75 protein-coding genes and 1 pseudogene are annotated in these 86,683 nt (G+C 64.1%); 42 read left to right on the top strand and 34 right to left on the bottom strand.

The window, feature by feature from the left end:
- The 7 genes from MAXJ12_RS17440 to MAXJ12_RS17410 form a co-directional block, all read right to left on the bottom strand.
- On the bottom strand, positions 1-1,231 hold a 1,231-nt coding region (locus tag MAXJ12_RS17440), incomplete at its 3' end, for an FGGY-family carbohydrate kinase (RefSeq protein ID WP_040586625.1).
- Entirely contained in the window at positions 1,228-1,548 is a 321-nt protein-coding gene (gene rhaM / locus MAXJ12_RS17435; protein ID WP_008837251.1) for an L-rhamnose mutarotase, read from the bottom strand. The genes rhaM and MAXJ12_RS17440, both read right to left, overlap by 4 nt.
- Complete coding sequence (locus MAXJ12_RS17430) at positions 1,545-2,555, bottom strand: ABC transporter permease (protein ID WP_008837250.1); 1,011 nt, start codon at positions 2,553-2,555, stop codon at positions 1,545-1,547. The genes rhaM and MAXJ12_RS17430 overlap by 4 nt, the downstream gene beginning before the upstream one ends.
- Positions 2,552-3,529: an ABC transporter permease gene (locus MAXJ12_RS17425; protein WP_008837249.1), complete on the bottom strand. Its 978-nt coding sequence runs from the start codon at positions 3,527-3,529 to the stop codon at positions 2,552-2,554. Before MAXJ12_RS17425 ends, MAXJ12_RS17430 begins: the two co-directional genes overlap by 4 nt.
- Entirely contained in the window at positions 3,526-5,064 is a 1,539-nt protein-coding gene (locus MAXJ12_RS17420; protein WP_008837248.1) for a sugar ABC transporter ATP-binding protein, read from the bottom strand. Before MAXJ12_RS17420 ends, MAXJ12_RS17425 begins: the two co-directional genes overlap by 4 nt.
- A gap of 76 nt (positions 5,065-5,140) precedes the next feature.
- Positions 5,141-6,136: a rhamnose ABC transporter substrate-binding protein gene (gene rhaS / locus MAXJ12_RS17415; protein WP_008837247.1), complete on the bottom strand. Its 996-nt coding sequence runs from the start codon at positions 6,134-6,136 to the stop codon at positions 5,141-5,143.
- A gap of 42 nt (positions 6,137-6,178) precedes the next feature.
- Positions 6,179-6,988 (bottom strand): DeoR/GlpR family DNA-binding transcription regulator, encoded by an 810-nt coding sequence (locus tag MAXJ12_RS17410; protein ID WP_008837246.1) that lies wholly within the window; start codon positions 6,986-6,988, stop codon positions 6,179-6,181.
- A 191-nt stretch (positions 6,989-7,179) separates the two neighbouring features.
- Between MAXJ12_RS17410 and MAXJ12_RS17405 the strand changes: the two genes are divergently transcribed.
- Both MAXJ12_RS17405 and rhaI read left to right on the top strand, forming a co-directional pair.
- The gene (locus MAXJ12_RS17405; protein WP_008837245.1) at positions 7,180-9,282 is read left to right on the top strand and encodes a bifunctional rhamnulose-1-phosphate aldolase/short-chain dehydrogenase; all 2,103 of its coding nucleotides are present in this window, start codon (positions 7,180-7,182) and stop codon (positions 9,280-9,282) included.
- Between the two features lie 145 nt (positions 9,283-9,427).
- Positions 9,428-10,720, top strand: a complete 1,293-nt coding sequence (rhaI, locus tag MAXJ12_RS17400; RefSeq protein ID WP_008837244.1) for an L-rhamnose catabolism isomerase — start codon at positions 9,428-9,430, stop codon at positions 10,718-10,720.
- Positions 10,721-10,743: 23 nt separating this feature from the next.
- Here rhaI and MAXJ12_RS17395 read toward each other — a convergent pair whose 3' ends face one another.
- Complete coding sequence (locus MAXJ12_RS17395; RefSeq protein WP_040586621.1) at positions 10,744-11,436, bottom strand: FadR/GntR family transcriptional regulator; 693 nt, start codon at positions 11,434-11,436, stop codon at positions 10,744-10,746.
- Positions 11,437-11,611: 175 nt separating this feature from the next.
- Here MAXJ12_RS17395 and MAXJ12_RS17390 point away from each other — a divergent pair, with 175 nt between their 5' ends.
- From MAXJ12_RS17390 to MAXJ12_RS17370, 5 genes are read left to right on the top strand one after another with little or no spacing between them, the layout of a single operon-like run.
- Positions 11,612-12,607 (top strand): ABC transporter substrate-binding protein, encoded by a 996-nt coding sequence (locus tag MAXJ12_RS17390; RefSeq protein ID WP_008837242.1) that lies wholly within the window; start codon positions 11,612-11,614, stop codon positions 12,605-12,607.
- Between the two features lie 10 nt (positions 12,608-12,617).
- Positions 12,618-13,445 carry an ABC transporter permease gene (locus MAXJ12_RS17385; protein WP_008837241.1) on the top strand — a complete coding sequence of 276 codons (828 nt, stop codon included), beginning with the start codon at positions 12,618-12,620 and terminating at the stop codon, positions 13,443-13,445.
- Positions 13,446-13,482: 37 nt separating this feature from the next.
- Positions 13,483-14,250: an ABC transporter ATP-binding protein gene (locus MAXJ12_RS17380; protein ID WP_244421509.1), complete on the top strand. Its 768-nt coding sequence runs from the start codon at positions 13,483-13,485 to the stop codon at positions 14,248-14,250.
- 6 nt (positions 14,251-14,256) lie between these two features.
- Positions 14,257-15,012 carry an ABC transporter permease gene (locus tag MAXJ12_RS17375; RefSeq protein ID WP_008837239.1) on the top strand — a complete coding sequence of 252 codons (756 nt, stop codon included), beginning with the start codon at positions 14,257-14,259 and terminating at the stop codon, positions 15,010-15,012.
- A gap of 2 nt (positions 15,013-15,014) precedes the next feature.
- Positions 15,015-15,713: a fumarylacetoacetate hydrolase family protein gene (locus MAXJ12_RS17370; protein WP_040586600.1), complete on the top strand. Its 699-nt coding sequence runs from the start codon at positions 15,015-15,017 to the stop codon at positions 15,711-15,713.
- A 45-nt stretch (positions 15,714-15,758) separates the two neighbouring features.
- Here MAXJ12_RS17370 and MAXJ12_RS17365 read toward each other — a convergent pair whose 3' ends face one another.
- Together MAXJ12_RS17365 and MAXJ12_RS17360 are read right to left on the bottom strand one after the other, a co-directional pair.
- On the bottom strand, positions 15,759-17,960 hold the full coding sequence (locus MAXJ12_RS17365) for a xanthine dehydrogenase family protein molybdopterin-binding subunit (RefSeq protein ID WP_008837237.1): 2,202 nt from the start codon (positions 17,958-17,960) through the stop codon (positions 15,759-15,761).
- A gap of 2 nt (positions 17,961-17,962) precedes the next feature.
- On the bottom strand, positions 17,963-18,421 hold the full coding sequence (locus MAXJ12_RS17360; RefSeq protein ID WP_008837236.1) for a (2Fe-2S)-binding protein: 459 nt from the start codon (positions 18,419-18,421) through the stop codon (positions 17,963-17,965).
- A gap of 423 nt (positions 18,422-18,844) precedes the next feature.
- On the opposite strand from MAXJ12_RS17360, the gene urtA reads away from it, so the two are divergent.
- The 5 genes from urtA to urtE all read left to right on the top strand — a co-directional run bounded on the left by urtA (position 18,845) and on the right by urtE (position 24,979).
- Positions 18,845-20,149 carry an urea ABC transporter substrate-binding protein gene (urtA, locus tag MAXJ12_RS17355; protein ID WP_008837235.1) on the top strand — a complete coding sequence of 435 codons (1,305 nt, stop codon included), beginning with the start codon at positions 18,845-18,847 and terminating at the stop codon, positions 20,147-20,149.
- Between the two features lie 298 nt (positions 20,150-20,447).
- Positions 20,448-22,028, top strand: coding sequence for an urea ABC transporter permease subunit UrtB (gene urtB / locus MAXJ12_RS17350; protein ID WP_040586619.1), 1,581 nt, complete (start codon positions 20,448-20,450; stop codon positions 22,026-22,028).
- Positions 22,025-23,254, top strand: coding sequence for an urea ABC transporter permease subunit UrtC (gene urtC / locus MAXJ12_RS17345; RefSeq protein WP_008837233.1), 1,230 nt, complete (start codon positions 22,025-22,027; stop codon positions 23,252-23,254). Before urtB ends, urtC begins: the two co-directional genes overlap by 4 nt.
- 3 nt (positions 23,255-23,257) lie before the next feature.
- The gene (urtD, locus tag MAXJ12_RS17340) at positions 23,258-24,004 is read left to right on the top strand and encodes an urea ABC transporter ATP-binding protein UrtD (protein ID WP_008837232.1); all 747 of its coding nucleotides are present in this window, start codon (positions 23,258-23,260) and stop codon (positions 24,002-24,004) included.
- 279 nt (positions 24,005-24,283) lie between these two features.
- Entirely contained in the window at positions 24,284-24,979 is a 696-nt protein-coding gene (gene urtE / locus MAXJ12_RS17330) for an urea ABC transporter ATP-binding subunit UrtE (protein ID WP_008837230.1), read from the top strand.
- Positions 24,980-25,001: 22 nt separating this feature from the next.
- On the opposite strand, the gene MAXJ12_RS17325 is transcribed toward urtE, so the two are convergent.
- From MAXJ12_RS17325 to MAXJ12_RS17295, 7 genes and pseudogenes are all read right to left on the bottom strand, one after another.
- Positions 25,002-26,552 carry a SpoVR family protein gene (locus MAXJ12_RS17325; protein ID WP_040586598.1) on the bottom strand — a complete coding sequence of 517 codons (1,551 nt, stop codon included), beginning with the start codon at positions 26,550-26,552 and terminating at the stop codon, positions 25,002-25,004.
- 12 nt (positions 26,553-26,564) lie between these two features.
- The gene (locus tag MAXJ12_RS17320) at positions 26,565-27,875 is read right to left on the bottom strand and encodes a YeaH/YhbH family protein (RefSeq protein ID WP_008837228.1); all 1,311 of its coding nucleotides are present in this window, start codon (positions 27,873-27,875) and stop codon (positions 26,565-26,567) included.
- A gap of 19 nt (positions 27,876-27,894) precedes the next feature.
- On the bottom strand, positions 27,895-29,844 hold the full coding sequence (locus tag MAXJ12_RS17315) for a PrkA family serine protein kinase (protein WP_008837227.1): 1,950 nt from the start codon (positions 29,842-29,844) through the stop codon (positions 27,895-27,897).
- Positions 29,845-30,664: 820 nt separating this feature from the next.
- Entirely contained in the window at positions 30,665-31,738 is a 1,074-nt protein-coding gene (locus MAXJ12_RS17310; protein WP_008837226.1) for a D-alanine--D-alanine ligase family protein, read from the bottom strand.
- Positions 31,739-31,834: 96 nt separating this feature from the next.
- A complete protein-coding gene (gene ftsZ / locus MAXJ12_RS17305; protein ID WP_008837225.1) occupies positions 31,835-32,875 on the bottom strand; it encodes a cell division protein FtsZ in 1,041 nt (346 codons plus the stop codon).
- A gap of 153 nt (positions 32,876-33,028) precedes the next feature.
- Positions 33,029-33,901 (bottom strand): annotated as a pseudogene (locus MAXJ12_RS17300) (MBL fold metallo-hydrolase); the annotation flags it as partial.
- A gap of 20 nt (positions 33,902-33,921) precedes the next feature.
- Positions 33,922-35,394 (bottom strand): aminotransferase class V-fold PLP-dependent enzyme, encoded by a 1,473-nt coding sequence (locus MAXJ12_RS17295; RefSeq protein WP_008837223.1) that lies wholly within the window; start codon positions 35,392-35,394, stop codon positions 33,922-33,924.
- Between the two features lie 95 nt (positions 35,395-35,489).
- Here MAXJ12_RS17295 and MAXJ12_RS17290 point away from each other — a divergent pair, with 95 nt between their 5' ends.
- The 4 genes from MAXJ12_RS17290 (at position 35,490) to MAXJ12_RS17275 (ending at position 40,223) form a co-directional block, all read left to right on the top strand.
- Entirely contained in the window at positions 35,490-35,972 is a 483-nt protein-coding gene (locus tag MAXJ12_RS17290; RefSeq protein ID WP_008837222.1) for an Lrp/AsnC family transcriptional regulator, read from the top strand.
- An 84-nt stretch (positions 35,973-36,056) separates the two neighbouring features.
- A complete protein-coding gene (gntR, locus tag MAXJ12_RS17285; protein WP_193364358.1) occupies positions 36,057-37,124 on the top strand; it encodes an HTH-type transcriptional regulator GntR in 1,068 nt (355 codons plus the stop codon).
- A gap of 236 nt (positions 37,125-37,360) precedes the next feature.
- Positions 37,361-38,485 carry a sugar ABC transporter substrate-binding protein gene (locus MAXJ12_RS17280; protein WP_008837220.1) on the top strand — a complete coding sequence of 375 codons (1,125 nt, stop codon included), beginning with the start codon at positions 37,361-37,363 and terminating at the stop codon, positions 38,483-38,485.
- Between the two features lie 193 nt (positions 38,486-38,678).
- Positions 38,679-40,223, top strand: a complete 1,545-nt coding sequence (locus tag MAXJ12_RS17275) for a sugar ABC transporter ATP-binding protein (protein WP_008837219.1) — start codon at positions 38,679-38,681, stop codon at positions 40,221-40,223.
- A gap of 4 nt (positions 40,224-40,227) precedes the next feature.
- Here the strand turns inward: MAXJ12_RS17275 and MAXJ12_RS17270 are convergent, their stop codons facing one another.
- Both MAXJ12_RS17270 and MAXJ12_RS17265 read right to left on the bottom strand, forming a co-directional pair.
- The gene (locus tag MAXJ12_RS17270; RefSeq protein WP_008837218.1) at positions 40,228-40,515 is read right to left on the bottom strand and encodes a BrnA antitoxin family protein; all 288 of its coding nucleotides are present in this window, start codon (positions 40,513-40,515) and stop codon (positions 40,228-40,230) included.
- Entirely contained in the window at positions 40,475-40,747 is a 273-nt protein-coding gene (locus MAXJ12_RS17265) for a BrnT family toxin (RefSeq protein WP_244421508.1), read from the bottom strand. Before MAXJ12_RS17265 ends, MAXJ12_RS17270 begins: the two co-directional genes overlap by 41 nt.
- 113 nt (positions 40,748-40,860) lie before the next feature.
- Here MAXJ12_RS17265 and MAXJ12_RS17260 point away from each other — a divergent pair, with 113 nt between their 5' ends.
- Genes MAXJ12_RS17260 through MAXJ12_RS17250 form a run of 3 tightly spaced genes read left to right on the top strand, consistent with a single transcriptional unit; the run spans position 40,861 to position 43,387 of the window.
- On the top strand, positions 40,861-41,841 hold the full coding sequence (locus tag MAXJ12_RS17260; protein WP_008837216.1) for an ABC transporter permease: 981 nt from the start codon (positions 40,861-40,863) through the stop codon (positions 41,839-41,841).
- Positions 41,838-42,824 (top strand): ABC transporter permease, encoded by a 987-nt coding sequence (locus MAXJ12_RS17255; RefSeq protein ID WP_008837215.1) that lies wholly within the window; start codon positions 41,838-41,840, stop codon positions 42,822-42,824. The genes MAXJ12_RS17260 and MAXJ12_RS17255 overlap by 4 nt, the downstream gene beginning before the upstream one ends.
- A gap of 8 nt (positions 42,825-42,832) precedes the next feature.
- The gene (locus tag MAXJ12_RS17250) at positions 42,833-43,387 is read left to right on the top strand and encodes a gluconokinase (RefSeq protein ID WP_008837214.1); all 555 of its coding nucleotides are present in this window, start codon (positions 42,833-42,835) and stop codon (positions 43,385-43,387) included.
- Positions 43,388-43,390: 3 nt separating this feature from the next.
- Here the strand turns inward: MAXJ12_RS17250 and MAXJ12_RS17245 are convergent, their stop codons facing one another.
- From MAXJ12_RS17245 to ehuR, 6 genes are all read right to left on the bottom strand, one after another.
- Positions 43,391-44,482 carry an alcohol dehydrogenase family protein gene (locus MAXJ12_RS17245; protein ID WP_040586595.1) on the bottom strand — a complete coding sequence of 364 codons (1,092 nt, stop codon included), beginning with the start codon at positions 44,480-44,482 and terminating at the stop codon, positions 43,391-43,393.
- Positions 44,483-44,670: 188 nt separating this feature from the next.
- Entirely contained in the window at positions 44,671-46,050 is a 1,380-nt protein-coding gene (locus MAXJ12_RS17240; RefSeq protein ID WP_008837212.1) for an aspartate aminotransferase family protein, read from the bottom strand.
- A gap of 217 nt (positions 46,051-46,267) precedes the next feature.
- Positions 46,268-47,761: an NAD-dependent succinate-semialdehyde dehydrogenase gene (locus MAXJ12_RS17235; protein ID WP_008837211.1), complete on the bottom strand. Its 1,494-nt coding sequence runs from the start codon at positions 47,759-47,761 to the stop codon at positions 46,268-46,270.
- Between the two features lie 142 nt (positions 47,762-47,903).
- The gene (locus MAXJ12_RS17230; RefSeq protein WP_040586593.1) at positions 47,904-48,326 is read right to left on the bottom strand and encodes a type II toxin-antitoxin system VapC family toxin; all 423 of its coding nucleotides are present in this window, start codon (positions 48,324-48,326) and stop codon (positions 47,904-47,906) included.
- Between the two features lies 1 nt (position 48,327).
- A complete protein-coding gene (locus tag MAXJ12_RS17225; protein ID WP_008837209.1) occupies positions 48,328-48,570 on the bottom strand; it encodes a type II toxin-antitoxin system Phd/YefM family antitoxin in 243 nt (80 codons plus the stop codon).
- A gap of 217 nt (positions 48,571-48,787) precedes the next feature.
- Complete coding sequence (ehuR, locus tag MAXJ12_RS17220; protein WP_008837208.1) at positions 48,788-50,173, bottom strand: MocR-like ectoine utilization transcription factor EhuR; 1,386 nt, start codon at positions 50,171-50,173, stop codon at positions 48,788-48,790.
- Between the two features lie 82 nt (positions 50,174-50,255).
- Between ehuR and MAXJ12_RS17215 the strand changes: the two genes are divergently transcribed.
- The 13 genes from MAXJ12_RS17215 (at position 50,256) to MAXJ12_RS17155 (ending at position 60,282) form a co-directional block, all read left to right on the top strand.
- Positions 50,256-50,762, top strand: coding sequence for an Lrp/AsnC family transcriptional regulator (locus MAXJ12_RS17215; protein WP_040586613.1), 507 nt, complete (start codon positions 50,256-50,258; stop codon positions 50,760-50,762).
- An 83-nt stretch (positions 50,763-50,845) separates the two neighbouring features.
- Positions 50,846-51,631, top strand: a complete 786-nt coding sequence (gene ehuA, locus MAXJ12_RS17210; protein WP_008837206.1) for an ectoine/hydroxyectoine ABC transporter ATP-binding protein EhuA — start codon at positions 50,846-50,848, stop codon at positions 51,629-51,631.
- 64 nt (positions 51,632-51,695) lie between these two features.
- Positions 51,696-52,556: an ectoine/hydroxyectoine ABC transporter substrate-binding protein EhuB gene (gene ehuB / locus MAXJ12_RS17205; RefSeq protein ID WP_040586611.1), complete on the top strand. Its 861-nt coding sequence runs from the start codon at positions 51,696-51,698 to the stop codon at positions 52,554-52,556.
- Positions 52,557-52,712: 156 nt separating this feature from the next.
- Complete coding sequence (gene ehuC / locus MAXJ12_RS17200; RefSeq protein ID WP_008837204.1) at positions 52,713-53,372, top strand: ectoine/hydroxyectoine ABC transporter permease subunit EhuC; 660 nt, start codon at positions 52,713-52,715, stop codon at positions 53,370-53,372.
- Positions 53,372-54,031, top strand: a complete 660-nt coding sequence (ehuD, locus tag MAXJ12_RS17195; protein ID WP_008837203.1) for an ectoine/hydroxyectoine ABC transporter permease subunit EhuD — start codon at positions 53,372-53,374, stop codon at positions 54,029-54,031. Before ehuC ends, ehuD begins: the two co-directional genes overlap by 1 nt.
- Before the next feature lie 21 nt (positions 54,032-54,052).
- On the top strand, positions 54,053-54,832 hold the full coding sequence (gene eutA, locus MAXJ12_RS17190) for an ectoine utilization protein EutA (protein ID WP_008837202.1): 780 nt from the start codon (positions 54,053-54,055) through the stop codon (positions 54,830-54,832).
- A 7-nt stretch (positions 54,833-54,839) separates the two neighbouring features.
- A complete protein-coding gene (gene eutB / locus MAXJ12_RS17185) occupies positions 54,840-55,820 on the top strand; it encodes a hydroxyectoine utilization dehydratase EutB (RefSeq protein ID WP_008837201.1) in 981 nt (326 codons plus the stop codon).
- Positions 55,821-55,863: 43 nt separating this feature from the next.
- The gene (eutC, locus tag MAXJ12_RS17180; RefSeq protein ID WP_008837200.1) at positions 55,864-56,856 is read left to right on the top strand and encodes an ectoine utilization protein EutC; all 993 of its coding nucleotides are present in this window, start codon (positions 55,864-55,866) and stop codon (positions 56,854-56,856) included.
- A 40-nt stretch (positions 56,857-56,896) separates the two neighbouring features.
- Complete coding sequence (gene doeA / locus MAXJ12_RS17175; RefSeq protein WP_008837199.1) at positions 56,897-58,078, top strand: ectoine hydrolase DoeA; 1,182 nt, start codon at positions 56,897-56,899, stop codon at positions 58,076-58,078.
- 9 nt (positions 58,079-58,087) lie between these two features.
- Positions 58,088-59,086, top strand: coding sequence for a N(2)-acetyl-L-2,4-diaminobutanoate deacetylase DoeB (doeB, locus tag MAXJ12_RS17170; protein ID WP_085983972.1), 999 nt, complete (start codon positions 58,088-58,090; stop codon positions 59,084-59,086).
- 97 nt (positions 59,087-59,183) lie between these two features.
- Positions 59,184-59,408 (top strand): hypothetical protein, encoded by a 225-nt coding sequence (locus tag MAXJ12_RS17165; protein ID WP_008837197.1) that lies wholly within the window; start codon positions 59,184-59,186, stop codon positions 59,406-59,408.
- A gap of 147 nt (positions 59,409-59,555) precedes the next feature.
- Positions 59,556-59,810, top strand: a complete 255-nt coding sequence (locus MAXJ12_RS17160; RefSeq protein ID WP_008837196.1) for a DUF982 domain-containing protein — start codon at positions 59,556-59,558, stop codon at positions 59,808-59,810.
- A 73-nt stretch (positions 59,811-59,883) separates the two neighbouring features.
- Positions 59,884-60,282 (top strand): (R)-mandelonitrile lyase, encoded by a 399-nt coding sequence (locus tag MAXJ12_RS17155; RefSeq protein WP_008837195.1) that lies wholly within the window; start codon positions 59,884-59,886, stop codon positions 60,280-60,282.
- A 3-nt stretch (positions 60,283-60,285) separates the two neighbouring features.
- Here MAXJ12_RS17155 and MAXJ12_RS17150 read toward each other — a convergent pair whose 3' ends face one another.
- On the bottom strand, positions 60,286-60,624 hold the full coding sequence (locus MAXJ12_RS17150; RefSeq protein ID WP_008837194.1) for a hypothetical protein: 339 nt from the start codon (positions 60,622-60,624) through the stop codon (positions 60,286-60,288).
- A gap of 204 nt (positions 60,625-60,828) precedes the next feature.
- On the opposite strand from MAXJ12_RS17150, the gene MAXJ12_RS35250 reads away from it, so the two are divergent.
- From MAXJ12_RS35250 to MAXJ12_RS17130, 4 genes are all read left to right on the top strand, one after another.
- Entirely contained in the window at positions 60,829-61,350 is a 522-nt protein-coding gene (locus MAXJ12_RS35250; RefSeq protein ID WP_244421507.1) for a hypothetical protein, read from the top strand.
- Positions 61,351-61,468: 118 nt separating this feature from the next.
- A complete protein-coding gene (locus MAXJ12_RS17140; RefSeq protein WP_008837192.1) occupies positions 61,469-64,819 on the top strand; it encodes a transglutaminase family protein in 3,351 nt (1,116 codons plus the stop codon).
- Between the two features lie 6 nt (positions 64,820-64,825).
- Positions 64,826-67,237: a circularly permuted type 2 ATP-grasp protein gene (locus MAXJ12_RS17135; RefSeq protein ID WP_040586607.1), complete on the top strand. Its 2,412-nt coding sequence runs from the start codon at positions 64,826-64,828 to the stop codon at positions 67,235-67,237.
- A 5-nt stretch (positions 67,238-67,242) separates the two neighbouring features.
- Entirely contained in the window at positions 67,243-68,118 is an 876-nt protein-coding gene (locus MAXJ12_RS17130; RefSeq protein WP_040586605.1) for a transglutaminase family protein, read from the top strand.
- A gap of 328 nt (positions 68,119-68,446) precedes the next feature.
- On the opposite strand, the gene MAXJ12_RS17125 is transcribed toward MAXJ12_RS17130, so the two are convergent.
- The gene (locus MAXJ12_RS17125) at positions 68,447-68,728 is read right to left on the bottom strand and encodes a type II toxin-antitoxin system ParD family antitoxin (RefSeq protein WP_008837188.1); all 282 of its coding nucleotides are present in this window, start codon (positions 68,726-68,728) and stop codon (positions 68,447-68,449) included.
- A gap of 226 nt (positions 68,729-68,954) precedes the next feature.
- Between MAXJ12_RS17125 and ilvD the strand changes: the two genes are divergently transcribed.
- The 3 genes from ilvD to MAXJ12_RS17110 all read left to right on the top strand — a co-directional run bounded on the left by ilvD (position 68,955) and on the right by MAXJ12_RS17110 (position 73,981).
- Complete coding sequence (gene ilvD / locus MAXJ12_RS17120; protein WP_008837187.1) at positions 68,955-70,793, top strand: dihydroxy-acid dehydratase; 1,839 nt, start codon at positions 68,955-68,957, stop codon at positions 70,791-70,793.
- Between the two features lie 115 nt (positions 70,794-70,908).
- Positions 70,909-72,123, top strand: a complete 1,215-nt coding sequence (locus MAXJ12_RS17115; protein ID WP_008837186.1) for an MFS transporter — start codon at positions 70,909-70,911, stop codon at positions 72,121-72,123.
- Between the two features lie 76 nt (positions 72,124-72,199).
- Positions 72,200-73,981 carry an SLC13 family permease gene (locus MAXJ12_RS17110; protein ID WP_008837185.1) on the top strand — a complete coding sequence of 594 codons (1,782 nt, stop codon included), beginning with the start codon at positions 72,200-72,202 and terminating at the stop codon, positions 73,979-73,981.
- Between the two features lie 4 nt (positions 73,982-73,985).
- Here MAXJ12_RS17110 and MAXJ12_RS17105 read toward each other — a convergent pair whose 3' ends face one another.
- The 6 genes from MAXJ12_RS17105 to MAXJ12_RS17080 form a co-directional block, all read right to left on the bottom strand.
- On the bottom strand, positions 73,986-75,164 hold the full coding sequence (locus MAXJ12_RS17105; protein WP_008837184.1) for a serine hydrolase domain-containing protein: 1,179 nt from the start codon (positions 75,162-75,164) through the stop codon (positions 73,986-73,988).
- Positions 75,165-75,232: 68 nt separating this feature from the next.
- On the bottom strand, positions 75,233-76,267 hold the full coding sequence (locus tag MAXJ12_RS17100; protein WP_040586590.1) for an ABC transporter substrate-binding protein: 1,035 nt from the start codon (positions 76,265-76,267) through the stop codon (positions 75,233-75,235).
- Positions 76,268-76,296: 29 nt separating this feature from the next.
- The gene (locus MAXJ12_RS17095) at positions 76,297-77,103 is read right to left on the bottom strand and encodes an ABC transporter permease (protein WP_008837182.1); all 807 of its coding nucleotides are present in this window, start codon (positions 77,101-77,103) and stop codon (positions 76,297-76,299) included.
- Positions 77,096-78,019, bottom strand: a complete 924-nt coding sequence (locus tag MAXJ12_RS17090) for an ABC transporter permease (RefSeq protein ID WP_008837181.1) — start codon at positions 78,017-78,019, stop codon at positions 77,096-77,098. The genes MAXJ12_RS17095 and MAXJ12_RS17090 overlap by 8 nt, the downstream gene beginning before the upstream one ends.
- Positions 78,020-78,021: 2 nt before the next feature.
- Positions 78,022-79,116 (bottom strand): ABC transporter ATP-binding protein, encoded by a 1,095-nt coding sequence (locus MAXJ12_RS17085; protein WP_040586588.1) that lies wholly within the window; start codon positions 79,114-79,116, stop codon positions 78,022-78,024.
- A 146-nt stretch (positions 79,117-79,262) separates the two neighbouring features.
- Positions 79,263-80,924 carry an amidohydrolase gene (locus MAXJ12_RS17080; RefSeq protein ID WP_008837179.1) on the bottom strand — a complete coding sequence of 554 codons (1,662 nt, stop codon included), beginning with the start codon at positions 80,922-80,924 and terminating at the stop codon, positions 79,263-79,265.
- A 142-nt stretch (positions 80,925-81,066) separates the two neighbouring features.
- On the opposite strand from MAXJ12_RS17080, the gene MAXJ12_RS17075 reads away from it, so the two are divergent.
- The 3 genes from MAXJ12_RS17075 (at position 81,067) to MAXJ12_RS17065 (ending at position 84,953) form a co-directional block, all read left to right on the top strand.
- Positions 81,067-82,098 carry a histone deacetylase family protein gene (locus tag MAXJ12_RS17075; RefSeq protein WP_008837178.1) on the top strand — a complete coding sequence of 344 codons (1,032 nt, stop codon included), beginning with the start codon at positions 81,067-81,069 and terminating at the stop codon, positions 82,096-82,098.
- Positions 82,099-82,157: 59 nt separating this feature from the next.
- Positions 82,158-83,423, top strand: coding sequence for an FAD-dependent oxidoreductase (locus tag MAXJ12_RS17070; RefSeq protein ID WP_040586603.1), 1,266 nt, complete (start codon positions 82,158-82,160; stop codon positions 83,421-83,423).
- 102 nt (positions 83,424-83,525) lie between these two features.
- Positions 83,526-84,953, top strand: coding sequence for an aldehyde dehydrogenase family protein (locus MAXJ12_RS17065; RefSeq protein ID WP_008837176.1), 1,428 nt, complete (start codon positions 83,526-83,528; stop codon positions 84,951-84,953).
- A gap of 186 nt (positions 84,954-85,139) precedes the next feature.
- On the opposite strand, the gene lpdA is transcribed toward MAXJ12_RS17065, so the two are convergent.
- Positions 85,140-86,537, bottom strand: coding sequence for a dihydrolipoyl dehydrogenase (gene lpdA, locus MAXJ12_RS17060; protein WP_008837175.1), 1,398 nt, complete (start codon positions 86,535-86,537; stop codon positions 85,140-85,142).
- Positions 86,538-86,683 lie beyond the last annotated feature (146 nt).

Here is an 86,683-nt window from a genome sequence, read left to right as displayed (position 1 = left end):
TCGAGCCGGCGCTGTCGGCTACCACCGGCCGGCCGGTGGCGGCGACCAACATCCCGGCAAATGCCGAATTCCTGGCGAACGGACCCTCGACGATCGTGGGACCGTCCGCCCCAATAAGCTCCAGGCAAGTTGCCGTCATCAAAGCGAGGTAGAAGGAAGCCGCGAAAGTGCGCTGTCCAGCATTGGCCGGCTCCGCGGGGACCCATTTCGACCTGAGCGCTGGAAACGGCCCCGATCCCGGCTGGACGGCGGGAAGAAGCATGACGCCCTTTCTCAGCACGCTCTCCTGGTCCGCTTCATCCCATTGCGCCTCACGGCCGCTCATGATCGTTTCGAACTCACGGCCGCCCATGAAGCGTGCGGAGGGGACGGGATCGCCCAATGCGTTCACGTTGATGAGCGTGTCGCGCGCCGGATCGAGCGAAACCGCTTTGCCGCCGACCGCCATCGAGACCACCCATGTACCCGTGGACACGACGGCGAACGGGGGCTTTCGCGAGAAGAGATGCGGCAGCAGGGAAGCGTTGGAATCGTGGATGCCGCAATAAACCGGCGTGCTGCCTGCGGGCCCGGTTTTCGCGGCGATTTCGGGGAGGAGCGGGCCAAGATTATCGCTGGCCCGGCGCACCGGCGCCATCAGCTTTCGCCAATGCAGGCGATCGACCAGCGAAGAATAGTCGCGCGCCGGCGGGCTCCATAGATCGGTATGGCAGCCGAGCGAGGTCACCTCGTTCGCGAGCATGCCCGACAGGCGCCAGGACCAATATTGCGCGTACATGACGATCGACGCAGTCCGCGCGAACTCGTCCGGAAAGGTCTGCATCTGCCAGAAAATCTGCGCGCCGACGTTCAACCCGTACGGCAGGCGCGGCGATCCGGTTTCCTCGAAGGGCGGGCGAACGGCGTCGTACTCGGCCGCGAGCATATCGGGACCGGCATGCTCATAGTCGAGCACCGGCAAGGCAAGGTTTCCCTGCTCATCGAGCAACACGGCCGTCGCGCCATGCGTCGTCACCGCAATCGCCTCAACCGGCTGCTCGTGGTTGATCACTGTCAGACTGTCGAGAACGAAGCTCCACAGCCCTTCGACGTCATAGTGCGGGTATGGGCCGTCGCGAAGAACAACATTAGGGCGGGTGCGGACCGCGGCTTCCCGCATGTGTTCGAGGTCGACCAGCGCAACCTTCGCGTTGGTCTTGCCGATGTCGATGACGGCTACGTGGCGCATCATTTCATGTGGAAGACGGCTTCGAGCGGCACAGCGACCGGCTCATTGTCCGGCTTCGTCTCCATGATATCGGCCATATGCGCCCACCAGCGTTTCATCACCGGATGGTTCGGCAACTCGTCCATCGTGTGGTCCTTTCGCCGCCAGAGCACGCCGAACAGCGTGTTGGTCTCCTCGTCGAGATGAATCGAATAGTCGGAGACGCCGGCATCCTTCAGCAACGCTACCAGCTCCGGCCATATCTCGTCGTGGCGCTTCCGGTACTCATCCTTCATGCCCGGATTGAGCTTCATCCTGAAGGCGTATTTCTCGCCGGTCATGCGGGCCTCCGTCCGAACAGACGCCGCCAGATGATGGGCAGCGCAATGACCAGGATCAGCAGCAGGCCGATGAAGATCGACATGACGATGCCGGGCACGTTGAGCAGGCCGAAGCCGAAGGTGACCATGCCCATGATGAGGGCCGCAAGCACAACGCCGACAATGCTGCCCGCGCCGCCCAGAATGCTGACGCCGCCAAGCACGACCATCGTGATCACCTCCAACTCGTAGCCCTGGGCGATCGAGGGCCGCGTCGAGCCGAGCCGCGAGGTGATGAGCACCGAGGCGACGCCGGCCATCAGCCCGGTGAGGCAGAACAGGATGAACTTCACCCGCGCCTCCCGGACGCCGGAGAACTGCGCCGCGACAGGATTGTTGCCGATGGCGAAGACGCGGCGGCCGAAGCTCGTGCGGTGCAGCACGAACCAGTAGACCAGCGCCGCGGCGAGAAAGAGCGTCAGTTCGAAAGACACCACCCACCAGACATAGCCCTGGCCGAAGAAGGCGAAGCTCGCCGGGTAGCCCTTGAACGCCTGATCGCCGAGGATGATGAAGGCCACCCCGCGAAAGAGGCTCATCGTGCCGATGGTGACGACGATCGACGGCAGCCCGAGGCCGGTGACCAGCAGGCCATTGAACGCCCCGCACAGAAGCCCCGTGCCGATGCCGATCGCAACCAGCATGGGCGTGTCGGCCCCGGCCTGCAGCGCCATACCCATCATGGTTGAGGCAAGTGCGATGATCGCCGCGACCGACAGGTCGATTTCTCCGCTGATGATCAGAAGCGCCATGGCGAGCGCGATCAGGCCCTTTTCGGTAAAGTTGAAAGTGAGATCGGACAGCGACCACGCGTTCAGGAAGTAGGGCGACGCCAGGCTGTTGATGACGAAGATCGCCACCGCGACGGCGATCAGCAGGGCCTCCCACGACAGCACGGCTCCCTTGAGCGGCGTATCGAGCCGGTCGGGTATCCTGCGCGGCGCGGCGCTGGTTTCGATCGCGCTCATGCGGCTTCCGCCTTCTTCAGGATGATGCGCCCCTGCTTGCGTTCGCTGCGTGCGTTGAGGATCACGGCGGCGAGGATCGCCGTGCCGGAGATCGCCATTTGCCAGAAGGGCGAGATGTTGATGACGGGCAGCGCGGTGCTGATGATGCCGAGGAACAGCGCGCCGAGCACGGCTCCGCCGACGGAACCGATGCCGCCTGCGATCGACACTCCGCCGATGACGCAGGCGGCGATGATGTTGAGTTCGTAGCCATTGGCTACCTCTGTCGCGGCTATCACATAGCGCGACACCCACAGATAGCCGCACAGTCCCGCGACCATGCCGGAGATGCAGAAGGCGATGAACTTGGCGCGGCCGACATCGATGCCAGCGTATACCGCGGCCGACGGGTTGACGCCGACGGCGTAGATCGAGCGGCCGACCGGCGTTCGCGTCATCACGAGGTAGAAGGCGATGATCGCCACGATGGCGAACCAGGACAGGACGGGCAAGCCGAGGAATTCGCCGCGCTGCAGTGCGATGAAAGCCGGGCTCATCCGGTCGGCATTGACCCAGGTCCCGCCGGCAACGACGAAGGTTGCGCCGCGGAAGATAGTCAACGTGCCGAGTGTGACGACGATCGCCGGAATGCCGAGCTTCCAGACGAGCATTCCGTTGAAGGCGCCGAGAGCCGCGCCTATCGCCATTGCTTCGAGGATGATCAGCGGGATCGGAATGCCGGGAAAATTGGCATTGGTCAGCGCCACGATCATGCCGGTCAGTGCAAGGTTCGACGCCATCGAGAGATCGATCGAGCGTGTCAGGATAACCGCCATCTGCCCGAGGGCAAGGATCATCAGGATGGAAGTGTCGTTGAACACCGCAGCGAGGTTCTGCGGCCGCGCGAAGGCTGGGAAGCGCAGCGTGATCACAGCGACGAGCAGGGCGATCGCGGCGACGAGCCATAGCTCGCGGTTTTTGGCGAGCGCGCTCATGCCGCGATCCCCGCTGCGGCCCGCACCAGCGTCTCGGCGTCCAGCCCCTTGTTGTCGAACACTGCGGCGATGCGGCCCTCGCGCATGACGATGACGCGGTCGGACATGCCGAGGATTTCCGGCAGTTCGGATGACACCATGATCACCGAAAGCCGCTGGGCGACGAGTTCCGCCATGAAGCCGTGCACGGCGGCCTTTGAGCCGATGTCGATGCCCTTGGTCGGTTCGTCGAGGATGATGACCTTCGGCTCCGTCGCGAGCCATTTTGCGATCACCACCTTCTGCTGATTGCCGCCCGATAGCGTCCCGACATCCTGGCTGAGTGACGACGCCCTGAGGTCGAGACGCTCGGTGTAGGTTCGCGCAAGACTGAATTCCTCCGCGAGCCGCAGCAGGCCGGATTTGGAGGTGCGGTCGAGCGAGGGGAGCGAAACGTTCTGGAAAATCGGCAGGCCGATCACCACGCCTTGGCGTCCGCGCTCCTCGGGCACATAGACGATGCCGGCCTCGATGGCCTCGGCGGCAGATTTCGGGGCGATCGGCGCGCCGTCGAGCGCAATGCTCCCGGCGCTGGTGCGCGTCATGCCGGCTATCGCCTGCATGACCTCGCTGCGGCCCGCGCCGACCAGCCCGTAAAAGCCGAGGATTTCACCCTGCCGCAGTTCGAAACCGATGCCGTCGAATTCGGTCGGATGCGAAAGGCCGCTCACCGAGAGGATCGTTGCGCCGATCTTCGGCTGGCGTTCGGGAAAGATGTGGTCGACGGCGCGGCCGACCATCATCCTGACGATCTCGTTCTGTGGTTTGTCGGCCAACAATCCTTCGCCGACCATCTCGCCGTCGCGGAACACCGTGTAGCGATCGGCGATGCGATAGATCTCGTCGAACTTGTGGCTGATGAAAAGTATGGCCTTGCCATCGCTTTTCAGGAACTCGATCAGTTCGAAAAGTTCCTCGATTTCCTTGGCCGACAGCGCGGCGGTCGGTTCGTCCATGATGACGATCCGGGCGTCGATCGACATTGCGCGCGCGACCGCGACGAGATGCTTGTTGGCGATGCCGAGATCGCGCAGGCGCGCGTCGGCGTCGATATGGCCGGCGCCCATGGTTTCCAGCACTTCGCGAGCGTTGGCGCGCATGGTGCGCCAGTCGATCAGGCCGAAGCGGTTGCGCGGCGCATGGCCGAGGAAGATGTTTTCCGCGACGGACAGATCGTCGAAGAGAACGGTCTCCTGGTGGATCGCGGTGATGCCGTGCCGGAACGCCGCGTCGGCGGTTGGCAGCTTCACCGTATCGCCGCCGATGCGGATTTCACCCTCGTCGGGCTGGTAGATGCCGGTCAGGATCTTGACCAGCGTCGATTTGCCTGCGCCGTTCTCGCCGATTAGCGCCGTAACCTGGCCGGGATAGAGCGAAAGGCTGACATTGTGGAGCGCCCGCACGCCGGGGAAGCTCTTGCTCACGCCCGAAAGCGACAGCATCGGGGTATCCGCGGCGCTGGCCGGACGTTCTGCCTTCAGGGCTGCCGTGTGCATTTATCTCTCAAGCCCTGTCGTTAGGTGAGCCGCGGCGGCAAAGTCGAAACCGAGCCGCCGCAGCCATCTTGTCGGATCAATAGATCTTCGAGAACTCTTCGATGTTCGACTTGTCGAACTGGAAGGGCGGCGCCATCGCAGCGGAATTGGTGTCGTCGAGCGTGACTTCGCCAACCTTGCCGATCGACAGCCTTGCGCCGGGTTCGGCTTTCGCCTTGCCCGTTGCGATGCCGTGAGCGAGATAGACCGCCGAGTAACCGAGATCGATCGGGTTCCAGAGCGCGACCGCCTGCGAAGCGCCGTTGTCGATGAACTGCTTGAACTCGGACGGCAGCGCGAGGCCGGTCACGTTGACCTTGCCGATCAGGTTCTGGTCGGTGACGACCTGCGCGGCGGCAACGACGCCGACCGTGGTCGGCGCGATAATCGCCTTGAGGTCCGGATGGCTGGCGATCAGGCCCTTGGCTTCGTTGGTGCTCTTCACCGAATCGTCGTCGCCATAGACGGTGGCCACGAGATTGATCTTCGGGAATTTCTCCGGAAGGACCTTCTTGGCCGCCTCGATCCAGGCGTTCTGGTTGGTTGCCGTCGACGAGGCCGACAGGATCGCCACGTCTCCGCCCTCAGGCAGGTAGTCGGCGGCGAGCTTGATGATCGTCTCGCCGATCAGGTCGGTATCCGAGGGGTTGAGGTGCATCTGCCGGCCTTCCGGCGCGACGCCCGAATCCCATGAGATGACCGTGATGCCGCGGTCCATCGCCTTCTTCAGCACCGGCACCAGCGCGTCCGGGTCGTTGGCGGAGATCGCGATTGCGTTGACGTTCTGCGCGATCAGCGAATTGACGATCTCGATCTGGCCCTCGGCTGTCGCCGCGGTCGGGCCAGTGTAGATCACCTCCACGTCGCCGAGTTCCTTGGCGGCTTCCTGGGCGCCCTTGTTGGCGGCGTCGAAGAAGCCGTTACCGAGCGACTTCACCACCAGGGCGATCTTTGTCGATTCTGCATTGGCCGGGCCGGCAAACATGACGGCCGCGATTGCCGCGGTCGCCAGCAGTTTCCTGAATATGCTCATTAGTCGGTTCCTCCCGTGAGCGGTTGCATTGTTCCTCGCCGCCTATGCCTGCAGCGAAGCATCCTCGCTGTTCGAACGCTGGTTTTTCGCCACGACCAGCGAAACGCCAGCATCCTCCAGCATCTTTGCGTCGCGGTCCTCGAGGCCCGCGTCGGTCACCACAGTCGAAATCCGTCCCAGCCGGCAGAGAATAAGGCTCGAGCGTTGCCGGAATTTCGACGAGTCGATCAGCACGACCAGTTCGTCCGCCTGGTCGATCAGTTTCTGCTCAGCCTGGATGAGCAGCGGGTCGCCTTCCATCAGGCCGAGCGGGCCGAGCCCCTGCGCGCCCATGAACATGCGCTTGGCGTAGAAATTCCGCGTCACGTCGTTCTCGAACGGCGACAGGATGATGTTCTGCTCGCGATAGATCGTTCCGCCCGAAAGCATCACCGTGTTCTTGGAATGCTTCAGCAGGTGGTCGGCGATCGGAAACGAGTTGGTGAAGATCGTCATCCGGCGGTTGGTCAGGAAATGCACCATCTGGAAGGTCGTGGTGCCGCCATTGATGATGATCGGGTCGCCATCCTTGCACAGTTCGACCGCCTCCCGAGCGATGGCTCGCTTTTGCGCGGCATGCAGCGCCTCGTTCACGCTGAACGGCCGGCCGGCTATGCCCATGAATTGCGGTGGCGTGATTGATTCCGCGCCGCCGCGGACGCGGCGAAGCCGCTTCTGCAGGTGAAGCGCAGCGATGTCGCGCCGGATCGTCGCCTCGGACGATTCCGTCAGTTCGACCAGTTCCGGCACCGTCACCACAGGTTTTTCCTGGACGGCGGACAGAATGATCCTGTGGCGCTCTTTCTCGTGCATTGCTCCTCCCAAGCTGCCTCATCTAGGCAGCAGCTTCGCGCAATGTCAATCAATAACAATCAAAAATGTTTCGTTGTGCAGTGCAATATGATCGTTCTTGATCGTTTCTGATTGACATGTGTGGCCGGCGCATGCGAATTTCGGCCCAGAATGTTTGCGCTCTCCACTGCGCATCGGGAGGATTGCCTGTCATGCTTGAAACGCGCACCGGTTCGCGCCTCGCCAATCTTTGGGATGAGGCAAGAGCTTCGAAGATGAGCGAATCGGAGCGGCTCTTATACCGCTCCAACCTGCTCGGCTCCGACAAGCGCATCACCAATTACGGCGGCGGCAACACCTCCGCCAAGGTGATGGAGAAGGACCCGCTCACCGGCGAACCCGTCGAAGTTCTGTGGGTGAAAGGCTCCGGCGGCGATGTGGGAACCATCAAGCTGGACGGTTTTGCCACGCTCTACATGGAAAAGCTCGAAGCGCTGAAGAAGCTCTATCGCGGGCTCGACCACGAAGATGAGATGGTCGGCTACCTGCCGCACTGCACCTTCAACCTGAACCCGCGCGCGGCGTCGATCGACACGCCGCTTCATGCCTATGTGCCGAAGAAGCATGTCGACCACATGCATCCGGACGCCATCATCGCGGTCGCTGCGGCGAGCAACAGCAAGGAACTGACCGCGCGCATCTTCGGCGACGAGATCGGCTGGCTGCCCTGGAAGCGACCGGGCTTCGAACTCGGCCTGTGGCTCGAAAAATTCGCCAGGGAAAATCCAAACGCCGCCGGCGTCGTGCTCGAAAGCCATGGCCTGTTCACCTGGGCCGACTCCGCGAAGGAGTGCTACGAGACCACCATCCGCATCATCAACCGCGCCATCGAATGGTTCGAGCAGGAGACGCGCGGCAAGGCGGCGTTCGGCGGCGCCGTCGTCGACACGCTGCCGGCCGCCGAGCGCAAGGCCATCGCCGCGCAACTGATGCCTGCGATCCGCGGCATGATCTCCGCCTCCGAACGCAAGGTCGGCCATTTCGACGACCAGGACGCCGTGCTGGAATTCGTCGGCTCCCGGGACATGGAAAAGCTCGCGGCGCTCGGAACCAGCTGTCCCGACCATTTCCTGCGCACCAAGATCAGCCCGCTGGTGATCGATTTCGATCCGGCAAAGCCTGACGTCGAGAAGACGCTGGCTGGCCTGCCCGCCGCGCTCGAAACCTATCGCCAGGGCCACGCGGCCTATTACGAACGCTGCAAGCAGCCGGATTCGCCGCCCATGCGCGATCCGAACGCGGTCGTGTACCTCGTGCCGGGCGTCGGCATGATCACCTTCGCCAAGGACAAGGCGACTGCGCGCATTTCGGGCGAGTTCTACGTCAACGCCATCAATGTGATGCGCGGCGCGTCGACCGTCTCGTCCTATATGGGCCTGCCCGAGAAGGAAGCGTTCGGCATCGAATACTGGCAGTTGGAGGAAGCAAAGCTCCAGCGCCTGCCGAAGCCCAAGCCGCTTGCCGGGCGGGTCGCGCTCGTCACAGGCGGGGCAGGGGGCATCGGCCGCGCGACGGCGGCCCGCCTGCTGGCCGACGGCGCATGCGTGGTTCTGGCCGACATAGATGAAGAAGCCCTCGCCGCGGCCGAAGCCGAGCTCGGCAAAAAATCGGGCAGCGACTTCGTCCGCGCCGTGAAACTTGATGTCACCGACGAGGCGGCGGTCATCGGCGGGTTTGCCGAAACGGCGGTCGCCTTCGGCGGCATCGATATTCTCGTGTCCAATGCCGGCCTAGCTTCGTCGGCTCCGATCGAGGAGACGACGCTGTCGCTCTGGAACAGGAACATGGACATCCTCGCGACCGGCTATTTCCTGGTCAGCCGCGAGGCGTTCAAGCTGTTCCGCACCCAGAAGATCGGCGGCAACGTCGTGTTCATCGCGTCGAAGAACGGGCTTGCGGCGTCGCCGAACGCCGCCGCCTATTGCACCGCCAAGGCCGCCGAGATCCACCTTGCGCGATGCCTCGCACTGGAGGGCGCGGAGGCGCAGATCCGCGTCAACGTCGTCAATCCGGACGCGGTTCTGCGCGGTTCGAAAATCTGGACCGGGGAGTGGAAGGAACAGCGCGCCGCGGCCTACAAGATGTCGACCGACGATCTCGAGGAGCATTACCGCTCGCGCTCGATGCTGAAGCGCTCGGTGTTTCCGGAAGATATCGCCGAGGCGGTCTATTTCTTCGCATCCGAAATGTCGGCGAAATCGACGGGCAACATCATCAATGTCGACGCCGGCAACGCGCAGAGTTTTACGCGGTGAACTTATAAGGTTGGCGTTCCGTCCAACACCCCTCATCCGCCCCCTCGGGCCACCTTCTCCCACAAGGGGAGAAGGTGGCTGAGCGAAGCGAAGTCGGATGAGGGGTGTTGGACGGAACGTCAACCTATCCAGGGGAGGACCTTCTATGACCGAGCAACTCATCTCCGCCGACATCGTCGAGCGGGAAAACGCATCGCGCCAGGCGGCTCTCAAGCGCGATTACGAGGCGCTCGGCGACCAGCTTTCCCGGCGCGGCATCGCGATAGACGACATCAAGAATAAGGTCGCTTCCTTCGGCGTCGCCATCCCGTCATGGGGCGTCGGCACCGGCGGCACGCGCTTTGCGCGGTTCCCCGGCGGCGGCGAGCCGCGCGACATCTTCGACAAGATCGAGGATTGCGCCGTCATCGCGCAGCTGACCCGGGCGACGTCGTCCGTCTCGCTGCACATCCCGTGGGACAAGGCCGATCCGAAGCGGCTGAAGCAGGCGGCGTCGCGTTTCGGTCTCGGCTTCGATGCGATGAATTCCAACACGTTTTCCGACGCCAGGGACCAGAAGCTCTCCTACAAATTCGGCTCGCTCAGCCACGCCGACGCGGCCGTGCGCAGGCAGGCGGTCGAACACAATCTCGAATGCATAGAGATCGGCAAGACGCTCGGCTCCAGGGCGCTGACGGTGTGGATCGGCGACGGCTCGAATTTTCCCGGCCAGGTGAATTTCGCCAAAGCGTTCCGCCGCTATCTCGACGCGATGCAGGAGATTTATGCCGAACTGCCGGACGACTGGCGGCTTTTCACCGAACACAAGATGTACGAGCCGGCCTTCTATTCCACGGTCGTGCAGGACTGGGGCACCAACTACCTGATCGCGCAAGAGCTAGGGCCGAAAGCTTTCTGCCTGGTCGACCTCGGCCACCATGCGCCGAACGTCAACATCGAGATGATCGTCTCGCGGCTGATCCAGTTCGGCAAGCTCGGCGGCTTCCACTTCAATGATTCCAAATATGGCGACGACGACCTCGACGCGGGTTCGATCGATCCGTACCGGCTCTTTCTCATCTTCAACGAGCTGGTCGATGCGGAGCTTTGTGGCACCAGGGGTTTTGACCCGGCGCACATGCTCGACCAGAGCCACAATGTCACCGATCCCATCGAAAGCCTGATGTTGTCGGCGGCTGAGGTGCAGCGCGCCTACGCGCAGGCGCTGCTGGTCGATCGCAAGGCGCTGGAGTCTTTCCAGGACGACAATGATGCGCTGATGGCGACGCAGACGCTCAAGGCCGCCTACCGCACCGACGTCGAGCCGATCCTCGCGATGGCGCGCTCGGAGAAGGGCGGGGCGATCGATCCGGTTGCCGTCTATCGCGCCGCCGGCTACCGCAGGAAGGTCACCGCGGAGCGCCCGGCTGTCGCCTCGGGCGGCGGCGGAATAGTCTGAACTGAATTCAGCCGCGCGGACCGCTATTCCGCGGCTTCGTTAAGGGGGATCAGTCGCCGCCCGACCTGCTGCAGATGCAGGCGCATGGCCGCTGCAGCGCCGCCGAGGTCGCGCTCGGCGATCGCCTCGACGATGCGTTCATGGTCTGCGAAGCTGTGGTGGTCGGCCGGGGGGCGGGCGCCATCCGAGCGCAGGCGGCCCCACACGACGGTGCGGCGCACGGCGTTCAGCACGTCGAAAAGGCCGAGCAGCACATTGTTGCGGCTCGCCTGCGCGATCTGCCGGTGGAGCAGATTGTCGACATTCTCATACTGCCGCCAGGTGGCGGCTTCGCGCGTCTGGACCAGCGATTGCCGCATCGCGGCGATATCTGAGAGCGTGGCGTGCAGCGCGGCCTCGCGCGCGATCTCCGGCTCGATGATCAGCCGCGCCCGCATCACGTCGGCCGGATTGGTGCGGCCGGCGATCTCGGAGATGCCGATGGTTTCCTCGACCGGTCCGCTGCCGACAAAGGTGCCCTTGCCGACATGCCGCCAGATGCGGCCGTCCTTCTCCAGCACCGCCAGCGCCTTGCGCAGGTCGCCGCGCGAAACGCCGAGGCTTTCGCATAATTCCCGTTCCGCCGGCAGCCGCGTCTCGCCCTTGTGATCCATCTGGGCGAGATAGGCCTGAAGCTGGACCAGTGCGGCGTGGCCGCCATTCCCGCCAACATCCATCGATTTAACCAATTCGCGCATTGATTCCCATTGCTGGTGTTAAGATGATTGGTCCAAGGCGTCAATATCCAGAACTTATGTTGTTGCAGACGGATTGCGATAGATTCATCCTTGACCAATTCACGCCATAGGCTTAACCAATACCATTATTGGTTACAAAACGGGAGGAATAAAAATGGCCAGCCTGTCCAGACGTACCATCCTTGCAACGGTTTTCGCGGCGGTCCTTGGAAGCGCCGCGCCTATGTCGGCGGCAAGCGCCGGCGATATGCGCATCGCATTCGGCGATCTGCCCGGCATCGAATCGATCCAGACCCTGGCCGCGATCGAGCGCGCCAAGGAGCGGGGGGTTAATGTCGAACTGATCATCCTCAACGACGAGGATCTGGCGACCCAGGCGGTCGTCGGCGGCCAGGCCGATGTCGGCATCGGCGCGCCCTATACGCTGATCCAGAAGGTCGGCGTGCCGATCCGCATCTTTGCGCAGATTTCCACGCAGCGGTTCTTCCCGGTCGTCAACAGCGAATTCTACAAGGAATGGAAGGATCTCGACGGGCAGGAGGTCGCGGTGCAGGCGCGGGGCTCCGGCACCGAGGCGGTCATGCTGCTGATGGCCAAGAACAATGGCATCGAACTCGGCCAGATCAGCTACGTTCCCGGCTCCGAAGTCCGGCGCAACGCGCTGCTTCAGGGAACGATCAAGGCCTCGATCGTCGATGCGGCCAACCGGCGCGCACTCGAGACGGAAGCGCCGGGCAAGTTCATCGTGCTGCCTGTCGAAAATGTCAGCGCATCGGACGAGACCGTGTTCGCCACGGCCGAATATCTCAAGAACAATGCGGCCGACGTCGATATCCTGGTCGAGGAGTTGATCAAGACCGGGCGCGAAATCACCGAGAACCCGGCTGTCGCTCTCGAATTGAGAAACAAATACAAGCTTCTGCCGGACCTTGGCGCGGAGGCTGATACGGAAATCACGGAATACTACAAGGAGACGGCCGAGGCAGGCGCTCTGGCGCTGAATGGCGGCGGGGCCGAGGCGGCTGCCGCAGACTTCGCGTTCTTCACCGCCGCCGGCCAGATCGAAGGCGATCCCGCCACCCTCAAGGTGGAGGATTTCTGGGATACGGCCGCGATCGACCGCGCCGTCGCCAAGCTCGGCAAGAAATAGGCCCGGCCTGATGGCGAGCAGCATTAGAACAGAGGGCGAAGCCGTTGGCTTCGCTCCCCTTTCCGGGCGCGGCGAAGCGGCAGGGTGGCAGGATCGCCCGATCCTTCTCCGCCTCATATCGATCGCGCTCTTTGCAGGTATCTGGGAAATCGCCGGGCGCATTCCCGTCAGTTTCGCCTTCCCGACCTTTTCCGACACGATCGTCGCCTTCTTCGGGCTGATGGCCGACGGCAGCATGCCCAGCGCCTATCTTTCGACGCTGCAGCCGCTGCTTCTCGGCGTCGTGCTCTCGGCCTTCATCGGCGTCGGCCTCGGCACGCTCTGCGGTCTGTGGCGCACCGGGGAATGGCTGGCGATCCCGATCTTCATCGTTCTGCAGGCGGCGCCGGTGGCGGCCTTCATTCCGATGGTCACCTTCGTCTACGGCATAGGCCTGACCGCCAAGGTGCTTGCCGTGATGATCCTGGCTTTGCCGGTCATCGTGCTCAACACCTACAAGGCGGTGCGCAACGTCAACGAATCGCTGCTCGTGATGTGCCGCTCGTTCCTGGGCACGCGTTGGCAGAGCGTCATCAAGATTATCCTTCCCGACGCCAGCCCAGTGATCTTCGCCGGCCTGCGTCTCGGCGTCGCCGCCGGCTTTGTCGGCGTCGTGCTTGCCGAATTGCTGATCACGCCGACCGGCATCGGCGACCTCATCACTTTCCACCGCTCGCGCGCAGATTACGCCGAGATGTATGCAACAATCGGCTCGATCATCGCGCTTTCGACCCTCACGCTGGTTTTCCTGCAGTGGGTCGAAGTCCGCATTTTCAGGCCCGAGAAGAGAGGAGCCTGACATGCGCAGCGCTGTATTGCGAAAGGAACCGCCGCCCATGCCGGCGCCAGTCGATTCGATCGTGGAGGTCAGGGGTATTTCCAAGACCTACGGGGATGTCGAGGCGCTGCGCAGCGTCGATCTCGACTTCCCCCGCGGCAAGCTGACCAGCCTTCTCGGGCCGAGCGGCTGCGGAAAAACCACGCTGCTTAAGATCATTGCCGGCCTCATCGAGGCCAATGCCGGGACCGTCACGGTCGATGGCAAGCCGGTCAGCGGACCGGGGCCCGAACGCGCCTTCGTCTTTCAGGATTTCGCGCTGATGCCCTGGGCGACGGTGATGCGCAACGTGGCTTTCGGCCTCGAATTGCGCGGCGTCGCCAAGACCGAACGCGAGGACAAGGCGCGCCACTATATCCGCGAAGTCGGCCTGGCCGGTTTCGAGAACAAATATCCGCACGAGCTTTCGGGCGGCATGCGCCAGCGCGTCGGCCTGGCGCGCGCTCTCTCGGTCGATGCGGAGGTGTTGCTTCTCGACGAGCCGTTCTCGGCGGTCGACGAGCAGAACCGGCGCAAATTCCAGGAAGATCTGATCCGGCTCAGGACCAACCAGAACAAGACCTTCATCTTCGTCACCCACTCGATCGAGGAGGCGGTCTACATTTCCGACCGCATCGTCCTGCTGTCGCCGCGGCCGGGCCGCGTTTCGCAGATCATCGAGCCCGAAATCGACCGTTCGGGCGACCCCGAGCGCATCCACCGCGACCAGCACTACCTCGATACGGTCGACGAGATCTGGCAGGGGCTGAAGCAGTATGTGGAGTAAGCGGCCATGACCCTCTTTGGCTACCGCGTGCCGATGATGGCGTCGCTCCTGGTCTGGTGCGTCGTCTGGGAGATCGTCGGCCGGCTTGACCTCATCTTCCTGCTGCCGCCCTTCAGCGATGTTCTGGTGGCGGCGGTCGATCTCGTGCAATTGCCGTCCTGGCAGAGCGCGACCATCACGACGGTCCGCGCCTTCGCCATCGGCATGGCCCTGGCGATCGCGGTCGGCATTCCGCTCGGCATCCTCATGGGGCGCGTGAGGATCGCCGACAACCTGCTCGGAATGTGGGTCAACATCTTCTCCAGCGCGCCGCTCTCGGCGATCGTGCCGGTGCTGATGATCCTGTTCGGCTTCGGCGAAAAGACGATCGTGGCCGCTGTGTTCCTCTTCGCGATCTGGATCATCGTTCTCGATACGAGGGCAGGCGTCCGGCATATCTCGCCATCGCTGATCGAGATGGCGCGTTCCTACGGCGCGTCGCGCCCGGCGCTCTATACCAAGATCATCCTTTGGGCCGCGTTGCCGGAAATCCTCGCCGGCATCCGCCTTGGCCTCATCCGCGGCGTCAAAGGCGTCGTCATCGGCCAGTTGCTCGTCGCCATCGTCGGCTACGGCGCGCTGTTCGAAACCTTCTCGCGGAACTTCCGCATGGCCGAATTCTGGGCCCTCACCATCATCCTTTTTGCCTTCGCCCTGCTGATCTCCGAACTGATCGAAAGAGCCGAAGCCAAAGTCGAATATTATGCAGGAGCAAGACAGTGAACATGCACGGCGCAACCTCGAACTACGTCATCCAGCCGACCGCCATCCCGGCCCTGCCGGTTCAGGGAACCGACAAATTATTTCCGGTGCATCGGGTCTATTGCGTCGGCCGGAACTACGCCGCGCACGCTGTCGAGATGGGCCACGACCCCAACAAGGAGCCGCCCTTCTTCTTCCAGAAAAACCCGGACAATCTCGATACATCAGGCGAATTTCCCTATCCGCCCGCGTCCAACGACGTCCATTACGAGATCGAAATGGTCGTGGCGCTGAAAAGCGGCGGCACGGACATCCCAGTCGAGAAGGCTATGGATTGCGTTTACGGCTACGGCATCGGCCTCGACATGACGCGGCGCGATTTGCAGGGCAAGGCCAAGGAGATGGGCCGCCCATGGGAGGTCGGAAAAGCGTTCGAGGCGTCGGGGCCGTGCACGCCGCTGGTGCCGGCAAGCGCCATCGGCCATCCAACCCAGGGTGCGATCTGGCTGGACGTCAACGGCGAGCGCAAGCAGACCGGCGATTTGAACCAGATGATCTGGAAGGTTCCGGAAATGATCAGCTATCTGTCGGGCCTGTTCACACTGATGCCGGGCGACGTCATCCTTTCGGGAACGCCGGCCGGCGTCGGAGCGGTCACCCGTGGCGACGTGCTTCGCGGCCATGTCGACGGCGTCGGCGACATCGAGGTCCGCGTTGTCTGACGGCAAACCGGCCGCGATCAGATCGCGGCCGGCTGTTGCTCTTGCCTATGCCGACAGGTTCTTGACGATCGGCAGCTTGCGGATCGTCTTGCCGGTGGCGGCGCGCAGCGCATTGGCGACCGCCGGGCCGATCGGCGGCACGCCGGGCTCGCCGACGCCCGTCGGCGGTTCGTCGGAGGGTACGATGTGCACCTCCACCTTCGGCATCTGGTCGATGCGCAGCGGCGTATAGGTGTCGTAGTTCTCCTGGTCGACCACGCCTCCGGTCAGCGTCAGTTCCTCCTGCAGGATCGCGCCGAGCCCGAAGCCGATGCCGCCCTCCATCTGGGCGCGGATCTGGTCGGGGTTGATCGCGGTGCCGCAGTCGACGGCGCAGACCACGCGGTCGACGGTGAAGTCGGTGCCGCCCTTGAAGGTGATCTCCACCACCTCCGCCACATAGGTGTGGAAGCTCTCATGCAGCGCCACGCCACGGAACCGGCCCTCCGGCAGCGGCTTTTCCCAGTCGGCCTTCTCCGCCGCGAGCCGAAGCACCGCGGCGTGCCGCGGATGCTTTTCTAGCATGGACAGGCGGAACTCGACCGGGTCGCGGTTGGAGGCCGCGGCGAGTTCGTCGACGAAAGTCTCCATGACATAGGCGGTGTGGGTCGAGCCGACCGAGCGCCACCACAGCACGGGGATCTTCACGTCGGTCGTCGTCAGGTCGATCTTCAAATTGGGCACCGCATAGGGGAGGTTGGAGGCTCCCTCGACCGAAGTCGCGTCGACGCCGTTCTCGATCATCGCCTCCATGGGCGAGCCCGCCATGATCGACTGCCCGACAATGTGGTCGTGCATCGCCACGATGTTCCCGTCCTTGTCGAGACCTGCCTTGATCGCATGGACATAGGCAGGCCGGTAGCGGCCGCCCCGCATGTCGTTCTCGCGCGTCCACTGCACCTTGACCGGCTTGCCGGGACCGAGCGCCTTGGCGACCGCGACCGACTCGACGATCAAATCCGCGTCCGCAACGGCGCGCCGTCCGAAACTGCCGCCGGTCTTCATGACATGCAACTTGACCTTGTCCGGCGTGGTTCCGGCGACCTGAGCGGCGGCCGCCTGGTAGATATCGGGCATCTGGTGACCGCCCCAGACCTCGACCGTGCCGTCCTCGCCGATGCGCGCAACGGCGTTCAGCGGCTCGATCGAGGCATGGACGAGGTAAGGGAACTCGTAATGCCCCTCCACGACCTTGTCCGCGCTTGCCATCGCCGCGGCAGCGTCGCCGTCATTGCGGGCCGTGGCCTTGGCCGGACCGTCGGCAAGCTTGTTGTACTCCGCCATGATCTCGGCCGTGCCGCGCTGCTCGGCATTGGCCTCGTTCCACTCGACGGTGACCAGGTCGCGGCCCTTCATTGCCGCCCACATGTTCTCGCCGACGACCGCGATGCCGCGCGGCGTCTGGATCACGTCGACCACGCCATCAAGCGCCTTGGCCTTGGCCGCGTCGAAGCTCGCCACCTCGGCGCCGAATTTCGGCGGATGGATCATGACGGCGGTCAACAGCCCGTCCATCTTCAAGTCGATCGTGTAGGGCTGGGTGCCGTTGGTCTTGCCGGCGGAATCGTAGCGCTTCAGCGTATCGGAGCCGATCTGGGTCCACTTGTCGCGCGGCTTCAGCGGCACATCCTCGGGGACCGGCATACCGGCCGCGGCTTGCGCCAACTCGCCGAATGTGGCGCGCTTGTTCGATCCGTGGGCGACCACGCCGGAAGCCACCGTGACCTCGTCGGCGGGTGCGTTCCACTCCTTTGCGGCAGCCGCGACCAGCATGGCGCGGGCGGCCGCGCCGGCCTTGCGGTAGCGCTCCCACGACGAGGTCATGGAGGTGGAGCCGCCGGTACCCTGGAAGGCGCCGCCCCAGGCGAGATTGCCGAACAGGGCGGTGTTGCCTGAGCCGCCGATCACGTCGACCTGCGCCCAATCGCCGTCGAGTTCTTCCATCACCAGCGTGGCGATGCCGAAATAGGAGCCTTGCCCCATTTCGAATTGCGAGGAGTGGATGACGATCCGGTTCTCTGGTGTGATCTCGACATAGGTCTGGAACGGGTTGGCCTGTGCGGCCACGGGCGCGGCTTGCGCGGCCGCCGGCCCGGCGGCGATCAGCCGGTAGCCGACCGCGAGGCCGGCCGCGGTTGCAGCCGTGCCGATGAGGAACTGGCGGCGTGTCGCCTGCACCGCTTCTTTCTTTGCGCGAAATTGCAACATGGTTATGCCTCCAGCCGGTTCGCGGCTTCGTGGATCGCCGTGCGGATGCGTTGATAGGTGGCGCAGCGGCAGAGATTGCCGCTCATCGCCGAATCGATGTCGTCGTCGGTTGGCTTGGGTGTCTCGGCCAGAAGAGCGGCGGCCGACATGATCTGGCCGGACTGGCAATAGCCGCATTGCGGCACGTCAAGCTCGGCCCAGACGGCCTGCACCGTCTCGCCGACCTTGCCGGACAGGCCTTCGATGGTGGTGATCGAGGCGCCTTCTATGTCGCTGATCGCGGTCTGGCACGAGCGTGTCGGCACGCCGTCTATATGGACCGTGCAGGCGCCGCACTGCGCGAGGCCGCAACCGAATTTGGTTCCAGTCAACCCGACGACGTCGCGGATGGCCCACAGCAGCGGCATTTCCGGGTCGGCGTCGAGCGTTTGCGCTTCGCCATTGAGGGTGAAAGCGACCATGGCTGGCTCTCCTTGTCTTGGGGCTGGCTATCTTTCGGGGCTGCGCCTCATCCGGCTGGGGCAACCGGACGTCGTTCGCGAGGTGTAGCTCTGCAGAGCCTAGAGTCAGGCCGCCAAGCCAACAAGCGCTTAAGCGGCCAATCGCGATATCGTGAACGGCCCAAGCCAAATGCACAGGAAATGAGCGCATTTTATGCAGAATGCGGCCTTGCTGAAATTATGAGCAGCTTTGCTGCCGACTGCCCAAATCGACTCCAATCCATCGCTGCGGGCAGCGCCAGCCCGGCTTCGGATTTTGCTCCGGATCTCTAACCCTTTGAGCACACACGCTTAATCCGTCGGCATTGGTGTTTTGCCCGGACTGGCACGCCGGTTGCATTGCATTACGCGGTGCTAAAACAACCCTGTTTGGAGGTGTGGAATATGAGGGGTACTTTCTCGACACTCGGAAAATTCCTGTCCGCGAGCGCTGTCGCGGCAGGTCTCGGTCTCGCCACGCCGGCATTGGCGCAGGAAGAGACGATCAAGGTCGGCGTCCTGCATTCGCTGTCGGGCACGATGGCGATTTCGGAGACGACGCTGAAGGATACGATGCTGTTCCTGATCGAGGAGCAGAACAAGAAGGGCGGGCTGCTCGGCAAGAAGCTCGAAGCCGTGGTGGTCGACCCGGCATCCGACTGGCCGCTGTTTGCGGAAAAGGCGCGCGAACTGATCGCCGTCGACAAGGTCTCTGCCGTGTTCGGCTGCTGGACCTCGGTGTCGCGCAAGTCCGTGCTGCCGGTGTTCGAGGAACTGAATTCGGTGCTCTTCTATCCCGTCCAGTATGAGGGCGAGGAGAGCCAGCGCAACGTCTTCTACACCGGCGCTGCCCCGAACCAGCAGGCGATCCCTGCCGTCGACTATCTGATGAACGAGGAAGGCGTCGAGCGCTGGGTGCTTGCCGGCACCGACTACGTCTATCCGCAGACGACCAACAAGATCCTGCAGGCCTATCTGGAATCGAAGGGCGTGGCCAAGGAAGACATCATGATCAACTACACGCCATTCGGTCATTCCGACTGGCAGACGATCGTGACCGACATCAAGAATTTCGGCTCGGCCGGCAAGAAGACCGCCGTCGTGTCGACGATCAACGGCGACGCCAACGTTCCGTTCTACAAGGAACTCGGCAACCAGGGCATCAAGGCCGAGGACATCCCGGTGGTCGCCTTCTCGGTGGGCGAGGAAGAGCTTGCCGGCCTCGACACCGCTCCGCTTGTCGGCCATTTGACCGCGTGGAATTACTTCCAGTCTGTCGACACGCCGGAGAATGCAGCCTTCATCGACGCCTGGCGCGCTTTCACCAAGAACGACAAGCGCGTCACCAATGACCCGATGGAAGCGCATGTGATCGGCTTCAACATGTGGGTCAAGGCCGTCGAGAAAGCCGGCACCACCGATCCGGACGCCGTGATCGATTCCATCATCGGCGTGTCCGTGCCGAACCTGACCGGCGGCTTCTCGTCGATGATGCCGAACCACCACATCACCAAGCCGGTGCTGATCGGCGAAATCCAGGCCGATGGCCAGATGGAAACCGTCTGGGAGACCTCTGGCCTGGTGGTCGGCGACGAATGGTCCGACTACCTGCCGGACTCCAAGGACCTGATCGCCGACTGGCGTGCGCCGCTCTCTTGCGGAAACTTCAACGTCGCCACCGGCAAATGCGGTGGCAAGGGCATCAACTAACCTGAAGTTGACCGCAAGCGCTTCCGGGCGGGACCTCTCCTCCCTCCCGCCCGGAAGCTTTCCAGAGCGACAACAAAACAACATGACCGAATCCGCTCCACGTTGCCCCCCTCTGTCCTGCCGGACATCTCCCCCACAAGGGGGGAGATCGGCAGCTTCGACGTTGCTGCTTTCCTGGCAGCGCTGGAGATTGGCGAAGGTAGGGCGGCCGGCGCAATCTCCCCCCAAGTGGGGGAGATGGCCGGCAGGCCAGAGGGGGGCGCGACAGAGCGCTGTCTTTGCATTTCTCTTCCTCTCACTGCTGGGCGTTTTCGCTTCCCCCGCCCACGCCGACGAAGCCGCGCTTCGTCCCATCATCGCTAAATTCGCGGCGGCGAAGAATTTCAAGGCCACCGAGGCGGTCGTGCAGGAGCTGGCGGCAACCGGCGATCCCGCTGTCGAACGCCCGCTGGCCGCGCTCGCCGAAGGCGACCTCTATTTCCGCAAATCCGATTCCGCCGTTTTCATCGGCAGGGAAGCCCGCCAGGCGATCAAGCTCGCCGACCCGCTTACCGGCGAGGAGGCAGGCGAAGAACCGAAGGCGGCCTTCACCAAGATCAAGGTGAACAACGCGCTGCGGCGGAGCATCCGAGACGCGCTCGGCGGGCTGACGCTCGGCTCGCCCGACGCCAATGCCCGCATCGCCGCCGCCGACACCATGTTCAAGACGCCGGTTGCCGCGAATATCGAAGCGCTCGACGCTGCAATCGCCAAGGAAACGGTCGGCTCGGTGAAGCTGAAACTCGAGCAGGCGCGGGCCTCCTCCGTGCTGGTCTCCGACCTGCCCGAAGACGAGAAGCTCGCCGCAATCGACATAATCGCCGGCGTGGGTAGCCGCGATGCGCTGTCGCTCCTCACCGGCTACGAGGCCGGCGCGGAGGGGGCGCTGAAGGACGCCGCTTCGGCAGCCGTTGCCAGCATGAACTCGACGCTGGCGCTGTGGGCCTCCGCCCAGAACGTCTGGTACGGCCTGTCACTCGGCTCGGTGCTGCTGCTCGCAGCGATCGGGCTCGCCATCACCTTCGGCGTCATGGGCGTCATCAACATGGCGCATGGCGAGATGGTGATGCTCGGCGCCTACACGACCTTCGTCGTGCAGAATATCATCCGCACGTCCTTCCCCGGCCTGTTCGACTGGTCGCTGGCGATCGCGCTGCCGCTCGCCTTCCTGGTCGCCGGCGCGGTCGGGCTCGCCATCGAGCGCGGCATCATCCGCTTCCTCTACGGCCGCCCGCTGGAGACGCTGCTCGCCACATGGGGCGTGTCGCTGATCCTGCAGCAGGCGGTGCGCTCGATCTTTGGCCCGACCAACCGCGAGGTCGGCAATCCGTCCTGGATGTCGGGAGCATTCGACATGGGCGAGCTTTCGGTCACCTGGAACCGGCTGTGGATCCTCGCCTTCTCGCTCGCCGTCTTCTTCCTGCTGCTCTTCGTCATGAAGCGCACATCCTGGGGCCTGCAGATGCGCGCCGTGACGGCCAACCGCCGCATGGCCTCGTCGATGGGCATCAGGACGCCATGGGTCGACGCGCTGACCTTCGCGCTCGGCTCGGGCATAGCCGGAATTGCCGGGGTGGCGCTTTCGCAGATCGACAACGTCTCGCCCAATCTCGGCCAGGGCTACATCATCGACAGCTTCATGGTCGTGGTGTTCGGCGGCGTCGGCAATCTGTGGGGCACGCTGGTCGGCGCATTCTCGCTCGGCGTGCTCAACAAATTTCTCGAGCCCTATGCCGGCGCGGTGCTCGGCAAGATCCTCGTCCTCGTGCTGATCATCCTGTTCATCCAGAAACGTCCGCGCGGCCTGTTCGCGCTGAAGGGCAGGGCGGTGGAAGCATGATCGCCGCCCGCTTCTTGGGCTCCGACCGCCGCATCTTCATCGCCATCGCGCTGCTGGTCGCGGCGGCGATCGTCGTGCCCGTGCTCAACGTCGCCGTGCCGGCCGGCAGCGCCTTCCACGTGCCGCCCTATATGGTGGCGCTGGTCGGCAAATATCTCTGCTATGCGCTGCTGGCGCTGTCGCTCGACCTCGTATGGGGCTATTGCGGCATCCTCTCGCTCGGCCACGGCGCCTTCTTTGCGCTCGGCGGCTACGCGATGGGCATGTATCTGATGCGCCAGATCGGCTCGAGGGGCGTCTACGGCAATCCCGACCTGCCGGACTTCATGGTGTTCCTGAACTGGAAGGAACTGCCCTGGTTCTGGTACGGCTTCGACCAGTTCTGGTTCGCGGCGTTGATGGTGATGCTCGTGCCGGGGCTGCTCGCCTTCGTCTTCGGCTGGTTCGCTTTCAGGAGCCGCGTCACCGGCGTCTATCTGTCGATCATCACGCAGGCGATGACCTATGCGCTGCTGCTCGCCTTCTTCCGCAACGACATGGGCTTCGGCGGCAATAACGGCCTGACCGACTTCAAGGATATACTCGGCTTCAACGTGCAGGCGAACGCGACGCGCTCGGCGCTGTTTGCCGCCAGCGCGATCGCGCTGGCGCTCGGCGTCTTCGTCACCTGGCTGATCGTGAGCTCGAAATTCGGCAAGCTGCTGATCGCCGTGCGCGATGCCGAAAGCCGCACCCGCTTCCTCGGCTGGCGGGCCGAGAACGTGAAGCTCTTCGCCTTCACCGTATCGGCGGTGATGGCCGGCATCGCCGGCGCGCTCTACGTGCCGCAGGTCGGCATCATCAATCCGGGCGAGTTCGAGCCCGGCAATTCGATCGAGGTTGTCGTGTGGACCGCCGTCGGCGGTCGCGGCACCATCATCGGCCCGATCATCGGCGCGCTGCTCGTCAATGCCGGAAAGAGCTGGTTCACCGGCGCGCTGCCAGAACTGTGGCTGTTCGCGCTCGGCGGGCTGTTCGTCGCCGTCACGCTGTTCCTGCCCAGGGGCATCGTCGGCCTGTGGGACCAGTGGCGCGATGCGCGGGCGCAGCGGGCGGTTTCCGTCGCGGCGGAGGCCGGCACGGACATAGACCCGACGCCGCCAAAGGCCATCCGCTCGCAATCGAGCGCACAAGCCGGCGAGTGGGCGAAACCCAGCGGCGGCCCCGAGCCGCAGCCGGCGGAGTAGAAGATGTCGAAATCCGGCCCCATCCTCTATCTCGACGGCGTCTCGGTGGCCTTCGACGGCTTTCGCGCCATCAACAAGCTCTCGCTGGTGCTCGACAGGGGCGAGATGCGCGCGATCATCGGCCCCAACGGGGCGGGCAAAACGACGATGATGGACATCGTCACCGGCAAGACGCGGCCCGACGAGGGCGAGGTGTTCTTCGACGGTCAGGTCGATCTGACACGCCACGACGAGGCCGAGATCGCCATGATGGGGATCGGGCGCAAGTTCCAGAAGCCGACCGTGTTCGAAAGCCATACGGTCGAGGACAATCTGGTGCTGTCGCTCAACGGTCCGCGCTCGATCTTTCCCGCGCTGTTCCACCGCCGGTCGGCCGAGGAGGCGCGCCGTATCGACGACATACTCGGCGTCACGCGGCTCGGCGACAAGCGCAGTACCCTGGCCGCCAACCTCTCGCACGGCCAGAAGCAGTGGCTGGAGATCGGCATGCTCCTGGCCCAGGATCCGAAGCTTCTTTTGGTCGACGAGCCCGTCGCCGGCATGACCGACGCCGAGACTGAAGAAACCGCGCGCCTCCTGAAGGATATCAACCAGACGCATTCGGTCATCGTCGTCGAGCACGACATGCATTTCGTGCGCGAGCTTGGCGTAAAAGTCACATGTCTGCACGAAGGTGCGGTTCTGTCCGAAGGAACACTTGATTTTGTCTCGTCAGATGAGCGAGTAATGGAGGTGTATCTTGGGCGGTAGGGACTGCAATGAACTCTCGCGAGCTTTGGACGCGTTTACGCGCCGGCTTGAAAGCTGGCCAGTTTCAGGTCGGGAATGTCGAGTGGCGCGACGACGTCGGCGCGCCACCGTTCAAACTGAAAGGCATATGGGAGACGCAGACGGCTTCCGGTGCGCGGGAGTGCTGGCGGGTCTCGTTCAGCTGTCACCACAGGCCCATCACCGTCGAGACCAGAAAGCCCCGGCCCAAGCTGTGGCTGGTCGAGTCGAAAGCCTCCTGACCTTTTGCGGAGGCTTCTGATGCTGGAAGTCTCCAACGCCACCCTCCATTATGGCGCCGCCCAGGCGCTGCGCGGGGTCTCGCTCACGGCGCAAGCGGGCAAGATCACCTGCGTGCTCGGCCGCAACGGTGTCGGCAAAACCAGTCTGATGAGATCGATCGTCGGCCACCACCGGCTCACATCGGGAAGCGTAGCCTTCGAGGGGAAGGCGCTCGGCCGGAGCGCGGCGTACGACCGCGCCCGGTCGGGCATCGCATTCGTGCCGCAGGGGCGGGAAATCTTTCCGTTGCTGACCGTGAAGGAAAATCTCGAATCCGGCTTCGCGTCGCTGAAACGTGCCGACCGCAATGTTCCCGGACATGTCTTCGAGCTTTTCCCGGTGCTGAGGCAGATGCTGTCGCGGCGCGGCGGCGATCTGTCGGGAGGACAACAGCAGCAACTCGCCATCGGCCGTGCGCTTGTCATGCGCCCGAAGCTGCTGGTGCTCGACGAGCCGACCGAGGGCATCCAGCCGTCGATCATCAAGGATATCGGCCGCGCCATCCACTATCTGCGCGACCAGGCAGGCATCGCCGTGCTGCTGGTCGAGCAGTATCTCGACTTCTGCCGCGAACTCGCCGACGAAGTCTACGTCATGGATCGCGGCCAGATCGTGCATACCGGCCCGGCCGAAGACCTCGACAGGCCGCATGTGCGGAAGTTTTTGACGGTCTGACCCACGCCCGCAGCGCGCCCGGTCACTCTTCGATCTGGCGCGTCGAACACTCGTAGACCGAGGCGCCGGTTTCGGCGTCCACACCCTGCAGGCTGACATCGTAGCCCCAGAGCTTGCGGACATGGCGCAGCGTCGCGTCCCGACTCTCCTCCTCCAGGACGATGCCGTCCCTGACCTTGTGCTGCAGACGCAGATGCCGGTCGCCGAGCAGATCCAGATCGACCACCTGGATGTCAGACCGGCTAGTCCCGACATCATAGCTGTCGGCGAGCGCCGAGCGAATCTTCTCGTATCCCCGTTCGTTGTGGATCGACGCGACCTGGTAATGCGCTTCGTTGGCAGCGTCGTTGAGGGTGAAGAGCCGCCATTTCCGTATCAGCCTCGGGCTGAGATACTGACGGATGAAGGATTCGTCGCGATGGTTGGCCCAGGCATCGAGCATGGTTTCGCGCCAGTCGCCATTGCCGGCAATGTCGGGAAACCAGTCGCGGTCCTCTGCCGTCGGCTCCGTGCAGATTCGCTGGATATCCTGCATCAGGTCGAGGCCGAGCGCGTAGGGATTGATGCCCGAATAGCGCTGATCGTCGAATGCCGGCTGGAAAACCACGTTCGAATGGCTGCGCAGGATCTCCAGCATCGCGCCTTCGCTGATCTGGCCCCGGTCGAAAAGCGTGTTCATGATGGTGTAGTGCACGAAGGTGGCGCAGCCTTCATTCATCACCTGCGTCTGCCGCTGCGGGTAAAAATACTGCGCGACGATACGGACGATCCTGATGATCTCGCGCTGCCAAGGCTCCAGGATCAGGCTGTTCTTCTCCAGGAAATAAAGCAGGTTCTCTTCCGGCAGATGCAGCGATCTTTTCCGCTCCGCGATCTTGGATTCCGCCTCGCCGGCCGGTTCGCCGCTCTTCGACTTGGGAATGGTCCGCCACAGATCGTTGTATGACCGTTCTTCATATTCCAGTCGCTCGCGAATGCCTTCGCGCTGCTTTTCCGAAGAAAGCTTCGGCGGACGCCGGTACCTGAACACGCCCTGTTCCATCAACGCATGCGCCGCATCGAGGATTTCCTCCACTGCGGCCAGCCCGTGGCGTTCCTCGCAGCGCGTGATGTAGCTCTTGGCGAAATCCAGGTAGCTCAGGATCGAGCCCGCATCCGTCCACTGGCGGAACAGGTAATTGTTCTTGAAGAAATGGTTGTGCCCGAAAGCCGCGTGCGCCGTCACCAATGCCTGCAAGGGCATGGTGTTCTCCTCCATCAGGTAGACGATGCAGGGGTTGGAGTTGATGACGAGTTCGTAAGCGAGCCCGCGACCGGCCTTGCGATACAAAAGCTCCTGATAGAGAAAATGCTTGCCGAACGACCAGTGGCGGTACATCAGCGGCATGCCGATCGATGAGTAGGCGTCGAGCATCTGCTCGGACGAGATGACCTCCATCTGCACGGGATACACGTCGAGGCCGAGCTCTTCGGTTGCGATCTTCTCTATGGCGTCGTGGGCGCGCGACAGCGTGGCGAAATCCCAGTCCGAGCCGGAAAACAGCAAACCGGATGTGCCTGCATCCATGGACATTCCCCCTTGCTCTCATCCGCTCTTTTGAGGGGTGGGTTGCTTGGTGAAGAGTCGGCGGAAGACCGGATAAATGTCGGCGGCCTTTGCGATGCGGGTCATCTGGAAATTCGGCCAATTGTCGTCGACGGTGCTGTAGGCCTGCCACAGCGAGGTGCCGTTGTCCGTCGAGCCGAAGATGTGGCTCTCGCGCTCGTCGATGATCTCGACATAGGCGAAGTACTGGCACAGCCGCATGATCTCGTTGTCGAGAAGTGAAATGCAGCGCTCGGAATCGGTGACGGAATTGTCGCCATCCGACGCTTGCGCGGCATAGATGTTCCACTCGCTGCTGGGATAGCGCTCGTCGATGACGCGGCGCATTTCCTCCAGCGCGGTGGAGACGATCGTGCCGCCGCTTTGCGTGCTGTAGAAGAAGGTTTCCTCGTCCACCTCCTGCGCCTCGTGGGTGTGGCGGATGAAGACGATTTCGGTGCGGTCGTAGCGGCGCTTCAGGAAAAGGTGGAGCAGCACGAAGAACCGCTTGGCCAGATCCTTCTCGCGCTCTCCCATGGAGCCCGACACGTCCATGAGGCAGAACATCACCGCATTGGCGTTCGGCACAGGCTGCGGGTCGAAGCGGTTGAAGCGGATGTCGATCGGGTCGACAAAGGCGATCAGCCTGCGCCGGCGCTCCAGCCGTTCCAGTTCCTCGCGCAGCTCGGCTATCCGCTGGTGTGTGGCCGCATTCGGCGGGGCCTCCTCCAGCGCCGCCAATTCCTGCTGCACCGCTTCCACGTCCCGGCGCTTGGGACGCTTCAGCGCGATGCGGCGGCCATGGCTGTGGCGCATCGTCCGCCCGACATTGATGTTGGTCGCAGATCCGGTCACGGTAAAGCCAGCCCGGCGCGGCTTGAACGCGACGATTTCCTTGAGATTGAGCTTGACCATATCGGGCAGTTCGAGATCCTCGAAGAAAAGGTCGAGCACCTCTTCACGCGAAAGCACGAAACGGAAATCGTCTTCGGAAACCCGCTTGCCGGGCCGGCTTCCGATCCCACCGCCCTGGCTGGGCTTCGCGATCCGGTCGCCGGGGGCAAAATGCTTGTTTCCCGGCAGGACGTGCTGGCGCCGGCCGCTGTCCTTCGCGTCGTCGAACCTCGGCTCGCTGGTGCCCTTGGCGGGCATCGAAACCGCATGCTCGGCGTCGACGTCGGAAATCTTGCCGGTTCGGATCTGGTCCCTGATGCTGTGCTTCAACTCCTCGCGCGCACGGCGCAAGAAGCGCTGGCGGTTGCCAAGGCTCTTATCCTTCGGGTTCAGTCGGCGATCGATGAAGATCGGCATGAAGCTTCCCGGGCGGGCTTCAGCCCGCCTTGTTGACGCGCATGTACCAGTCTACCAGCCGACGGACCTGGCGCTTGGTGTAGCCACGCTCGACCATCCGCTGCACGAACTCGGTGTGCCGCTTCTCCGTCACGCTGTCCTGCTTGGAGCCGAAGCTGATCACCGGAAGCAGGTCCTCGACCTGGCCGAACATCCGCTTCTCGATGACTTCGCGAAGCTTTTCGTAGCTCGTCCATGCCGGGTTGCGGCCGTGATTGCGGGCCCGTGCGCGCAGCGTGAACTTCACAACCTCGTTGCGGAAGTCCTTGGGGTTGGCGATGCCGGCCGGCTTTTCGATCTGCGACAGCTCGTTGTCGAGCACCTCGCGGTTGAGGATCTGGCCTGTATCGGGGTCCTTGTAGTCCTGGTCCTCGATCCAGGCGTCGGCGTAGGCGATGTAGCGGTCGAACAGGTTCTGGCCGTATTCGCTGTAGGACTCCAGATAGGCCTTCTGGATCTCGTGGCCGATGAACTCGGCATAGCGCGTGGCCAGTTCCGACTTGATGAAATCGAGATAGTTGGATTCCGTTTCCTTCGGGAACTGTTCGCGCCTGATCGCCTGCTCCAATATGTACATCAGGTGCACCGGATCGGCGGCCACTTCCTCCGTGTCGTAGTTGAACGTCTGCGACAGGATCTTGAAGGCGAAGCGGGTGCTGACCCCGGTCATTCCCTCGTCGACGCCCGCCGCGTCGCGATACTCCTGCACCGACTTTGCCTTCGGATCGATTTCCTTCAGGTTCTCGCCGTCATAGACCCGCATCTTGGTGTAAAGCGGCGAATTGTCGTGCTCGGCCAGACGCGTCGAGACGGTGAACCGGCTCAATATGTCCAGCACCTCGGGAGCGCACGGGCTGTTGGCCAGTTCGCTCTCGCGCAGCAGCTTTTCGTAGATCTGCCTCTCTTCGGTGACCCGCAGGCAATAGGGAACCTTGACCACCAGTATGCGGTCGAGGAACGCCTCATTGTTCTTGTTGTTCTTGAACTGCAGCCATTCCGACTCGTTGGAATGGGCCACGACTATGCCCTGATATGGGAAGGCACCGAAACTTTCGGTGCCGTTGTAGCTGCCTTCCTGCGTTGCAGTTAGCAGAGGGTGCAGCACCTTGATCGGCGCCTTGAACATCTCGACGAATTCCAGCAGGCCTTGCGTCGTCCGGTTCAGGCCGCCGCTGTAGGAGTAGGCGTCGGGATCGGACTGGCTGAAATCCTCGAGCTTGCGGATATCGACCTTGCCGACCAGGGCGGAGACGTCCTGGTTGTTCTCGTCGCCCGGCTCGGTCTTGGCGATGCCGATCTGGCGCAGCCGGGAAGGCGTCAGCTTGACGACGCTGAATTTGGAGATGTCGCCTTTCAACTCGTCCAGCCGCTTGGCCGCCCATGGCGAGATCAGGCCATTCAGCCGTCGGCGCGCTATACCGTATTTTTCCTCCAGAAGATCGCCCATGCGGTCCGGATTGAAAAGCCCGAGCGGCGATTCGAAAACCGGGCTGACCTCGTTGCCGACCTTCAACGTGTAGATCGGGCGCTCCTCCATCAGCTTCTTGAGCCGCTCGGCCAGCGACGACTTGCCGCCGCCGACCGGACCTAGAAGGTAGAGGATCTGCTTGCGCTCCTCCAGGCCCTGGGAGGCGTAGCGGAAATAGCCGACGATACGCTCGATCGTGTCTTCCATGCCGTAGAAGTCCGCGAACGAAGGATAGATCTTGATCGTCCTGTTCGCGAAAATGCGGCCGAGCCGTTCGTCCTTGCTGGTATCGACCAGGTTGGGTTCGCCTATCGCTGCGACCATCCGCTCGGGAGCGGAGGCGTACATCGAACTGTCCTCGCAACAAGCGAGGAGATATTGCTGAAGGCTCATCTCCTCTCGAGCCGTATCCGTGTAAATCTCCGAAAATAGGTCGAAGACGTCGGACGTTTTTCCTTGCATGACACCCTCGCGCTTTGGCCGGTCTGGTTGCCTGCGGCCAGCGTAACCTCAACTTCCGGAATGGGCCTGTGGTTCCTTCACATCCCGGAGAGTCTGTGTCGCGCGAGCCTGACTCTCTGATTCAATGTTAACATGAGTCGCCGGTTAAGGTCCGGTTAAAGCGTCGCACCCGCCTTCTTGCGGCCCATTTTTATGAATGCCTGACGAACACGGCGCTTCTCTGACGCCGCACGTTTTTTCCGAACAGCGATATTTCCTGGCCACCGAAAGCGCTGCGCCGGGCCGGTCGAACAGGGGCAGGGCACGGCCTCACGTCTTGGAACAAGCGACGGCCCGAATGGTTGAGGTACGATCCCACGGTCCTGAAACGGACTTGGAACAAGCGCCCGAAGGGACACGAAATGTTGAAGCCCAGCAATCAGCAAAATCCGCAGCCGATCCCGCCGCAGCCCATTCCGCCGCAGCCGTTCCCAGGCCCCGATCCGGCGCCGGACCCGATGCCGCAACCGACGCCTCCTCCCGGTCCGATCCCGGTTCCGCCGGTGAGGTGAGATGGAACTTGGCTCCAGGAGGGCACGGCTATCGCATATGAGGGCAGGAGGGGCAGGTAAGCCTGCTCCGCCGTCATCCTCGGGCTTGTCCCGAGGATCTGCCTGGGTTGGCGGGTCTTGGATAGCACTGAGCCTACTGCGGTTTCCATGTCGGTTGTGGCCGATCGCCCCCTAGCAGATCCTCGGGACAAGCCCGATGATGACGGCGTTGAAGCGTATAGGTCCACCAAGCTCATCTGCGATAGCCCTGCCAGGGAGAGGCGGCGCCGTCAGGCCGTTCGACTAGCGCGCGCCAGCCCGTGCGCCACCAGCCGGTCGATGATTTCGGAATAGCCGACGCCGCTTGCCGCCATCGCCTTGGAATACATGCTGATGTCGGTGAAGCCGGGAATGGTGTTGAGCTCGTTGATGAGGGTGCGGTCAGGCGTCACGAAGAAATCGACACGCGCCATGCCATCGCAGCCAACCGCCCGGAAGGCCCTTGCCGCCATCGCCCGGATGCTGCCCTCGATCTCTTCCGGCAGTTCCGCCGGCACTTTCAATGCCGCTCCATGCTCATCGATATATTTGGCGTCGTAGCTGTAGAAGCCGTGGCTCTCCGCCGGCACGATCTCGCCGGGACGGGAAACAAAGAGGCCGCCTTCCGTATCCTCCAGCACGCTGCATTCGATCTCGCGACCTCGAATGAATTCTTCGGCCAGGAGCTTGCGGTCGTGCTTGAATCCCTCGGCCAGCGCCGTCTCATATTCTTTCTCGGCCGAAACCTTGCTGACGCCGACGGAAGAACCCTGCCGCGCCGGCTTGATGAAGAGCGGAAGCCCAAGCGCGCCCTGCAACTCGGCGAAGGCCGGCGCGGAGCCCTGGTGGATCGTGACGGATCGCGCGGAGGGGAGACCCGCCTCGTTCAGCAGGCGTTTGGCGATGTCCTTGTCGAGCGCGGTCGCGGAACCGAGAATACCGCAGCCGGCCAGCGGCACACGCGCGACCTCCGCGAGTCCCTGCACCGCGCCGTCCTCGCCATGCAGGCCGTGCAGCACCGGGAAGAGGATTTCGACCTTCGGCAGTTCGTAGGGCGCGCCATCGGCCGGGATCGCCATCATCCGTCCCTGTCCGCCCGGCACGAGGCAGACTTCCGTGCCGCTCGAAGGTTTCGCCAGCGCGCCGCCCTCGAAACTGCTCAGCAGCCATCGTCCTTCACGGGTGATGAAGACGGGAACGGCATCGTATTTCGAGGGCTCCAGCGCATGCATCACATTGGTTGCCGAAAGCACCGAAACGTCATGCTCGGCGGAGCGTCCGCCAAAGAGCACGGCGATACGCAGTCTGTTCGGCGAAGCGGCCATGAAAGGCTCCAAAGATGATCCGGATTTTAACTGGACTGGAAGCCGACAGCGATCCCACAGGCTGTACTCGCCGCAGGCTTCGGCCGCAAATCCGGCCTACTGGAGCGTATAGCCGGCAACCTCGGCCGAACCGTTGCCGGATCTGAGGATCATCTCGGCTCCGTCCTCCGCTTCGCTTCCTTCCAGCCCGGTGGCGACCACCGACACCTTGAACTGCCCCTCGAGCTGGTCGTCGAAGATGGCGCCGATGATGATGTCGGCATTGTCGCCGACCTCCTCGCGGATGCGCGTGGCGGCCTCGTCGACCTCGAACAGCGTCATGTCGGAGCCGCCCGACATCGACACCAGGACGCCTCGCGCGCCCTTCATCGACTTTTCGTCCAGCAGCGGATTTGCGATCGAGGCTTCCGCCGCCTTCTTCGCCCGGTGCTCGCCGGTGCCGATGCCGGTGCCCATCATCGCCCGACCCATGTCCTTCATCACGGTCCGCACATCCGCGAAATCGAGATTGATGAGGCCTTCCTTGACGATCAGGTTGGTTATGCAGCTGACGCCGGAAAAGAGAACCCGGTCGGCAATGGCGAAGGCGTTCTCGAAGGTCGTGCTGGCGGTCGCGACCCTGAACAGGTTCTGGTTCGGGATGACGATGACCGTATCGGCGTATTCGCGCAGAAGCTCGATGCCCTGTTCGGCCATCTGCATGCGGCGCTTGCCTTCGAACACGAAGGGCTTGGTGACGACGGCTACCGTCAGGATGCCGGCTTCCCGCGCCGCCTTCGCGATCACCGGCGCCGCGCCCGTACCCGTGCCGCCGCCCATGCCGGCAGTCACGAAGCACATATGCGTGCCCGAAAGCTGGTCCATGATCTCGTCGATCGATTCTTCGGCGGCTGCCTGGCCGATCTCCGGCAACGACCCGGCGCCCAGTCCCTCGGTCACGAGCGAGCCCAGCTGGATCAGCCTCGGCGCCTTCGACATTGTGAGCGCCTGGGCGTCGGTGTTCGCAACCACGAACTCGGTGCCTTCCAGGCGTTCCGCGATCATGTTGTTGACCGCGTTGCCGCCCCCGCCGCCGACCCCGACGACCGTCAGCTTCGGCTTCATTTCGGTGAATTCGGGTTTGTTGGTGTTCGTCATGCCATCCGGTCCTGTGCGTGCCCCGGCCCGAATCGGAGTAACCCAAGAGAATCAGATCGCGCGGGCCGGCACAAGAACCTGTCGGTCGAACATGCCCTTTTCGTGATAGCGGATTCAGTATTGGGGGCCGCGCAGCTTGTTGAGCGCCCCTTGTCAGCCCCAGGCGGCGCCGGAGAGCGCGTCGATCGGGAATTTGAGATAGCGCTTGCCGTTCGCCTCCGGCTCGGGGAGGCGGCCGCCATTGATGTTGACCTGCAGCGCATGCAGGATCAGCTTCGGCATTGCCAGCGTGCCGTCGCGCTCGTTGCGGAACGCCACGAACGCCTCCTCGCTGGGGTAGCGCGTCAGGTGCGTGTTTCGCTCCTTCTCTTCCGCGACGGTGCTTTCCCAGCGCGGCTCGCGCCCGTCGGGGTAATCATGGCCGACGAACACCCGCGTCTCGCCGTCGAGCGCCAGGATTTCCTGTATGCTCGCCCACAGCGCCCTGGCGCTGCCGCCGGGAAAGTCTGCGCGCGCGGTCCCGCTGTCCGGCATGAAAATCGTGTCATGCACGAAGGCCGCATCGCCCGCGACATAGGTGATCGAGGCCAGCGTATGGCCCGGCGAATGCAGAACCCGCGTGTCGATGTCGCCGATCCGGAAGGTCTCGCCGTTGGCGAACAGCCGGTCCCATTGCGAACCGTCGGTGGGCAGTTCCGGCCAGTTGTATATCCCCGCCCAGAGCTTCTGGACGTCGACGATCCGCGCGCCGATGGCAGTCGGGGCGCCGGTTCTGGACTTCAGATAGCTCGCCGCCGAGAAATGATCCGCATGCGGATGCGTGTCGAGGATCCACTGCAGGTCAAGATCCTGTGACCGCACGAAGTCGAGCAGCCGGTCTGCATTGTGCGTCGCCGTCGAACCCGATTTCTCGTCGAAGTCGAGGACGGGATCGACAATAGCGCATTTGCGCGTTCGCGGATCGCTGACCACGTACTGGATCGAGCAGGTGCGGGGATCGTAGAAGCCGGCGACGTCGGGTCTTTGCATCTGGAATCTCCACCCCGTCAGGCCGCGTGCGGAAAGAAGATCGCCCGGCCGGCGTCGACATCATAGCGCGGAACGAACTGTCCCGCATCGCGGGCTAGTTCGGCGACGGCGTCCAGGATGAACTTCACCTTGTCGTCGGGCAGGAGAACGCTGAAATTGAGACGGATGAAGCCCGGCTTCTCCATCTCCTCGCCGGCCAGGATCGCCCACCGCATCCTCTCGGATTCCGCATCATCGATCGAAAGCAGGCGGTGCACGTATGGGCCGGCGCATGCGCAGCCGCCCCGCGCCTGGATGCCGAAGCGATCGCTCAGCATGCGCGTCACCAACTGCTGATGCACATAGCCGCCATTCCCGTCCCGCACCCTGAAGGAAAAGATCGGCAGTTTTGGCGCCGCCCGGCAGCCGAGCAGTTCGATCTGCTCCACCTCTCTCCATGCCGCCGTCGCGCGCCGGGTGAGGTCGGCATTGCGGTTTTGCATGGCCTCCGCGCCGATGGCGTCCTTGACCAGGAAAGCCAGAGCCGCGCGGATGTCGCCGACGACATTGGGCGTTCCGGCTTCCTCGCGCGCCTCGATTCTGTCGCTGTAATCATGGGCCGTGGGTGAGACGAACCGCACCGTCCCGCCGCCGGGCCAGGACGGCTTCGTCGCCGCCACCGCGTCGCGCCGCACGATCAGAACGCCCGACGCTCCTGGACCGCCGATGAATTTGTGCGGCGACACCACGATAGCGTCGATCTCGGCGTTCGCCGCGGGAGACATGGATATGGGCAGGTAGGGGCCTGCGCCCGCATAGTCCCAGACCATCCTGGCGCCCGCCGCCTTGACCATGCGCGTCACCGCGGCGACGTCGGTTACGATGCCAGTCACGTTGGATGCGGCGGAGAAGGCGCAGATCACGCAGTCGATGCCGCTGGCATCGCGCAACGCCGCGCCGAGCGCCGCGAGATCCGGGCCGCCGGACGGGTCTTCGGCGATCTCGATCACTTCCGCGCCGCTTTCGCGCCAGGGCAGTATGTTCGAATGATGCTCGTAGGGGCCGATGATGATGCGGGCCAGCCTGCCGGAAGCCACTGCTTCGGTCACGCCGAGCAGCGAGACCAGCCGGTTGAGGCCGGCCGTCGCTCCCGATCCCGCGAAGATCACGGCGTGCTCGTCCGTTGCGCCGCAGCACTCGCCGATCGCGGCGCGGGCCTCGCGCCGCAGCCTGGTCATGAAGCCGCCGCAGTAGGACGCCTCGGTATGGCTGTTGGCGTAGAAGGGCAGGACCCTTGCCAGCACGAACTCCTCGACCTGCATCAGCGCCCGGCCCGAGGCCACGTAGTCGGCATAGACAAGGGGCTTCAGCCCGAACGGCCCGTCGATCATGGCATCGTTGCCGATCAGGCCGGCCCGCAGTCGTTCGATTACGTCGCCCGAAGAAAGCGCCACCCGAAATTGCCGGAGCAAACCCGGATCGGCGGCGGTTTCGCGGCGTATCGTAGGCATGGCAAACCTCCAGCGAACTATGCCGGTGAGAATACCGCAGCAGGCGGGTTGAAACTTTACCGAAATTCTGCGACTTGGCGGATGTCTTGTGTCACATGATCGAAAAAATGGAAAACATCGATAGCTTTGATCTGAAGATTCTGACCTGCCTGCAAAAAGACGCAACCCTCTCGCAGCGGGATCTGGCGGACCGCGTCGGCCTGTCCCAGAACGCCTGCTGGCGCAGGCTGCAGCGGCTGAAAGCCAGCGGCCTCGTCCTCGGCTCGCGCACCAATATCGATCTGGCGGCGCTCGGTCTCGACCTCACCGTTTTCGTGATGATCCGCACCCGCCATCACTCGAAGGAGTGGGCCGACAGTTTCCGAAAACACGTCGAACGCCTGCCCGAAGTCATCGACTTCTACCGGATCGGCGGCGATTGGGATTATCTCGTCAAGGTGGTGACCAGGGGCATGGCCGGCTACGACGCCTTTTATCAGCGGCTCATCACCAATTTCGACCTGGCCACGGTGACCGGCTTCTTTTCGATGGAAGCCATCGTCGAGAACCGAGCAGCCGACCTTACCCGACTGCGATGAGTGAGGCGGCTTGACACGGCGCGGGCGCTGCGCGACCCCATAGCTCTTGCCGGTCAGGCTCGGCTGGCTAGTCGCGGGGTAGGCATGCCACAGGATGAGAGCGGGCCCGACGCAGAACTGGTGAAGCCGCGTGCTCGCCGTGGCGGCGGCCGCCCGACAATTGCCGATGTGGCGCTTCGCGCCGGCGTCGGCGCCATCACCGTTTCGCGGGCTTTGCGTGAGCCGGGACGCGTCTCGCCGGAACTGCGCCGCCTGGTCGCCGCCGCCGTCGCGGAGCTGGGCTACGTACCCGACCGCAACGCCCGCGCGCTCGCTTCCGCACGCGCCGATGTGATCGGCGTGCTGGTGCCGTCGCTCACCAACAGTGTTTTCGCCGAAGTGGTGCGCGGCATCTATGACGGGCTCGGCGACAGCCACCTTCAGGTCCAGATCGGTCATACGCATTATTCGGGGCTGGAAGAGGAGCGTCTGCTGCAGGTGTTCCTCAGCCAGCGTCCGTCCGCGCTGATCGTCTCCGGCATCGACCAGACGCCGGCCGCCCGCGCTTTGCTGGAAAACGCCGGCTGCCCGGTCGTCCAGATCATGGAGACCGGTCCCGACCCCGTGGACATGATGGTCGGGTTTTCGCATTTCGAGGGCGGCCGGGCGGCGGCCCGTCATCTGGCCGAAGCCGGCTACCGCAATATCGGCTTCATCGGCGCTCGGATGGACCCGCGTTCGAAGCGCCGCCTGGCCGGCTACAGGGCGGCGATGGAGGACGCCGGCATATTCGACCCGCGGCTCGTCACCACCACCACCGTGCCCTCGAGCGTGTCGCTCGGGCGCGACCTGTTTCGCGAGGCACGGGCGAAGATGCCGGCGCTCGATGCCGTCTTCTGCAACAATGACGACCTCGCCCTCGGCGTTCTCTTCGAATGCCACGGCGCTGGGCTCGCCGTGCCTTCAGCCGTCGGCATTGCCGGCTTCAACGACCTCGAGATGATGGAAGCCGCATTTCCTTCGATTACCAGCGTCAGGACGCATCGCTACGAAATTGGCAGGCTGGCGGTGAGCATGGCCCGGGCGGCGATTTCGGGCGACAGGCCGCCGCAACCGATGGTCGATATCGGCTTCGAATTGATGCCGCGCGAAAGCACGAAACGGGCTCGCTGACTGAAATCTTACGTCGCGGAAAGCCGCTTTACAGCGCGAAATGGTAGCGCTACCATAATTGCTGCAAGCTCGCGCTTCTGACTGTGGCGCGCGGCTTGTGAAATTGATATTGTCGGATAAATCAGGTCAAACGCAGCCGGCTGGAGGAGAGCTTCCCGGATGGGAGCGCAGCCGCTGCAGGAGGCCAGATTCTACGGGACTACAGTCAAACAGAACAGCATTTGGGAGGAATATCGATGATCAGAACCGTTCTTGGCGGCATCGTTGCCGCCACCGCACTCGTCATGTTGAACACGACGGCCATGGCCGAGCCGGAAGTCGTAAGCGGCCCGTCCGCCGAGCCGGAATGCTTTGCGCCGTGGTCCGCCGACACCAAATTTCTGAAATACCCGAAGAAGGAAGGTCCGTTCCGGATCGCGCTCGCCAACGGCTACATCGCCAACACTTGGCGCATCCAGATGATCCAGACCGCCAAGGCCTACGCCGCGCAGCCGGAAGTCGCGGCCAAGCTCAAGGAGTTCAAGGTCGTCTCTACCGGCGAGGACGTTCCGGCGCAGATCTCGGCGATCAACAACTTCATCGACTCAGGCTATGACGCGATCGTCGTCAATGCCCAGAACCCGACAGCCTTCGCGCCCGTCATCAAGCGCGCAAAGGAAGCCGGCGTCATCCTGGTCGCCTTCGACAACATTCTCGACACCGAGGACGCCATCAACGTCAATGTCGACCAGAAGGGTCTCGGCGTGCTGTGGGCGGACTGGCTGATCAAGCACCTGCCGGAAGGCGGCAAGGTGCTCGAAGTGCGCGGCGTCGCCGGCACGTCGGTCGACACCGACCGCCACAACGGCATCCACGAGACGTTCGCAGCGTCCGGCAAGAAATGGGAAGTGGTCGAGGTTCTCGGCAAGTGGGACGACCCGACCGCCCAGAAGGCGACCGCCGACGCCATCGCCGTGCACAAGACCTTCGACGGCATCACCGCGCAGGGCGGCGACACCGGCGTGGTGCAGGCGATGATCGACGCCAAGCACCCCTGGGTGCCGATCGGCGCTGAGACCGAGAACGGCTTCCGTAAATTCTGCGCCAAATTCTCGGCCGACGGCCTGAAGTGCTCCTCGGCCGGCACCGGACCGGCTCAGGTAGCCGTCGCCATCAAGACCGCCATCGCGGCTCTTGAGGGCAATGTCGTTCCCCAGTCGGTCAAGCTGCCGCTGGCGATCGTCGAGGATCCGAATTTCAAGGAGAACGAGGACTACTTCCCCGACCAGTCCGACAATTTCTTCGTCGGCAATTCCTTCCCGACCTGCGGCATCAACTTCACCGCGCAGGAGATCATGGGCCAGACGGAAGCGAACCAGTAATCTGACGCCGTCCTGCCTTCTCCCCTTGTGGGAGAAGGTGGCCGAGCGGAGCGAGGTCGGATGAGGGGTATTCCAGCGTGGCGATCCGTCCAACACCCCTCATCCGTCTCGGCGCTACGCGCCGATCCACCTTCTCCCACAAGGGGAGAAGGCAAGGTCGCGCGCCGCACTCACAAGACCGGAGCCAGGCGTTATGAGCGGTGAATCCCTCTTCCAGATGGAAGGCGTCTCGAAACGCTATGGCGGCGTTCGAGCGCTGGAGCAGGCGGAGATTCGGGTCCATGCCGGCCGCATCCACGCCATCCTGGGCGAGAACGGCGCCGGCAAGTCGACGCTCATAAAGGTCATGGCCGGCGTCGTCGCACCGGACGAGGGCCGCATGACGATGGCCGGCCACGAGGTCTCCTTCGCCTCGCCGGCCGAAGCCAACAAGGCCGGCATCGTCTGCATCTTCCAGGAACTGTCGCTGATCCCCGATCTCAGCGTCGCCGACAACATCGTCATCTCCGATCCGCCGAAGAAGTTCGGCATGATCGACCGCAAGGCGCAGCGCAGGATCGCCGAGGAGGCGCTGGCGCGCGCGGGGGCGGCCGACATCCATCCCCTGGCGCTGGTCAAGGACCTGCCGCTCTCGCGCCGGCAGATGGTGGAAATCGCCAAGGCCCTGGCGCGCAAGCCGCGCATCCTGATCCTCGATGAAGCGACCTCGGCGCTGACGGCTGCGGACGTCTCGAAAGTGTTCGCCGTGCTGAAGCGGTTGCGCTCGGAAGGTCTCGCCCTTCTCTACATCTCGCACCGCATGCACGAGATCGCCGAACTCGCCGACGAGTGCACGGTGTTCCGCAACGGCCGCAACGTCGCGACCTACAAGGCCGGCAGCAAGTCCGACAATGAAGTCGTCGAACTGATGATCGGCCGCGAATACAGCCACATCTTTCCGCCCAAGCCGCCGGCTGTCGCCAGTGATCTTCCGCCGGTGCTGGAATGCCGCAATCTCGGCTGGAACGGCCGGCTGCGCAACATATCGCTGTCGGTCCGGGCGGGCGAGGTGATCGGCCTCGGCGGGCTGGACGGGCAGGGGCAGCGCGAACTGCTTTTGGCCCTGTTCGGCGTGTTGCGCGGCGTTTCGGGCGAGGTACTGGTCGACGGCCGGCCCGCCTCGATCGCCAGTCCAGCAGCGGCCCGCGCCGAAGGCATCGGCATGGCGCTGATCCCGGAGGACCGCAAGACCGAAGGCCTGATGCTGCCGATGACCGTGCGCGAGAACCTTTCCTTCGCCGCTCTCGACCGCATCTCCAGCGGCGGCGTGATCGACCGCGCCGCCGAGCAACGGCTGATCGACGAGATGGTCCGCCTGCTCGCCATCCGCACGGCGGGCGTCGACATTCCCGTCGGCGCGCTTTCGGGCGGCAACCAGCAGAAGGTGGTGATCGCCAAATGGCTGATGCGCAAGCCGCGCATCATCCTGCTCAACGACCCGACGCGCGGCATCGATGTCGGCACCAAGCAGGAACTTTACCAGTTGCTGCGCCAGCTCGCCGATGCCGGCGCCGCGATCATCTTCTATTCCACTGACTATGACGAACTGATCGGCTGCTGCGACCGCGTGCTGGTGCTCTATGACGGAGCCATCAAGCGCGAACTGGCCGGAGAGGAGATCACCGAACGGGCGCTGATCGCCAGCGCGCTCAACATCAAGGGCGGAGAAGTCGGCATGGCTGCGGGAGCGGGCGCATGAGTAATTATAGCCCGACCGCCTTGCGCAACACGTCGTTCATCCGGCTCTGCCATCCAGGCCCGCTTTGCCGGAATCGGTCGATCACATCCGGATCGATCCGTAGCTTGATCGCGCGCTTGCGGTTAGGGCTCACAGGGCGTCCTCTTCTGCGCAGGAGATCGTCCGCCGGCGGGTTGTCCGGATCGGCCAACGCATCAGCGCTTATCGATGCGTCTTCGGCATCGCTTATTTCGTCGAGGTTTGCGAGCGCCTTACGCGCCGCCTCTTTCCAGTCCGGTTGTTTTTTGGACATAGGTTTTGATCTCTCGTTTGTTGGCTTTGCGAAGCGAGATGATGTGGCAAACACCGCCTCTCATCGTGAAGACAATGATGTGCAGGCGCTGCCCGACAAAGCCGGCCGCAACTTCGCGCACTTCGCCGTAGTCCTTGCGGTCGTCCGTCGCTACGATCGCAGTGGAAAAATCAAATCCCTTGGCCTGCACAAAGTCGATGCCGCGCTCCGCTACGTTGCGACGGTTCTTCAACGGATCGAAAGTGAACCGACGCGGCTTATCCACAAAATTATTGTACCCCCATTAAATCCCAATTACGAGAGTTTTTTTAGGACTGGTCGGCTTCATTGTGCGGAGACGGCGGCATGAAGGATTGGCGCTACTGGGCGGCGGAACAGCGCGGCACGCTGCTCGCGTTCGGCATCTTCGTCGCGATGTTCATCCTCTACACCGCGAACCATCCCGCCGGGCTGACCGCCAATGTGGTCCAGACCGCCTCCAACAAGGGCGTGCTGCTCGCCTTCGTGGCGATGGCGCAGACGCTGGTGGTCATCACCGCAGGCATCGATCTTTCCGTCGGGATGATCTTCATCCTGACGAACTGCCTGGCCTCTTGGCTGGTCGTCGGAACGCCGATGGAAACCGCTCTCGGCGTCGCGGCGGTGCTTCTCGTCGGCCTACTCTGCGGCGCCATCAACGGCGCCATCGTCATCTACGGCAGGCTTCAGCCGATCGTCACCACTATCGCCACCGGCGCCGTCTATTTCGGCATCGCGCTGATGCTGCGGCCGTTTCCCGGCGGTTCCGTCAATGAGGATCTGGCCGACGCGCTGACCGGCCGCCTTTTCGGCGTGGTGCCGGCGAGCCTGGTCACACTGGTCGCCGTGGTTCTGGTTGTCTGGATCCCGTTCAGGCGCTCCGTGACCGGCCGCGCCGCCTATGCCGCCGGCTCCTCCGACGTCGCAGCGTATATGTCGGGCGTGCCGATCCGGCGCGCCAAATTCATCGCCTACACGCTTGGCGGCCTGCTCGCCTCGATCGGCGGCCTGTTCCTGACCTTCTTCACCTATACGGGCGAGGCGGCGCTTGCGAGCGGCAATGCCTATACGCTGTTTTCCATCGCCGCCGTCGTGCTCGGCGGCGTAGCCCTGTTCGGCGGCAAGGGCAGCGCCATCGGCGCGATCTTCGGGGCGTTCGCCTTCCGCACCATCGGCGATCTGCTGTTCGTCTTCGATTTCGATCCGCTGTGGCAGCCGCTGTTCCAGGGCGGGGTGCTGCTCGTGGCGGTCAGCATGGGCGCATTCGCGCTGTTCCGGGGCAAGAACCGGCTGGGGTGGTTCGGGTGAGCGACACGACGACACCCCGCATCGCCAGCCATATGCCCGGCTTCCTGCGCCGCGCCGACCCGGCGGTCGCCACCGCCTTTGCCTGCATCATCCTGCTGCTGATTTTCGGCAGCCTCTATTCGACGAGTTTCCTGTCGCCGGAATATCTGCTGCAGCAGCTCAAGGTGGCCTCCTTCCTCGGCGTCATCGCATCGGGCATGATGCTCGTCATCCTGCTCGGCCAGATCGACCTTTCCGTCCCCTGGGTGGTCGCGGTCGGGGCGATGATGGCCTGCGCTGCGGCCGCGCACGGCACGGCCGGCATGGTGCTGGCCATCCCGTTCGGCATCGCCTGCGGCGTCCTGATCGGCTTGGTCAACGGCATCGGCGTCGCCTATCTGCGCATCCCCTCCATGATCATCACGCTCGCCACCAACGCCGTCGCGCAAGGGCTGATGGTTGTGCATACGGGCGGCTTCTCGCCCCAGGATTCCGCCTCGGCGGCCATGCGCTGGCTCGCCACCGGCTTCCTTTTGCCCGGCGTGCCCAACGCCGTCGTGGTATGGGCCATCGTCGGCGCGGCCATGGTGTTCGTCCTGACCCGCACGACATTCGGCCGCGCCGTCTACGCCATCGGCAACCGCGAGCGCGCCGCTTATCTCTCCGGCGTCGACACGCGGCGCATCGTCATGATCGCCTTCGCCGTCTCCGGCGGGCTCTCGGCCTTCGGCGGCGTGTTGCTTGCCGGATACGCATCCAAGGCGGCGCAGGCCATGGGCGACGCCTACCTGCTGCCGGCCATCGCCGCCGTCGTGCTCGGCGGCACCTCGATCCTGGGCGGCCGCGGCTCCTACCTCGGCACGGTCGCCGGCGTCATCCTCATCACCTTGCTGCAGTCGATCCTGTCGGTTATGCAGATGCCCGAAGCGGGACGCCAGGTGATCTACGGTGTCGTCATCATCGGCATGCTGCTGCTCTACGGGCGCGCGCCGGCCAGCAGGTGAGTTCAACTATGGAAATGAAGCCGGAACCCGACCAGGCGGGCTCGGCCGGCCTTGTGCCGGTCGTCGTGGTGATGGGCGTCGCCGGCTGCGGCAAGTCGGTGGTCGGCTCTGGCCTCGCGGAAGCGCTGGGCTGCCGCTTCATCGAAGGCGACGGGCTGCATCCACCGGAAAACGTCGCGCGCATGGCCGGCGGCCAGCCGCTGACCGACGCGCATCGCGCGGGCTGGCTCGACGCGGTCGGCGCGCAATTGAGCGAAGCCGCGCGCGCCGGAAGCGGCGGCGTCGCCGCCTGCTCGGCGCTGAAGCGGGCCTATCGCGACCGCCTGCGGCGGATTTGCCCGGGCCTCGTCTTCATCCATCTTGCGATCGACCGGGAAACGGCGAGGCAGCGCGTCGGCCGCCGCAAGGGCCATTTCATGCCGGCCACGCTGGTCGACAGCCAATTCGCCACACTCGAACCGCCGGCAGGGGACGAGGCCGCACTGAACCTCGACGGCACTCGTCCCGTGGCGGAACTCGTCGCGGCAGCCGCCGAATTCCTTATCCGCGCGAAAACCGCCTGACGGTCAGGACATCTTGCTATCGGGAACCACCACAAGCTTGCCCACAAAATCCTTGGCCATGAAATCCGTCTGCGCGCGGTGGAATTCCGACAGTCTATAGACGCCGCCGACCAGCGGCCTGATCTTGCCTTCCTCGATGTAGCGGACGATACGGCGGAAGTCCGCGCGAGTGCCTTGCGAAGACCCATGCAGTTGCAGCTGCTTCAGGTACATCGTCCGCAAATCGAGCTGCACCACCGGCCCGGCGATCGCGCCGGCCGTCGTGGAGCGCCCCTCGGGACGCAGGATGCGCAGCAGATCGTTGAACATCGCGCCGCCGACCAGATCTGCGACCACGTCGATGGCTTGTCCAGCCGTCGCCTCGTTCACCGCCGCGAGAAGATCGGGGACACCGCGCGTGATGACCGCTTCCGCTCCGATATCCTTCACCGCCTGTTCCTTGCCGGGGCCGACGATCGCATAGGGGATCGCGCCGCGCGCGCGGGCAAGCTGGACGATGCCGGAACCGACGCCGCCCGAAGCGCCGGTCACCAGCACGCGCTCTCCGGCCTTCAGGCCGGCGCGCTCCAGCATCTGCTCGCCGGTCAAATAGGCGCAGCAGAAGGTGGCGAGCTCGACATCGGAGAGATCGGCGCGCACGATATGCGCGTTCTCGGCCGGCAGCGCCTGGTATTCGGCGTAACCGCCGTCGCGGCCGTGGCCCATATAGTCGATGTCGGCGAGAGAATCGTCCTCGCGGTTGTAGATCGAGAAATCGACCATCACCCGCTCGCCGATGCGGCTCTCCGGCACGCCGTCGCCGACCGCGACGATGCGGCCGACCGTATCGGCGCCCTGGATGCGCGGAAAAGTCAGCGTGTTGCCCTGCCGCCGCCAGGTCGAAACCGCCGCCGCGTCCTCTTCCGTGCCATACGCGCCCTGTCGCACCCAGACGTCGGTGTTGTTCATGCCGCATGCGGTCACCTCGACCAGCACCTCGCCGGGGGCGGGCGAGGGGACGGGGACGTCAGTGCGGTATTGAAGTTTGTCGAGCCCGCCATGCCCGGTGAGGAGAATGGCGGCCATTGTGGAGGGGAGGGAGGGGTTGAGTGGCATGATATTTTTACTCTGGTCTGTAGAACAAAACCCCTCTCCGTCTCGCTTCGCTCGACACCTCTCCCCACTTCGTGGGGCGAGGAACCCGAGTTCTGAAGCGACGCGCCAGTCGCGAGTTCGGTTCCTCGCCCCCGCTATGCGGGGGAGAGGTGGCGAGCGTAGCGAGACGGAGAGGGGGCGTGGCAGAACTAGACGCCCGCAAACACAGCCTTCACCGCGTCCGCAGTCTTGGCGACCACCACATCCGCCTCTTCCTTCGTGAGGCACAGCGGCGGAGCGAAGCCGAGAATATCGCCCTGCGGCATGGCGCGGCCGATGACACCGCGCTCGGCGAGCGCCGCCGCCACCTGTGGGCCGATCTTCTGCGATGGATCGAAGAAAACGCGGTCGTCGCGGTCGGCGACGAATTCCACCGCCGCCATCAGCCCGTCGCCGCGGACCTCGCCGACATTCTTGTGGCCGCCGACGGCTTTCTGCAACTCGGCGCGGAAGTACGTCCCCGTCTCGCCGGCGTTCTTCACCAGGTCCATCTCGTCGATCAGTTCCAGATTGGCGACGCCGGCCGCCACGCAGATCGGATGCGCCGAATAGGTCCAGCCATGGCCAAGCGAGCCGAGTTGGTCCGATCCCTGCACCAGCCCCTGCCACATCTTCTCGCCTACGATGACGCCCGACAGCGGCGCGTAGGCCGAGGTCAGACCCTTGGCGATGGTGATCAGGTCCGGCTTCATGCCGTAATGGTCGGAGCCGAACATGGTGCCGAGCCGGCCGAAGCCGGTGACGACCTCGTCGGCGACCAGCAGCACGTCGTACTTCTTCAGCACCGCCTGGATCTTTTCCCAATAGCCGGCGGGCGGCGGCACGATGCCGCCGGTGCCCAGGATCGGCTCGCCGATGAAGGCGGCGACGGTCTCCGGTCCTTCAGCCAGGATCATCTCCTCGAGCTTGTCCGCGCAATGCTGCGAAAACTGCTCCTCGCTCATGGAGCGGTCGGCGCGGCGGAAATAATAAGGCGCTTCGGTGTGCAGGATGGGCGCGCGCGGCAGGTCGAAGGCGTTGTGGAAAAGGTCGAGGCCGGTCAGCGATCCGGTCATCACGCCCGAACCGTGATAGCCGCGCCAGCGCGAGATGATCTTCTTCTTCTCCGGCCGGCCGAGCACGTTGTTGTAGTACCAGATCAGCTTGATGTTGGTTTCGTTGGCGTCCGAGCCGGACAGGCCGAAATAGACCCTCGACATGCCTTGCGGCGCGCGGTCGATGATCATCTTGGAAAGCGTGATCGAGGCTTCGGTGCCGTGGCCGACATAGGCATGGTAATAGGCGAGGTTCTTCGCCTGTTCGGCGATCGCGTCGGCGATCTTCTGGCGGCCGTAGCCGACATTGACGCAGTAGAGTCCGGCAAAGGCGTCGAGACTCGTGCGGCCGTTGGTGTCCGTGATGTAGACGCCTTCGCCGCCCGCGATAACCCGCGTCGGCGACTCCCCGCGCGCGTGCGTTCCCATATGGGTCGAGGGATGGAAGAAGTGATCGCGATCCCAGGCGGAAAGTTCGTTCGAGCGGTCGAGCATGTCAGGTACTCCAGTTCATTGTAGGGAAGGGCGCTTCAGCATCCCTGATGTATATGTCTAGCGCCCCCTCCACCGCCCTCGGCGGTCCCCCTCCCCTGCAAACGGGGGAGGATCAGCGGCCACGCCGGTTCCTCACCTGCGAAGCGGGGGAGGGGGACCACGCGAAGCGTGGTGGAGGGGGCGAAGCGGGAAGAATACATCAGCAGAGCAGCCAATCTCACGCCGCATCCAGGCACAGATACTTCAGATCGGTAAACGCCTCCAGCCCATGCCGCGAGCCTTCGCGGCCGATGCCGGACTGCTTGACCCCACCGAAGGGGATCGGCGCGCCGGTGATCTTCACGCGGTTGATCGCCACCATGCCGTAGTCCAGCGCCCGGCCCATGCGCAACTGGCGCGCGCCGTTCTCGGTCACGACGTAGGCGACGAGGCCGTATTCGGTGTCGTTGGCGCGGGCGACAACCTCCGCCTCCGTGTCAAAAGGCGTCACCGCCGCGACAGGGCCGAACGTCTCCTCTCGCATGATCAGCGCATCGTCGCCGACATCGGCGAGCAGCGTCGGCTGGAAGAACAGCTTTCCGGCCGGATGCCGCTTGCCGCCGGTAACAAGCCGGGCGCCGCGCTCGATGGCGTCGGCGACCTGCTCCTCGACTTTGACGACCGCGCGCTCGTGCATCAGCGGGCCGATATCGGCGTCTTCCATGAGACCATGCCCGACATTCAGCATGGCAATGCGCTTGGCATAGGCCTCGCAGAATTTGCCGTAGATGCCGCGCTGCACGTAGATGCGGTTGGCGGCGAGGCAATCCTGGCCGGAGGTGGCGAATTTGGCGTCGACGGCGATCTTCACCGCACGCTCGAGATCGGCGTCATCAAAAATTATGAGCGGCGCATGCCCGCCAAGCTCCATCACCAGCCGCTTCATGGTCGGCGCGCATTGCGCCGCGATCAGCCGGCCGATCTCGGTCGAGCCGGTGAAGGAGAGCGCGCGCACGCGGGCGTCCTCGCACATTCTGCCGACAATCGTCGCGGCGTCGCCAGTGACGATGTTGAACACGCCCGCCGGCAGGCCGGCGCGCTCGCCCAGTTCGGCCAGCGCCAGCGCCGACAGCGGCGTCTCGGAGGAGGGGTGGGCGACGATGGTGCATCCGGCGGCCAGCGCCGCGGCGGCCTTGCGGGTCAGCATGGCGGAGGGAAAATTCCACGGCGTCACCACGCCGACGACGCCAAGCGGCTCGCGCCGCACCATCATTTCCGCGCCGGGAAGGTGGCTGGTCACGCTCTCGGCATTGAGGCGTTTCGCTTCCTCGGCATACCATTCGACGAAGGAGACGGCGTAATCGATCTCGCCGCGAGATTCCGCCAGTGGCTTGCCCTGCTCCAGCGTCATCAGCAGCGCCAGGTCTTCCCTCGCGGCGACGATCAGCTCGAACCATTTTCGCAGCACGGCCGAACGCTGCTGCGGCAGCAGCGCCTTCCATTTCGGAAAGGCCATGGCCGCCGCGTCTATCGCGGCCGAGGTCTGTCCGGCGTCAAGCGACGCCACCCAGGCGACGGTTTCGCTGCTGGCAGGATCGGTGACGGCAAAGCCGTGGCCGGCCTCGCCCGCCGTCCAGTGCCCGTCGACATAGGCGAGTTCGCGCAGCAGCCGGCGGTCGGAAAGCCGGTCGAGAGCGTCGGGTCGGTGCGATCGTGCGAAATGCGCGGACATGGAAGGGCCTCGCTGGTTGGGATCAAGGCCGAATCTAGCAAGGAATAATGGAGAAAGAGGCTGTTGGCGGGGGCGCGTAAAGAGAGATTCTCTCATACAGTCCGGAGAGGAAGAGAATTCCTGACGTCGGTACTCTCAACCATCAAACAAGAATCGTGTCGACACCGACTTCCGGACCGGCTTCGGACAATCGCCGGTCGAGCGTGCAAAGTGTGGCGCCGTTGTCATACGCGATGGCGAGATGCAAGGCGTCGGCCGCGCGGAGTCCCAGCGAATGACGATCGGCGAAATTCGCCGCCAATTGGTAGTGATGCCGCTCAACAGGAACACTTGCCAGCGCCACCGCGATGAGGTCGACGAAGCCTTGCCTCGCAGCGGTACGCCCGGCTCGGTCGATGTCGCCCCTGCGGAGTTTTACGGAAAGCGCGGCGGAGAACTCGGTCTCGACAAGCCAACTGATGAGCCCGCCGTCGGCGGTCTCGCGTTCCAACCACACCTGGATACGCGGCGAGTCGGGCTCCCTCGTCAGCGACGATACCAATAGGGATGTGTCGATGTAGAGCAATTTAGTAACGGTCAGTGTCGCGCAACCAGCGCATGAAATCGCCGGCCGACTCTTTCTGCATCGTCATCTTCTCGGTAATGGAACGCAAGTCAGCGGCTCTGATTGGCTTTCGCTCCTGGCTCGGCGCGACAATGCGAGCCACCGGCTTGCCGCGCTTGGTGATCTCTACCGTTTCGCCAGCCGCTGCGCGTTCGACGAGTTCGCTGAGCTTGGCCTTTGCCTCGGCTAGGCTGATCGTCGTCATGACATTGCTCCTGACCACTTAGTTGGTCACTTATCGCATATGCCGCAAGGGAACGCAAATTTTCAGCTATTTCGGCCTGAGAGTGCAGGACGAAGGGCATTGTGAACAAATTTCGCATAGCGAATTGTCCTGATTTCGCGCTACAGCGCTGAAATCACGAGAGAAAATCCGTTTCAGATTCTGAAGATCGCTCGATTTTATCCCCGCAGGTGGGAATTCAGATCGCCAGAAGCAGGTGTTCCGGGTCGCCGAGAAGCAGCTTCGCGACCACTCCGAGGCCGGCGCGAAGCTCGCCTTCCGTCGTCGAGCCGAGCGAGATGCGCACCGCCGGCCGCCATTCGTCCTGCGAAATTTTGAACGAAGCGCCCGGCGCGATCGCCACGCCCTGCAGCCTCGCCTGGGCGACAAAACCCTCTTCCGAGCGCTCGCCGCTCAGCGGCAGCCAGACATGCAGGCCGTCGCGGTGTGCGCGATAAGGCACGTTCGCAAACAGTTCGGCGGCGATGGCGTGCCGACGTTTCAACGCCTCGCGCTGCCACTCGACCAGTTCCATGGCGGTGCCGTCCGCTACCCATTTGGTGGCGATTTCGGCCATTATCGGCGTCGCCATCCAGTTCGAGACGAGATGGCGGTTCGCGACCGCCGCGACATAACGGTCGGGCGCGGCGAGATAGCCGATGCGCAGGCCCGGAAGCACGATCTTGGTGAAGCTGGTGACGTAGAGCGTGCGTTCCGGCGCAAAAGCCGCCACCGGCGGCGGCCTCTTCTCGACCAGCGGGCCGAGCACGTCGTTTTCGATGATCGCCAGATCGTGCTTGCGCGCCACCGCCGCGATCGCCTCGCGCCGTTCGGCGCTCATCAGGGTCGCGGTGGGATTGATGACCGAAGGCTGCAGGAAAACCGCGCGGATAGGCGATTCCCGGCAGGCCGCGTCAAGCGCTTCGGGGACCATGCCCTGGTCGTCGATCGCCAGCCCTTCTAGGTTGAAGCCGAGATAGGTGGCGAGCGGGATCAACGTATGATGGCCGATCGCCTCGGTCGCCACCGTTGAGCCGGGTGGAGCGACGCTCATCAGGGCGACCGTCATGCCGGCCGTGGCGCCGTTGGTGAGGCTGATGTTCTGCGGCGAAATGCTCAAGCCGCAGGCCTTCAGCCACTCCACCGCCACCGCCCTGTGGCGCGGGAAAACGACATTCGGCCGGAACGACAGCGCCGAACTCGCCGGCAGGTTTTCCGCCAGCCAGCCCAGCGCCCGCTTTATCCTGTCGAGATGCATCGGCTCGCAGACCGGCTTCAGGATCGAGAGGTCGATGACCTCGCCCAGCCGCTCCGGCAGGTAGGGCGGATCCGGTTCGCGGCGGCGCGTCTGCACGAAGCTGCCGCGGCCGATCTCGCCGGAGATCAGCCCGCGCCGGATCAGTTCCTCATAGGCGCGGCTGACCGTCTGCACCGACAGCTTCAGATCGTCGGCCATGCGCCGGTGGGTCGGCAGCCGCGCGCCGCTTTCCAGCCGGCCGTCATGGATCGCCCGCGCGATCTGCTCGGCGAGCGAGAGATAGGCGGGGCGTCTGATGAGGTCCGGATCGGGGCGCCACAATGTCATGACTCATAAGAGATCAGAATCAGTGCAATTGACAATCGAAAAAATGCGGGATCATGCTTGGCGCATGACAATTCTCCCGTCCATGTCCGGCATGAAGCTCGACCCGATCGACCTGCGCATCCTCGACGCGATCCAGCGCGACGGGCGCATCACCAAGCTGGCGCTGGCCGAACGCGTCGGCCTGTCGCCGACGCCGTGCTGGATGCGGCTCAGAAAACTGGAAAAGGCCGGTATCGTCAGCGGCTACCACGCCAGGATCTCCATACGCCAGATCGCGCCGGTCGCCACCGTGCTGATGGAGGTGACGCTCGGCGCGCACAGGCAGGCCGATTTCGACCGTTTCGAGCGCGCCATACGCGACATCCCCGAGATCGTCGCCTGCTGGTCGGTCGGCGGCGGCGTCGATTATGTACTGAAGGTAATGGCGCGCGACATCGACGCCTATCAGCGGCTGGTCGACGGCCTGCTCGAGCGCGAGATCGGCATCGACCGCTACTTCACTTACATCGTCACCAAGACGGTGAAGGAGGAGACGGCCCTGCCGGTGGAGGAACTGATCGGGCAGGATCGGGGCGGTTTCGCTAAATAATTGTCATGATTTTATTTTCGCAATTGACATGATTTTGTAACTTCCCCATCGTCGGGGCAATCGGCCCTCCGACGGGGAAACGCATGCCTGCGCCCATCATCAAAATAGATAGCATTTCCAAGAGCTTCGGCTCTTTCAAGGTGCTGGACGGCCTGTCGATGGAAGTGATGCCGGGCGAAAAACTGGCGCTGATCGGCCCGTCCGGATCTGGCAAGACGACCATCCTGCGCATCCTGATGACGCTGGAGCTCATCGACGACGGCCACATCCAAATCGACGGCGAACAGCTCTATCACGTGGAGCGCAACGGCCAGTTGCTGCCGGCGGATGAGCGTCATCTGACCAGGATGCGCCAGAAGATCGGCATGGTTTTCCAGCTCTTCAACCTGTTTCCGCACAAATGCGTGCTCGACAACGTCACCCTGGCGCCGATGCTGACCAAAGGCATGCCGCGCGCCGCGGCCGAGAAGCGGGCGATGGAACTCCTCGACATGGTCGGCATGGCCGACAAGGCAAAGGCCATGCCGGCGCAGCTTTCCGGGGGGCAAAAGCAGCGTGTCGCCATCGCCCGCGCTCTGGCGCTGTCGCCCAAGATCATGCTGTTCGACGAGGTGACCTCGGCGCTCGACCCGGAACTGGTCGAGGAAGTGCTGAACGTCATGCGCAAGCTGGCGGACGAAACAGACATGACCATGCTGCTCGTCACCCACGAGATGGGCTTCGCCCACGATTTCGCCGACCGGATCCTGTTCTTCGACCGCGGCAGGATCGTCGAGGAGGGCAAGCCCGATGACATATTCAGGCATCCGAAGCAGGAGCGCACACAGACCTTCCTGAAAAAGATCATCGCGGCCGGACATCGGGTCTGACCGCAATGGGGCGGCGAGTTCGCCGCAAGCAGTGAACCACAAGAAAACCATGGAGTTGGGAACAGTGAAAAAGATAGCAATTCTGGCCGGCACCGCCGGCGTGGCGGCCGCGGCCATCTTGGCGGCATTCGTCGCATCCGGGTCGAGCGTTGCCGACGAAAACAAGCTCGAGGAACTGAAGGCGCAGGGTTTTGCCCGCGTGGCCATCGCCAACGAGCCGCCCTTCACGGCGGTCGGCGCCGACGGCAAGGTCTCGGGCGCCGCTCCTGATGTGGCGCGCGTGATTTTCCAGAAGCTCGGCGTTCCGGAAATCGTCGCCTCGATCTCGGAATATGGCGCGATGATCCCCGGCCTGCAGGCCGGACGCCACGACGTCGTCACCGCCGGCCTGTTCATGAAGCCGGAGCGTTGCGCCGCCGTCGCCTATTCCGAGCCGGTGCTGTGCGACGCTGAAGCCTTCCTGCTCAAGAAGGGCAACCCGAAGGGCTTCCAGAGCTTCGCCGACATCGCCAAGGATCCGACGGGCACGATTGGCGCGCCGGGCGGCGGCACCGAGGAGAAGCTGGCGCTCGAAGCCGGCGTGCCGCGCGAGCGGGTAATCGTCGTGCCGGACGGCCAGAGCGGCCTGAAGATGCTGCAGGACGGTCGCGTCGACGTCTATTCGCTGCCGGTCCTGTCGATCAACGATCTGGCCAGCAAGGCCAACGACCCGAACCTCGAAGTGGTCGCCCCGGTCCAGGGCGCGCCGGTCTATTGCGATGGCGCCGCCTTCAGGAAGGGCGACGAAGCCCTGCGCGACGCCTACGACGTGGAACTCGCCAAGATGAAGGAATCGGGCGAGTTCGCCAAGATCATCGAGCCCTACGGCTTCTCGGCCGCGGCGGCGATGTCGACCTCGCGCGAAAAGCTCTGCGCGGCGCAGTAAAAACCGCTCCGAAGGGCTGGATGAGGGGCGGCGCCTACTCTCGTCGGTTCCCGCCGCCCCTCATCTGCCTGCCGGCATCTTCTCCCCGTGAACGGGGAGAAGACAGCAGCGGCGATCTCACCCCCTAACGTCAAAACCGGAAAGCAAATCCCCTCCATGATCGACTGGTCCGGCTATATAGGACTGATCCTCGACGGCGCGCTGGTCACCATCCAGCTCACCGTGATGGGGTCGGCGCTGGCGCTGGTCATGGCGTTCCTGGCAGGGCTTGGCCGGCTGTCGCGCTTCTTCGCGGTGCGTGCGCTGGCCACCGCCTATATCGAATTCTTCCGCGGCACCTCGATCTTCGTGCAGTTGTTCTGGGCCTATTTCGTGCTGCCCTTCTTCGGCATCTCGCTGACGCCGCTACAGGCCGGCATTCTGGCGCTGGGGCTTAATGTCGGCGCCTACGGTGCGGAAGTGGTGCGCGGCGCGATAAAATCGGTCGGCCGCGAGCAGTACGAGGCCTGCACCGCGCTCAATCTTGGCCGCTGGCAATGCATGCGCCACATCATCCTGCCGCAGGCGCTGCTGGTGATGCTGCCGACCTTCGGCAACAATGCCATCGAGCTTCTGAAGGCGACGGCGGTGGTGTCGCTGATTTCGCTGACCGACATGACGTTCCAGGCGCAGGTGGTGCGCGCCCAGACCGGAAACACGCTGGTGCCGTTCACCACCATCCTGATCCTCTATTTCGCCATGGCGTGCGTCATTTCATGGGGCGTGCGCGGGCTTGAACGCCGCATGGCGCGCGGCCTCGACGGAGTGCGCGTCTGATGGAATGGGACTGGAACTTCGTCCGAGAGATCTTTCCGACGCTTGTTGACGGCGTGAAGATCACCATCCTGGCCACGCTGCTCGGCTCGGTCCTGGCGGCAATCGTCGGGCTGGGAATTGCGCTGGCGCGGCGCTCGCCGAACCGGCTTTTGTCGCGCACCGTCGGCTTCCTTGCCGAGTTCATCCGAGGCACCCCGCTTCTGGTGCAGCTCTATTTCATCTTCTTCGTACTGCCCGACATCGGCATCCTGCTCTCGCCGCTGGTGGCGGGCGTGATCGGCCTCGGCCTGCATTACGGTACCTACACTGCGGAGGTTTACCGCGCCGGCATCGAGAATGTGCCGCGCGGCCAGTGGGAGGCGGCGAAAGCCTGCAATCTCAATTCGACGCAGACATGGACGCGCATTATCCTGCCGCAGGCGCTGCCGCCGATGATTCCGGCGCTGGCCAACTATTTCATCGCCATGTTCAAGGAAACGCCGCTGCTTTCGGCCATCACCGTGCTCGAGCTGATGAACCAGGCGAAAAGCGTCGCCAATTCCAGCTATCGCTACATCGAGCCGATCACGCTGGTCGGCGCCTTCTTCCTCGTCATCAGCCTGTTCTCGGTTATCCTGCTGCGCTGGCTGGAAGCACGGTACGGCCGGATCGAGCGCTAGAACCGAACCATGTCCGCTCACATGAAGTCACCCGTCGAAATCCGCCTCTATTCTGCGCGACCGACCCTCGATGCGCGGCCGCTGAAGAAGCGCGTAGGGCTGATCATCCTTTCGACGGACCATACGACGGAGCCGGATTTCCAGCGCATGGTCGCGGGGCCGGATATCGGCGTCTATGTCGCGCGCATTCCCTTCGCCAATCCGGTGACGCCGGACAATCTGCGCGCCATGCAGCCGTCGCTGATCGAGGCCGCAGCGCTGATCCTGCCTGGCGAGGAACTGGACGCGATCTGCTATTCCTGCACCGCGGCTTCGGTCGTCATCGGCGACGCTGAAATCGAAGCGGCGATCCAGGCGGCAAAGCCGGGCGTGCCCGTGGTGACGCCGCCGCTTGCCGGCGTCCGCGGCTTGCGGGCGCTCGGCGCAAAACGGATCAGCGTGCTCACGCCCTACACGGTCGAGACCAGCCGGCCGATGGCGAGCTATTTCGCCAATCATGGCTTCGATATCGCCAGCTTCACCTGCCTCGGCCTGCGCGACGACCGCGAGATGGCCCGGATTTCGCCAACCGCACTCGTCGAGCTTGCACGCGACGCGATGTCGGATGACGCCGATGCGCTGTTCATTTCCTGCACGGCGGTGCGCGCCGCACTTGCCGCCATCGACATCGAGAAGGCGACCGGCCGTCCGCTGGTCTCCAGCAATCTGGCGAGCGCATGGTCATGTCTTCGCCTCTGCGGCGACGAGGCTGCGCGGCCCGAGTTCGGGCGGCTGATGACCATGCCGATGGCGCGAGGCTGATTTCGTCATGACCAACCCAATCGTCAACCTCTCCGACATCCAGACGGCGCGTGAGCGCATCGCCGGCAAGATCGTGCGCACGCCGACCGTGCTTTCGACGGGTCTTTCCGAACGGTTGGGCGTGCCGGTCCACCTGAAACTGGAACACCGCCAGACCACCGGCAGCTTCAAGCTGCGCGGCGCGTCGAACGCCGTCGCTTCGCTTTCGGCCGACGGGAAGCGCCTGGGCGTGGTCGCCGCCTCGACCGGCAATCACGGCCGGGCGCTGGCGCACGCGGCAAAACTCGAAGGCATCCGCGCGGTGATCTGCATGTCGCGGCTGGTGCCGGAAAACAAGGTTTCGGAAATCCGCCGGCTCGGCGCTGACATCTGCATCGTCGGGAAATCCCAGGACGATGCGCAGGAGGAGGTCGACCGGCTGGTTGCGGAAGAGGGGCTCACAATGGTGCCGCCCTTCGACCATGCGGCGGTTATCGCGGGTCAGGGCACCGTCGGGCTGGAAATGCTCGATGATGTGCCGGACGCTGCGATGGTGGTGACGCCGGTTTCGGGCGGGGGGCTCGCGGCCGGCGTCGCTGCTGCCATCAAGGGGCGAAATCCGTCCATAAAAGTGATCGGCGTCTCGATGGAGCGTGGCGCCGCGATGCAGGCCAGCTTGGCCGCTGGTAAACCCGTACTGGTAGAGGAAATGCCGACGCTGGCGGATTCGCTCGGCGGCGGCATCGGCCTCGAAAACCGCCTGACATTCTCCATGATCCGCGACCTTCTCGACGGGATCGTGCTCGTCTCGGAAGAAGAAATCGCCGCCGGCATTGTCCATGCCTATGCCGAGGAACGCGAGATCGTCGAAGGGGCGGGCGCAGTCGGCATCGCCGCGCTGCTCGCGGGCAAGATCGCCGTCGAAGGACCGGTCGTGATTCTGATGTCCGGCCGCAATATCGACATGGCGCTGCATCGGAAAATCGTTTGTGGGGAGTGGGCGGCGTGATTCAGATCTGCTCGTCGGGCGAGCCGCCACAGAAAGATACTCTATGCCAAAGATGACCATCCTCACCGAAGCCGATCTGCGCAAGATCGTGCGGCTGGACCTCGACGCGGTCGCATGCGTAGAGAATGCCTTTCGCGCTTTGGCGACGCTGCCGGTCGCCATGCCGCCGATCCTCAGGCTCGACATTCCCGAGCATCGCGGCGAGGTCGACGTCAAGACAGCCTATGTGCCCGGTATCGACGGCTTCGCGATAAAAATCAGCCCCGGCTTCTTCGACAATCCAAAGCTCGGCCTGCCGAGCGTCAACGGCATGATGGTGCTGCTTTCGTCGCGCACCGGGCTGGTCGAGGCGCTGCTGCTCGACAATGGCTATCTGACCGATGTGCGCACGGCCGCCGCCGGCGCTGTCGCGGCGAAGCACCTGTCGCGCGAGGATGCGAGCGTAGCCGCGATCTTCGGGGCAGGCGTCCAGGCTGGGCTGCAACTCGAAGCGCTCACGCTCGTCCGGCCGATCCGCGAGGCGCGGATCTGGGCGCGCGACATGGTCAAGGCCGAGGCTGCGGCCGCCGCGCTGCGCGAGCGGCTGGGCATCATCGTCCGCGCCGAAAGCGATCCGGCAAAGGCCGTCAAGGGCGCGGACGTGATCGTTACTACCACGCCTTCGGAGACGCCGATCCTGAAAGCCGAATGGCTGTCGCCCGGCCAGCATGTGACCGCGATGGGGTCGGACGCAGAGCACAAGAACGAGATCGAGTCGGCGCTGGTGGCAAAGGCCGGCCTCTACGTTGCGGACAGCCTGAAGCAGACGAGGCGGCTCGGCGAACTGCACCACGCCATCAAGGCGGGACTGGTCGCGGCCGATGCGGAATTCTCGGAACTGGGCCAGGTGATCTCCGGACTTAACGCCGGACGCACCTCACCCGACCAGATCACGCTCGCCGACCTGACCGGAACCGGTGTGCAGGATACGGCGATCGCCACGCTGGCGCGTGACCGAGCAAGGGCGGCGGACGCCGGCACGATTTTCGAAAGCTGATACCGGCCGGAAGGCCCAACAAACGAGGATTTTCAAGAAAATGACCGGACCGATGCTAAAATTTTCGCGCGGCGAATATGCGGATCGCCTCGCCAAGACGCGGCGTGCGATGGAAGCCAGGGGCGTCGACCTGCTGATCGTCACCGACCCTTCCAACATGGCCTGGCTGACCGGCTATGACGGCTGGGCTTTCTATGTGCACCAGGCGGTGATCGTGCCGCCGGATGGCGAGCCGGTCTGGTTCGGCCGCGGCCAGGACGCCAACGGCGCCAAGCGCACTGCATATCTCGATCACAGCAACATCATCGGCTACGCCGACCATTATGTGCAGTCGACCGAGCGGCACCCGATGGACTACCTGTCCCAGGTCCTGACGGACCGGGGATGGGGGTCGAAAAGAATCGGAGTCGAGATGGACAATTACTATTTCTCGGCCGCCGCCTTCGCCTCTCTGACGAAACACCTGCCGAACGGGCGTTTCGTCGATACAACGGCGCTGGTCAACTGGCAGCGCGCGGTGAAGAGCCCGACCGAGCTCGACTATATGCGCAAGGCCGCGCGGATCGTTGAATCCATGCACCAGCGCATCGTCGACAAGATCGAGGTCGGCATGCGCAAATGCGATCTCGTCGCCGAGATCTATGACGCCGGCACACGCGGCGTCGAGGGCATCGGCGGCGATTATCCGGCGATCGTGCCGCTGCTGCCCTCGGGCGCAGACGCCTCCGCGCCGCATTTGACCTGGGACGACAAGCCGATGAAGGCGGGCGAGGGCACCTTCTTCGAGATCGCCGGCTGCTACAACCGCTACCACTGCCCGCTGTCGCGCACCGTCTTCCTCGGCAAGCCGACGCAGGAATTCCTCGATGCCGAGAAGGCGACGCTGGAAGGCATGGAAGCCGGCCTCGCAGCCGCCAAGCCCGGCAATGCCTGCGAGGACATCGCCAACGCCTTCTTCGCGGTCCTGAAGAAATACGGCATCGTCAAGGACAACCGCACCGGCTATCCAATCGGTATTTCCTATCCGCCGGACTGGGGCGAGCGCACGATGAGCCTGCGCCCCGGCGACCGCACCGAGCTGAAGCCCGGCATGACCTTCCATTTCATGACCGGCCTGTGGCTGGAGACGATGGGCCTGGAAATCACCGAGAGCATCGTGATCACCGAGACCGGCGTCGAGTGCCTGGCCAATGTCCCGCGCCAGCTTTTCGTGAAGAACTGAGCCATGCTGATGCCAAATCTCCGGCCTTCGCCCATCTCCCCCACCGTCGATTTCGATGCGGACGGAGTGCAGCACGGCTTCTTGAGACTCCCCTATAGTCGCGACGATTCTGCATGGGGGTCGGTGATGATCCCCGTCTGCGTGATCCGCAACGGCGAGGGGCCAACCGCGCTCCTCACCGGCGGCAATCACGGCGACGAATATGAGGGGCCGCTGGCCCTTTACGATCTGGCGCGCACGCTCGATCCGAAGGACGTCTCAGGCACGGTCATCATCGTGCCGGCGATGAACTATCCGGCCTTCCGCGCCGGCACGCGCACCTCGCCGATCGACAAGGGCAACATGAACCGCAGCTTTCCGGGCCGTCCGGACGGCACGGTGACGGAAAAGATCGCCGACTATTTCCAGCGGCACCTTTTGCCCCGGGCAGACATCGTGCTCGACTTCCATTCGGGCGGCAGGACGCTCGACTTCCTGCCCTTCTGCGCTGCCCACGTGCTGCCCGACAAGGAGCAGGAGCAAAAGGCGTTCGCCGCAGTCGCGGCGTTCTCCGCGCCCTATTCGATGCGGATGATCGAGATCGACACGGTCGGCATGTACGACACGGCCGCCGAGGAGATGGGCAAGGTTTTCGTCACCACCGAACTCGGCGGCGGCGGCACGTCGCGGGCTGAAACCGTGCGGATCGCCCGGCGCGGCACGCTCAATGTGCTGCGCCATGCCGGCATCGTTTCAGGTGCGGTCGAGAAGACTCCAACCCGCTGGCTCGACATGCCGTCCGGCGACTGCTTCTCTTTCGCCGAGGATGACGGGCTGATCGAGACCATGATCGATCTCGGTGAGAGTGTGGAAGCGGGCCAGGTCGTTGCGCGCATCCACTCGGTCGGGCGCACGGGCGGGGCGCCGCAGGAGATCCGGGCAACGATGTCCGGTGTGCTCGCCGCGCGTCATTTCCCGGGTCTGGTCAAGGCCGGCGATTGCGCCGCCGTGCTGGCGGTGGTGGAGTAGGCGATATCCCTCCCCGACGGGGAGGGAGCCCCGCCAACCCCTGCAACCGATCCACCGGCCGGGCGTTTTTTCCTTTGATCCATCGAAAGGGAAAGCCATGGCTGACAGACCCAGGAAAAAGCTTCCGACGCCGCCGGACGGCGAGCCGGTAAAGCGCCGCGACGATCGCGACTCGACTACGCGCAGCCGCGTCTCCGAAGTGCAGGATCCCGAGATTTCAGGAGACGTGGAGCCGGGTCCGCGCAGCAACAGCGTAGAGCCTGCCGTCGACAAGGCCGGCCAGATCATCCGCCAGAAGGAGCCCATCGACGAGCTTCATTGAACGAATTCCGTGCGGCATTCTTCCCTCTCCCTTGTGCAAAGGGGGAGGGGAGAGGCGTCGGGGAAAGCTGGTATTCCGCCGCTTACTGGACCCAAACCCCGACGATACTCCGGAACTTCATTCCGGAGCCGGCGTTTCAATTCCCAAATGGAAAGCATCCGGTTTGAGCCTCCAGTCGGCATTTATCTCGGCAAGCAGGACCAGACGCTGCTGGTAAGATCGCTGCGCGAGGCGGCTGATTGCATGATGAGTAATGATTGGCCTCTCCCGAGGACGCCGTCCGTCGAACGCGCAATGCGCGTGTTCATCGCCGCCGCTGAAGGCCGGCGCAGCGCCGCCGATGCCCGGTCTGCCTTTTCAGCGGCGGCGGGCGAGGCCGGCATCCTCATTACGATGCACTGACATCACGGCGTTTCCCTCCCGGCCATCGCTGCTCTATGTTGACGCGCAAAGGACCTGCCTCTGGAGAAATGCCATGAAAATCACCCCCTGCGGCTCGTTGCCGTCACGCCGGGCGCCGGACAAATGGTTCACCGGGACGGTATGGCAGGAGCCGATCATCGAAGCCGAGGCCCCGGCGCGCATCCGGGCCTTGGTGGTGAGCTTCGAGCCGGGCGCCCGCACGGCCTGGCACACGCATCCGCTCGGCCAGACGCTCTATGTCGTTACTGGTTTCGGCAAGGTGCAGAGCTGGGGCGGACCGGTCCTCGACATCCGCGCCGGCGACACGGTCTTTTTCGAGCCGGGCGAAAAACACTGGCATGGCGCCGCGCCGGCCAATTCGATGACGCATATCGCCATGCAGGAGGCGCTGGACGGCGTCTCGGTCGATTGGCTCGAACACGTCACCGACGAGCAGTATTCGGCGGCCTGACTCCTATTCGCTGCACCGCCGCTTGATCGACGAGTTCATCGCCAAAATCTTGCCCCAGGCGAGGCCGCGCTCCTTTTCCGCCGCCGAGCGGAAATCGGGCGTGACGACGCTCAATCCGGTCGGGGTTATCGGATCGCCCGGCTGCCTCTTGTCGGGCTGCTTTTCGGGATCGCCATATTGCCTGACCAGTGTCGCGCGCTGGGCCGTCAGCGTCCCGCAGGGTATGTCGTCATAGAGGGTCGATCGCACCACTTCGGCCTCGATCGCGGCTGGAAGCGACGAGCAGGCCGATGCCGGCATCGCCGCAAGCATGATCACCACGTAACGAAATCCTGAAGCCATTGCACTCACCAGCCGAATTGCGCCCCCGACGCCATTGTTGCACCGAACGCGGCAAAGCGGAACGTTATCCGCGGACTTTCGTTTCCGAGGACATCGGAGCTCGATTATTCCACTGAAACGGATGGAATGGCTCCAACATGTTGAGAAGTCGGCATGATCTCGTCCGATAATCTTCGGGATCATGCAAGGGATGGAGCAAAGATCATGCCTGACGTGCGCAAACACCGAACAGGCGAGGCCCACGACGAAGACGACAAACGCCGCCGGACCGAAGGCCGGCCCGAAGACCGCGCCACCCTGGAGGAACAGTTGGAGGAGGGGCTGGAGGACACCTTTCCTGCCAGCGACCCGGTTTCCGTCGTGTCGACCACCATCGCCAACAAGACGAAGAAGGTTGTCGGCGCCGACAAGGCCAAGAAGATCGGCGGCACCGACGAGGTGCTCAGCCAGCAGGCCGAGGAGCGCAAGCGGCATGCCGAGGAAATGGGGCGAAAGACAGAGGGCCGCGCCGGGGATCTTGAAACGCTCGAAGAGCAGCTCGAGGAAGGACTGGAAGACACGTTTCCGGCCAGCGACCCGGTTTCGGTGACTTCGACCACCATCGCCAGGAAGACGACCATCGTCGGAACCGACGAGGTGCTTCGCCGCCAGGCGGAGGAGAAGGCCAAGCAGGCCAAGGAAAAGGCTCGGCGAGGCGGCGGCGACAAACTGGAGAAGGACGAGTAGCAGGCTTTTCGCGCCGGATCAGCCTCGCAATCGATCCCTCTTCGCAGTGCAATAAGTTCTTGGCGGCCCGAGACGAAGTGTGGAAAGGTGGCCTTCCGACGAAAGGCACCGGGCGCACATGGCGATTCTCGCAGCCGTCTATCACCTGACCCACTATGTCTATGACCGGCCGGTCATTCTCGGGCCTCAAACGATCCGCCTGCGGCCGGCGCCGCATTCCCGCACCAAGGTGCTGAGCCATTCGCTGAAGGTCGGTCCTGCCGAGCATTTCGCCAATTTGCAGCAGGATCCCTACGGCAATTTCCTGGCGCGCTTCGTCTTTCCGGAGCCGGTGACGGAGCTTAAGATCGAGGTCGACCTCGTCGCCGACATGACGGTCTACAATCCGTTCGACTTTTTCGTCGAACCCTCGGCGGAGGCGGTTCCGTTCGACTATCCCGAGGACATTCGCGACGATCTGGCGATCTACCGCACGCCCGAGCCGGCCGGACCGTTGCTCACGGCCTTCATGAAAACGGTCGACCGTTCCGAGACGAATACGGTGAACTTCGTCGTCGCGCTCAATGCACGGATCCAGCGCGAGATCGGCTACATTGTGCGCCTGGAAACCGGCGTGCAGACGCCGGAAGAAACGCTCGCGCTGGCCAAGGGCTCATGCCGCGATTCAAGCTGGCTGCTTGTCCAGGTGCTCAGGAATCTCGGCATCGCCGCTCGCTTCGTCTCGGGCTATCTGATCCAGCTCAAGCCCGATCTGGTAGCGCTCGATGGTCCCGCCGGAGCGGCGCACGACTTCACCGACCTGCATGCCTGGTGCGAGGTCTATATTCCCGGCGCCGGCTGGATTGGGCTCGACCCGACCTCAGGGCTGCTCACCGGCGAAAGCCACGTGCCGCTCGCCGCAACGCCGCATTTCCGCAACGCCGCTCCCATTTCGGGCATGGCGAGCTTCGCCAATGTCGATTTCAAGTTCGATATGCACGTCGACCGCGTCGCCGAGCATCCGCGTATCACCAAACCGTTTTCCGACGCCTCCTGGCAGGCGCTCGACGCGCTCGGCGAAGGAGTCGACGCCGTGCTCAAGCAACAGGACGTCCGGCTCACCATGGGCGGCGAGCCGACTTTCGTCTCGATTGACGACTTTGAATCCGAGGAGTGGAACACCGCCGCTGTCGGGCCGACGAAGCGCGAGAAAGCGGACATGCTGATCCGCCGCCTGCGCGAAAAATTCGCGCCGGGCGGCTTTCTCCATTACGGGCAGGGCAAATGGTATCCCGGCGAATCCTTACCGCGCTGGACCTTTTCGCTGTTCTGGCGCGCCGACGGCGAGCCGGTTTGGAGCGATCCGTCGCTGATCGCCACCGAGAAGGCCGACGGCAAGACGACGCCGCAGCAGGCCGAAACGCTGCTCACCGCGATCGCCGGCGAACTCGGCGTCGATACCGGCATGGTCGCCGAGGCCTATGAGGATCCGGCCGAATGGCTGCTCAAGGAAGGCAAGCTGCCGGAAAACGTCGATCCGTCCGACTCGAAGCTGAACGATCCGGAGGAGCGCAGTCGCATGGCGCGCGTCTTCGAGCGCGGGCTGACGCAGCCCTCCGGCTATGTGCTGCCGGTGCAGCGCTGGAATGCCGAGGCCGCCGGCCACCGCTGGCGTTCGGAGAAATGGCAGACGCGGCGCGGCCGGCTTTTCCTGGTACCCGGCGACTCGCCTGTCGGCTATCGCCTGCCGCTCGGCACGCTGCCCTATGTGCCGCCGTCGCAGTTCCCATTCATTGTGCCGGTCGATCCGTCGGTTCCGCGCGGTCCGCTGCCGCCGCGCGAAGCCGCCCCGTCTCCCGCCGAAGCTGCCGGCGCCGACGAGATGGCGCGCCGCCAAGCGGCGGCGTCATTCACCGCTGTCACCGGCCAGCAGAACCGCGTCGAGCAGGAGCTTGGCGAAATCGGCGGCGCGGTGCGCACGGCAATCAGCGTCGAGCCGCGCGACGGCCGGCTCTGCGTATTCATGCCGCCCACGGAGGCGCTAGAGGATTACCTCGGTTTGATTGCGGCGGCCGAGAACGCGGCGAAGAAGACCGGCTTGCCGGTTCATATCGAAGGCTACGGCCCGCCTCACGATCCGCGCCTCAACGTCATCCGCGTTGCGCCCGATCCCGGGGTCATCGAGGTCAACATCCATCCGGCCTCGAGCTGGCGCGATTGCGTCGCGACGACCACCGCTATCTATGAGGAAGCGCGCCAGACCCGGCTTGGCGCGGAAAAATTCATGATCGACGGCCGACACACCGGCACAGGCGGCGGCAACCATGTCGTCGTCGGCGGCGCGACGCCCAATGACAGCCCGTTCCTGCGGCGGCCCGACCTCCTGAAAAGCCTGGTGCTCCACTGGCAGCGCCATCCGGCGCTGTCCTACCTGTTTTCCGGCCTGTTCATCGGCCCGACCAGCCAGGCGCCGCGCTTCGACGAGGCGCGCCATGACAGCCTCTACGAGCTGGAGATCGCACTGGCGCAGGTGCCGCGTCCCGACCAGAACAATCCGCCGCTGCCCTGGCTGGTCGACCGGCTGTTCCGCAATATCCTGACCGACGTCACCGGCAACACCCACCGCTCCGAAATCTGCATCGACAAGCTGTTTTCGCCCGATGGCCCGACCGGGCGTCTAGGGCTGGTCGAGTTCCGCGGCTTCGAAATGCCGCCCAATGCGCGCATGAACCTCGCCCAGCAATTGCTGGTCCGCGCCATCATCGCTCGCCTGTGGACAGCTCCGCTCGACGGCCGTTTCACCCGCTGGGGCACGGCGCTGCACGACCGCTTCATGCTGCCGCATTATGTCTGGGCCGATTTCCACGACGTGCTCGACGATCTCGCCCAGCACGGTTTTGCATTCCGTCCCGAATGGTTCGACGCGCAGCTCGAATTCCGCTTCCCCTTTTGCGGCGAGGTTCAGTACTCCGGCGTCAAGCTCGAGCTTCGGCAGGCGCTGGAGCCGTGGCATGTGATGGGCGAGCAAGGCGCGATCGGCGGGACGGTGCGCTTCGTCGATTCCTCCGTCGAGCGGCTGCAGGTCAAGACCGAAGGCCTCAATCCCGAGCGCCACGCCATCCTCTGCAACGGGCGCGTCGTGCCGATGAAGGCGACCGACAACCGCGAGATCGCGGTTGCCGGCGTGCGCTACAAGGCGTGGCAGCCGTCTTCCGGCATGCATCCGGCGCTGCCGGTCAACACGCCGCTCACCTTCGACATTTACGACCGCTGGTCCGGCCGCTCGGTCGGCGGCTGCATCTATCATGTCGCCCATCCCGGTGGGCGCAACTACGAGACTTTTCCGGTCAACGCCAACGAGGCCGAGGCGCGGCGGCTAGCCCGTTTCGAACCGCGCGGCCACACGCCGTCGGCGTTCGAGATCCGTCCCGAGGAACCGTCGGACGAGTTTCCGCTGACGCTTGACCTCAGGCGGTCGCCGAGATTGTGATTGGCGATGGTTGACGGGAATCAGACACGGCAACGCGCCAAAGCGCGATCCGGCATTTTGCTGGACGGCTATCGACCGGTCGCCGGCGTCGCCGACGAGATGGTCGATGAAGCCGGCAATCCGCGGCCCGTCTGGCGTGATTTCATCGCCGCGCTCGAGGATCTCGGCCCCGAGCAGCTTGCGCAGCGCTTTGCCCGTGCCGATCGTTATCTGCGCGATGCCGGCGTCTATTACCGCTTCTATGACAAGGTGGCTACGAAGGAGCGCGAATGGCCGCTCGCCCATATCCCGCTCCTCATCGGCGAGGACGAATGGGCCGGCATCAGCGCCGGGCTGATCCAGCGCGCCGACCTCCTGGAAGCCATCGTCGCCGATATCTACGGCGACAACCGGCTGGTCGCACAGGGCCTGCTGCCGCCCGGCCTCGTCGCATCGACCCCTGAATATCTGCGGCCAGTAGCCGGTGTGAAGCCGGCCGGCGGCCATTTCCTGCATATCTGCGCATTCGAGCTCGGGCGCGGCCCCGGCGGCCAGTGGTGGGTGCTGGGCGACCGGACCCAGGCGCCTTCGGGCGCCGGCTTCGCGCTGGAGAACCGGGTCGCCACGACGCGCGCCCTATCGGACATTTATGGCGACATGCATGTCCATCGCCTCGCCGGCTTCTTCCGCCGCTTCCGCGACGCGCTGATCGGAATGGTTGGCGACCGGGATGGCCGCGCCGCGATCCTCACGCCCGGACCGCTCAACGAGACCTATTTCGAGCACGCCTACATCGCCCGCTATCTCGGCATCATGCTTCTCGAAGGCGAGGACCTGACTGTCTCCGGCGGCCGGCTGATGGTGCGCACTGTGTCCGGGCTGAAGCCGGTCGGCGTGCTGTGGCGGCGTCTCGATGCGGCCTTCGCCGACCCGCTCGAACTCAACCCGGATTCGCGTATCGGCACGCCGGGCCTCACCGAGGCGGTGCGGAATGGCTCGGTGGCCATGGTCAACGCGCTCGGCTCGGGGATCGTCGAGACCCGCGCGCTCCTGGCATTTTTGCCGGGCATTTCCCAGGCGCTGCGCGGCGAGAACCTGCTTTTGCCGAACATCGCGACATGGTGGTGCGGCCAGGACGGGGAGCGCCGGCACGTCGTCGAAAATCTCGACCGCATGATGGTCGGCCCGGCCCTGTCTGCGCGGCTGGCTTTCGAGGACGACGACGCGACCATGCTTGGCGCCGCGCTCGGCCCGGAGGCAAGACAGCAACTGCTGGCCAAGCTGGCGGCGAATGGCGGCGATTTCGTCGGGCAGGAAGCGGTGACGCTGTCGACCACGCCGGTCTTTATCGACGGCCGGCTGGAGCCGCGCCCTGCCACTTTGCGCGTCCATCTGGCGCGCACGGCCGACGGCTGGGTGGTGATGCCCGGCGGCTTTGCCCGCGTCGGCGACACGCTGGACGCAAAGGCGATCGCCATGCAGCGCGGCGGCCAGGCCGCCGACGTCTGGGTGGTGAGCAGCAGGCCGGTCGAGCGCGACACGCTGCTGCCGGCCGAGCGCGACGGCTTCGTGCGCAGCGTCCCGGGCAGCCTGCCCAGCCGCGCCGCCGAAAACCTGACCTGGCTCGGCCGCTATATCGAACGCTCGGAAGATATGGTGCGGGTGCTGCGCGCCTATCACGTGCGGCTTGCCGAGACTTCCGATCCCGCCTTGCCGCTGCTTGCCGACATCCGCGACTATCTCGAACCGTTCGGCATCGATGTCGAGGCCGCCGTTCCGGCTGGGCTCATCGCCAATATCGACAGCGCCGTCTACAGCGCCGGGCAGGTCCGCGATCGCTTCTCGCCGGATGGCTGGCTGGCGTTGCGCGACCTGTCGAAGACCGTGCACCAATTCGCCGCGACTGTTGCTCCTGGCGACGATGCTACACGGGCGATGACGGTCCTGCTGCGCAAGCTCGCGGGATTTTCAGGGCTGCTGCACGAGAACATGTACCGCTTCACCGGCTGGCGGTTCCTCGAAATCGGCCGGCGGCTGGAGCGTGCCATCCAGATCGCCCGCACCCTCGCACGCCTGACCCCGGACGACGCGCCGGACGGATCGCTCGACATGATGCTGGAGATCGGCGACAGCGTCATGACCCACCGCCGCCAATACAATGCGCGCTCCGTCCGACGCACTGTCGTCGACTTGCTCGCGCTCGATCCGCTCAACCCGCGCTCGGTGCTGTTCCAGCTCGAAAGGCTTAAGGCCGAGATCGACCTGCTGCCGGGCAGGGGTGTTCCCGGGCATCTCTCGCCCGCCGCGAAGGAAATCCTCAGGCTGCACACGACGCTGGCGATCCGTGACCCGGCCGAGATGACGCCTGATGCGCTCGACACGCTGGCATGGGACATCGGCGGCCTCTACGAGACGTTGGCCAAGACGTATTTCGGGTGAACGGCATGCACTACGACATCCGCCTCACTCTCCATTACGATTATGACGGCTGGGCCGGCGGCGGCAGGCACCAGGTCCGCGTCATGCCGCAGACCATACCCGGCGTGCAGCGGGTCATTGCCGCCAGCCTGTCGTTTTCGCCCGAACCGGCGGAACGATCGGATTTCAGCGATTTCTTCGGTAATCATGCCGCCTCCATCGCCTACCGCGAGGCGCATGAGACGCTCGACGTCAAGATGAGCGCGCGCATCGCCGTTAAACGGCCGGAACCCGGCCTCGACGTCTCTCCGACCGTGCCGGCGCTCGGCGACGAGATCCGGCAGGTGCTGTCGCTCGCGCCGGACGCGCCGCATCATTTCCTCGCCTCCAGCGACCATGCCGGCATCGACCCTGCGATCACCGCCTATGCGGCGGAAAGCCTCGCATTGGGCTCCGTGCTTGGCGTCGCCGATCATCTCTGCCATCGCCTCCACGACGAATTCGCCTATGACAATGAGGCGACCACCGTAGCAACCCATGCAGCCGATGCGTTCAGGCTGAAGCGCGGCGTCTGCCAGGATTTCTCTCATGTATTGATTGCCGGCCTGCGCGGCATCGGCATTCCGGCCGGCTATGTCTCGGGTTTCCTGCGTACCATCCCGCCGGAGGGCAAGGAGCGGCTGGAGGGCGCCGACGCCATGCACGCCTGGGTAAAGGTCTGGTGCGGTCGCGAAATGGGCTGGCAGGAATTCGACCCCACCAACGCCATGCGCGCCGGCAACGACCACATCACCGTCGGCCACGGCCGCGACTATTCCGACGTCGCCCCGATCGTCGGGCGCCTGAAGATGACGGGAGGCCAGGTGGGGGAACAGTCGGTGGATGTCGTGCCGGTGGGGTGAGGGGAGGAACAGCGATATACGCTTTGCGTGTTCAGGAGAAAACGCGCTCCCAGTCCTGACCTCCTTGGAACAACCGGAGGATCTTACACGATCTTCTTCGACAGCAAATGCAATTGTTGCCCGCCGTTCAAAACCGATGATGCGCAATCCAGACCTGACGTCGTCGCGCCTATGGCCGCGTTCGGAAGCCAGATCGAAACCAAGGCACCATGCCTCCAGGCGCTCGATATAGGACATAGCGACGGCCGGGCTGGCTGCATCGGCAATCCAGTCATAGATTTTCAAAGGTCATCCCGCGCTTCCGGCGAAAAGGTGACCGTTCGGCGCTTCACGCCTTGTCCTTCAGCCGTGCCGCATGGCGTGCTCGTAGCTCGGCGAAAACAGCTTTCGCTTCGATGCCCCGCGAGGGATCGGCCTTCATCGCGTCGTAGGTGGGCGCCACCTCGTCGCGCAGCCAACGCTCAACCGCCGCATCGCGCTCCTGAAGGGCGCGCAGGCCGGCGCGCACCACTTCACTCGCCGAAGCATAATCACCTGCCGCAACCTTGGCGTCGATAAACGCCGCATGTTCGGCCGGTAGGCTGATGGTCCGTTTTTCGATCATGGACATCTCATGGTTCCTGTCACAGATCCAACATTGAGTATGAAATCTTCATACCACGAACGTGCGAGTTCGTCCAGAAATATGCGCCGCGCACCCCTGCACTCAGCCGTTCAGGAAATAGCCCCGCACATTACGGGTGACGCGACCGCCGCTTTTCGCTATCAGCAGGGGAACGGTTGCGGCAGAGGCCGCGCGCCCACACATAAGTAAGCCGACACCCAGGAACCACGCTATGCCGCCCTATCGCTCTCGCACCACCACCCATGGCCGCAACATGGCCGGCGCGCGCGGCCTGTGGCGCGCCACCGGCATGAAGGATTCGGACTTCGGCAAGCCGATCATCGCCGTGGTCAACTCCTTCACGCAGTTCGTGCCGGGCCATGTGCATCTGAAGGATCTCGGTCAGCTCGTCGCGCGCGAGATCGAGAAGGCCGGCGGCGTCGCCAAGGAATTCAACACCATCGCCGTCGATGACGGCATCGCCATGGGCCATGACGGCATGCTCTATTCGCTGCCGTCGCGCGAGATCATCGCTGACAGCGTCGAATACATGGTCAATGCGCATTGCGCCGACGCCATGGTCTGCATCTCCAATTGCGACAAGATCACGCCCGGCATGCTGATGGCCTCGCTGCGCCTCAACGTCCCGACCGTCTTCGTCTCCGGCGGCCCCATGGAAGCAGGCAAGGTGGTGCTCGCGGGCAAGGAGCAGGCGCTCGACCTCGTCGACGCCATGGTCGCGGCCGCCGACGACCGCGTCTCCGACGAGGACGTCAAGACCATCGAGCGTTCAGCCTGCCCGACCTGCGGCTCGTGCTCGGGCATGTTCACCGCCAATTCGATGAACTGCCTGACCGAGGCGCTCGGCCTGTCGCTGCCGGGCAACGGTTCGACGCTCGCCACCCACGCTGACCGCAAGCGGCTGTTCGTGGAGGCGGGACACCTCATCGTCGATCTCGCCCAGCGCTATTACGAGCAGGACGATGAGACGGCGCTGCCGCGCACCATCGCGTCGAAGGGCGCGTTCGAGAACGCCATGACGCTCGATATCGCCATGGGCGGCTCGACCAACACCGTTCTGCACATCCTCGCCGCGGCGCATGAGGGCGAGATCGATTTCGATCTCGAAGACATCGACCAGCTGTCGCGCCGCGTGCCCGTCCTGTGCAAGGTGGCGCCCGCCAAGGCCGACGTTCACATGGAAGACGTCCACCGCGCCGGCGGCATCATGGCGATCCTCGGCCAACTCGACGAAGCCGGACTCATCAACCGCGACCTGCCGACTGTGCACACGGCGACCATCGGCGACACGCTCGACCGTTGGGACATCTCGCGCACCAACAGCGAAAGCGTGCGCAAATTCTTCATGGCCGCGCCCGGCGGCGTGCCGACGCAGGTCGCCTTCAGCCAGGAGAGGCGCTGGGACGAGCTCGATCTCGACCGTGAAAAAGGCGCGATCCGCAATGTCGAGCACGCCTTCTCGAGGGATGGCGGGCTTGCGGTGCTCAGCGGCAATCTTGCGGTGGACGGCTGCATCGTGAAAACCGCCGGCGTCGACGAGAGCATCCTGAAGTTCGCGGGTCCGGCGCGCGTGTTCGAGAGCCAGGACGCGACGGTGAAGGCGATCCTGTCCGGCCATATCAAGGAAGGCGACGTGCTGGTCATCCGCTACGAGGGCCCGCGCGGCGGCCCCGGCATGCAGGAAATGCTCTATCCGACCAGCTATCTGAAGTCGAAAGGGCTGGGCAAGGCCTGCGCGCTGATCACCGACGGACGCTTTTCTGGCGGCACGTCCGGCCTGTCGATCGGGCATGTCTCGCCGGAAGCCGCCGAGGGCGGAACGATTGGCCTGGTGCGCGAAGGCGACCGGATAGAGATCGACATCCCGAACCGCACCATCCATCTCGCTGTCGACGAGGCGACGCTCGCTGCGCGCCGCGCCGAGCAGGAAATCGCCGGCTGGAAGCCAGTCGAGCAGCGCAAGCGCAAGGTGACGACGGCGCTGAAGGCCTATGCCGCTTTCGCCACCAGCGCCTCGCGCGGCGCGGTGCGCGACCTCGGCGAGGGCTGAGCCAAGCCTGCGCCACAAAGAACGGCGATCTGTCCCAAGGAGCATCGGTGCGCACGGTCTATGTGACCGACGGGCGGGACTCCCCGTGTCCCGCCCGAGTTCACGGAATGAAAGCATGACCGACGCCTCGGCGACAGCCAGCCGCATCCAGGCCGACAATACAGCCTACGCCGTCATTCTGGCGGTGAGCTTCTGCCATCTGCTCAACGATGTGATGCAGTCGCTGCTGGCGGCGATCTATCCGATGCTGAAGGCCGATTACGGCCTCGATTTCTGGCAGATCGGCGTGCTTACGATGACGTTCCAGGTCACCGCCTCGCTGCTGCAGCCGCTGATCGGCATGGTCACCGACAAAAGGCCGATGCCCTACTCGCTGCCGGTCGGCATGGGCTCGTCGATGGTCGGGCTGTTCATCTTGGCCTTCGCCTCCGACTATACCCTGCTGATCCTGGGTGCGGCCTTCATCGGCATAGGCTCGGCGATATTCCACCCCGAATCCTCGCGCGTGGCGCGGCTCGCCTCGGGCGGGCGCTACGGTCTGGCGCAGTCGCTATTCCAGGTCGGCGGCAATTTCGGCTCGGCGCTCGGGCCGCTTTTGGCGGCATTCATCGTCGTGCCGCGCGGGCAGGGCAGCGTGGCCTGGTTCTCGGCCGCGGCGATGCTCGGCATGATCATTCTCTGGCAGGTCGGCAAGTGGTACAGCCGCTACAGGGTACGCAGCGCCAAGCGTCCGGCCGCAGCCGTCACCGTGGCGCTGCCGCGGAAAAAAATCGTCATCGCACTGGTGGTGCTGGCGCTGCTGGTGTTCACCAAGAACATCTACATGGCAAGCCTGTCGAGCTACTTCACCTTCTTCGTCATCCACAAATTCGGCGTGACGGTGCAGCAATCGCAATTGATGCTGTTCATCTTCCTCGGCGCGGCGGCGGTCGGCACCGTGGCGGGAGGGCCGATCGGCGACCGCCTCGGACCGAAATTCGTGATCTGGTTCTCGATCCTAGGCGTATTGCCCTTCACGCTGGCGCTGCCCTACGCAAACCTCGAATGGACGATGGCGTTGACTGCCCTGATCGGCCTGATCCTGGCTTCAGCCTTTCCGGCCATCGTGGTGTTTGCGCAGGAACTGGTGCCGGGCAGGGTGGGCATGATCGCAGGCATCTTCTTCGGCTTCGCTTTCGGCATGGCGGGGATCGCCGCAGCCGTGCTCGGCGTAGTGGCCGACGCCAGGGGTATTGAATTCGTCTATCTGGTCTGCTCCTATTTGCCGCTGCTCGGATTGCTGACGATCTTCCTGCCGAGCCAGCGGGAAATGCGGACTTCGGCGGCCTGAAGCTTCGTCCGCGCAACCAAGTCGCAGCCGGCGCGTTCCGTTTTGCCGCGCAGCGGCGGCCGGGGGCGTTCCACGAATGACACTTGACCAGATATTATCGATCGGTGTCATCGCGGCAATGATGGCGGCATTCGTCTGGGGTCGGTTCCGCTACGACCTCGTCGCCGCCGGCTCGCTGCTTGCGGCGCTGGCGCTGGGCGTGGTTCCTTACGAAGAGGCGTTCAGCGGCTTCAGCAACGACATCGTCATCATCGTAGGCAGCGCGCTTCTGGTCAGCGCGGGCGTCGCCCGCTCGGGCATCATGGAATTCACCATCCAGCGCTATGCGCCGAACGTTTCGTCGGTCAGGGCGCAATTGGCCCTGCTGGTCATCGTCGTCACGGTGCTGTCGGCCTTCGTCAAGAATATCGGCGCGCTGGCGATCATGATCCCGATCGCCTTCCAGTTCGCGCGCCGCTCCGGCGCGTCGCCCTCGGTATTCCTGATGCCGATGGCATTCGGGTCGCTGCTAGGCGGCCTGATGACGCTGGTCGGCACATCACCGAACATCGTCGTCTCGCAGCTTCGCGACGATATCACCGGCGTGGCGTTCAGGATGTTCGACTTCATGCCGGTGGGCGCAGCACTTGCGGCCGTCGGCACGGTGTTTCTCGTATTGTTCTACCGCCTCGTGCCCCCAAGGCAGCGCGAAAGCACTTCCATGAACGAGGCGATCGACATCAAGAACTACATGGCCGAGGGCAAGGTCGTGGAAGGATCGGCAGTGCTCGGAAAAACCGTGGGCGAACTCTTGAAGATGTCCGACGGCAGCGCGATCGTCACCTCGATCGTGCGTTCGCGCGACGTTCGCGTCACGCCGCTGCCGGATGTCGTGTTGCGCGAGGGTGACATCCTGCTCATGGAAGGCGCGCCCGAGGCGCTCGACCGGCTGGTGGCGCAGGCCAAGCTCAGCCTGACCGACCAACGCAAGCCGGCGGCCAGCAAACAGGGCGCGGCCGAGGAAGTGGATTCCATCGAAGCGGTTATCGGCGAACACTCGATCCTGATCGGATGGTCGGCGCAGCGCCTCGCGCTCTATGACCGCTTCAACGTCAATCTCCTGGCCGTCAGCAGGAAGGGCGAAAGGCTGACGCAGCGGCTGGGCGCCATCACGCTGCGCCTGGGCGATGTCATCGTGCTTCAGGGCAACCGGCGGGCGCTGCCCGAGATATTGCGCGATCTCGGCCTGCTGCCGCTTGCCGAGCGGCCGATCATGCTGGGTACGGTGCGGCGCGGCGTCGTCCCGGTGCTCATCCTGGCCGGGGCCATGGGATCGACAGCGCTCGGGCTGCTCCCGGTTCAGATCGCCTTCTTCGCGGCGGCCGTGGCGATGATGCTGTTCAGGGTCATTCCCGTGCGCGAGATCTATTCGGCGGTCGACGGGCCGATCCTGGTGATGCTGGCCACGCTCATACCGGTCAGCGATTCGCTCAGAAGCACCGGCGCCACCGACGTCATCGCCGGCTGGCTGGCGAGCGTTGGCGCCACGCTGCCCGCCTATGGCGCGCTGGGGCTTATCCTGGTGGTCGCGATGGCGATCACGCCCTTCCTCAACAACGCCGCGACCGTGCTGGTGATGGCGCCGATCGCAGCGGGCTTCGCCGCCGGCCTCGACTATCGACCCGAGGCGTTCCTGATGGCGGTGGCGATCGGTGCGGGCTGCGATTTCCTGACGCCGATCGGCCACCAGTGCAACACGCTGGTGATGGGCCCCGGCGGCTACAAATTCAGCGACTATCCGCGGCTGGGACTGCCGCTGTCCTTCATCGTCGTTTTGGTCGCAGTGCCGATGCTGATGCTGGTCTGGCCGCTGAACTGAGCCGCTACAACATGGCCGATACTGCCTGGAAGAAAGCGACGCACTGCCGGTCTAGCGGGTCGTCGACGGGCTCGGGCTGCGACGACATCTTGACCATGACGACCTCGGTCGACGGATCGACATAAAGCCATTGGCCATGAATGCCGATGGCGAAGAAGGCGCCGCTGTCGAAGCCGGTTTGATACCATTTGTTGCGGTAGCGGCCGTTTTCCACCAGATGCGCGAAGTCGCCGGTCTTCCAGGCCGCCTCGCTGCCGACAGTCAGCGTGTCGCGAATCCAGCTTTCAGGCACGATCCGCCGGCCGTTCACTACCCCTCGGAGCCGCATCATTTCGCCGACGCGGGCGAGGTCGCGAGGCGAGACCGACACGCCACCCGCAGCCCGCGCCGTGCCTTCGCCATCCACCGTCACCGAGGCTGGGCGCTTAGCACCGAGCGGCAGCCACAGGCGCTCGCGCATCAGTTCGGCATAACGCCGGCCCGAGGCGCGTTCGAGAATGACGCCGAGCAGGTCGGAATTGGGCGAGCGATAGCGGAACGGTCCGCCATGCGGATGCAGGCCCTTCTGGATCGTCAGGATGAAGGGGAGCAGCGTCTCCTGGCCGCTGCCCGGATTCCACAGCATGGCGCGGCGATAGCGGCCAAAGGCGCTGTCGGGATCGAGATATGTCTCGTCGAAGTCGAGGCTCACGGTCATGTCGAGCAGATGCTGCACGGCGGCATCTCCATAGGCCGAGCCTTCGGCTTCCGGAATGTAGCGCGTGACCGGCGCTGCCGGATCGAGAAGCCCCTCCGCCTCGAGCGAACCTGCGAGAATGGCGGTCAGCGATTTGCTGATCGAAAAGACGATGTGGGCGGCGGCGTGGTCCATGTGCGGGGCGAAATAGTCACCGACGAATTCGCCGCGTTTCATTACAACGAATGCATCGGTATCCGACCGCTGAAGGAAATCCGCGACCGTTTCCTGCCGGCCTTCGATGGCGACCGGCTGTGCCAGCAGGGTTCCCGGATCGACGGCGGGAGACTCGACCGCGCAGTCGGCGCAGGCGATCCCGGCCGAAGGCACGAACTCGCCGGCATTCTGGAACGACCATTTGCTGTAGGGCGCAAACCGCCAGTTCGCGAGCGTCGCCTCGTTGCGGCGGAAGCCGTAGCGCTGTTCGAATTCCGTCTGGCTCGCCATCGGCCGGCTCCATGTGTTCAGGCGCAAAAAGACCCGGCGGTCGCCCGCCGGGTCGCATGCCAAAGAGCCTATTTCTGCACGTCGGTCCAGATTCGCGAGTAGAGGCTGACGACCTCGGGCGAACAGGACTCCAGAAACTCGCCGGCTTTCTCGAATTCGGCCGGGACGACGAGTTCGGGCGCGGTCTTCATGTCCTCGGGCATGAACTGCTCCGACCCCTTGATGCCGTTGGCATATTTGGCGAATGCCGAGATCATTGCGGCATTTTCCGGTTCCATGATGAAGTTCATGAACAGCTTGGCATTCTCGACATTCTTCGCGTCCTTCAGGATCGCTACGCTGTCCATGAAGATCGGGTATCCTTCCTTCGGATAGCCGAACTTGATGTCCGGGTTGGCAAGGCGGGAACGCATGATCGCGCCGTTCCAGTAGTAGACGGCAGAATAGTCGCCGGCAGGAAGCTTGTCCGTGACGCTGTAGTCCATTGCAAGCCATTTGGTCTTTGCCTCGACCAGCTTGTCGCGGACTTTCCTGAGCATCTCCTTGTCCTCGGTGCACCAGTCGCCGCCGAAATATTTGATCGTGGCGTAGAGCACGTCGTTCATTTCCGGCGCGACGTTGATCTTGCCCACGAGCTCGGCAGGCGGGTCGAGGAAGATCGCCGAGGTATTGATGTCGGCGCCATAGACCTTGGTGTTGACGCCAATGCCGGTCACGCCCCACTGCCATGGCACGGAGTAGTGGCGGCCCGGATCCCACGGCACGTCCACCCAGCGCGGATCGACGTTCTTGAAATTTTCCATCTGATCGGGGCGCGCTTCGAGAAGCAGCCCCTCCTTGACCCAGATCGGCACATAGTTCGCCGATGGGACGACGATGTCGAAGCCATGGCCGCCGGCGCGGACCTTGGCGAGCGCCGTGTCATTGGAATCGTAGTCGGTGATCGTCACCTTGACGTTGTGGGCTTCCTCGAACTTCTTGATCATTTCGGGGCTGGTGTAGTCGCCCCAATTGTAGATGTTGAGTTCCCCATCGGCATGCGCCGTGCCGGCGAAGGCGAGCAGCGCCGTCGCCGCCGTTGCGGTCATTAGCTTTTGTCTCATGGTTTTCTCCCTTGGTTCCCTTGAGCGAGTTACACCTTGCGGCGGTTGATGAAAAAGAATGCCGTGACGAGAAGAACCGAGAAGAGCAGGAACGCCACCGCGATCGCATTGATCTCCGGCGTGGTTTCACGGCGAAGCTGGCCGAGCATGTAGGTCGGCAAGGTATCTTGGCCGCCGGACTTTACGAACTCGGTGATCACCACGTCGTCCAGCGAGATGACGAAAGCCAGCATGAAGCCGGCGATGATGCCGGGCCTCAGCAGCGGCAGCGTGACGTGGCGAAACGCCTGCCATTTGGTGGCGTAGAGATCGGCGGCCGCCGTCTCGAGCGACAGATCCATATTTTCCAGCCGGGCGCGGATTGGCAGATAGGCGAAGGGAATGCAGAAGGCCGAGTGGGCGGCGATGAGGTAGCCGAGGCCCGAATAGCCGGTCCACACCTTGATCCGCGAGAAGACGATCAGCAGGGCGACCGCCGTCACGATCTCCGGGACCATCAGCGGCTGGTTTATAAATGCGTATTTGAAGGTGAGGCCCGGATAGGGTTTTGTGCGGGTGGTGGCGATGGCGGCCATGGTGGCGGCAATCGTCGCAATCAGAGCGGCGAACATGGCGATGACAGCCGACCGCAGCGCTGCCTCCTGCACGCGCTCATTGCCGGCGGCTTCGTAGAACCAGCGTAACGATACGCCCTCCCAGACTGCCATCGAACTGCCCGCGTTGAAGGCGTACATGACGAGAGCCGCGATCGGCAGATAGAGCATGAAAAAGGTGAAAAGCGCGACGAAGCTGAAGGCCGGCTGACTGCGCAGATCGAAGGTTCGGCGGCTAGCCATGTTGCGCTCCCGAGCGCGCTGCGTTGCGCACATAGACTAGCAGCGCCACCATCACCATGGCCATCAGGGTGATCGAGATGGCGGCGCCGAGCGGCCAATTGCGGCCGGCGCCGAACTGCAGTTCGATCAAATTGCCAAGCATCATGCTCTTGCCACCGCCAAGGACGCGCGGAATGACGTAAGCGCCGAGCGACGGGATGAACACCAGGATGGAACCGGCAACGATGCCGGGCCGCACCAGAGGGATAATGATGCGCCACAGCACCCGCAGTCGCGTCGCGTAGAGGTCATAGCCGGCTTCGACGAGGCGGAAGTCCAGCTTCTCCATGCTGGCATAGAGCGGCAGCACCATCAGCGGCAGGTAGACGTAGACCATGCCGAAGAGGATCGCGGCGTCGGTGTACATGAGCTGAATCGGCTGGTCGATCAGCCCCAGCCGGATCATCACCGTGTTCAGAATGCCTTCGTTGCGGATCACTTCCTGCATGGCAAACGTGCGTATCAGCAGGTTCGTCCAGAACGGGATGGTGACAAGGAATACCCAGACCTCACGCGTATGCGGCGGGCGCGTGGCGATGAAGTAGGCGGTGGGAAAACCCAGCGCCAGCGTCACAATGGTGGTGATCAGCGACAGCTTGACCGAGCGCCAGAAGATCGACAGGTGCGCATCGGCGAGCCCGATCGTATCGTCGAAGATGTCGCGCTGGAAGAGGACGGAGAACCAGCCGTCGAGCGAGAACTCGCCAAACCGGACGTCGCCGTAGTCGCCTTTCGCCATGAATGAGTAGGCGAGCATCACGAAGAGCGGCCCGATGGCGGCGAAGAAGATGATCAGCAGCGCCGGCGCCGAAAGCAGCCAGCGCGAGCGGACATCGTCGCGCTCCGCCTGTCTGACGATCTCGGCGGCGCTGGTCATCGTCAGTCCTTCAGAACCTGCGCGGCATCCGCCGCGATCTGCACGCCGACGCGCTCGCCGACTTCAAAGCCGCAGGACTGGCTGCGCATGTTCTGCTGGCGCACCGTGAAATTGCCGCCGCTGTCCAGCTTGATGTGTATATGCGTGTCTGTGCCGAGATAAACGACATTCTCCACCGATCCCGGCAATTGTCCTCCCGTTCTCACCGCCGTGGCATGCTCCGGTCTGACGGCGACGGTCGCTTCGGCCTTCGGCTGGTAACCCTCCGCGACGGTGGCGGAGATCTCCGCTCCCGACAGCAGCTTCACTCTCGCAATGCCGCTTTCAATGGCGCCGACGGAAGCCGGCAAAAAATTGCTGTCGCCGATGAAGTCGGCGACGAAACGCTCCGCCGGGCGGTCGTAGATGTCCCAGGGCGAGCCGACCTGCAGGATCCTGCCCGACGACATGACCGCGATGCGGTCCGACATGGTCAGGGCCTCCTCCTGGTCATGCGTCACGAAGATGAAGGTGATGCCTGTCTCGTTCTGCAGCCGCTTCAACTCGATCTGCATCTCCTTGCGCAGCTTATAGTCCAGCGCCGACAGCGGCTCGTCGAGCAGCAGCACCTTGGGCTGCGGTGCGAGCGCTCGCGCCAGCGCGACGCGTTGCTGCTGGCCGCCCGAAATCTGGCTGGTGCGGCGGTCCTTCAGCGCCTCCATCTTGACCAGCTTGAGCATGGCCGAAACCCGCGCCTCGACCTCGGCCTTCGGCTTACCGAGCATTTCCAGGCCGAAACCTATATTCTGGCTGACCGTCATATGCGGGAACAGTGCGTAACTCTGGAATACCGTGTTGACCGGCCGCTTGAAGGGCGGCAGCGGCGCGATGTCCTGGCCGTAGAGCAGTATCTCGCCTTCGGTTGGATAGTCGAAGCCGGCGATCAGCCTGAGCAGCGTGGTCTTGCCGCATCCGGACGGCCCGAGCAGGGTGAAGAACTCATTTTCCCGGATCCCTACCGAGACATTGTCCAGCGCAGCCACTTGCGCTTCGCTGGTTCCAAACAGCTTGCTGACGCTGCGAACTTCAATCGCATTCCTACCCGGTGCTGCCGGCACAAAACGCCCCGCTCAATGTCCATCCCGGCTCTTTGCGGCCGGGCGGTGTTCCCGCTCAATTGTCATCACATGCCGGCATGCTTGGCAACCGGCCCTTCTGAACCGCGATTCAACGCATCCCCTATCGTCATGCAATCGCCGTGCCATCACTGCTGCCAGGTGATCCTTCCGCCGCAGATCGTCGTCGCCACGCGGATCGCGTGCAGCGCCTCGGGCGCAGTCGCTTCAATGTCCCCGGAAAGCACTGCGATATCAGCTAGATAGCCGGGCTTCAGCATGCCCTTGCGGTGTTCCATGAAGCCGGCATAGGCGCCTTCCACCGTGTAGCTGGCCAGCGCCTCTTGCAGCGAAAAGTGCTGGTCCGGCATGCCTTCTGCCCAAGGCTTGCGCAGCACTGCCGCCTGGATGCCGGCGATCGGGTCGATCGGCGAAACCGGCCAGTCGGAGGCGAAGACGACATGCGCGCCGGCGTCCTTCAGCGTGCGCCAGGCATAGCTCAGCGGCCAGCGCTTGCGGCCGATGCGCGAAATCGTCGGTTCGAGCGGCAAGCCCATGGCGCCTGGCGGATGCGGAGGCTGCATCGAGCAGGTGACGCCGAGTTCGGCGAAGCGCGGCACGTCGGCCTCGGTCGTGACCTCGATATGCTCTATGCGATGGCGGCTGTCGCGCCTGCCGTTCTTCTTCTGCGCCGCCTCATAGCCGTCGAGCACGGCCCGCACCGCACCGTCGCCGATGGCATGCACGGCGATCTGCAGGCCTCGACGGTCGGCTTCGACGGCGACTTCGGCGAACTCTTCCGGCGAAAACAGTGGCTCGCCACGCCAGTCCGGCCGGTCAGCATAGGGCTCGATCATCACCGCCGTCCAGGAGTCCAGCACGCCGTCGTAGAACACCTTGACCATGCCGGATGACAGCCACTCGCTGTCGTAACGCTCGGCCATGGCCGACGCCTTGCCGAGCATGTCGAGCGTCATGAAGTTCTTGTAGTGGAACGGAATCTTCACGCGGCAGGCCAGGCCGCCCTCCGCCTCGATCTCCGACAGCAGCTCAAGCTGGTAGAGGTTGCCGTCCATGTTCTGGATGGAGGTGATGCCGTGCCTGGCGCACCAGGCAAGGCCGCGCCGCAAAATGTCGCGGTCGGCGGCGCGCTCCTCGGGTGTCGGGGCAGGATCGGGTTCGCCGCCGGTCGACAGGCCGAGCCGTGCGCGCTCCTCGCCGGCCAGCGCCACGACCGGCCCGAAAGCCTCGCCTTCGCGCAACTCCCCCTCGGCAAGACCGTCTTCGCCCATGACGATCTCGTTGCCGGGACCGAGCGTCCTGCCGTGCAATATGCCGGCCATTTCGAGCGCCTTGGTATTGGCCCACATCGTGTGATGGTCGGGCGCGCCCATGACGAAGGGGCGGTCGGGCAGGATGCGGTCGAGATGATGGCGGGTGACGCGCTCGCTTCCCAGCACCGTATAGTCGATGCCCTGGCCGACCAGCATTTTCCTGTTCGGGTTTGAAGCCGCGTAGCCGCGGATGGCGCCTTGCAGCGCATCGAACCCGGCAATGCCGGCAAGCTGCAGATGCGCAAGCTCGGCCGCGCCGGAGAAAAGATGCATATGCGCTTCGATGAAGCCCGGGATGACAGAGCCGCCGCCGGCGTCGATCATCTTCGTGTCCGGGCCTCGCGTTTCCAGAACCGAGCGTTTGTCGCCCATCGACAGGATCAGGCCGTCCTTGACGGCGACAGCCTCGGCTGCCGGGTTTTCGCTGTCCATCGTAAGGACGCGCGCATTGGTGACAATCAGGTCTGCGAAGGTCATGAAGGCTCCGTTGTCAGGAGGCTAGCACCGCCTGGTATCCAAACGCCAGACCAGCCGGAAGATCGGTCTTGGCCCAAGAGCGGCGCTTGTGAAGTGCCAGCGCCTGCGGCTAGGTTCGCGGCGAACAGCCAAAGGGAAATCCATGAAGACTGTATTTTCGCCGCTGCATGCCGGCCATGGCGGACAGATGGAACTGGTGGCAGGGGCGATCGTTCCCGGGTTCGAAAAGCCGTCCCGCGCCGAGATCGTCAGGGCCCGCGTCGAATCCGAGGCGCTCGGCCCCATACTTGCGCCCGAGACGCACGATCTCACCGCTGCGATGCGCGTCCACCGGCAGGATTATCTCGACTTCCTGCCGACCGTCTGGCCGCTCTGGGAGGCGTCCGGCAAATCCGGCTCGGCGATCCCGTTCACCTGGCCGACGCGCGGCCTGCGCGGCGACGTCAGGCCGAAAACCATAGACGCGCTGCTCGGCTTCTACTCATTCGACGGCGGCGCGAGCTTCGTGAAGGGCACATGGGAGGCGATCAAATCGTCCTACGACGTGGCGATGACCGCAGCCGGTATCGTCAAGGCAGGTGAGCGCTCGGCTTTCGCGCTCTGCCGCCCGCCGGGCCACCATGCCGGGGCGGGGTTCATGGGCGGCTACTGCTACATCAACAATGCGGCTGTGACGGCGCAGTGGTTTCGCGACCGGGGCGCGGCGCGCGTCTCGATCCTCGATGTCGATTATCACCACGGCAACGGCACGCAGGAGATTTTCTATCAGCGCGGCGACGTGCAGGTGCTCAACCTGCACGGGGACCCGATGACCGAGTACCCGTTCTTCCTCGGCCATGCCGACGAGCGCGGCGCGGGCGATGGCGAGGGCTTGAACCACAATTATCCGATGCCCTTCGGCACGGGCTGGGAAAGCTGGAGTGCGGCGCTGGAGGATGCCTGCGGCAAGCTCCAGGACTACTCCCCGGATATCGTGGTGGTGTCGCTCGGCGTTGACACGTTCGAGAAGGACCCGATCAGCCAGTTCAAGCTGACGAGCGCGGACTACCCGAAGATCGGCAGGAGGATCGCGGCGCTCGGCCTGCCGACGCTCTTCGTCATGGAGGGCGGCTACGCGGTCGACGAGATCGGCATCAACGCCGTCGGCGTGCTCACCGGCTTCGAGGGCGGCTGAGTGCCTTGAACGAGCCGGTCGATAAAACATTCATCCAGCGGCAGGCAGCCACCATCGGCATGCAGTTGTGGCAGGTCCCGGCCGATGCCGCTCCTGTTTCGCAGCCGTTGGAGGGTGGCGAGCATGTGGATCTGGTGGTCGTCGGAGCCGGCATCATGGGGCTCTCGACCGCGCTGCAAGCGGCACGCCGTGGCCTTTCGGTCCGTGTCATCGAAGCGCAGGAAATCGGGCGGGGCGCGTCCGGTCTCAATGGCGGGCAGGTCATTCCTGGCCTGAAATACGATCCGGATTGGCTGATCGAGCATTTCGGCGAGCAGCGCGGCAAGCGCCTCATCGCCTTTGCGGCAGGCACCGCCGACAGTGTCTTCGACCTGATCAGGACCGAGCGCCTGAACGTCTCGCATGCGCGAAACGGCTGGATACAGGCGGCGCATACCGACACGGCGCTGCGGGCCGCCGAGAAGCGGGCGCAGCAATGGAGCGCACGCGGCGTCAACGCCTCGATCCTGAGCCCGGGCGAAATTGCCGCCAAGACCGGCGCGCTCGGCTATATCGGCGGCTGGTTCGACCGGCGCGCCGGCGTCATTGACCCGCTCGCCTACACGCTGGAATTGGGCCGGATCGCCGCCGAGGCTGGTGCGCGGATCGCCGTCAACGAGCGCGTGACGCGGCTTACCCGCCACGCCGGCGCCTGGCGCGTCGAGACGGCCGGCGGCAGATCGCTCGTGGCCAAGACAGTCGTCGCGGCGGCCAATGCCTATTCGGACGGGCTCATCCCCGGACTGGCGCGCACCATCGTGCCTCTGCACTCGTTCCAGATCGCCACCGCGCCACTGCCTCCTTCGATCGCCTCAAGCATCCTGCCCGGCGGCCAGGCCGTATCGGATTCGCGGCGTATCCTCATCTACTTTCGCAAGAGCCCGGACGGCCGGCTGATGCTGGGCGGCCGCGGCCGCATGAGCCTGCCGCGCAGCGCCGCCGACTGGGCGCATCTCGAACGCGCCATGACGCGGCTCTTTCCGGCGCTGGAGGGCGTCGCGATCGAACGGCGCTGGTTCGGCCGCGTTGCGATCACGCCCGACCACCTGCCGCATCTGCATGAGCCGCAGGACGGGCTGATCGCCGCCGTCGGCTGCCAGGGGCGAGGCGTCGGCTTGATGACATCGCTCGGCGCCCGCATCGCGGAATACGCCGCGACGCGCGACCCGGCGGCGCTGCCCTTTCCGGTCTCGCCGATCCGTCCAATCCCGTTTCACCGGTTCCGCCGCGTCGGCGTTGCCGCCGCCATCGCCTGGTATCGCGCGCTCGACGCATTGGAGCGCTGAGACCGAGGCCTTTTTCCTAAACCATGCGGCGGATATAAGCCAACGGATCGCTGCACGCCCGGCCATACTGCCGACCCGAGAAACCAACCCGGAGTACCAATCATGAGCAACCATCTGAAATTCTACATCGACGGCGAATGGGTTTCTCCGGTCGCCCCGGCGACGCTGGACGTCATCGATCCGTCGACCGAGGAAGCCTACACCGCGATTTCCGTCGGATCTAAAGCCGATGTCGACAAGGCGGTCGCTGCGGCCAAGGCCGCCTTCACCACCTTCTCGCTGACCACGAAGGCCGAAAGGCTGAAGCTCCTGAACCGCATTCTCGAAGTCTATAACGAGCGCTTCGAGGATATCGCGCAGGCGGTCAGCCAGGAAAACGGTTCGCCCATCACCTGGGCGCGCGAGGCGCAGGCCTGGGCCGGCCGCGCGCATCTGGAATCGACGATCAAGGCGTTCGAAGACTACGAGTTCACTGAAAAGCGCGGCACGACCATGGTTGTGAAGGAGCCGATCGGCGTCTGCGCACTGATCACGCCGTGGAACTGGCCGCTCAACCAAATCGTCTGCAAGGTCGCCCCGGCCATCGCCGCCGGCTGCACAGTGGTGCTGAAGCCTTCCGAGATCGCGCCGATCAGCGGCATCGTGTTCTCGGAGGTGATGGATGCGGCCGGCACACCGAAGGGCGTCTACAACATGATCAACGGCACCGGTCCGGATGTCGGGCAGGTCATGGCTGGCCATCCCGATGTCGACATGGTGTCGTTCACCGGCTCGACCCGGGCAGGCATCATCGTCGCCAAGACCGCCGCCGATACGGTCAAGCGCGTGGCGCAGGAACTCGGCGGCAAGTCGCCCAACATCGTCCTGCCCGACGCGGATTTCGCCCGTGCCGTCCGCAAGGGCGTCAATGCCTGCTTCGGCAATAGCGGCCAGTCCTGCGATGCGCCGACCCGCATGCTCGTCCCGGCGGATCGCCACGACGAAGCGCTGGCGGTGGCGAAGGAAGCCGCCGAAGCCCACAATGTCGGCGATCCGCGTTCAACCGAAACAAGGCTCGGGCCTGTGGTCAGCCAGCTTCAATACGACAAGATCCAGCGGCTGATCGAAAGCGGCATTTCGGAAGGTGCGACATTGGTCACCGGCGGACCCGGCCATCCCGAAAACCTCAACCGCGGCTATTATGTGCGGCCGACGGTTTTCGGTCACGTCACGCCCGAAATGACCATCGCGCGCGAGGAAATCTTCGGGCCGGTGCTTTCGATCATGTCCTACAAGGACGAGGACGATGCGGTGAAAATCGCCAACGACACCGTCTACGGCCTCGCGGCCTATGTGCAGTCGAAAAACCTGGAGAATGCGCGGAACGTCGCAATGCGGCTGAGGGCCGGCCAGGTCAGCATCAACTACCCGGAGTGGGACACCTTCGCCCCCTTCGGAGGCTACAAGCAGTCCGGCAACGGCCGCGAATATGCCGACTGGGCGATCCACGATTTTCTCGAGATCAAGGGGATCGTGGGGTACGGGGAGTAGATTCTCCCGTACCGCAATTTGCCCCTCACCCTTACCCTCTCCCCATGATCCTTCGACAAGCTCAGGACGGGGAAAGGGGGGCGCCAGCGTTGTCGCCACTCTCCTCTCCCCGTTCTTGCGGGGAGAGGATGCCGGCAGGCAGGTGAGGGGCGGTGCTGAGGGCGGCCAGAAAAGCGCCGCACCCCCTCAAATATGCAGCGCATGCCCCAGCGCCTTGAGCGCCGCTTCCTGGAAACCCTCGCCCAGCGTTGGGTGGGCGTGGATCGTGCCGGCGATATCCTCCAGCCGCGCGCCCATTTCGATCGCCAGGCCGAAGGCGGTCGACAGCTCGGAAACGCCGTGGCCGACCGCCTGGATGCCGAGCACGACATGATTGTCGGCGCGGGCGACGACCCGGACGAAGCCTTCCTCGCCTAGCTTGGTCATGGCGCGGCCATTGGCCGAAAACGGAAACTGCCCGACCTTGATCTCGGCGCCCGTCTTCCTCGCCTCGTCGGGCAAAAGGCCGGCGGTCACCACTTCCGGGTCGGTGAAGCAGATCGCCGGGATGCAGCGCTTATCCCAGTTCCGTTTGTGGCCGGCGATGATCTCGGCCACCATTTCGCCCTGTGCCATGGCCCGATGCGCCAGCATCGGCTCGCCGGCCACGTCGCCGATCGCATAGACGCCGCGCATCGAGGTGCGGCACTGGTCGTCGATATGGATGGATCTGCCGTTGCGGTCGAGGACGAGTTCTTCGAGCCCCCAGCCTTCGGTCGCCGGCTTGCGCCCGACCGTCACCAGCACTTTGTCGGCTGCCAGCCGTTTCTCCGCGCCATCGCCGGTTTCGACCAGCAGCGCGTCGCCCTTTGTCGACATGCCCTTGGCCTTGGCCCCGGTCAGCACCTCGACACCGAGTTCGGAAAGCCGTTTGGCGACCGGCCGGGTCAGCTCGGCGTCGTATTGCGGCAGGATGCGCGGCTCGGCCTCGACGACGCTCACCTGCGAACCAAGCTTGGCGAAGGCCGTGCCTAGTTCCAGCCCGATATAGCCGCCGCCGACCACGACCAGCTTTTCCGGCAATTTGCTCAGCGCCAGCGCTTCCGTCGATGAAATCACCGGTCCGCCGAAGGGCAGGGAAGGCAGCTCTACCGAAACCGAGCCGGTGGCGATCACTACTGTCTCGGCGCGGATCACCTGGATTCCGGTCTCGGTCTCGACCTCCACCGTCTTGCCGTCCCGGAATCTCGCCCAGCCATGGACGGTTTTCACCTTGGCCTTCTTCAGCAGGCTAGAGACCCCGCCGGTCAGCCGGCCGACTATGCCGTCCTTCCAGGCGACAGTCTTCGCAAGGTCGAGTTTGGGCGTCGACAGCGAGATGCCGAGCGGGCCCTTGCCGCCTGCCATGTGGACAATCTTTTCAAATTCCTCAGCGGCGTGGATCAGCGCCTTGGAAGGGATGCAGCCGACGGTCAGGCAGGTGCCGCCCGGCTTCTTCGCCTCGACGATGACGGTATCCACGCCAAGCTGCCCGGCGCGGATAGCGCAGACATAGCCGCCCGGACCCGCGCCGACGACCAGAAGCTTGCAGGAGATTTCTTTCATCACCTTGTTTCTCCCCGCAAGTTTGGGTGCTCTACGTTGCCCCCCTCTGTCCTGCCGGACATCTCCCCCACAAGGGGGGAGATCGGCCGGCCGTCATGTCGGTTTCTATTCTGCAGTCTTGGCGATCGGAGAAGGCGAGGGTTACA

Origin of the sequence: Mesorhizobium alhagi CCNWXJ12-2, from assembly GCF_000236565.1 — a bacterium.
In the GTDB taxonomy this organism is placed as follows: domain Bacteria; phylum Pseudomonadota; class Alphaproteobacteria; order Rhizobiales; family Rhizobiaceae; genus Allomesorhizobium; species Allomesorhizobium alhagi.
This window is presented reverse-complemented; position numbering and strand designations above follow the sequence as displayed.

Coding starts and splice junctions, on each gene's coding strand:
- MAXJ12_RS17215 (WP_040586613.1), top strand. CDS start 50,256: ATGTCCGGCATGAAGCTCGACCCGATCGACCTGCGCATCCTCGACGCG.
- MAXJ12_RS17405 (WP_008837245.1), top strand. CDS start 7,180: ATGCTTGAAACGCGCACCGGTTCGCGCCTCGCCAATCTTTGGGATGAG.
- MAXJ12_RS17420 (WP_008837248.1), bottom strand. CDS start 5,064: ATGCACACGGCAGCCCTGAAGGCAGAACGTCCGGCCAGCGCCGCGGAT.
- doeA (WP_008837199.1), top strand. CDS start 56,897: ATGACCGGACCGATGCTAAAATTTTCGCGCGGCGAATATGCGGATCGC.
- ftsZ (WP_008837225.1), bottom strand. CDS start 32,875: ATGACGAACACCAACAAACCCGAATTCACCGAAATGAAGCCGAAGCTG.
- MAXJ12_RS17315 (WP_008837227.1), bottom strand. CDS start 29,844: ATGCAAGGAAAAACGTCCGACGTCTTCGACCTATTTTCGGAGATTTAC.
- ehuD (WP_008837203.1), top strand. CDS start 53,372: ATGGAATGGGACTGGAACTTCGTCCGAGAGATCTTTCCGACGCTTGTT.
- MAXJ12_RS17105 (WP_008837184.1), bottom strand. CDS start 75,164: ATGGCGAGCCAGACGGAATTCGAACAGCGCTACGGCTTCCGCCGCAAC.
- MAXJ12_RS17395 (WP_040586621.1), bottom strand. CDS start 11,436: ATGGATGTTGGCGGGAATGGCGGCCACGCCGCACTGGTCCAGCTTCAG.
- MAXJ12_RS17160 (WP_008837196.1), top strand. CDS start 59,556: ATGGAAAGCATCCGGTTTGAGCCTCCAGTCGGCATTTATCTCGGCAAG.
- MAXJ12_RS17140 (WP_008837192.1), top strand. CDS start 61,469: ATGGCGATTCTCGCAGCCGTCTATCACCTGACCCACTATGTCTATGAC.
- urtD (WP_008837232.1), top strand. CDS start 23,258: ATGTCGAAATCCGGCCCCATCCTCTATCTCGACGGCGTCTCGGTGGCC.
- doeB (WP_085983972.1), top strand. CDS start 58,088: ATGCCAAATCTCCGGCCTTCGCCCATCTCCCCCACCGTCGATTTCGAT.
- MAXJ12_RS17310 (WP_008837226.1), bottom strand. CDS start 31,738: ATGGCCGCTTCGCCGAACAGACTGCGTATCGCCGTGCTCTTTGGCGGA.
- MAXJ12_RS17365 (WP_008837237.1), bottom strand. CDS start 17,960: ATGTTGCAATTTCGCGCAAAGAAAGAAGCGGTGCAGGCGACACGCCGC.
- MAXJ12_RS35250 (WP_244421507.1), top strand. CDS start 60,829: ATGCCTGACGTGCGCAAACACCGAACAGGCGAGGCCCACGACGAAGAC.
- urtC (WP_008837233.1), top strand. CDS start 22,025: ATGATCGCCGCCCGCTTCTTGGGCTCCGACCGCCGCATCTTCATCGCC.
- MAXJ12_RS17325 (WP_040586598.1), bottom strand. CDS start 26,552: ATGTCCATGGATGCAGGCACATCCGGTTTGCTGTTTTCCGGCTCGGAC.
- MAXJ12_RS17270 (WP_008837218.1), bottom strand. CDS start 40,515: ATGTCCAAAAAACAACCGGACTGGAAAGAGGCGGCGCGTAAGGCGCTC.
- eutA (WP_008837202.1), top strand. CDS start 54,053: ATGAAGTCACCCGTCGAAATCCGCCTCTATTCTGCGCGACCGACCCTC.
- MAXJ12_RS17125 (WP_008837188.1), bottom strand. CDS start 68,728: ATGTCCATGATCGAAAAACGGACCATCAGCCTACCGGCCGAACATGCG.
- MAXJ12_RS17110 (WP_008837185.1), top strand. CDS start 72,200: ATGACACTTGACCAGATATTATCGATCGGTGTCATCGCGGCAATGATG.
- MAXJ12_RS17065 (WP_008837176.1), top strand. CDS start 83,526: ATGAGCAACCATCTGAAATTCTACATCGACGGCGAATGGGTTTCTCCG.
- MAXJ12_RS17165 (WP_008837197.1), top strand. CDS start 59,184: ATGGCTGACAGACCCAGGAAAAAGCTTCCGACGCCGCCGGACGGCGAG.
- MAXJ12_RS17410 (WP_008837246.1), bottom strand. CDS start 6,988: ATGCACGAGAAAGAGCGCCACAGGATCATTCTGTCCGCCGTCCAGGAA.
- MAXJ12_RS17245 (WP_040586595.1), bottom strand. CDS start 44,482: ATGCCACTCAACCCCTCCCTCCCCTCCACAATGGCCGCCATTCTCCTC.
- urtA (WP_008837235.1), top strand. CDS start 18,845: ATGAGGGGTACTTTCTCGACACTCGGAAAATTCCTGTCCGCGAGCGCT.
- MAXJ12_RS17275 (WP_008837219.1), top strand. CDS start 38,679: ATGAGCGGTGAATCCCTCTTCCAGATGGAAGGCGTCTCGAAACGCTAT.
- MAXJ12_RS17095 (WP_008837182.1), bottom strand. CDS start 77,103: ATGGCTAGCCGCCGAACCTTCGATCTGCGCAGTCAGCCGGCCTTCAGC.
- MAXJ12_RS17385 (WP_008837241.1), top strand. CDS start 12,618: ATGGCGAGCAGCATTAGAACAGAGGGCGAAGCCGTTGGCTTCGCTCCC.
- ilvD (WP_008837187.1), top strand. CDS start 68,955: ATGCCGCCCTATCGCTCTCGCACCACCACCCATGGCCGCAACATGGCC.
- urtE (WP_008837230.1), top strand. CDS start 24,284: ATGCTGGAAGTCTCCAACGCCACCCTCCATTATGGCGCCGCCCAGGCG.
- MAXJ12_RS17250 (WP_008837214.1), top strand. CDS start 42,833: ATGGAAATGAAGCCGGAACCCGACCAGGCGGGCTCGGCCGGCCTTGTG.
- MAXJ12_RS17075 (WP_008837178.1), top strand. CDS start 81,067: ATGAAGACTGTATTTTCGCCGCTGCATGCCGGCCATGGCGGACAGATG.
- MAXJ12_RS17260 (WP_008837216.1), top strand. CDS start 40,861: ATGAAGGATTGGCGCTACTGGGCGGCGGAACAGCGCGGCACGCTGCTC.
- MAXJ12_RS17235 (WP_008837211.1), bottom strand. CDS start 47,761: ATGTCCGCGCATTTCGCACGATCGCACCGACCCGACGCTCTCGACCGG.
- MAXJ12_RS17090 (WP_008837181.1), bottom strand. CDS start 78,019: ATGACCAGCGCCGCCGAGATCGTCAGACAGGCGGAGCGCGACGATGTC.
- MAXJ12_RS17390 (WP_008837242.1), top strand. CDS start 11,612: ATGGCCAGCCTGTCCAGACGTACCATCCTTGCAACGGTTTTCGCGGCG.
- ehuC (WP_008837204.1), top strand. CDS start 52,713: ATGATCGACTGGTCCGGCTATATAGGACTGATCCTCGACGGCGCGCTG.
- gntR (WP_193364358.1), top strand. CDS start 36,057: ATGCCACAGGATGAGAGCGGGCCCGACGCAGAACTGGTGAAGCCGCGT.
- rhaI (WP_008837244.1), top strand. CDS start 9,428: ATGACCGAGCAACTCATCTCCGCCGACATCGTCGAGCGGGAAAACGCA.
- MAXJ12_RS17320 (WP_008837228.1), bottom strand. CDS start 27,875: ATGCCGATCTTCATCGATCGCCGACTGAACCCGAAGGATAAGAGCCTT.
- ehuR (WP_008837208.1), bottom strand. CDS start 50,173: ATGACATTGTGGCGCCCCGATCCGGACCTCATCAGACGCCCCGCCTAT.
- eutC (WP_008837200.1), top strand. CDS start 55,864: ATGCCAAAGATGACCATCCTCACCGAAGCCGATCTGCGCAAGATCGTG.
- eutB (WP_008837201.1), top strand. CDS start 54,840: ATGACCAACCCAATCGTCAACCTCTCCGACATCCAGACGGCGCGTGAG.
- MAXJ12_RS17130 (WP_040586605.1), top strand. CDS start 67,243: ATGCACTACGACATCCGCCTCACTCTCCATTACGATTATGACGGCTGG.
- ehuA (WP_008837206.1), top strand. CDS start 50,846: ATGCCTGCGCCCATCATCAAAATAGATAGCATTTCCAAGAGCTTCGGC.
- MAXJ12_RS17225 (WP_008837209.1), bottom strand. CDS start 48,570: ATGACGACGATCAGCCTAGCCGAGGCAAAGGCCAAGCTCAGCGAACTC.
- MAXJ12_RS17430 (WP_008837250.1), bottom strand. CDS start 2,555: ATGAGCGCGATCGAAACCAGCGCCGCGCCGCGCAGGATACCCGACCGG.
- rhaM (WP_008837251.1), bottom strand. CDS start 1,548: ATGACCGGCGAGAAATACGCCTTCAGGATGAAGCTCAATCCGGGCATG.
- MAXJ12_RS17080 (WP_008837179.1), bottom strand. CDS start 80,924: ATGACCTTCGCAGACCTGATTGTCACCAATGCGCGCGTCCTTACGATG.
- MAXJ12_RS17100 (WP_040586590.1), bottom strand. CDS start 76,267: ATGAGACAAAAGCTAATGACCGCAACGGCGGCGACGGCGCTGCTCGCC.
- MAXJ12_RS17375 (WP_008837239.1), top strand. CDS start 14,257: ATGACCCTCTTTGGCTACCGCGTGCCGATGATGGCGTCGCTCCTGGTC.
- MAXJ12_RS17360 (WP_008837236.1), bottom strand. CDS start 18,421: ATGGTCGCTTTCACCCTCAATGGCGAAGCGCAAACGCTCGACGCCGAC.
- MAXJ12_RS17155 (WP_008837195.1), top strand. CDS start 59,884: ATGAAAATCACCCCCTGCGGCTCGTTGCCGTCACGCCGGGCGCCGGAC.
- MAXJ12_RS17240 (WP_008837212.1), bottom strand. CDS start 46,050: ATGCTCGACCGCTCGAACGAACTTTCCGCCTGGGATCGCGATCACTTC.
- MAXJ12_RS17380 (WP_244421509.1), top strand. CDS start 13,483: ATGCCGGCGCCAGTCGATTCGATCGTGGAGGTCAGGGGTATTTCCAAG.
- MAXJ12_RS17115 (WP_008837186.1), top strand. CDS start 70,909: ATGACCGACGCCTCGGCGACAGCCAGCCGCATCCAGGCCGACAATACA.
- MAXJ12_RS17370 (WP_040586600.1), top strand. CDS start 15,015: ATGCACGGCGCAACCTCGAACTACGTCATCCAGCCGACCGCCATCCCG.
- MAXJ12_RS17280 (WP_008837220.1), top strand. CDS start 37,361: ATGATCAGAACCGTTCTTGGCGGCATCGTTGCCGCCACCGCACTCGTC.
- rhaS (WP_008837247.1), bottom strand. CDS start 6,136: ATGAGCATATTCAGGAAACTGCTGGCGACCGCGGCAATCGCGGCCGTC.
- MAXJ12_RS17290 (WP_008837222.1), top strand. CDS start 35,490: ATGATCGAAAAAATGGAAAACATCGATAGCTTTGATCTGAAGATTCTG.
- MAXJ12_RS17135 (WP_040586607.1), top strand. CDS start 64,826: ATGGTTGACGGGAATCAGACACGGCAACGCGCCAAAGCGCGATCCGGC.
- MAXJ12_RS17425 (WP_008837249.1), bottom strand. CDS start 3,529: ATGAGCGCGCTCGCCAAAAACCGCGAGCTATGGCTCGTCGCCGCGATC.
- MAXJ12_RS17295 (WP_008837223.1), bottom strand. CDS start 35,394: ATGCCTACGATACGCCGCGAAACCGCCGCCGATCCGGGTTTGCTCCGG.
- MAXJ12_RS17150 (WP_008837194.1), bottom strand. CDS start 60,624: ATGGCTTCAGGATTTCGTTACGTGGTGATCATGCTTGCGGCGATGCCG.
- MAXJ12_RS17070 (WP_040586603.1), top strand. CDS start 82,158: ATGCAGTTGTGGCAGGTCCCGGCCGATGCCGCTCCTGTTTCGCAGCCG.
- lpdA (WP_008837175.1), bottom strand. CDS start 86,537: ATGAAAGAAATCTCCTGCAAGCTTCTGGTCGTCGGCGCGGGTCCGGGC.